This window comes from Streptomyces sp. NPDC058664 (genome assembly GCF_042716635.1).
In the GTDB taxonomy this organism is placed as follows: Bacteria; Actinomycetota; Actinomycetes; order Streptomycetales; family Streptomycetaceae; genus Streptomyces.
On record NZ_JBHXRW010000013.1, the window covers coordinates 56,851 to 154,514 of the forward strand.

The 97,664-nt window shown below is 72.2% G+C and carries 94 protein-coding genes and 1 tRNA gene (1 of these 95 running past the window's edge); 36 read left to right on the plus strand and 59 right to left on the minus strand.

The window, feature by feature from the left end:
- Nucleotides 1-194: the beginning of an ABC transporter ATP-binding protein gene (locus tag ACFWUY_RS13315; RefSeq protein ID WP_384106664.1), read on the minus strand. It extends 1,540 nt beyond the left edge of the window; only the first 194 of its 1,734 coding nucleotides appear in the window; its start codon is at nt 192-194; the stop codon falls past the left edge of the window.
- A 12-nt stretch (nt 195-206) separates the two neighbouring features.
- Entirely contained in the window at nt 207-809 is a 603-nt protein-coding gene (locus tag ACFWUY_RS13320; protein WP_384106666.1) for an NADPH-dependent FMN reductase, read from the minus strand.
- Between the two features lie 91 nt (nt 810-900).
- Here ACFWUY_RS13320 and ACFWUY_RS13325 point away from each other — a divergent pair, with 91 nt between their 5' ends.
- The 5 genes from ACFWUY_RS13325 to ACFWUY_RS13345 all read left to right on the plus strand — a co-directional run bounded on the left by ACFWUY_RS13325 (nt 901) and on the right by ACFWUY_RS13345 (nt 5,470).
- The gene (locus ACFWUY_RS13325) at nt 901-1,662 is read left to right on the plus strand and encodes an aminotransferase class IV (protein WP_384106668.1); all 762 of its coding nucleotides are present in this window, start codon (nt 901-903) and stop codon (nt 1,660-1,662) included.
- Between the two features lie 130 nt (nt 1,663-1,792).
- Nucleotides 1,793-3,499 (plus strand): right-handed parallel beta-helix repeat-containing protein, encoded by a 1,707-nt coding sequence (locus ACFWUY_RS13330; protein WP_384106670.1) that lies wholly within the window; start codon nt 1,793-1,795, stop codon nt 3,497-3,499.
- Nucleotides 3,492-3,902: a hypothetical protein gene (locus ACFWUY_RS13335; protein WP_384106672.1), complete on the plus strand. Its 411-nt coding sequence runs from the start codon at nt 3,492-3,494 to the stop codon at nt 3,900-3,902. Before ACFWUY_RS13330 ends, ACFWUY_RS13335 begins: the two co-directional genes overlap by 8 nt.
- Before the next feature lie 341 nt (nt 3,903-4,243).
- Nucleotides 4,244-4,750: a hypothetical protein gene (locus ACFWUY_RS13340; protein WP_384106674.1), complete on the plus strand. Its 507-nt coding sequence runs from the start codon at nt 4,244-4,246 to the stop codon at nt 4,748-4,750.
- A 102-nt stretch (nt 4,751-4,852) separates the two neighbouring features.
- The gene (locus tag ACFWUY_RS13345) at nt 4,853-5,470 is read left to right on the plus strand and encodes a class F sortase (protein ID WP_384106676.1); all 618 of its coding nucleotides are present in this window, start codon (nt 4,853-4,855) and stop codon (nt 5,468-5,470) included.
- 4 nt (nt 5,471-5,474) lie between these two features.
- On the opposite strand, the gene ACFWUY_RS13350 is transcribed toward ACFWUY_RS13345, so the two are convergent.
- The 3 genes from ACFWUY_RS13350 to ACFWUY_RS13360 are packed head-to-tail and all read right to left on the minus strand — an operon-like array spanning nt 5,475 to nt 7,903.
- Nucleotides 5,475-6,260 (minus strand): sulfite exporter TauE/SafE family protein, encoded by a 786-nt coding sequence (locus tag ACFWUY_RS13350; RefSeq protein ID WP_384106678.1) that lies wholly within the window; start codon nt 6,258-6,260, stop codon nt 5,475-5,477.
- 37 nt (nt 6,261-6,297) lie between these two features.
- Complete coding sequence (locus tag ACFWUY_RS13355; protein ID WP_384106680.1) at nt 6,298-6,489, minus strand: hypothetical protein; 192 nt, start codon at nt 6,487-6,489, stop codon at nt 6,298-6,300.
- Nucleotides 6,482-7,903 (minus strand): ferric reductase-like transmembrane domain-containing protein, encoded by a 1,422-nt coding sequence (locus tag ACFWUY_RS13360; RefSeq protein ID WP_384106682.1) that lies wholly within the window; start codon nt 7,901-7,903, stop codon nt 6,482-6,484. Before ACFWUY_RS13360 ends, ACFWUY_RS13355 begins: the two co-directional genes overlap by 8 nt.
- Before the next feature lie 197 nt (nt 7,904-8,100).
- Between ACFWUY_RS13360 and ACFWUY_RS13365 the strand changes: the two genes are divergently transcribed.
- The 6 genes from ACFWUY_RS13365 (at nt 8,101) to ACFWUY_RS13390 (ending at nt 15,101) form a co-directional block, all read left to right on the plus strand.
- Nucleotides 8,101-9,291 carry an NAD(P)/FAD-dependent oxidoreductase gene (locus ACFWUY_RS13365; RefSeq protein ID WP_384106685.1) on the plus strand — a complete coding sequence of 397 codons (1,191 nt, stop codon included), beginning with the start codon at nt 8,101-8,103 and terminating at the stop codon, nt 9,289-9,291.
- A 1-nt stretch (nt 9,292) separates the two neighbouring features.
- Complete coding sequence (gene nirB / locus ACFWUY_RS13370) at nt 9,293-11,848, plus strand: nitrite reductase large subunit NirB (RefSeq protein ID WP_384106688.1); 2,556 nt, start codon at nt 9,293-9,295, stop codon at nt 11,846-11,848.
- Nucleotides 11,845-12,201, plus strand: coding sequence for a nitrite reductase small subunit NirD (nirD, locus tag ACFWUY_RS13375; protein ID WP_384106691.1), 357 nt, complete (start codon nt 11,845-11,847; stop codon nt 12,199-12,201). Before nirB ends, nirD begins: the two co-directional genes overlap by 4 nt.
- Nucleotides 12,202-12,238: 37 nt before the next feature.
- On the plus strand, nt 12,239-12,823 hold the full coding sequence (locus tag ACFWUY_RS13380; protein ID WP_384106694.1) for a TetR/AcrR family transcriptional regulator: 585 nt from the start codon (nt 12,239-12,241) through the stop codon (nt 12,821-12,823).
- 97 nt (nt 12,824-12,920) lie between these two features.
- Entirely contained in the window at nt 12,921-14,315 is a 1,395-nt protein-coding gene (locus tag ACFWUY_RS13385) for an MFS transporter (RefSeq protein ID WP_384106696.1), read from the plus strand.
- Nucleotides 14,316-14,339: 24 nt separating this feature from the next.
- Nucleotides 14,340-15,101: an SDR family NAD(P)-dependent oxidoreductase gene (locus ACFWUY_RS13390; RefSeq protein ID WP_384106870.1), complete on the plus strand. Its 762-nt coding sequence runs from the start codon at nt 14,340-14,342 to the stop codon at nt 15,099-15,101.
- Between the two features lie 21 nt (nt 15,102-15,122).
- Here the strand turns inward: ACFWUY_RS13390 and ACFWUY_RS13395 are convergent, their stop codons facing one another.
- The 3 genes from ACFWUY_RS13395 to ACFWUY_RS13405 form a co-directional block, all read right to left on the minus strand.
- The gene (locus ACFWUY_RS13395; protein ID WP_384106698.1) at nt 15,123-15,536 is read right to left on the minus strand and encodes a VOC family protein; all 414 of its coding nucleotides are present in this window, start codon (nt 15,534-15,536) and stop codon (nt 15,123-15,125) included.
- Nucleotides 15,537-15,658: 122 nt separating this feature from the next.
- Nucleotides 15,659-16,108, minus strand: a complete 450-nt coding sequence (locus ACFWUY_RS13400; protein ID WP_384106700.1) for a group III truncated hemoglobin — start codon at nt 16,106-16,108, stop codon at nt 15,659-15,661.
- Nucleotides 16,109-16,176: 68 nt separating this feature from the next.
- Nucleotides 16,177-16,449 carry a hypothetical protein gene (locus ACFWUY_RS13405; RefSeq protein WP_384106702.1) on the minus strand — a complete coding sequence of 91 codons (273 nt, stop codon included), beginning with the start codon at nt 16,447-16,449 and terminating at the stop codon, nt 16,177-16,179.
- Nucleotides 16,450-16,654: 205 nt separating this feature from the next.
- Here ACFWUY_RS13405 and ACFWUY_RS13410 point away from each other — a divergent pair, with 205 nt between their 5' ends.
- Complete coding sequence (locus ACFWUY_RS13410; protein ID WP_384106704.1) at nt 16,655-17,815, plus strand: alkaline phosphatase PhoX; 1,161 nt, start codon at nt 16,655-16,657, stop codon at nt 17,813-17,815.
- On the opposite strand, the gene ACFWUY_RS13415 is transcribed toward ACFWUY_RS13410, so the two are convergent.
- From ACFWUY_RS13415 to ACFWUY_RS13430, 4 genes are all read right to left on the minus strand, one after another.
- The gene (locus ACFWUY_RS13415; RefSeq protein WP_384106707.1) at nt 17,785-18,819 is read right to left on the minus strand and encodes a helix-turn-helix domain-containing protein; all 1,035 of its coding nucleotides are present in this window, start codon (nt 18,817-18,819) and stop codon (nt 17,785-17,787) included. The genes ACFWUY_RS13410 and ACFWUY_RS13415 overlap by 31 nt on opposite strands.
- A gap of 587 nt (nt 18,820-19,406) precedes the next feature.
- Nucleotides 19,407-22,118, minus strand: coding sequence for a pyruvate, phosphate dikinase (gene ppdK, locus ACFWUY_RS13420; RefSeq protein ID WP_384106709.1), 2,712 nt, complete (start codon nt 22,116-22,118; stop codon nt 19,407-19,409).
- A 356-nt stretch (nt 22,119-22,474) separates the two neighbouring features.
- A complete protein-coding gene (gene dusB / locus ACFWUY_RS13425; RefSeq protein ID WP_384106711.1) occupies nt 22,475-23,611 on the minus strand; it encodes a tRNA dihydrouridine synthase DusB in 1,137 nt (378 codons plus the stop codon).
- A gap of 34 nt (nt 23,612-23,645) precedes the next feature.
- Complete coding sequence (locus ACFWUY_RS13430; RefSeq protein WP_384106872.1) at nt 23,646-24,530, minus strand: helix-turn-helix domain-containing protein; 885 nt, start codon at nt 24,528-24,530, stop codon at nt 23,646-23,648.
- A 109-nt stretch (nt 24,531-24,639) separates the two neighbouring features.
- On the opposite strand from ACFWUY_RS13430, the gene ACFWUY_RS13435 reads away from it, so the two are divergent.
- The gene (locus ACFWUY_RS13435) at nt 24,640-26,184 is read left to right on the plus strand and encodes an MFS transporter (RefSeq protein ID WP_384106713.1); all 1,545 of its coding nucleotides are present in this window, start codon (nt 24,640-24,642) and stop codon (nt 26,182-26,184) included.
- A 223-nt stretch (nt 26,185-26,407) separates the two neighbouring features.
- On the plus strand, nt 26,408-27,655 hold the full coding sequence (locus ACFWUY_RS13440; RefSeq protein ID WP_384106715.1) for a hypothetical protein: 1,248 nt from the start codon (nt 26,408-26,410) through the stop codon (nt 27,653-27,655).
- Between the two features lie 88 nt (nt 27,656-27,743).
- Here the strand turns inward: ACFWUY_RS13440 and ACFWUY_RS13445 are convergent, their stop codons facing one another.
- The gene (locus ACFWUY_RS13445; RefSeq protein ID WP_384106717.1) at nt 27,744-27,968 is read right to left on the minus strand and encodes a DUF6243 family protein; all 225 of its coding nucleotides are present in this window, start codon (nt 27,966-27,968) and stop codon (nt 27,744-27,746) included.
- Between the two features lie 191 nt (nt 27,969-28,159).
- On the opposite strand from ACFWUY_RS13445, the gene ACFWUY_RS13450 reads away from it, so the two are divergent.
- Both ACFWUY_RS13450 and ACFWUY_RS13455 read left to right on the plus strand, forming a co-directional pair.
- Entirely contained in the window at nt 28,160-29,194 is a 1,035-nt protein-coding gene (locus ACFWUY_RS13450) for an aldo/keto reductase (protein ID WP_384106720.1), read from the plus strand.
- A 43-nt stretch (nt 29,195-29,237) separates the two neighbouring features.
- Nucleotides 29,238-29,828, plus strand: a complete 591-nt coding sequence (locus ACFWUY_RS13455; RefSeq protein ID WP_384106722.1) for a TetR family transcriptional regulator — start codon at nt 29,238-29,240, stop codon at nt 29,826-29,828.
- 80 nt (nt 29,829-29,908) lie between these two features.
- On the opposite strand, the gene ACFWUY_RS13460 is transcribed toward ACFWUY_RS13455, so the two are convergent.
- The gene (locus ACFWUY_RS13460; protein ID WP_384106725.1) at nt 29,909-31,291 is read right to left on the minus strand and encodes a glycine--tRNA ligase; all 1,383 of its coding nucleotides are present in this window, start codon (nt 31,289-31,291) and stop codon (nt 29,909-29,911) included.
- Nucleotides 31,292-31,468: 177 nt separating this feature from the next.
- Here ACFWUY_RS13460 and ACFWUY_RS13465 point away from each other — a divergent pair, with 177 nt between their 5' ends.
- From ACFWUY_RS13465 to ACFWUY_RS13480, 4 genes are all read left to right on the plus strand, one after another.
- Nucleotides 31,469-32,494, plus strand: coding sequence for a metal ABC transporter substrate-binding protein (locus ACFWUY_RS13465; protein ID WP_384106727.1), 1,026 nt, complete (start codon nt 31,469-31,471; stop codon nt 32,492-32,494).
- 26 nt (nt 32,495-32,520) lie between these two features.
- Complete coding sequence (locus ACFWUY_RS13470) at nt 32,521-33,354, plus strand: metal ABC transporter ATP-binding protein (RefSeq protein WP_384106729.1); 834 nt, start codon at nt 32,521-32,523, stop codon at nt 33,352-33,354.
- 2 nt (nt 33,355-33,356) lie between these two features.
- A complete protein-coding gene (locus tag ACFWUY_RS13475) occupies nt 33,357-34,250 on the plus strand; it encodes a metal ABC transporter permease (protein WP_384106731.1) in 894 nt (297 codons plus the stop codon).
- Between the two features lie 72 nt (nt 34,251-34,322).
- Nucleotides 34,323-34,733 (plus strand): Fur family transcriptional regulator, encoded by a 411-nt coding sequence (locus tag ACFWUY_RS13480; RefSeq protein ID WP_384106733.1) that lies wholly within the window; start codon nt 34,323-34,325, stop codon nt 34,731-34,733.
- A gap of 77 nt (nt 34,734-34,810) precedes the next feature.
- On the opposite strand, the gene ACFWUY_RS13485 is transcribed toward ACFWUY_RS13480, so the two are convergent.
- From ACFWUY_RS13485 to ACFWUY_RS13515, 7 genes are all read right to left on the minus strand, one after another.
- Nucleotides 34,811-35,362, minus strand: coding sequence for a YcxB family protein (locus ACFWUY_RS13485; RefSeq protein WP_384106735.1), 552 nt, complete (start codon nt 35,360-35,362; stop codon nt 34,811-34,813).
- 73 nt (nt 35,363-35,435) lie between these two features.
- Nucleotides 35,436-36,260, minus strand: coding sequence for an isoprenyl transferase (locus tag ACFWUY_RS13490; RefSeq protein ID WP_384106737.1), 825 nt, complete (start codon nt 36,258-36,260; stop codon nt 35,436-35,438).
- 13 nt (nt 36,261-36,273) lie between these two features.
- Nucleotides 36,274-37,023 (minus strand): DNA repair protein RecO, encoded by a 750-nt coding sequence (recO, locus tag ACFWUY_RS13495; protein WP_384106739.1) that lies wholly within the window; start codon nt 37,021-37,023, stop codon nt 36,274-36,276.
- Nucleotides 37,024-37,093: 70 nt separating this feature from the next.
- The gene (locus ACFWUY_RS13500; protein WP_384106741.1) at nt 37,094-37,285 is read right to left on the minus strand and encodes a hypothetical protein; all 192 of its coding nucleotides are present in this window, start codon (nt 37,283-37,285) and stop codon (nt 37,094-37,096) included.
- Nucleotides 37,282-37,677 (minus strand): protease inhibitor I9 family protein, encoded by a 396-nt coding sequence (locus ACFWUY_RS13505; RefSeq protein ID WP_384106743.1) that lies wholly within the window; start codon nt 37,675-37,677, stop codon nt 37,282-37,284. The genes ACFWUY_RS13500 and ACFWUY_RS13505 overlap by 4 nt, the downstream gene beginning before the upstream one ends.
- Nucleotides 37,678-37,817: 140 nt before the next feature.
- Nucleotides 37,818-38,036, minus strand: coding sequence for a hypothetical protein (locus ACFWUY_RS13510; protein ID WP_384106745.1), 219 nt, complete (start codon nt 38,034-38,036; stop codon nt 37,818-37,820).
- On the minus strand, nt 38,033-38,254 hold the full coding sequence (locus tag ACFWUY_RS13515) for a hypothetical protein (protein ID WP_384106747.1): 222 nt from the start codon (nt 38,252-38,254) through the stop codon (nt 38,033-38,035). Before ACFWUY_RS13515 ends, ACFWUY_RS13510 begins: the two co-directional genes overlap by 4 nt.
- Nucleotides 38,255-38,386: 132 nt before the next feature.
- Between ACFWUY_RS13515 and ACFWUY_RS13520 the strand changes: the two genes are divergently transcribed.
- The 7 genes from ACFWUY_RS13520 (at nt 38,387) to ACFWUY_RS13550 (ending at nt 45,701) form a co-directional block, all read left to right on the plus strand.
- Nucleotides 38,387-39,220: a Scr1 family TA system antitoxin-like transcriptional regulator gene (locus ACFWUY_RS13520; RefSeq protein ID WP_384106748.1), complete on the plus strand. Its 834-nt coding sequence runs from the start codon at nt 38,387-38,389 to the stop codon at nt 39,218-39,220.
- Entirely contained in the window at nt 39,202-39,471 is a 270-nt protein-coding gene (locus ACFWUY_RS13525; RefSeq protein WP_384106750.1) for a DUF397 domain-containing protein, read from the plus strand. The genes ACFWUY_RS13520 and ACFWUY_RS13525 overlap by 19 nt, the downstream gene beginning before the upstream one ends.
- A complete protein-coding gene (locus ACFWUY_RS13530; RefSeq protein ID WP_384106752.1) occupies nt 39,468-39,896 on the plus strand; it encodes a hypothetical protein in 429 nt (142 codons plus the stop codon). The genes ACFWUY_RS13525 and ACFWUY_RS13530 overlap by 4 nt, the downstream gene beginning before the upstream one ends.
- Nucleotides 39,897-39,929: 33 nt before the next feature.
- Nucleotides 39,930-40,763: a hypothetical protein gene (locus ACFWUY_RS13535; RefSeq protein WP_384106754.1), complete on the plus strand. Its 834-nt coding sequence runs from the start codon at nt 39,930-39,932 to the stop codon at nt 40,761-40,763.
- Between the two features lie 137 nt (nt 40,764-40,900).
- The gene (locus ACFWUY_RS13540; protein WP_384106756.1) at nt 40,901-42,271 is read left to right on the plus strand and encodes an FAD-dependent oxidoreductase; all 1,371 of its coding nucleotides are present in this window, start codon (nt 40,901-40,903) and stop codon (nt 42,269-42,271) included.
- An 80-nt stretch (nt 42,272-42,351) separates the two neighbouring features.
- Complete coding sequence (locus ACFWUY_RS13545; protein ID WP_384106758.1) at nt 42,352-44,250, plus strand: LuxR C-terminal-related transcriptional regulator; 1,899 nt, start codon at nt 42,352-42,354, stop codon at nt 44,248-44,250.
- 80 nt (nt 44,251-44,330) lie between these two features.
- Nucleotides 44,331-45,701 (plus strand): FAD-binding oxidoreductase, encoded by a 1,371-nt coding sequence (locus ACFWUY_RS13550; protein WP_384106760.1) that lies wholly within the window; start codon nt 44,331-44,333, stop codon nt 45,699-45,701.
- A gap of 52 nt (nt 45,702-45,753) precedes the next feature.
- Here ACFWUY_RS13550 and ACFWUY_RS13555 read toward each other — a convergent pair whose 3' ends face one another.
- The 3 genes from ACFWUY_RS13555 to leuA form a co-directional block, all read right to left on the minus strand.
- Nucleotides 45,754-46,446 carry a TerB family tellurite resistance protein gene (locus tag ACFWUY_RS13555; RefSeq protein ID WP_384106762.1) on the minus strand — a complete coding sequence of 231 codons (693 nt, stop codon included), beginning with the start codon at nt 46,444-46,446 and terminating at the stop codon, nt 45,754-45,756.
- Nucleotides 46,447-46,577: 131 nt separating this feature from the next.
- A complete protein-coding gene (locus ACFWUY_RS13560; RefSeq protein WP_384106764.1) occupies nt 46,578-47,942 on the minus strand; it encodes a choice-of-anchor A family protein in 1,365 nt (454 codons plus the stop codon).
- A 247-nt stretch (nt 47,943-48,189) separates the two neighbouring features.
- Nucleotides 48,190-49,953: a 2-isopropylmalate synthase gene (gene leuA / locus ACFWUY_RS13565; RefSeq protein ID WP_384106766.1), complete on the minus strand. Its 1,764-nt coding sequence runs from the start codon at nt 49,951-49,953 to the stop codon at nt 48,190-48,192.
- A 298-nt stretch (nt 49,954-50,251) separates the two neighbouring features.
- Between leuA and ACFWUY_RS13570 the strand changes: the two genes are divergently transcribed.
- Together ACFWUY_RS13570 and ACFWUY_RS13575 are read left to right on the plus strand one after the other, a co-directional pair.
- On the plus strand, nt 50,252-51,304 hold the full coding sequence (locus ACFWUY_RS13570) for a M4 family metallopeptidase (RefSeq protein ID WP_384106767.1): 1,053 nt from the start codon (nt 50,252-50,254) through the stop codon (nt 51,302-51,304).
- 20 nt (nt 51,305-51,324) lie between these two features.
- Nucleotides 51,325-51,576 carry a protealysin inhibitor emfourin gene (locus ACFWUY_RS13575; RefSeq protein ID WP_384106769.1) on the plus strand — a complete coding sequence of 84 codons (252 nt, stop codon included), beginning with the start codon at nt 51,325-51,327 and terminating at the stop codon, nt 51,574-51,576.
- A gap of 13 nt (nt 51,577-51,589) precedes the next feature.
- Here the strand turns inward: ACFWUY_RS13575 and ACFWUY_RS13580 are convergent, their stop codons facing one another.
- The 7 genes from ACFWUY_RS13580 to ACFWUY_RS13610 form a co-directional block, all read right to left on the minus strand.
- Entirely contained in the window at nt 51,590-52,924 is a 1,335-nt protein-coding gene (locus ACFWUY_RS13580; RefSeq protein WP_384106771.1) for a TerD family protein, read from the minus strand.
- Between the two features lie 39 nt (nt 52,925-52,963).
- Nucleotides 52,964-53,914, minus strand: a complete 951-nt coding sequence (gene era / locus ACFWUY_RS13585; protein ID WP_106978595.1) for a GTPase Era — start codon at nt 53,912-53,914, stop codon at nt 52,964-52,966.
- 21 nt (nt 53,915-53,935) lie between these two features.
- Complete coding sequence (locus tag ACFWUY_RS13590) at nt 53,936-54,904, minus strand: WxL protein peptidoglycan domain-containing protein (protein WP_384106774.1); 969 nt, start codon at nt 54,902-54,904, stop codon at nt 53,936-53,938.
- A gap of 61 nt (nt 54,905-54,965) precedes the next feature.
- Nucleotides 54,966-56,300, minus strand: a complete 1,335-nt coding sequence (locus tag ACFWUY_RS13595) for a beta-xylosidase (RefSeq protein ID WP_384106776.1) — start codon at nt 56,298-56,300, stop codon at nt 54,966-54,968.
- A gap of 214 nt (nt 56,301-56,514) precedes the next feature.
- Nucleotides 56,515-56,994: a hypothetical protein gene (locus tag ACFWUY_RS13600; RefSeq protein WP_384106778.1), complete on the minus strand. Its 480-nt coding sequence runs from the start codon at nt 56,992-56,994 to the stop codon at nt 56,515-56,517.
- Nucleotides 56,995-57,193: 199 nt separating this feature from the next.
- Nucleotides 57,194-57,556 carry a cytidine deaminase gene (locus ACFWUY_RS13605; RefSeq protein ID WP_384106780.1) on the minus strand — a complete coding sequence of 121 codons (363 nt, stop codon included), beginning with the start codon at nt 57,554-57,556 and terminating at the stop codon, nt 57,194-57,196.
- 66 nt (nt 57,557-57,622) lie between these two features.
- Nucleotides 57,623-58,444, minus strand: coding sequence for a helix-turn-helix transcriptional regulator (locus ACFWUY_RS13610; RefSeq protein WP_384106874.1), 822 nt, complete (start codon nt 58,442-58,444; stop codon nt 57,623-57,625).
- 168 nt (nt 58,445-58,612) lie between these two features.
- On the opposite strand from ACFWUY_RS13610, the gene ACFWUY_RS13615 reads away from it, so the two are divergent.
- Nucleotides 58,613-60,004: an MFS transporter gene (locus ACFWUY_RS13615; RefSeq protein ID WP_384106783.1), complete on the plus strand. Its 1,392-nt coding sequence runs from the start codon at nt 58,613-58,615 to the stop codon at nt 60,002-60,004.
- 1 nt (nt 60,005) lies between these two features.
- On the opposite strand, the gene ACFWUY_RS13620 is transcribed toward ACFWUY_RS13615, so the two are convergent.
- The 5 genes from ACFWUY_RS13620 to ACFWUY_RS13640 form a co-directional block, all read right to left on the minus strand.
- A complete protein-coding gene (locus tag ACFWUY_RS13620) occupies nt 60,006-60,359 on the minus strand; it encodes an MmcQ/YjbR family DNA-binding protein (protein WP_384106786.1) in 354 nt (117 codons plus the stop codon).
- A complete protein-coding gene (locus tag ACFWUY_RS13625) occupies nt 60,356-61,660 on the minus strand; it encodes a hemolysin family protein (protein WP_384106789.1) in 1,305 nt (434 codons plus the stop codon). Before ACFWUY_RS13625 ends, ACFWUY_RS13620 begins: the two co-directional genes overlap by 4 nt.
- Before the next feature lie 7 nt (nt 61,661-61,667).
- Entirely contained in the window at nt 61,668-62,165 is a 498-nt protein-coding gene (ybeY, locus tag ACFWUY_RS13630) for an rRNA maturation RNase YbeY (protein WP_384106791.1), read from the minus strand.
- 13 nt (nt 62,166-62,178) lie between these two features.
- Nucleotides 62,179-63,225: a PhoH family protein gene (locus ACFWUY_RS13635; RefSeq protein WP_384106794.1), complete on the minus strand. Its 1,047-nt coding sequence runs from the start codon at nt 63,223-63,225 to the stop codon at nt 62,179-62,181.
- Nucleotides 63,226-63,330: 105 nt separating this feature from the next.
- Nucleotides 63,331-64,455, minus strand: a complete 1,125-nt coding sequence (locus tag ACFWUY_RS13640; protein ID WP_384106796.1) for a carbohydrate kinase family protein — start codon at nt 64,453-64,455, stop codon at nt 63,331-63,333.
- A 270-nt stretch (nt 64,456-64,725) separates the two neighbouring features.
- On the opposite strand from ACFWUY_RS13640, the gene ACFWUY_RS13645 reads away from it, so the two are divergent.
- Nucleotides 64,726-66,063, plus strand: coding sequence for an MFS transporter (locus ACFWUY_RS13645; RefSeq protein ID WP_384106799.1), 1,338 nt, complete (start codon nt 64,726-64,728; stop codon nt 66,061-66,063).
- A gap of 25 nt (nt 66,064-66,088) precedes the next feature.
- On the opposite strand, the gene ACFWUY_RS13650 is transcribed toward ACFWUY_RS13645, so the two are convergent.
- The 6 genes from ACFWUY_RS13650 to ACFWUY_RS13675 all read right to left on the minus strand — a co-directional run bounded on the left by ACFWUY_RS13650 (nt 66,089) and on the right by ACFWUY_RS13675 (nt 71,645).
- Nucleotides 66,089-66,448: an RICIN domain-containing protein gene (locus ACFWUY_RS13650; RefSeq protein WP_384106801.1), complete on the minus strand. Its 360-nt coding sequence runs from the start codon at nt 66,446-66,448 to the stop codon at nt 66,089-66,091.
- Nucleotides 66,449-66,825: 377 nt separating this feature from the next.
- Nucleotides 66,826-67,821, minus strand: coding sequence for an adenosine deaminase (locus ACFWUY_RS13655; RefSeq protein WP_384106803.1), 996 nt, complete (start codon nt 67,819-67,821; stop codon nt 66,826-66,828).
- A 2-nt stretch (nt 67,822-67,823) separates the two neighbouring features.
- Nucleotides 67,824-68,729, minus strand: a complete 906-nt coding sequence (locus ACFWUY_RS13660) for a ribonuclease Z (RefSeq protein WP_384106805.1) — start codon at nt 68,727-68,729, stop codon at nt 67,824-67,826.
- Between the two features lie 3 nt (nt 68,730-68,732).
- Nucleotides 68,733-69,092: a histidine triad nucleotide-binding protein gene (locus ACFWUY_RS13665; protein WP_384106808.1), complete on the minus strand. Its 360-nt coding sequence runs from the start codon at nt 69,090-69,092 to the stop codon at nt 68,733-68,735.
- A gap of 124 nt (nt 69,093-69,216) precedes the next feature.
- Nucleotides 69,217-70,320 (minus strand): tetratricopeptide repeat protein, encoded by a 1,104-nt coding sequence (locus ACFWUY_RS13670; RefSeq protein WP_384106810.1) that lies wholly within the window; start codon nt 70,318-70,320, stop codon nt 69,217-69,219.
- Nucleotides 70,317-71,645, minus strand: a complete 1,329-nt coding sequence (locus ACFWUY_RS13675; protein WP_384106812.1) for an AAA family ATPase — start codon at nt 71,643-71,645, stop codon at nt 70,317-70,319. Before ACFWUY_RS13675 ends, ACFWUY_RS13670 begins: the two co-directional genes overlap by 4 nt.
- Nucleotides 71,646-71,709: 64 nt before the next feature.
- Here ACFWUY_RS13675 and ACFWUY_RS13680 point away from each other — a divergent pair, with 64 nt between their 5' ends.
- On the plus strand, nt 71,710-72,087 hold the full coding sequence (locus tag ACFWUY_RS13680) for a hypothetical protein (RefSeq protein WP_384106815.1): 378 nt from the start codon (nt 71,710-71,712) through the stop codon (nt 72,085-72,087).
- 27 nt (nt 72,088-72,114) lie between these two features.
- Here ACFWUY_RS13680 and ACFWUY_RS13685 read toward each other — a convergent pair whose 3' ends face one another.
- The 4 genes from ACFWUY_RS13685 to hrcA form a co-directional block, all read right to left on the minus strand.
- Nucleotides 72,115-72,858 carry a 16S rRNA (uracil(1498)-N(3))-methyltransferase gene (locus ACFWUY_RS13685; RefSeq protein ID WP_384106817.1) on the minus strand — a complete coding sequence of 248 codons (744 nt, stop codon included), beginning with the start codon at nt 72,856-72,858 and terminating at the stop codon, nt 72,115-72,117.
- Nucleotides 72,855-73,946: a nitronate monooxygenase gene (locus tag ACFWUY_RS13690; protein WP_384106819.1), complete on the minus strand. Its 1,092-nt coding sequence runs from the start codon at nt 73,944-73,946 to the stop codon at nt 72,855-72,857. The genes ACFWUY_RS13685 and ACFWUY_RS13690 overlap by 4 nt, the downstream gene beginning before the upstream one ends.
- 156 nt (nt 73,947-74,102) lie before the next feature.
- On the minus strand, nt 74,103-75,242 hold the full coding sequence (gene dnaJ / locus ACFWUY_RS13695) for a molecular chaperone DnaJ (RefSeq protein WP_384106821.1): 1,140 nt from the start codon (nt 75,240-75,242) through the stop codon (nt 74,103-74,105).
- Nucleotides 75,243-76,262 carry a heat-inducible transcriptional repressor HrcA gene (gene hrcA, locus ACFWUY_RS13700; RefSeq protein ID WP_384106824.1) on the minus strand — a complete coding sequence of 340 codons (1,020 nt, stop codon included), beginning with the start codon at nt 76,260-76,262 and terminating at the stop codon, nt 75,243-75,245.
- A 143-nt stretch (nt 76,263-76,405) separates the two neighbouring features.
- Between hrcA and ACFWUY_RS13705 the strand changes: the two genes are divergently transcribed.
- Complete coding sequence (locus ACFWUY_RS13705) at nt 76,406-77,134, plus strand: MBL fold metallo-hydrolase (protein ID WP_384106825.1); 729 nt, start codon at nt 76,406-76,408, stop codon at nt 77,132-77,134.
- Nucleotides 77,135-77,144: 10 nt separating this feature from the next.
- Nucleotides 77,145-77,948 (plus strand): DUF3097 domain-containing protein, encoded by an 804-nt coding sequence (locus tag ACFWUY_RS13710; RefSeq protein WP_384106828.1) that lies wholly within the window; start codon nt 77,145-77,147, stop codon nt 77,946-77,948.
- Nucleotides 77,949-78,101: 153 nt separating this feature from the next.
- Here ACFWUY_RS13710 and hemW read toward each other — a convergent pair whose 3' ends face one another.
- From hemW to lepA, 3 genes are all read right to left on the minus strand, one after another.
- The gene (gene hemW / locus ACFWUY_RS13715) at nt 78,102-79,343 is read right to left on the minus strand and encodes a radical SAM family heme chaperone HemW (protein WP_384106830.1); all 1,242 of its coding nucleotides are present in this window, start codon (nt 79,341-79,343) and stop codon (nt 78,102-78,104) included.
- Nucleotides 79,344-79,403: 60 nt separating this feature from the next.
- Nucleotides 79,404-81,281 (minus strand): AMP-dependent synthetase/ligase, encoded by a 1,878-nt coding sequence (locus ACFWUY_RS13720; protein WP_384106833.1) that lies wholly within the window; start codon nt 81,279-81,281, stop codon nt 79,404-79,406.
- A 218-nt stretch (nt 81,282-81,499) separates the two neighbouring features.
- Nucleotides 81,500-83,365, minus strand: a complete 1,866-nt coding sequence (gene lepA, locus ACFWUY_RS13725; protein WP_384106836.1) for a translation elongation factor 4 — start codon at nt 83,363-83,365, stop codon at nt 81,500-81,502.
- Nucleotides 83,366-83,549: 184 nt separating this feature from the next.
- Between lepA and rpsT the strand changes: the two genes are divergently transcribed.
- Entirely contained in the window at nt 83,550-83,816 is a 267-nt protein-coding gene (gene rpsT / locus ACFWUY_RS13730) for a 30S ribosomal protein S20 (protein WP_360784191.1), read from the plus strand.
- A 661-nt stretch (nt 83,817-84,477) separates the two neighbouring features.
- Here the strand turns inward: rpsT and holA are convergent.
- Nucleotides 84,478-85,470, minus strand: coding sequence for a DNA polymerase III subunit delta (gene holA / locus ACFWUY_RS13735; protein WP_384106839.1), 993 nt, complete (start codon nt 85,468-85,470; stop codon nt 84,478-84,480).
- 84 nt (nt 85,471-85,554) lie between these two features.
- Here holA and ACFWUY_RS13740 point away from each other — a divergent pair, with 84 nt between their 5' ends.
- Nucleotides 85,555-85,815 carry a hypothetical protein gene (locus tag ACFWUY_RS13740; RefSeq protein WP_384106842.1) on the plus strand — a complete coding sequence of 87 codons (261 nt, stop codon included), beginning with the start codon at nt 85,555-85,557 and terminating at the stop codon, nt 85,813-85,815.
- A gap of 53 nt (nt 85,816-85,868) precedes the next feature.
- On the opposite strand, the gene ACFWUY_RS13745 is transcribed toward ACFWUY_RS13740, so the two are convergent.
- From ACFWUY_RS13745 to ACFWUY_RS13785, 9 genes are all read right to left on the minus strand, one after another.
- The gene (locus tag ACFWUY_RS13745; protein ID WP_384106845.1) at nt 85,869-86,762 is read right to left on the minus strand and encodes a YceI family protein; all 894 of its coding nucleotides are present in this window, start codon (nt 86,760-86,762) and stop codon (nt 85,869-85,871) included.
- Nucleotides 86,763-86,979: 217 nt separating this feature from the next.
- The gene (locus ACFWUY_RS13750) at nt 86,980-88,242 is read right to left on the minus strand and encodes an MFS transporter (RefSeq protein WP_384106847.1); all 1,263 of its coding nucleotides are present in this window, start codon (nt 88,240-88,242) and stop codon (nt 86,980-86,982) included.
- Nucleotides 88,243-88,248: 6 nt separating this feature from the next.
- The gene (locus ACFWUY_RS13755) at nt 88,249-88,905 is read right to left on the minus strand and encodes a winged helix-turn-helix domain-containing protein (protein ID WP_384106850.1); all 657 of its coding nucleotides are present in this window, start codon (nt 88,903-88,905) and stop codon (nt 88,249-88,251) included.
- A 73-nt stretch (nt 88,906-88,978) separates the two neighbouring features.
- Complete coding sequence (locus ACFWUY_RS13760) at nt 88,979-91,480, minus strand: ComEC/Rec2 family competence protein (protein ID WP_384106854.1); 2,502 nt, start codon at nt 91,478-91,480, stop codon at nt 88,979-88,981.
- Nucleotides 91,477-92,493: a helix-hairpin-helix domain-containing protein gene (locus ACFWUY_RS13765; protein WP_384106858.1), complete on the minus strand. Its 1,017-nt coding sequence runs from the start codon at nt 92,491-92,493 to the stop codon at nt 91,477-91,479. The genes ACFWUY_RS13760 and ACFWUY_RS13765 overlap by 4 nt, the downstream gene beginning before the upstream one ends.
- Nucleotides 92,494-92,627: 134 nt before the next feature.
- Entirely contained in the window at nt 92,628-93,473 is an 846-nt protein-coding gene (locus ACFWUY_RS13770; RefSeq protein ID WP_384106860.1) for a DegV family protein, read from the minus strand.
- A 49-nt stretch (nt 93,474-93,522) separates the two neighbouring features.
- Nucleotides 93,523-94,290, minus strand: coding sequence for a hypothetical protein (locus ACFWUY_RS13775; protein WP_384106862.1), 768 nt, complete (start codon nt 94,288-94,290; stop codon nt 93,523-93,525).
- A 135-nt stretch (nt 94,291-94,425) separates the two neighbouring features.
- Complete coding sequence (gene leuS / locus ACFWUY_RS13780) at nt 94,426-97,299, minus strand: leucine--tRNA ligase (protein WP_384106864.1); 2,874 nt, start codon at nt 97,297-97,299, stop codon at nt 94,426-94,428.
- Nucleotides 97,300-97,592: 293 nt separating this feature from the next.
- Nucleotides 97,593-97,664: transfer RNA gene (locus ACFWUY_RS13785), tRNA-Ala, on the minus strand.

The following is a 97,664-nucleotide window of genomic DNA, read 5'->3' on the forward strand; positions in this document are numbered from 1 at the left end:
GTGACGGCGATCATCGCGGCGCCGCCGGTGAGGACACGGTCGGTGTCCCCGCGCAGGACGCCCTGGTCGATGACGTCGGCGTTGAGGGTGGGCAGGGTGAGGGAGGCCAGGGTCTGGACGAGCTGGAGGGCGACGAGGAGGGCGAGGAGGGCCCGGTAGGGCCTGAGGCGGGGGGCGAGCAGACGCAGCAACATGGTGACGGTTCCTCACGCGCCGTACGGGCGGATCGCCTTGGCGTCCTTCAGGGCCCTGGCCCACCAGCCGAGCTGGTCGAGGAGCACCTTGGCCGCGCCCTCGACGGGGGCGGGGTCCTTGTGCCGGCCCTCGCCGTCGAACTGCCCGTGGGCGTGGTGGAAGGAGACGGTCTCGCGGACGGTGACGGCGTGCAGCTCGGCGTAGACCTGGCGGAGCTGTTCGACGGCCCGCAGGCCGCCGGAGATGCCGCCGTAGGAGACGAAGCCGACGGGCTTGGCGTGCCATTCGGCGTAGTGCCGGTCGATCAGGTTCTTGAGGGAGGCGGGGAAGGAGTGGTTGTACTCGGGGGTGATGACGACGAAGGCGTCGGCGGCCTCCAACACCGGGGTGACCTTGGCGAGTTCGGCGCGGACGGCCGGGGAGGGGGTGGGGGAGAGGGAGGTGGGGAGGTCGATCTCGGCGAGGTCGACGACGGTGACGGTGAAGTCGTCGCGCTCGGCGAGGCGGGAGCGGAACCAGTCGGTGATGACGGGTGCGAAGCGGCCTTCGCGGTCGCTCGCGACGACGAGGGCGAGGTGGAGGGGCAGGGTCCGCGTGGAGTTCGTGGTGTCCATGTCGATGATCGTGGTACCTCAAGTTTGGTTGAGGTCAAGCGGTGATCCGAGGCCGCCCTCAAAGCCCTTCCCCCGGACGTACGGTGAGGGCATGACGACTCCGCCCGAGCACATCGAGATCGACGGCGTCCCCGCCGCCGACCCGGCGCTGCTCGCCACCCTCATGAGCGGCTTCGGCCACTTCACGGCGATGCAGGTACGGGACGGCCGGGTGAAGGGCCTCGACCGGCACCTCGCCCGCCTCGACCGCTCCACCCGCGAGCTCTTCGGCCGGGAACTGGACGGGAAGCGGGTCCGCGGCCTCGTCGCCGGAGCCCTGGAGACGGCCGGGCGCCGGGACGCCTCGGTACGGGTGTACGTGTACGAGGGCGCCCGCCTCGCGGTGACCGTCGCCCCGCCGGCCCCCGACGGCCCCGGCGCCCCGCAGCGCCTGACGACCGTCGACTACTGGCGCCCCGCGCCCCACATCAAGCACCTGGGCGGCTTCGGCCAGAGCTACCACCGCGAGGCGGCGCGGCGGGCCGGCTACGACGAGGCCCTGCTGACCTCCCCGTACGGCGAGATCGCCGAGGGCGCGATCACCAACATCGCCTTCTGGGACGGCACTTCCCTGGTCTGGCCGTCCGCGCCCTGCCTGGAGGGGATCACCATGACCCTCCTGGAGACCCGGCTGCCGTCGGTCCGGCGCCCGGTCACCCTGGCCGACCTGCCCGGTTACCGGACCGCCCTGGTGACCAACTCCCGGAGCATCGCGCCCGTGACGTCGATCGACGAGGTCACGTTCGCGGTGGACGAGGAGCTGATGGGGCGGGTGTACTCGGCGTACGACGCGGTGGAGCGGGACGCGCTGTAGAACGGCACGGTCGGTAGAGCAGAGCGCGCCGCGGAACGGCACGGGCCGCACGACGGCGCCGGCCGGACGGAGCCACGGACTTCACGACCTCACACCTCACGCCTCACACCTCACGGGGGAGTCATCGGACATGGTCGCGAGATACGTCGTCTCGCCGCGCGGCGGTCGTCGCACCCACCCCGACATCGCGTCGGCGCTCCGCGCGGCCGCCGCGCGGGGCCGGGCGGCGCTGATCGAGATCGCACCCGGCCGTTACGAGGAGTTCCTCGACATCAGGGGTGAGGTGCGGCTGGTCGCGGCCGAGGGCCCCGGCTCCGTCGTGGTCGGCCTGCCCCGCGGCCCCGTCCTGCTCTCGGCCGGATCGGTCGGCGTCCACGGACTCACCCTGGTCGGACGGGAGTCCGTCGTCGCCGGCTGCCACGCGGGAACGCTCACGCTCGAACACACGGAGGTCTGGGCGCACGGCGGCGTCGGAGTGCACGCCCCGCCGGGCACCTCCGTCACCCTGCGGGACAGCGTCGTCGCCCACGGCCGGACGCTCTTCACCGGGAGTGTCGGACTCGTCGAACGGTGCCGGTTCACCGACGCCGCGGACAACGCGATCGCCGTGATCGAAGGCGCCCGGGTCGTGGTCCGGGGCAGCAGGATCGAGGGCAGCCGGATCCACGGGCTGCGGGTCAGCGACGCACAGGCGGAGGTCGTCGGCTGCGAGCTGACCGACACCGGGCAGGCGGCCCTCATGGCGGACGCCCGGGCACGGCTCACCGTGGCGGACTGCGCGATCACCTCCGTCCACGGGGAGGGAGTCACGTTCATCGAGCAGTCCCGGGGCTCCGTCGACACCACGAGGGTCACCGGAGCACGGCACGGGATCGCCGCGGCGAGCGGCGCCGACCCGGTGGTGCGCGGCTGCGTCCTCACCGACTGCCGTGACACCGGCATCTACGTCCGCACCGCCGCCAGGGGCCGGTTCGAGGACTGCCAGGTCCTCGGCGCGGGCAACGTCGCGGTGTTCGCGTCCGAGGGCGGGACGCCGGAGGTCCACGACTGCCGCGTCTCGGGAGGCAATGTCGGCATCGCCGTCACCGAGGGGGGCCGGGGCCGGTTCACCGGGATCGCGGTGGAGGATCTGACGAACTCGGCGCTGCGGGTCTGGAACGGCTCGGAAGGCCTGTTCGAGCACGTCCGGGTGGACCGCTGCACGCTGGGCCTGGACACCAAGGGGGACGGCGGGACCACGGCCGGCCTCACCGATGTGGTGTTCCGCGACTTCGAGACCGCCGTGACCGCGCTCGGCCAGTCCAGGGTCACGCTCAAGAGGGTGACGGCCGAGCGGGGCGTGGTGGGGTTCGGCGTCGGTGAGGAGGCACAGCTGTTCGTCCACGACAGCACGGTCACGGCGGTGAGCGTCGGCGGCGCCGTCGCCTTCGGCAGAGGGAAGCTCCGGGCGAGGCACCTGACGGTGAACGGGTCGGAGGGAACCGGTCTCACCGCGAGCGAGTCCGGCTACATGGACGTCGGGAACAGCGAGTTCACCGACTGCGCGAGCGCGGGCGCCGCCTTCACCGACGAGAGCGGAGGCCGCCTGGTGGACTGCTCGGTGAACGGGACACGGGGACGCGCCGTCCTGCACAACGGCCGCGTCGAGCTCGTCTCGTTGCGCACGTCGCTCCCGGTCGTACGGAAGACCGTCCGCACGGTCGAGCAGGCACCGACGATCATCAACAACTACGCGGGACCCGTGATCAACGGCCCGGTCGACAACAGCCAGTTCTCGTGGAACAACGACACCGCCACCCAGAACCAGACGACAGAGGACGGTCCGACCCATGAGTGATCCGCAGGAAGCGCAGCACCCGAACGACGGCCCGGTCTTCCACGGCTCCGTCTCGCACTCCCAGTTCGCCTGGAACAACGAGACGGTCACCCAGAACCAGCGGAGCGACACCACGGTCGCACCGGGGTACGAGGCGCTCGCCGAGCTGGTGCGCGAACTCCTCCGGCAGCTGCCCCAGGCGGGCCTCCCCGATCAGGACCGCGAGGACGCGGCAGCCGCCGCCGAGGAGGTCCTCGCGGAGATCACCGGGCCGGAGGCCGTCGAGGAGAGCAGGGTGCGCCGGGCGCTCACCACCTTGCGGGGCGCCCTCGCCCCGGTGGCGACGGGCGTCGCGGCCGGCACGACGATGGGCGCACAGGAATGGGCCCTGGCGGCGATCGGCGGCCTGACCGGGATCGGGTAGGCGCCGGTTCACGAGCGGGGCCCGAGCAGGGCGGGAACCGAGCCGAGCAGGGCCAGGTCAGGTCCGCTCGGTCAGGTCCCGCTCGGCCCGGTCCCCCGGACAGGTCGGGAACCCTGGTCACCCGTTCGGCACGGGCTACCGACCGACGCGTCGAAACCCGCGCTGACCTGCGTAAACACCCGGAATCCAGGCGACACACCGTATCGGACGGCCCAATCCTGATGCCTCATCAGCAGGCGGCGGGCGCGTGACGGCTCTTATCTCGGTCACAGAAGGCCGTTCCGGGAAGTCCCTCCCGGGAGGCCGATCCGCTCGACCGCTCGCGCGCCCCGGAGGCCCCCATGCGCACCACTGTCCGTCTGTTCACCGGTACCGCGCTGACGGTCGCCGCGATCGGAGCCTTCGCCGTCCCCTCGGCGTACGCCGGGAACTCCGAAGCGCTGGAGGTCTACCCCTCCGAGGCCACCCCCGGCACCACCGTCACCGTCAACACGCTCGCCTGCGGCAAGCACGGCCGCGGCGTCGGGGACGCGAACTCGCTGGGCGCGGGTGAGTTCCATCTGCACCCGAGCACGCACAAAGAGGTCGTGGTCGGACAGTTCACCGTGCCGGAGCACGCCAAGCCCGGCACCTACGGCATCAGCGTGGCCTGCGACAACGGCAAGACGGCCCGGGGTGACCTGACGGTCAAGCACCGGCGCCCCAGCGGCCACGTCCAGACCGGTGTCGGGGGCAGCGTCGGCCCTGACACCGCCCAGGTCACGGCGGGCGCGGCGGTGCTGGCCGCGGCTGCCGTGGGCGGGGTCCTGCTCCTGCGCCGCCGGGCGAGCGGCGCGCGGGGGCACTGAGACCACCCGCCTGTCCTGCCCCCGCCGCGCGCCCGTACACGGCCCGGCGGGGGCAGGGCCACACCCCCAGCAGCAGGGAAGCGAACCGACCGAGGGAACCCAGTGAGCAACAGGAGCAAGGGCTGGGGCATAGCCGTGGCCGCCTGCGTCGGGCTCTGGCTCGTCCAGGACGGATCGGAGCAGGTCACCCCGCCCGTACCGTCGGCCGCGCAGGCCTTCGCCGCCGGGCCGAGCGTGCACACCGACGCGGCCGCCGACCCGCTGCCGCCGTCGGCGCCGGTCCGGCTGCGCATCCCCGAGACCGACGTGGACACCCCGATGATGCGGCTCGGCCTGGCCGCGGACGGTTCGCTCGGCGTACCGCCGGCCGGGAACCGGAACATGGCCGGCTGGTACGAGGACGGCACCCCGCCCGGCGCCAAGGGCACGGCGATCGTCGCGGGCCACGTCGACAACGCCGAGGGACCCGCCGTCTTCTACACGCTCGGCGCGCTGAAGAAGGGCCACCGGATCGAGGTGGACCGGCAGGACGGCAGGACCGCCGTGTTCACGGTCGACGCGGTCGAGGTGTACGAGAACGAGGAGTTCCCGGACCGGAAGGTGTACGACGAGGCCGACCGGGCCGAGATCCGGGTGATCACCTGCGGCGGCGGCTTCTCGAAGAAGAACGGCTACCAGGGGAACGTGGTCGCCTTCGGCCACCTCATCGGAGTGCGCTGAGCCGTCACGCCCACTGGTCGAAGGCGAGCTTCGCGACCAGCGACAGGACCACGACGAGCAGCACCCCGCGCACGAACTCGGCGCCCTTGCTCAGGGCCATCCGCGCCCCGACGGTCCCGCCGACCAGGTTGAAGACCGCCATGACGGCGGCGAGCTGCCAGTACACGCTGCCCTGGTACGCGAACATGGCGAGCGCGCCCGCGTTGGTGCAGACGTTGACGATCTTGGCGGTGGCGGAGGCCGTCACCAGGTCGAGGTGGAGCACGGCGGTCAGGGCGAGGACCAGGAAGGTGCCGGTGCCCGGCCCGAACAGGCCGTCGTAGAAACCGATCCCGCCGCCGACCACGACGATCGCGGTCACGATCCGGGCCCGGGTCAGCGGCGCCCGCTCCTCCCCCGCCGGCTTCGCGCCGAACGAGGGCCGCAGCATCACGAAGGCCGCCACCGCGAGCAGCACCACCATGATGACCGGACGCAGGACGTCGCTGCTGATCCCGGCCGCGAAGAAGGCGCCGCCCATGGAGCCCGCGAGGGCCGCGAGACCGATGCGCACCGCCGTCCAGACCTGTACGGGCGCCTTGCGGACGTAGGTGACGGCGGCCCCGGTGGTGCCGACGATCGCGACGGCCTTGTTGGTGCCGAGGATGTGCGCGGCGGGGACGTTCGGCAGGCCGAGCAGCAGGGCGGGCAGCAGGAGCAGTCCGCCGCCGCCGACCACGGCGTCGATCCAGCCCGCCACGAGCGCGGCGAGGCAGAGCAGGACAAGGGTGGTCAGCGATGTCTCGGGCATGGCCGTGAGCCTAGGGAGGGGATCGTTGACCCGTCCATCAATCGTCTGATCGTTGAGCTAGCTCTGAGCTTGCGGCCCCGGGCGCCCGGTCGGGCGCGGGCGGGGCGGCCGGGGTGACGGCGGCCGTGAGGAGGGTCGCGGCGAGCGCGCCGGTGCCGAGGAGCGCGGCGGCGAGGCGCCGCCGGGCCTGCTGGACCGTGGGCACGCGCGGGGTGCCGTGTCTACCCATGGTCGAAGTCCTCACGGTGGATGCGGGAGGCCGGCACCCCGGCCCTGATCAGGTGGGCGGTGGCGGCCCTGGCCATCGCCGGCGGGCCGCACAGGTACACGTCGTGGGCGGCGAGGTCCGGCACGAGGTCGCGGAGCGCGCGGGGCGCGAGGGGGTCGAAGGAGCCGTCCGACGGGCCGAGGAGGTAGTGGAGTGCGGCCCGCCGTTCGCGGGCGATGCCCTCCAGCTCCTCGCGCAGTACGAGACCGCCCGCGTCGGACGCCCGGTAGAGGAGGGTCACGTCGCCCGGCCCGCCGGGCAGCGTCTCGAAGAGCGCGCGCAGCGGGGTGATGCCGACCCCTCCGGCGAGCAGCAGGACCTTGCGGCGGGTGCGCCGGTGCGCGGTGAGCGCGCCGAACGGGCCCGTCGCCAGGACCCGGGTGCCGGGGCGGAGCCGCCGGATGCGGCGCGTGTGGTCGCCGAGCGCCTTCACGGTGATCCGCAGGGTGTCGTCGCGGACCGGCGCCGACAGGGAGAAGGGCAGCGCGGTCGCCCACAGTCCGCGCCGCAGGAACCGCCAGCGGAAGAACTGGCCGGGTTCGGCGCACAGCCGGGCCACTCCCCTGCCGCGCACGAGGACCGACACGACCCCGGGGCCCTCGTCGCGGACCTCGACGACCCGCAGGTCGTGGCGGAGGGCGGCGCGGGCGGGGACGACGATCCGGTACCAGAGGAGGAGGACGGCGACGGTGCCGTGGGCCATCGACCAGAGCCAGCGGGTGAGGAGACCGCCGGCGAGGTCGGGGCCCGCGAACTGGTGGACGAAGCCGAGGGCGGCGGCGAGGAGCCCGCCGAGGTGGATCGCCCGCCAGGTCTCGTGCCGGACCCTGCGCCGCACGGCCCGGGCGGAGCTGACGCCGACGGCGACGAACAGGGCGGTGCCCGCGGTGGCGGCGGCGATCGCCCCGTACCCGAGGAGGTCCTCGGTGGCGGTGACGAGGTCGGTACGGGTGTGGACGGCGTGGCCCCAGAGGGCGAGGAGCGCGTGGGCGCCGATCAGGCCGAGGGCGTACCGGCCGCCGAGGGCGTGCCAGCGGGCGAGCCGGTCGGCGCCGACGCCGTGCTCGACGGCCGGAACGCGGGCCATGAGCAGCAGCAGGACGAGGACGCCGTATCCGGCGAGGAGGCCGGTGAGGTGGGCGCCGGACGCGAAGAGGGCGTCGAGCCGTGCGGAGGGCCGGGCCTGGAGCCCCCAGAGCAGGGCGACGGCCCCCGCGCCGGCGACGATCGCGGTCCGCAGCCGCTCGGGAGGAAGCCTCAGCGCGGGGGCGGGGGCAGGAGCGGCAGCCGCAGCCGTCGGAACAGGCGCGGGCGGCTGCCGGCCGGGGAGGGGTACGTAGAGAGGATGGCTGGCCTCGGTGGTCACATCCGGCACCCTAGGTCCGCCCGTATACGGGAATCCGCAGCTCAGCCCCCTCCCCCGGATCCTTAAGGCGGGCTTGAGCCGAGGCTGACCGCGGGTTAACCCTCCCGGGCCCTCACAGCGGGCGGGCCCGGGGGCGGAGATCAGCGTTCCGTACGGGAAACAGTCGGGATCCCGTCGGGAAACACCGGCCGCGCACGCTTCCCGGTATGAGTACACGGATCGTGGTGGTCGGGGGCGGGACGGCGGGCGCCCGGCTCGCCCAGCGCCTGCCCGTCACCCTCGTCGGCGAGGAGCCGCACGCCCCCTACAACAGGGTGCTGCTCGCCGACGTCCTCGCCGGGCGGTACGCCCCCGAGGTGATCGCCCTGCCCGAGACCCGGGAGCCGGTACGGCTCGGGGTGCGGGCCGTGCGGATCGACCGGGCGGCCCGGACGGTGGAGTGCGCGGACGGTTCGCTGGTCGGCTACGACCGGCTGGTCCTCGCCACGGGCTCCAACCCGGTGCTTCCGCCGCTGCGCGGACTGCGCGGGGCGGAACTCCCGGAGGGCGTCCACGCCTTCCGTACGCTCGACGACTGCCTGGCGCTGCGCGACCGGGTCCGGCCCGGGACGCGGGCGGTGGTCATCGGCGGCGGGCTCCTCGGGGTCTCGGCGACGCGGGCCCTCGCGGCCCTCGGCGCCGAGGTGGTCCTCACCCAGCAGGGCGAGCGCCTGATGGAGCGCCAGCTCGACGCGCACGCCTCGGCGTTGCTGCGCGAGCACGTCGAGGCCCTCGGGGTCGAGGTGCACACCGAGTGCCGGGTGAGCGGGCTCCGTCAGCGGGACGGGGCGGTGACGGCGGTCGAACTGGCCGACGGCTTCGTGCTCGACGCCCAGGTCGTGGTCCTGGCGTGCGGGGTGCGGCCGCGCGTCGCCCTCGCCAGGGAGGCGGGGCTCGACGTCGGCCGGGGCGTCCTCGTCGACGACGAGCTGCGGACGTCCGACCCGTACATCCACGCGGTCGGGGACTGCGCCGAGCACGACGGCCGGGTCTACGGCCTGGCCGGCCCGGCACTCGAACAGGCGGACGTCCTGGCGGACCTGCTCACCCGCGGCGCGCCCGCGGCGCGCTACTCCGGCACCCGTGCCCTCACCCGTCTCACGCTCGGCGGCTCGCAGCCGCTCGATCTCGCCGCCTTCGGCGACGCCACCCCCCGGCCGGGCGACGACGTCGTCCAGCTCACCGACGCCACGCGCAGCGCGTACCGCAAGGTCGTCGTCCGCGGGGACCGGCTCGTCGGGGGCGTCCTCCTCGGCGATCTGGCCGCGGTCGGCGCGCTCGCACGGGCCTGGGAGGGCGACGAAGCCCTCCCGGAGGCCCCCCTGCTCCACCTGCTCACCCACGACGGAGGCTCCTGACATGAGCGCTGACATGACCGCGCACACCCCGACGATCGTCCTGGTCGGCCACGGAATGGTCGGCCAGCGGTTCCTGGAGTCGCTCGCCGACCGTGGGGTCACCGAGCGGGCCAGGATCGTGGTGCTCTGCGAGGAGCCGCGCCCCGCGTACGACCGCGTGCAGCTGACCTCGTACTTCTCCGGCAAGACCCCGGACGACCTGTCGATGGTCGAGGCGGGCTTCATGGAGAAGCACGGCATCGAGCTGTACGTCGGCGATCCGGCGGAGTCGGTGGACCGGGAGGCCCGTACGGTCACCGCCCGTTCGGGGCGGGTCTTCGCGTACGACTCGCTCGTCCTGGCCACCGGCTCGTACCCGTTCGTGCCGCCGGTGCCCGGCAAGGACGCCCGCGGCTGTTTCGTCTACCGCACGATCGAGGACCTCCTGGCGATCGAGGAGTACGCGAAGACGGCGAGGACCGGCGCGGTCGTCGGCGGCGGTCTGCTCGGTCTGGAGGCGGCGGGCGCGCTGAAGGGCCTCGGGCTCGACACCCACGTGGTGGAGTTCGCGCCGCGGCTCATGCCGGTGCAGGTCGACGAGGGCGGCGGTGCCGCGCTGCTCCGCACGATCGAGCGGATGGGGCTGACCGTCCACACCGGGACGGGCACGCAGGAGGTCGTGACGACGGACGGCGCCGTGACGGGCATGAAGCTGTCGGACGGCTCCGAGGTCGCCACGGACATGGTGGTGTTCTCGGCCGGTGTACGGCCCCGGGACCAGCTGGCCCGCGACTGCGGTCTGACCGTCGGGGAGCGCGGCGGCATCGCGGTCGACGAGCTGTGCCGGACGTCCGACCCGGCGGTGTTCGCGATCGGCGAGTGCGCGCTCGCCTCCGACGGCCGGGTGTACGGCCTGGTGGCGCCGGGCTACGAGATGGCGCAGACGGCGGCGGCGACGATCGCCGAGGGCACGGACGGGACCGTCGACGGGTTCACCGGTGCCGACATGTCGACGAAGCTGAAGCTGCTCGGTGTGGACGTGGCCTCCTTCGGTGACGCGCACGGCACGGCCGAGGGCTGCCTCGACGTCGTGTACTCCGACTCCCGTTCGGGCGTCTACAAGAAGCTGGTGATCTCCGGCGAAGGGGTGCTGCTCGGCGGCGTCCTGGTCGGCGACGCCGAGCAGTACGGACTGCTCCGGCCGCTCACCGGTACGGTGCCGCCGGTCTCGCCCGAGCAGCTGGTGCTCCCGGCGGGCGCGGGCGCGCCGGTGGCGCTCGGTCCCTCGGCACTGCCGGACGACGCGGTGATCTGCTCCTGCCACAACGTCACCAAGCACGCGATCGGCCAGTGCGAGTCGCTCGCCGAGGTGAAGAAGTGCACCAAGGCCGGTACGGGCTGCGGCAGTTGCGTGAAGGTGATCGAGAAACTGCTGCCGGCGCCCAAGGACAAGGGCCTCTGCGGCTGCTTCTCGTACACCCGGAGCGAGCTGTACGAGATCGCCCGCACCCTGCGGATCACCTCGTTCGCCGCGCTGCTCGACTCGCACGGGCGGGACGCGGCGAAGGGCGGGGAGGGCTGCGAGGTCTGCAAGCCGACCGTCGGCTCGATCCTGGCCAGCCTGAACAATGGTTACATCCTGGACGGCGAGCAGGCCTCCCTCCAGGACACCAACGACCACTTCCTCGCCAACATGCAGCGCAACGGCTCCTACTCGGTCGTGCCGCGCATCCCCGGCGGCGAGATCACCCCGGACAAGCTGATCGTGATCGGCGAGGTGGCCCGCGACTTCGGCCTCTACACGAAGATCACGGGCGGCCAGCGGATCGACCTCTTCGGCGCCCGGGTGGACCAGCTCCCGGCGATCTGGACGCGGCTCGTGGACGCGGGCTTCGAGTCGGGGCACGCGTACGGCAAGTCGCTGCGCACGGTGAAGTCCTGCGTCGGGCAGACCTGGTGCCGGTACGGCGTCCAGGACTCGGTGAAGATGGCGATCCAGCTGGAGCTGCGCTACCGGGGCCTGCGCGCCCCGCACAAGCTCAAGTCGGCGGTCTCGGGCTGCGCCCGCGAGTGCGCGGAGGCGCAGTCGAAGGACTTCGGGATCATCGCGACGGCCAACGGCTGGAACCTGTACGTCGGCGGGAACGGCGGCGCGACCCCGCGCCACGCGGACCTGCTCGCGCAGGACCTGTCGGACGCCGAACTGGTCCGGCTGATCGACCGGTTCCTGATGTTCTACATCCGGACGGCGGACCGTCTTGAGCGGACGTCGACGTGGCTGGAGCGCCTGGAGGGCGGGCTCGACCACCTCAAGGAGGTGGTGGTGCGCGACTCGCTGGGCCTCTGCGACGAGCTGGAGGCGCTGATGGCGGCGCACGTCGACGACTACCAGGACGAGTGGGCGCAGACCCTGGACGACCCGGAGCGGCTGCGGCGCTTCGTGTCCTTCGTGAACGCGCCGGACGCGCCGGACCCGTCGGTCCGGTTCGTGCCGGAGCGCGACCAGATCAAGCCGGACCTCACGATCCTGACGCTCGGCAGGACGAACAGCACGCTGGAAGGGGCTTCCTCCCGATGACGACGACTCTCACCTCCCTCACCACCACGACGCTCGAAGTCTCCCCCTCCCCCGACGCGTGGGTGCCGGTCTGCGAGGAGTCCCGGCTGACCCCGGGCCGGGGCGTGGCGGCGCTGCTGCCGGACGGCCGGCAGGTGGCGGTCTTCCGGGACCGCACGGGACGCCTTTACGCGATCGACAACCGCGACCCGTTCACGGGGGCCCAGGTGCTGTCCCGGGGGCTCGTCGGCTCGGCGGACGGCCGGCCGTTCGTGGCCTCGCCGCTCCTGAAGCAGCGTTTCGACCTGGAGACGGGGCGGTGCCTGGACGACGACGAGGTCGCGGTGGCGGTATATCCCGTACGCGGCAAGTGACTTGACCGACCGTTCCAGATAGCCGTACGGTCTCCCCGTGGCCAGGACCAAGGAATTCGATCCGGACGCCGCGCTCCAGGCCGCTCTCGAGCTGTTCTGGGCGCGCGGCTACGAGGCGACGACGATGTCGGACCTCGTGGAGCGCCTCGGCATCGGCCGGGCCAGCCTCTACGCGACCTTCGGGAACAAGCACGAGCTGTACCTGAAGGCGATGGACCGCTACCTGGAGACGCGCGACCCGCGGATGGTCGAGGAACTGTCCGCACCGGGCCCGGCCCTGCCGGCCGTCCGGGCGCTCGTCCGCCGCTTCGCCGCCCAGGCGTCGACGGACGAGGAACGCCTGAACGGCTGCTTCGTCACCAACTCGGCGGCGGAACTGGGGCCGCACGACACCACCGTCGCGCGCCGGGTCGAGATGAGCTGGGAGCTGATCGAGACGCTCCTGTACGCGGCGCTCACCCGGGCCCGCGCCGGGGGCGAACTCCCGGCCGACCGGGACCCACGGGCCCTGGCCCGGATGCTGCTCGTCCTGATGCAGGGGATCAGGGTGGTCGGCAAGGCCTCGACGGAGCCGGGCAGGGTCCTGGACGCGGCGGAGCAGGCACTGACACTGCTCGACTGAAGAACGAACTGAAGAACGGGCGCCGCAGAGGCGCCCTTTCTTCGGCGCTCATATTGGAACGAACGGTCAAGTAAAGCACTGCTCGGGGGGATGGATCATGCAAGCGGCGCAGGCGCGTGGGCACGACGGAACGACCGCCGACGACCGGCCCGGCACGTCCGGCACTCCCGACCGGAGGGCCCGCACCCGTGGCGGATTCGTCCTCCTCGGCGGCATGCAGATGACGCTCATCTTCACGCTCGCCGCCCTCGCCGTCCCCCTCCCCCGCATCGGCGCCGAGTTCCGGCTCGACCGCGCCGACCTGATCCTGCTGAGCGCCGCCTACGGGCTGACCTTCGCCGGACTGCTCCTGCTCGGCGGCCGGCTCGCCGACCGGTTCGGCGGACGCCGGACCCTCACCGCCGGGCTCCTGCTCTTCGGCGCCGCCTCCGCCCTCGCACCGCTCGCTCCCGGATACGAGGCGCTGCTCGCCGCCCGCTTCGGGCAGGGCGTCGGCGCGGCGCTCGTCGCCCCGGCCGCGATGGCCGTGCTCCGGGCACTGTTCCCGGCACCGGTCGCGTACGGCCGGGCCATGGCCACCTGGGGCGGGCTCTCCGTGCTCGGCGCGACCGCGGGGAACCTGCTCTCCGGGGTGATCGCGGCCGCCACCTCCTGGCGCGGCACCTTCGCCGTACCGGTCGCCGTGACCGTCGCCGCGCTGCTCCTCGCACCCCGGCTGCTGCCCGCGACCCCGCCCGGCGCGGACCGGGCCCTGGACCTGCCCGGCGCGCTGCTCGCGACCGCCGGGATCACGCTCGCCAGCTTCGGACTCGTCCTCACCGACGCCCACGCATGGGGCTCGGCCCCGGTCCTCGTCCCGCTGCTCACCGGCCTTGCGCTCCTCGCGGCCTTCGCGGCCGTGGAGCGGCGGACGGCCGACCCGCTCCTGCCGCCGGACTTCCCGCGCGACGGCCGCCGCGCCCTGGGCCTCGCGGCGATCGGGCTCACGGCGGCCGGAACGGCCACGGTCTTCGTGCTGCTGTCCCTCGCCCTCCAGGAGGGGCGCGGCTGGTCCCCGCTGCTCACCTCCGCCGCCTTCGTACCCTTCGCGGTCGTGCTGCTCGGCTCGGGCCGGCTCGCGGGCCCGCTGATCGGGCGGTACGGCCCCGGGCGCGTGACCGGAGCCGGGCTCGGCACGGCCGCCGCCGGGCTCGGCCTGCTCGCCGCGACCGGCTTCGACGGCTCCGTCCCGTACGCGTACGGACTGCTGCCCGGCCTCCTGCTGCTGCCGGCCGGTGGCGCCCTGTCCTTCGCGGGCGCCGCCGTCCTCGCCGTCGAGGGCGTCCCCGCGGACCGCGCGGGGCTCGCGGGAGGCGTCCTGAACACGGCGATGGAGCTCGGCCCGACCGTGCTCTTCGCCGCACTGCTCACCCTCGGCGGCGACGCGGTGTCGCTGGCGGCCGCGGCCGCCCTGTTCACCGCTCTCGCCGCCGTCACGATCCGCACCAGGTAAACGCATCTCCAAGGGAGTCGCATGATGTCCGCACGCTTCACCGACCGCACCGTCCTCGTCACCGGCGGCGGCTCCGGTCTCGGCCGGGCCATCGCGCTCGCCTTCGCCGCCGAGGGCGCGAAGGTCGTCGTCGCCGGCCGTACCGCCGAGCCGCTCGAAGAGACGGTCGCCCTGATCGAGGCCGCCGGAGGCACCGCGGCCGCGGTCACGGCCGACGTGTCCGGCGCCGAGTCCACGCGGGAGCTGGTCCGGCGCGCGGTCGAGCTCTTCGGGGGTCTGGACGTCGCCGTGAACAACGCCGGCGTCTTCCGGGGCGGCCACAGCGCGGCCGACTTCCCCCTGGAGGACTGGCAGACGCTGCTCGACGTCAACGTGACGGGGGTGCTGCACGCCCTGCAGGCCGAGGTGGCGCACATGCGGGCGCACGGCGGCGGGGCGATCGTGAACATCTCGTCCAACCTGGGCCCGCACGTCCGGATCCCCGGAGCCTTCGGCTACCAGGTCTCGAAGGCGGCCGTCTCGGCCCTCACCAGGGCCGCGGCCCTGGACCACATCGCCGACGGCGTCCGGATCAACGCGGTCAGCCCCGGCGCCTCGGAGTCCACGATGTCGCTGCTGCCCGGCGAGACCGAGGGGGAGCGGGCGGTCCGGATGAAGGAGGAGTCGCCGCTCGGCCGGATCTCGTCGGCCGACGAGATCGCGGCGGCCGTGCTGTACCTCGCCTCCGACGCGGCGGGCTCCGCCGTCGGCACCGACCTGGTGATCGACGGCGGGGTCTCCGCCTGACGTACGTCGGAGCCCGGGGGCTCAGCCCTGGGCGGCCGCCGGGTCCATCCAGAAGACCTCCCAGTGGTGGCCGTCCAGGTCGGCGAAGGACCGGCCGTACATGAAGCCCATGTCCATCGGCTCCTTCGCCGGGCTGCCGCCGGCGGCGAGGGCCGCTTCGGCCAGCTCGTCGGCCTTCGCACGGCTCTCGGCGCTCAGGGTGATGAGCACCTCGGTGGCCTTCGTGGCGTCGGAGATGTCCTTGCCCGGGGCGGTGAAGCTCTTGAACTTCTCCTCGGTGAGCAGCATCGCGAAGATCGTGTCGCTGATGACGACACAGGCGGCGGTCTCGTCGCTGAACTGCGGGTTGATGGAGTAGCCGAGCTTCTCGTAGAAGGCCTTGCTGGCGTCGAGGTCCTTCACGGGCAGGTTCACGAAGATCATCTGCGGGGCCATGATGCGCTCTCTCTTCCTTCGGTCCGGCCCGCTCGGTGCGTTCCGGCGCTTGCAAGAGGTAAGACGGGCGTCCTGCCCGGAACTCATCGCTCGCCCCGACGATTCTTCGAAGTTCTCCTCGCTCAGGCCACCGAGCGGAGCCGTAGTGCCGCCAAGGGGACGAATCCCCCGCTCCCGCCGCCGGTCTCCGACACGGGCCCGGCGAGCCGCCGCAACATCGCGAGGGCGATCCGCTCGCCCTGCGCCTTGGCCCGCTCGGCCCGTGGCCCGGTATACAGGCCGTCGACGCCTGCGTGCCAGAGCTGTACCCAGCGGCCGAAGTGGGCGGCGGTGAGGGGCCGGGCGGAGTGGAGCGCGGCGTGCGGGGCGTAGGCGTCGCGCCCGTAGGCGGCGGTACGGAGGAGGGCGCGCTCCCAGAAGTCGGTGATCCGCGGCAGGTGGGCCTCCAGGTCGGTGCCGGCGATCTCGGTGAAGAAGGGCCCGATGAGCGGGTCGGCGAAGGCCGCGGTGTAGAAGCGGCGCAGCAGTACGTCGAGGTCGTCGCGGTCGCGGATGTCCCGGGTGGCACGCATGCCTCCAGTGTCCACGGAGGCCTCCGCCCGCCCAAGTGACGAAGGTCCTCCGGACCGCCGGAGAGGCCTCAGGCCGTCCAGCGGTGGACGGTGTCCGTCGTGGCGTCGTACGTGAGCCGGCTGCCGTCGCCGAGCGGGCGGACCGGACCGTCGGCCGCGCCCCCGGGACAACGGACGCGCCCGCGTATCTCCAGGGTGCGGGCCGCGACCTCGAGTTCGGCCCCGCGCAGGAACAGGGCCCTGCCGCGACCGGTTCCCCGGCGCTCGAAAGGCATGCCGTAGACCAGTTCGCGCGCTCCCGGGAGCGCGACCGAATCGAGCAGGTGTGCGTCGACGTCCATGGCGAGAACCTGGCGTCCCGCACCGGCACACCCATACCGACACCGACGCTCCTCGCGCCCCCGGCTCCGAAGCTCCCGGTACCCGCCGCTTCCCCTTCACCGGTTGTTGATGCACAGTCAATTCCGTACTCCTAGGTTCCGGAAGCGCGACCCCGCCGCCGACCGGAGTGGCGGGGCGGTTCACCACCCTTCTCAGGAGTGAGACGTGGAGCGACGCAGTTTCCTGCGTGGAGCGGTCATCGGCACGTCGGCGGCGGCCTTCGGCGGCACCCTGATGCGCGGGGCCGCCTACGCGGCCCCCGCCCAGCCGGGCGCGGGCCCGTACGGGGCGCTCGGCGCCGCGAACGCCAACGGCATCCAGCTGCCGGCCGGGTTCACCAGCCGGATCATCGCCCGGTCCGGCCAGACCGTGGCCGGCACCTCGTACACCTGGCACAACGCCCCCGACGGCGGCGCCTGCTTCGCCGACGGGACCGGCTGGATCTATGTCTCCAACTCGGAGATCAACCCCGGCGGCGGCGCGAGCGCGGTGAAGTTCAGCTCGACGGGCGCCATCACCGGCGCGTACCGCATCCTCTCCAACACCCGCACCAACTGCGCGGGCGGCAAGACCCCGTGGAACACCTGGCTCTCCTGCGAGGAGGTCAGCCTCGGCTACGTCTACGAGACGGACCCGTACGGCGTGAACGCGGCGGTCCGCCGGGACGCCATGGGCAAGTTCAAGCACGAGGCCGCCGCCGCCGACCCCGTCCGCAAGGTGATCTACCTGACCGAGGACGAGACCAACGGCTGCCTCTACCGGTTCGTCCCCACCACCTGGGGCAACCTCTCCTCCGGGACGCTCCAGGTCCTGAAGGCCGGCACCGCCACCTCCGGCTCCTTCACCTGGGCCACCGTGCCGGACCCGGACGGCTCCCCGACGTACACCCGCGACCAGGTCTCGGGCGCCAAGCGGTTCAGCGGCGGCGAGGGCTGCCACTACGCCAACGACACCGTCTGGTTCACCACCAAGGGCGACAACCGGCTGTGGCAGCTCAACCTGGCCACCAGCACCTACGAGCTGGCCTACGACGACTCGCTGGTCTCCGGCGGCGGTGCCCCGCTCACCGGCGTCGACAACGTCACCGGCACCTCCTCCGGCGATCTGTTCGTCGCCGAGGACGGCGGCAACATGGAGATCTGCGTGATCACCCCGGACGACGTCGTGGCGCCGTTCCTGCGGATCACCGGCCAGTCCTCCTCCGAGATCTGCGGCCCCGCCTTCTCCCCCGACGGCAAGCGGCTGTACTTCTCCAGCCAGCGGGGCACCAGCGGCAGCTCGTCGGGCGGCATCACCTACGAGGTGACCGGCCCGTTCCGCGCGTAGCTCCTCGCGTAACACCCCGGTTCCACCGTCCGTTGGGCGCCGCCGAGCAGGGCGGCGCCCAACGGCGTGAGCGTGTGCAGGACCGCGTTGCCGTGGCGGAGGGTCGCGATGAGCCCGGCCTCGCGCAGCACGCCCGCGTGCTGGCTCGCCGAGGCCAGGGACACCCCGGCCCTGCGGGCCAGTTCGCTCGTCGTGCCGCCGTCGCCGATGGCGTGCAGGACGGCCGAGCGGGTCTGGCCGACCAGCTTGGCGAGCGAGGAGCCGCCCGGCGCCCGGACGGTCGGCGCCTCGCCGTGGGTGACGGGGTAGACGAGGACCGGCGGCAGCGCGGGATCGCGCAGCACGACGGGGGTCCCCCGGCAGAAGTACGAGGGCTGGAGCAGCAGCCCGCGCCCGTCGAGGTGGACGTCCCTGTCGACCGGGTAGTCGGCCTCCAGGACGGGCGCGCGCCAGCGCAGCATCGGCGGCAGCGAGGCGAGGAGTTCGTCGGCGCCGCCGTCCAGGAGGGCGCGGCCGCGGCGGGCGCGGTCGGCCTCGACCCGGGCCCGGATGTGCGGCCAGTACGGCTCGACGGCCGCCCGGTGATAGCTCCGCAGGGCCCCCACGAGCCGGTCGAAGGGCTCCGCGCCGCCGTCGGCGAGGGCGCGGAGCGAGTGGGGGACGGTCCGGCCGCCGGAACGGTCGGCGGCGAGCAGCGAGAGCTCGGCGCGGAGCCGGCCGGAGTCGGTCGCGCGGATCGCCTGGAGGCCCTCGTCGAGCCCGTGGACGCCTTCGGCAGGCGTCAGGAAGTCGGGGAAATAGCCGCGGCTGGGCACGAGCGCGGCGAGGATCCTGGTCTCACCGCCGAGCCGCATGCGGGCTTCGGAGCGCCATTCTCCGTAGACGACGGAGCCGCGCCGGTCCCTTAAACGATGAAAGCTCAGAATCGTTTCCCACAGAACATCGGGCCGGGCGGCCGTCCGCACCCCCGCCAAGTCGTTTCCGGTGAAATGAATCCGCAGCATGACGTCCCCACCTGTGCACTCGCAACCACCCCCGACGACGAGTATGCACAGCATCACTGCACGTTACCAGGGTGTTTCAGCCACAGTTGAAAAGCATCGCGGCGAGCGGGGCGGAACCGAAAAGCTGTACGGGTCGGGCAGGAAACCTTCAGGACCGAGGTGACGTGGTGGAGACCGTGGGGGGCTTTGCCCGTCCGGCGGCGGTCGGCGAGGGTTGCGGCTCACCTGCCCGGCATCGGTAAAGGGCGCGGCCTCCGGGTGGGGATCCGGAGGTCGCGCCCGCTCCGTTCTTTGCCGGAGAAACGGAAAGTTTAATGGCCAATAATTCAATCGGCTTCAATTGAACGAGAACTCAATTCCGCCCAAAATCAAAACGACGGGACGGACACCTCCGCACAAAGGTGTCCGTCCCGTCTCCCTTGGTTCCGGAGCCGCCGCCCGCCGGTGAGGGTGAGAGATGACCGGCGGCGGCCCCGGTGGTTCCCGCGCCGCCCCTGCTGAACGGTGGTTCAGCAGGGGCGGCGACCGTTCCTGAACCCCGGTTCAGGAGGGCCCGACCGCCACCCCTGAACCGGGAGCCGACGGGATCAGCGGCTGTCGCTGCCCTTGGACTCGGCGGCCGCGCGACCCGCCTCGAGGCGCGCCACCGGAATCCGGAAGGGCGAGCAGGAGACGTAGTCGAGACCGACCTCGTGGAAGAAGTGCACCGACTCCGGGTCGCCGCCGTGCTCGCCGCAGACACCGAGCTTGATGTCGGGGCGGGTGGCCCGGCCGGCCTGGACGGCGCTGCGCACCAGCGCGCCGACACCGTCCTTGTCGATGGTCTCGAAGGGGCTGACGCCGAAGATGCCCTTCTCCAGGTACGCGGTGAAGAACGAGGCCTCCACGTCGTCGCGGGAGAAGCCCCACACCGTCTGCGTCAGGTCGTTGGTGCCGAAGGAGAAGAACTCCGCGGCCTCGGCGATCTGACCGGCGGTCACGGCGGCGCGCGGCAGCTCGATCATGGTGCCGAGCGCGAGCTTCAGCTCCACGCCGGTCCGGGCCTGGACCTCGGCGATGACCTGCTCGGCCTCCTCGCGGACGATCTCCAGCTCCTGGACGGTGCCGACGAGCGGGATCATGATCTCGACGCGCGGGTCGCCCTTGGCGTCGACGCGCTGGGCCGCGGCCTCGGCGATCGCCCGGACCTGCATGGTGAACAGGCCGGGGATGACCAGACCGAGGCGGACACCGCGCAGACCCAGCATCGGGTTCTGCTCGTGCAGCCGGTGCACGGCCTGGAGCAGGCGCAGGTCGTTCTCGTGCGGCTCCTTGCGGGACTCGGCGAGGGCGACGCGTACCGACAGCTCGGTGATGTCGGGCAGGAACTCGTGCAGCGGCGGGTCGAGCAGCCGGACCGTGACGGGCAGCCCGTCCATGGCCTCGAAGAGCTCGACGAAGTCCGTCTTCTGCAGCGGGAGCAGCGCTTCGAGGGCCTGGTCGCGCTCGGCGTCCGTGTCCGCGAGGATCAGCCGCTCGACGTACTGGCGGCGCTCACCGAGGAACATGTGCTCGGTGCGGCAGAGGCCGATGCCCTGGGCGCCGAAGCGGCGGGCGCGGTTGGCGTCCTCGGCGTTGTCGGCGTTGGCGCGGACCCGGAGGCGGCGGACGCGGTCCGCGTAGGCCATGATCCGGTGGACGGCGGCGACGAGCTCGTCGGCGTCGTCGGCGCCGGCGTGCATCCGGCCCTCGAAGTACTCGACGACCGGGGACGGTACGACGGGTACCTCACCGAGGTAGACCTTGCCGGTGGAGCCGTCGATGGAGACGACGTCGCCCTCCTCGACGACCTGGCCGTCGGCCATGGTCATCCGGCGGCGCTTGGTGTCGACCTCGAGCTCCTCGGCGCCGCAGACACAGGTCTTGCCCATGCCGCGGGCGACGACGGCGGCGTGCGAGGTCTTGCCGCCGCGGGAGGTGAGGATGCCCTCGGCGGCGATCATGCCGTCCAGGTCGTCCGGGTTGGTCTCGCGGCGGATCAGGATGACCTTCTCGCCGGACCGGGACCACTTGACGGCCGTGTACGAGTCGAAGACGGCCTTGCCGACGGCCGCGCCCGGGGAGGCGGCGATGCCGCGCCCGATCTGGTCGACCTTCGCGTCCTCGTCGAACTTGGGGAACATCAGCTGGGCGAGCTGGGCGCCGGTGACGCGCTGGAGCGCCTCGGCCTCGTCGATCAGGCCCTGGTCCACGAGCTGGGTGGCGATGCGGAAGGCGGCACCGGCGGTGCGCTTGCCGACGCGGGTCTGGAGCATCCAGAGCTGGCCGCGCTCGATGGTGAACTCGATGTCGCAGAGATCCTTGTAGTGGGTCTCCAGGGTCTCCATGATGTGCATCAGCTGGTCGTACGACGTCTTGTCGATCGACTCGAGGTCGGCCAGCGGCACGGTGTTGCGGATGCCGGCGACGACGTCCTCGCCCTGCGCGTTCTGCAGGTAGTCGCCGTAGACGCCCTGGTGGCCGGAGGCGGGGTCGCGGGTGAAGGCGACGCCGGTGCCGGAGTCGGGGCCGAGGTTGCCGAAGACCATCGAGCAGACGTTGACGGCGGTGCCGAGGTCGCCCGGGATGCGCTCCTGGCGGCGGTACAGCTTGGCGCGGTCCGTGTTCCAGGAGTTGAAGACGGCCTCGATGGCGAGGTCCATCTGCTCGCGCGGGTCCTGCGGGAAGTCGCGGCCGGTCTGGGCCTTCACGATCTTCTTGAACTGCTTGACGACCTTCTTGAGGTCGGCGGCGTCGAGGTCGGTGTCGCTGGCGACCTTCTTCGCGGCCTTGGCCTCGTCGAGGGCCTCCTCGAAGAGCTCGCCGTCGACGCCGAGGACGGTCTTGCCGAACATCTGGATGAGGCGCCGGTACGAGTCCCAGGCGAAGCGCTCGTTGTCGGCCTGGCGGGCGAGGCCGACGACGGACTCGTCGGAGAGGCCGATGTTGAGGACCGTGTCCATCATGCCCGGCATGGAGAACTTGGCTCCGGAGCGGACGGAGACGAGCAGCGGGTCGTCGGCCTGGCCGAGCTTCTTGCCCATCTTCTGCTCGAGGGCGTCGAGGTGGGCGGACACCTCGTCGCGGAGCGCGACGGGCTCCGAGCCGCTCTCGAGGTAGACCTTGCACGCCTCGGTGGTGATCGTGAACCCGGGGGGGACCGGCAGACCGAGGTTGGTCATCTCGGCCAGGTTCGCGCCCTTGCCACCGAGCAGGTCCTTCAGGTCCCTGTTGCCCTCGGTGAAGTCGTACACGAACTTCTGATCATTGTTTTCCGACACGGGTCCCGACTCCTCGATGACTCGGTTGGCTGCCCTGACGGCGAGGAACATACCCAGATCGAAGGCTTCTGGGGAGGTACGCCTAGCGGACATCCGGTCTTAACCACCCGTCCGCCAGCACTTCGAAAGTTACCGAGCGGAAGCTTCCGCTTTCACGCCCCGAAGGGTCCTTGACCCAAACCAGCAGATCGACGCTCACCTGAGCGCGCATTCGAGCACTTGCGTTCAACTCTTGAACGCAAAAGGGGTGGCACCCGGTGCCACCCCTTCAGGCGGTACAGCCGCCCGCAACATGCTCATGTGAGCACCACCCCCCTCAGGGGTGGCGAGGATCACTCCCCGAGAAAGGCCGAATCTCAGCCGCCGGACGTGTCCAGCTCGGCGTCCTCGCTCACCCCGGCGCAGTCGTAGGGGTCCTTCAACCAGCCGTCCGGCAGGACGACTCGGTTGTTTCCGGACGTACGGCCCCGCGGGCCGTCCGCGCCCACCGGCCACGGCTGGTCCAGGTCCAGCTCGCTCAACTGAGCGCGCAGCTCGTCCAGAGAAGAGGTGATCGCGAGCTTCTTGCGCATCTCGGAGCCCACCGAGAAGCCCTTCAGGTACCAGGCCACATGCTTGCGGAAGTCGATGACACCGCGTGCCTCGTCGCCCAGCCACTCGCCGAGCAGCCGCGCGTGCCGCACCATCGCGTCCGCGACCTCCCGCAGACCGGGCTGGGCGTACGTGCCCCTGCCCTCGAAGCCCGCCACCAGGTCCGCGAAGAGCCACGGCCGGCCCAGGCAGCCGCGCCCGACGACCACGCCGTCACAGCCCGTCTCCCGCATCATCCGCAGGGCGTCGTCGGCCGACCAGATGTCCCCGTTGCCGAGCACCGGGATCTCGGGCACGTGCTCCTTGAGGCGCGCGATCGCGTCCCAGTCGGCGGTGCCCCCGTAGTGCTGGGCGGCGGTCCTGCCGTGCAGGGCGATCGCCGTGACGCCCTCCTCCACCGCGATCCGCCCCGCGTCCAGGTACGTGATGTGGTCGTCGTCGATGCCCTTGCGCATCTTCATCGTGACCGGCAGGTCGCCCGCGCCCGTCACGGCCTCGTGCAGGATCGCGCGCAGCAGCGGCCGCTTGTAGGGCAGGGCCGAGCCGCCGCCCTTGCGCGTCACCTTGGGGACCGGGCAGCCGAAGTTCAGGTCGATGTGGTCGGCCAGGTCTTCGTCGACGATCATCCGCACGGCCTTGCCGACGGTGACCGGGTCCACCCCGTACAGCTGGATCGAGCGCGGCTTCTCGGTCTCGTCGAACCGGATGAGCTGCATCGTCTTCTCGTTGCGCTCGACCAGGGCGCGCGTCGTGATCATCTCGCTCACGAACAGCCCCTTGCCGCCGGAGAACTCGCGGCAGAGGGTACGGAAGGGGGCGTTGGTGATGCCGGCCATGGGGGCGAGCACCACCGGGGGCTGCACGATGTGCGGGCCGATGGCGAGAGGGGTGAACGCGGTCATGGGCCCCATTGTCCCGCACCCCGGCGGTCTCCGGTCAGCCGTACCGTCCGCGCATGGCCGAGCTCACAGCGACCCCCTCTTCGAGGACCAGTTCCAGGAGCCGCTCGACCCCGGCGCGGGTCTCGTCGTCGACGGGGACGTACGTGACGAGGTGCGGTCCCGCGGCCGGGCCGAGCCAGAGGTTGGTGTGCTCGAACCTGAGCAGGCCCACGCGGGCGTTGCGGACGACCTTGGTGCGCCCGCCGGGGGCGACCACGTCGTGCCGGGCCCAGATCTCCCGGAACTCGGGCGAGGCCGCTTCGAGCCGCCGTACCAGCGCCTTCCAGGCGGGCTCCGCCAGGTGCTCGGCCATGGAGGCGCGGAGCTTCCCCGCGAGCAGCGGCAGGAGCTCCGGCAGATCGGTCGCGGCGGTCCGGAAGTCCTCGTTCGTGAAGGCCAGCCAGAGGGAGTTGCGGTCCTCACGGGGCAGGGCGTCCAGGTCACAGAAGAGCCGCCCGAAGGTCCGGTTGTGGGCGAGGAAGTCGAAGCGGCTGTTCTGGACGGCGGCGGGGACGGGCTCCAGCTGCTCCAGGAGCGCGCGCAGGGCGGGGGTGACGGCCGGGCAGGGCGCGCCGGGGTACGGGTCGGCCCGTCCCGCGAGGGCGAAGAGGTGGCTCCGCTCGGTCGGGTCGAGGAGCAGGGCGTCGGCGAGGGCGTCGAGGACCTGCGGGGAGACCTGGATGTCCCGGGCCTGTTCGAGCCAGGTGTACCAGGTGACGCCGACGGCGGAGAGCTGGGCGACCTCCTCCCGGCGCAGACCGGGGGTGCGGCGCCGGCGGCCCCTCGGCAGGCCGACCTGCTCGGGGGCGATGCGCTCGCGCCGACTGCGCAGGAAGGCGGCGAGCTCGTGCCGCCGGGTGCCGGGAGCGGCCGTCGTCATGGTCGTCACGCCTCCAGGGTGCCGGGACGGCCGGCCCCGTGCCAGGTACTGCTTGTACCAGGATGAAGAGACTCTGGTACCAGGCTGAGCGGCGGCGGATCGTCGGAGGGTGACCACGACACCGCCTTCCGCACCGACGCCGTCCTCCGCACCGGCATCCTCTTCCGCACCACCCGCTCCCGCCGCCCGTACGACCGCCCCGGCCGACGGCCTCTCAGGCCCCACAGGCTCCGCAGGCCCCACAACCCCCGCAGCCCCCACGCTCAGCGCGCTCGGCCTGTTCACCGTGCTCCTCGGCGCCTCGCTCCCCCTGATCGACTTCTCCGTCGTCAACGTCGCCCTGCCGTCCATCGGCCACGACCTCGCCGCGGGACCGGCCCTGCTCGAACTGGTGGTGGCCGGGTACGGCCTGTCGTACGCCGTACTGCTCGTCCTCGGCGGGCGGCTCGGCGACCTCTTCGGCCGCCGGCGGCTCTTCCTCGCCGGCATGGCGGCCTTCGGCCTCACCTCCCTCGCCTGCGGCCTCGCGCCGGACGCCTGGACGCTGGTCGGAGCCCGGGTCGCCCAGGGCGCCGCGGCGGCGCTGATGCTGCCGCAGGTCCTGGCGACCGTCCACGCCTCGACGTCGGGCCCGCGGCGGGCGAGGGCGCTCGGCCTGTACGGGGCGACCGTGGGCCTCTCGATGATGGTGGGCCAGATCCTGGGCGGGGTGCTCGTCGCGGCCGACCTCGCGGGTTCCGGCTGGCGGGCGGTGTTCCTGGTGAACGTGCCGGTGGCGGTGGCGGGCCTGGTCCTGGCCCTCCGTACCGTCCCGGAGACCCGGTCCGACCGTCCGGCCCCGGTGGACGTGCCCGGCACGCTGCTGCTCGGCCTCGCGCTGCTCTCCCTGCTCGCCCCGCTGACGGAGGGCAGGGCGGCCGGCCGGCCGCTGTGGACCTGGCTCGCCCTGGCCGTGTTCCCGTGCGCGGTGTGGGCGTTCTGGCGGGTGGAGCTGCGGGCGGACCGCGAGGGGCGCGTGCCCCTGGTCCCGCCGAGCCTCCTCGGCCTGGCCTCGCTGCGGCGCGGGCTCGTCCTGATCCTGCCGCTCTCGATGGGCTTCGGCGGCTTCGTGTTCGTGATCGCGGTGGCGCTCCAGCAGGGCCTGGGGCTGAGCGCGGTGGTCTCGGGCCTCGCGCTCGCCCCGATGGCGGTGGCCTTCTTCGCGGCCTCGCTCGCGGGTCCCCGGCTCGTACGGCGCTGGGGCACGCGCGTGGTGACGGCGGGCGGCCTGGTCCAGGCGCTCGGCATCGGGCTGCTCGCCCTGACGGCCTGGCGCACCTGGCCGGACCTCTCGGTCTGGCTGCTGCTCCCGGGGATGGCGGTCGCGGGCCTGGGTCAGGGCCTCCAGCTGCCGGTGCTCTTCCGGGTGGTGCTCTCGGAGGTCCCGCCGGAGCGCGCGGGGGTGGGCAGCGGGGTGATGGTGACGGCCCAGCAGTCGGCCCTGGCCCTTGGCGTCGCCGTGCTCGGCTCGCTCTTCCTGGGCCTGGCCGCGTCCGACCCGGCGGACGCGGGCACGGCCCTGACGGTGACGCTCCTGGTCCAGCTGGCGCTGATCCTGCTCACGTCGGCGCTGTCCCTGCGCCTGCCGAGGACGGTGGGTGAGGGCGTGCGGTGAAAGCGCCGGTCACGGGAGTACCTGGCGGGGGCCTCCCGTCGCCTGGTTCGCGACTGCGTTCGCATGGCCATCCCCATGGATGACGGCGTCGCCCTCTTTGCGGTCATCGCGGGCGCGGCCGCCCCTTCCGCTCCCCTCCCTCGGCGATCACCGCACTGGAACGACGGCACTCTGCGTGTTCAGATAGATACGGATCGTCACCACTTCATGAAGGGACCTGTCCATGAGTGAGCCGCAGGCCACCGAGCAGCAGATCCGTGAGGCCCTCGCCTCCGCGCCCATCATCCTGGCCCCCGGGCCCCACGAGCCGCCCACCCGGATCCCTCCGGTCCCGCATGACGTCTGGGACCTCCCGGGCGGCACCGCCTGGGTCTACTACGCCGAGGGCGGCGACCGGCTGACCAAGCCCGTGATCGCCGCCGACGGGTTCAACACGGGGCCGAGCAGCATCGAGATGCTGTGGCAGGGCCTGGACTGGGGGGAGTACGCCTTCTTCAGCGAGCTGCGCCGCCGCGGGCACGACGTCATCGTCCTCGGCTTCCACGAGCGCAGCGCCGCCATCCAGCAGAACGCGAACGCCGCGATCGAAGCGATCACGCGCGCCGGATCCGAGTGTCAGGGCGGCCACCCGCTCGCCGTCGGCGGCTTCAGCATGGGCGGCCTCGTCACCCGCTACGCCCTCGCCAAGATGGAGGACCAGCGGATCGACCACCGGACCGGCCTCTACTGGTCGTACGACACCCCGCACCGCGGCGCCTGGATCCCCCTCGGCCTCCAGGCGTTCGCGCACTACTCGCGGAAGCTCAACGACGGCTTCTCCAACCAGATCAACAGCCCGGCCGCCCGACAGCTGCTGGCCTGGCACATCGAGGAGTGGGACGACAAGCCCCACGTGGACGAACTGCGCGAACAGCTCCTCGCCGAGCTGGCCCAGATGGGCAACTGGCCCGCGATCCCCGTCAAGATCGGCGTCGCCAACGGCGTCGCGACGGGTCAGGGCAACGGCGTCAAGCCCGGCGACCACGCGGTCCAGGGCAAGGGCCTGAGCATCCTGGGCACCAACCTCTACGCCCAGCGCGGCGGCGACAACCAGATCGTCGCGAATCTGCGGCTGGTGACCCCGCCTCCGGCCAAGGACGTACCGACCGACGACCTGCCCGAGATCGACGGGGCTCCCGGCGGCACCCTGGAGGGCTTCGGCATCCTGGCCGACAAGCTCAACGAGCAGCCGCTCTTCCTCGGGCTCAAGACCGACGCCCACGTCCGCCACCACTCGTTCGTGCCCTCCGTCAGCGCCGTCGCCATCCGCGACGTGACCACCGACGCCGACCTGTACGTGAACATCGGCGGCCTCGATCCGGAGTCGAGCGAGCTCGACCGCTTCAGGCTGGCCTCGCAGAACGAGCCGCACACCCTGATGACCACGGAGCTCGGCGGCTGGATCGTCGAGCAGATCGAGAAGCAGGGCTAGCCTTCCGGATCGGAGGACCAGCCGGCCCCGTACGCGACGGAGGGCCTGGGGCGTGCGACGCCCCAGGCCCTCCGTCATGCGGTGACCGTTACTTCTGACCGGTCTCGCCGGTGTCGGCGCTCTCGGTGTTCTCGGCGCTTTCGGCGCTCTCTGCTCCCTGGGCGCGCTCGCGCATCTTCTTCAGGAGCTCCTGCTTCTGCTCGTCGGCCGTGCGACGGGCGGCGCCGGCGCTCTGGACGGCGCCGTGCTGGTCGGCGCGGGACAGCTTCTTGCGCTGTCCGCCGACGCCGAGGAGGTTGTTGCGCTTGGCCATGGGGTTCTCCCGTTTCAGTGAGGTGGGCGGTGGTGGAGCTGGATCAGCCGGGGCCGGCGACGCTCACTCGTAGATCTGGAAGAACGAAGACATGTCGGTGACGGTACCCCGGCCCCGGGGCGCCGGGCACCACATTTCCCGGCCGAATGACAAATATTGAAATCTGTCATCGGTCATGCCACCCTTGAGTCATGACCACCATCCAGTCCGTCCCCACCCGCCCCCTCGGCACCACCGGCCCCCACGTCTCCGCCCTCGGCCTCGGCTGCATGGGCATGTCCGCGCTGTACGGCGAGACCGACCGCGCCGAGTCGATCGCGACCATCCACGCCGCCCTGGACGCGGGCGTCACCCTGCTCGACACGGGCGACTTCTACGGGATGGGACACAACGAGCTGCTGATCGCCGAGGCACTCCGTACCGCCCCCGCCGCCGCCCGCGAGCAGGCCCTGACCAGCGTCAAGTTCGGCGCGCTCCGCACGGTCGAGGGCGGGTTCACCGGATACGACGGGCGCCCGGCCGCCGTGAAGAACTTCGCGGCGTACTCGCTCCAGCGGCTCGGCACCGGCCACATCGACATCTACCGGATCGCCCGCGTCGACCCGGACGTGCCGATCGAGGAGACCGTCGGCGCCATCGCCGAGCTGGTCGAGGCGGGCCACGTGCGGCACATCGGCCTCTCCGAGGTCGGCGCGGACACCCTGCGCCGGGCGGCGGCCGTGGCCCCGATCGCGGACCTCCAGATCGAGTACTCGCTGATCTCCCGGTCCGTCGAGGAGAAGATCCTCCCGGCCGCGCGCGAGCTCGGCGTCGGGATCACGGCGTACGGGGTCCTGTCACGCGGCCTGATCAGCGGCCACTTCACCCGGGACCGCGAGCTGGCGCCGGACGACTTCCGGGGCATGAGCCCGCGCTTCCAGGGCGAGAACCTCCAGCGGAACCTGGACCTGGTGGACCGGCTGCGGACGCTCGCCGCGTCGAAGGGCGTCTCGGTCGCGCAGACCGCCATCGCCTGGGTCCTGGCCCAGGCCGGGCGGCAGGGCGTGGACATCGTCCCGCTGGTCGGCGCCCGGCGCCGGGACCGGCTCGCGGAGGCGCTCGGCGCCCTGGACGTCACGCTCGACGCCGCGGACCTGGCCGCGATCGAGGAGGCCGTCCCGGCGGGCGCGGCGGCGGGCGACCGCTACCCGGCGGCGCAGATGGCGCACCTGGACAGCGAGCGCTGACCGGCTCCGCCGGGGGGCACCGGCTGACAGGTAGTGTCATTCCATGGCCGCCACCGACACCCTGACCGCAGAGCGCATCCTCGAAGCCACCGAGGAGGTGCTGCGGCGTTACGGCCCGGCGAAGGCGACCGTCGTGGACGTGGCCCGGGTCCTCGGCGTCAGCCACGGCAGCGTCTACCGCCACTTCCGCACCAAGGCGGCGCTGCGCGAGGCGGTCACGGAGCGGTGGCTGGAGCGGACGGTGGTCGAGCTCCGCCCGTACGCCGAGGACGGCGGGCCCGCCGACGAGCGGCTCACCGGCTGGCTGACCGCCCTCTTCGGGCTCAAGCGCCACAAGGCGGGCGGCGACCCGGAGCTGATGGCCACCTTCATGGTCCTCATCGGCGAGAACAGCGCGGTCGTCGACCGGCACGTGGAACACCTCGTGGGCCAGATCGCCCGGATCGTCGAGGACGGGCACAGGCAGGGCGTGTTCGCCGCCCCCGAGCGGGACTTCGCGACGACGGCCCGCGCGGTCTTCGACGCCACGGACCGCTTCCACGACCCGGCGCACGCCGGTGACTGGTCCGCCCCGGACATCGCGGACGCGTTCACGGCGGTCGTCTCCCTGGTGCAGCGCGCACTGCGGGCCTGAGCCCGTACAGGCCTGGTCACGTACGGGAAAGCCCCCGGTTCCAAAAGGAACCGGGGGCTTCGCCGCAGGTACGAACAGACTCAGCAGCCGAGCAGACGGCTGCCCAGGTAGCCCTGGATCTGGTCGAGGGAGACGCGCTCCTGCTTCATGGTGTCGCGCTCGCGCACGGTCACCGCGTTGTCGTCGAGGGTGTCGAAGTCGACGGTGATGCAGAACGGGGTGCCGATCTCGTCCTGGCGGCGGTAGCGGCGGCCGATGGCGCCGGCGTCGTCGAACTCGATGTTCCAGTTCTGGCGCAGGTCGGCCGCGAGGCCCTTGGCCTTCGGGGAGAGCTGCGGGTTGCGGGAGAGCGGCAGGACCGCGGCCTTGACCGGGGCCAGGCGGTGGTCGAGGCGCAGCACGACGCGCTTCTCCATGACGCCCTTGGCGTTGGGGGCCTCGTCCTCGTTGTACGCGTCGAGCAGGAAGGCCAGCATCGTGCGGCCGACACCGGCCGCCGGCTCGATGACGTACGGCGTGTAGCGCTCGTTGGACTCCTGGTCCAGGTAGGTCAGGCTGGCGCCGGAGGCCTTGGAGTGGGCGCTCAGGTCGTAGTCCGTGCGGTTGGCGACGCCCTCCAGCTCGCCCCACTCGCTGCCGCCGAAGGAGAAGCGGTACTCGATGTCGGCGGTGCGCTTCGAGTAGTGGGAGAGCTTCTCCTGCGGGTGCTCGAACCAGCGCATGTTCTCCTCGCGCAGGCCGAGGCCGGTGTACCAGTTCCAGCGCTGCTGCATCCAGTACTCCTGCCACTCCTCGTCCTCGCCCGGCTTGACGAAGAACTCCATCTCCATCTGCTCGAACTCGCGGGTCCGGAAGATGAAGTTGCCCGGAGTGATCTCGTTCCGGAAGGACTTGCCCATCTGCGCGATGCCGAACGGGGGCTTCTTGCGCGCGGTGGTCTGCACCTGGGCGAAGTTGGTGAAGATGCCCTGGGCGGTCTCGGGACGCAGGTAGGCGACGGAGCCGCTGTCCTGGGTCGGGCCGAGGTGGGTGGAGAGCAGGCCCGAGAAGTTCTTGGGCTCGGTGAAGGTGCCCTTGTTGCCGCAGTTGGGGCAGTTGAGGTCGGCGAGGCCGTTCTCGGGGAGACGGCCGTGCTTCTCCTCGTACGCCTCCTCCAGGTGGTCGGCGCGGAAGCGCTTGTGGCAGGAGGTGCACTCGGTCAGCGGGTCGGTGAAGGTGGCGACGTGACCGGACGCCTCCCAGACCTCGGTCGCCAGGATGACCGACGAGTCGATGCCGACGACGTCCTCGCGCGAGGTGACCATGTAACGCCACCACTGGCGCTTGATGTTCTCCTTGAGCTCGACGCCCAGGTGTCCGTAGTCCCAGGCGGCGCGCTGGCCGCCGTAGATCTCACTGCAAGGGAAAACGAAGCCACGGCGCTTGCTCAGGCTGACGATGGTGTCGATCTTGTCGGCGGCCACGGTGCTCTCTTCATTACGACGACGAAGTGCGAATGCCACAGGTTACCGGCGCCCGTACCCCCCGCATCAAATCGGTTCCGGGCAAGGAGGGCGGGGAGGGGCGCCGGGGCGTCGCGTGGGTGGGACCACACGGAAGGCAATTGACAACCGTTTCCAATTTTGTTGAAAATGAGTGTCATGAACGTACGTCGCCTCATACCCAGCACCGCCCTCGCCGGAGCCGTCACGCTCGGCCTCGTCTCCCTCTCCGCCTGCGGAACCTCCGACGCGGCCGGCAAGGACAGCGGCGGCAAGCTGGACGTGGTGGCGTCCTTCTACCCCATGCAGTACCTGGCCGAGCAGATAGGCGGCGGCCACGTCGCCGTCAACACGCTCACCAAGCCCGGCGTCGAACCCCACGACCTGGAGCTCAAGCCGAAGCAGGTCGGCGAGCTCGGCGAGGCCGACGTCATCCTCTACCTCAAGGGCATCCAGCCCGCCGTCGACGAGGCCATCGCCCAGGCCGGCGTCGAGAACACCGTCGACGCCGCCACCCTCACGAAGCTCGAGGCCCACGGCACCGGGACCGAAGGCCACGACCACGGCGGCCACGAGGGCGAGACCCCCGAGGAGCACGCCGGACACGCCGGCGAAGAGCACGCGGGCGAGGAAGCGGGCCACGAGGAGCACGGTTCCGAGGCCGGCGCCGACCCGCACATCTGGCTCGACCCCGTGAAGTACGCCGAGGTCGCCAAGGGCGTCGGCAGCGCCCTGGAGAAGGCCGACCCGGCCCACGCCGCCGACTACGAGAAGAACACCGACGCGCTCGTCGAGAAGCTCGGCGACCTGAACACCGACTTCGCGAACGGTCTGAAGAACACCACGACGAAGACCTTCATCACCACCCACTCCGCCTTCGGCTACCTCGCCGAGCGGTACGGCCTGGACCAGGAGGGCATCTCCGGCGTCGACCCCGAGTCCGAGCCGAGCCCCGCCCGGATCAAGGAACTCCAGGACAAGGCGAAGAAGGAGAAGGTCACCACCGTCTTCTTCGAGACGCTCGCGAGCGACAGGACCGCCAAGACCCTCGCCGCCGACACCGGTCTCAGGACCGACGTGCTCGACCCCCTCGAGGGAATCACGGACGCCTCCAAGGGCGATGACTACATCGAGGTCATGCGGTCCAACCTCGCCGCGCTGCAGAAGGCCCTCGGCGCCAAGTGACCACGGCACAGCAGGAGGTACGAGCCATGGCAGCCCAGGAACCGGAAACCCGTGGGCCGGAGGCCCGCCGGCAGGAAGCCCGGAAGCCGGCGGCCCGGGAAGCGGAAGCCGTCATCTCCGTCCGCGGGGCCACGGCGGCCCTCGGCGCCCGGCCCGTCCTCCGCGGCGTCGACCTCACCGTCCACCACGGCGAGGTCGTCGCGCTGCTCGGCGCCAACGGCTCCGGCAAGTCCACCGCGGTCCGCGCCGTCATCGGCCAGGTGCCGCTGACCGGCGGCACGATCCGGCTGTTCGGCACGGAGCGGAAGCGGTTCCGCGACTGGGCCCGCGTCGGCTACGTACCGCAGCGCACCACCGCCGCCAGCGGCGTCCCCGCCACCGTCCGCGAGGTCGTCTCCTCCGGCCGGCTCTCCCGCCGCAGGTTCGGCTGGACGACGAAGCAGGACCGGGCCGCCGTCGAGCGGGCCATCGACCTCGTCGGGCTCGCCGACCGCGCGAAGGACTCCGTCTCCGCGCTCTCCGGCGGCCAGCACCAGCGGGTCCTGATCGCCCGCGCGCTCGCCTCCGAACCCGAACTCCTGATCATGGACGAGCCGATGGCCGGCGTCGACCTCGCGAGCCAGGAGATCCTGGCCGCGACCCTGCGCGAGCAGGTCGCGGGCGGCACCTCCGTCCTCCTCGTCCTGCACGAGCTGGGCCCCCTCGAACCGCTGATCGACCGCGCGGTCGTCCTCCGCGACGGCTGTGTCGTCCACGACGGCCCGCCCCCGGAGGCGGTCGGACAGCACGCCCTGCCCGGCCACGACCACGTCCACCCCCACGCGGCCGACGAGCCGATCCGCACCGGATTGCTGACCTGATCATGGACATCCTCCAGCTCGCCTTCATGCAGCGCGCGCTCCTCGCCGCCGTCCTCGTCGGCATCACCGCGCCCGCCGTCGGCATCTACCTCGTCCAGCGCCGCCAGGCGCTGATGGGCGACGGCATCGGCCACGTCGCCATGACCGGCGTCGGCCTCGGCTTCCTCCTGAACTCCAGCCCGGTCTGGATGGCGACCGCGGTCGCCGTCGTCGGCTCGGTCGCGATGGAGCTGATCAGGGCGTACGGGAAGACCCGCGGCGACCTCGCGCTCGCGCTGCTCTTCTACGGCGGCATGGCCGGCGGCGTCATGCTGACCAGCCTCTCGACGACCGGCTCCAACGCCAATCTGACCTCGTACCTCTTCGGCTCGCTCTCCACGGTGTCCACCGAGGACGTGACGGCGATCAGCGTCCTGGCCGGCTTCGTGGTCCTGGTCACCGTCGGCCTGCGCCGACAGCTCTTCGCGGTCAGCCAGGACGAGGAGTTCGCCCGGGTCACCGGCCTTCCGGTGCGCGCCCTGAACCTGCTGATCGCGGTCACCGCCGCGGTGACCGTCACGGTCGCCATGCGGGTCGTCGGCCTGCTGCTCGTCAGCGCGCTCATGGTGGTGCCGGTGGCGGCGGCCCAGCAGCTGTCGAAGTCGTTCCGCGCGACCTTCGTCCTCGCGGTGGTGACCGGCGTCACGGTCACCCTGGCGGGCACGGTCACCTCGTACTACCAGGACGTGCCGCCCGGCGCGACGATCGTCCTGTACGCGATCGGGGTGTTCGTCCTCCTCACCCTGCTTGCCACGCCGCTCGCGAAACGGCGGGCGCGGGCGGCCGAGGCGGGCGCGGAGGGCTGCGACGCACCGGTGCCGGGGACCCGGCGTCCGACGGACGACGTGAAGGTCTGATCGGGCGGGACCGGAGCGACGGTGGGGGACTGGCAGAATGACGGGGGCAGACAAGCATTCTAGGAGGCCCCCGTGGTGACGGCAGGACCCCCCGTACGAGGCCGCTCGACCAAGCAGCGGGCCGCCGTGTCGGCGGCGCTGAACGAGGTGGACGAGTTCCGCAGCGCCCAGGAGCTGCACGACATGCTCAAGCACCGCGGCGACTCGGTCGGCCTCACCACCGTCTACCGCACGCTCCAGTCCCTCGCGGACGCGGGCGAGGTGGACGCGCTGCGCACGAGCGACGGCGAGACGGTGTACCGCCGCTGCTCGACCGGCGACCACCACCACCACCTGGTCTGCCGGCTCTGCGGCAAGGCCGTCGAGGTGGAGGGCCCGATGGTGGAGCAGTGGGCCGAGACGGTCGCCTCGGAGCACGGCTTCGTGAACGTGGCGCACACGGTCGAGATCTTCGGCACGTGCGCGGAGTGCGCGCGGAAGTAGGCCGTACGCGTACAGGAGGGCCCGCACCGGATCGTCTCGGTGCGGGCCCTTCTCGTACGCCGTCGGACGCGGTGTCGTCAGACGCGGCTGCTGTGCCGGTCCAGGAGGGCCCGGAGCCGGTCGGCGTCGGCCGGGTCGGCGAGGCCGTGCTTGGGCAGGTAGGCGAAGCCGGAGCCGGTCTTCCGGGGCGTGAGCAGGACGAAGAGCCGGTCGGTCTCCACGTACCGGGGCAGCAGCGGCCAGCGGATGGCGGTGTCGGCGTTCCGGGAGGTCCACCGGCCGCCGTCGGCGTCGACGACGGCCCTGGCCTCGCCGCCCTGGGCGCGGGCGGCCAGGAAGAAGGCCTGGGCGACGGCCCAGCTCGTCAGGTGGACCACGGCGACGGCGGCGACGCCGAGCCCCGTCATCTCGGCCACGGTCCCCGCCTCCGGCTCGCCCGGGAGCAGCAGCTCCAGGCCGACGATCAGGAAGGCGAGGACGGCGGAGCCGTACGCGAGCCACCGCAGCGCCCGCCACCAGCGGGCGGCCCCCAGGGTGACGCGCACCGCCTCGCGCACGTCCGCGAGGGCGGCGGAGTAGGTGAGCTCGACCCGGTCGTGGAGCGTGGAGTCGTCCGATATCCCGTTCATCCGCCGGATCGTAGCGACACCCCGGCCCCGCGACGGCCTCGCCTCAGGGCTTCTCAGGCCTTCTCAGGCCTTGTCAAGCCTTGTCGAGGACGGCGAGGTCGGCCGGGTCGACGCCGCCGAAGCGCCGGTCGCGCTCGGCGTACTCGACGCAGGCCCGCCACAGGTCGCGGCGGTCGAAGTCCGGCCACAGCACGTCCTGGAAGACCATCTCGGCGTACGCGCTCTGCCAGATCAGGTAGTTCGAGGTGCGCTGCTCGCCGCTGGGCCGCAGGAAGAGGTCCACGTCCGGCATGTCCGGGTAGTACAGGTACTTCTGGACGGTCTTCTCGGTGATCTTCGCCGGGTCGAGCCGGCCCGCCTTCACGTCCTCCGCGAGCGCCTGCGCCGCGTCCGTGAGCTCCGCGCGGCCGCCGTAGTTCATGCAGAAGTAGAGCGTCAGCCCGGTGTTGTCCTTGGTCTGCTCCTGCGCGACCTGGAGCTCCTTGGCCACCGACTTCCACAGCTTGGGCATCCGGCCGACCCAGCGCACCCGGATGCCGAGCTCGTCGAGCTGGTCGCGGGTCTTGCGGATGAAGTCTCGGTTGAAGTTCATCAGGAAGCGCACCTCCTCGGGCGAGCGCTTCCAGTTCTCGGTGGAGAAGGCGTACAGCGAGATCGCCCCCACGCCCATCTCGATCGCGCCCTGGAGCACGTCGAGCACCTGCTCGGCGCCGACCTTGTGGCCCTCGGTGCGGGGCAGGCCGCGCTCCTTGGCCCAGCGGCCGTTGCCGTCCATGACGATCGCGACGTGCTCCGGGACGAACTCGGGCTGGAGCTTCGGCGGGCGGGCACCGGACGGGTGCGGCTCGGGGGTCCTGTACTCGCGCCGCTGCCGCCCGAGGAGTCGTGCGATGGCCATGGGGTGCTGTCTCCTAGTTTTTCTCGACGTACCGCAGGGAGCGCAGGCCGCGCTCCAGGTGCCAGTGCAGATAGGCGGACACGAGCCCGCTGCCCTCCCTGACGTGACGCGGCTCGCACGCGTCCGCCGTCGCCCAGTCGCCGGTGAGCAGCGCGCTGAGCAGGCCGATGGCCTCCGAGGAGGGTACGACGCTTCCGGGCACCCGGCAGTCGCCGCATATGACGCCGCCCGCCGCGACCGAGAAGAACCGGTTGGGGCCGTGGAGGCCGCATTTCGCGCAGTCGTCGAAGCTGGGCGCGTAGCCGTTCACGGCGAGCGAGCGGAGGAGGAAGGCGTCCAGGACGAGGTGGGGGGCGTGCTCGCCCCGGGCGAGCGTCCGCAGGCCGCCGACGAGCAGCAGGTACTGCTGGACGGCGGGCTCGCCCTCGTGGTCGGTGAACCGCTCCGCCGTCTCCAGCATGGCGGTGCCGGCGGTGTACCGGGCGTAGTCGGTGACGATCCCGCCGCCGTACGGGGCGATGGTCTCGCTCTGCGTGCAGAGCGGCAGGCCGCGCCCGACCAGCTCGCTCCCCCGGGCGAAGAACTGCACGTCCACGTGGGAGAACGGTTCGAGCCGCGCCCCGAACTTCGACTTCGTCCGCCGCACCCCGCGCGCGACAGCGCGTACGCGCCCGTGACCGCGCGTGAGGAGCGTGATGATGCGGTCCGCTTCACCCAGCTTCTGGGTGCGCAGCACGATGCCGTCGTCGCGGAACAGACTCATGGACCCATTCTCGCGCACGACGACGGAGCCCCGGGCCGGTACCCGGGGCTCCGTCGTCGGCAGGGGTGGCTCAGTAGCTTCCGGCGTGGACGAGGTGGCCGTGGAAGCGTCCGGTGACGGGTGCGTGCGGATCGCCGGCGAAGCCGTACGAGGCGGGCTGGGCCGCGGCGTCGTCACGGTGCCGGTCGTCGATCCCCGTGTCGATGATCGCCACCGCCGTGTCGACGGCACCCGTGCCGTTCCCGGCGGCCGTGCTGCTCACGTCGGCCTGGATCCGTCCGCCCCGGTCGGCAGGACCTGCTGGGTGGCCTGTACGGGCCGGTCGGGGGCCACCGCCCGCACGTGCCGGGCCGCCCGCAGCGCGGCCACCTGGGACTCCGGCACCACCGCCGAGTACCCGACAAGGGCGTGCCGGTACCGGAGGCCCGCCCGCACCCCGTGGTTCCGGCCGTGCTCCCGCACGATCGCGTCGAGCCGGTCACGGGCCGAGTCCTCCAGGACGATCACGTACCGTCCCTCCGGCTGGGCGACCCGCCCCTCCGCCGCCCCCGCCCCCGTGAGTCCCCCCGCCAGCAACGCCATCGTCGCCACCGTCGCCGCGGACACCGCGGACGGCCGGTACGCCGGTCTCGCGACCCGGCCTTGTCCTGCCATCCCGAACACCTGGTTTCCTTTCGTGGTCGACGAACACGAACTGGTTCGCGACGACCACGCAACCGGGCCTGCGGGACGCGTGCAGGGCGGCCGCGGCGGATGGATCAACAGACCTCCGGGGGCACTTCACCCGCGTGGGCTCAGGACACCTCGCCCCGGCTCCGGGCGTTGACGTGCGCCGTGGCGGCGCTCAGCCGCTCGGACGAGGTCGCCTCCCGGACCTCCCCTGGCTCCACGTCCCACTCCCGCCCGCCACCGAGCGGACGGATCTGGACGTACGGCCCTTCGTGTCCCATCACTCTCCCGACCCGCCCGGTGCGGATCTCCACGACGTACGACCCGATGGGCAGTGCGGTCATGACCGGCTCTCCTCCCCCGGCAGTAGGGCGGCGGCGATGAGCCGCGCCGTTTCCGCCGTGCAGCATCCCAATGCGACGAGCGGCCTCGGGGGCTCCGCGGCGAGGGTGACGACGTCGAGCCCGAGCGAGGGGAGGGTGATTCCCGCCCTCGCGAGGGCCTCGCGCAATTCCGTCACTGCCTCTTGTGCGGCTTCGAGAGTCCCCGTGGTCGTCCTCATGATGTCTTCCTTCACCAACGTATGCCTTTCTGAATCCATTTCCTGCTTCGCCTCTCCAGGGTGGGGCGGAATCCGTAGAATCGGCAGATGCGCAGACCGTACAACTACGGTGTAGCGCGGGGGAGTTAATCCATGGCCAAGGGCAAGCAGGACAACGCGTGGGAGTTCTTCGGGGATCTCCTCAAGGACCGCCGGGAGGCGGCGGGGCTTCCGCAGGGCGAACTGGGCAGACGGGTGTTCGTATCGGGGGCGTACATCGGCCTGTTCGAGCAGGGAATTCGAAAGCCACAGCTGGATGTGGCGGCACGAATCGATGAAGTCCTACAAACCGGCGGTATTTTCGAACGCACGTGGCGCAAACTCATCAACAAGTCACCGTACGCGTCCTATTTCCACGCGGTGGCGGAGCTGGAGGCGGTGGCGACGAGGATCTGCGAGTTCGCGCCGACGGTGGTGCCGGGGCTGCTCCAGACGTGGAAGTACGCGGAGGCGGTGACCCTGGCGGCGAACCCGTTCGTCACGGAGGAGTACGTCGAGGAGAAGGTCACCTCGCGGATGGACCGGGCGAGGATCCTCACGGACACTACAAGGCCCGAGTATTGGGTCATCCTGCACGAGAACGCGCTCCTCACCCCCGTTGGTGGCCCGGCCGTGATGGCCGAGACGCTGGAGCACATCGTGACGCTCACACGAGAGCGGGTGGTGCTGTTGACGGTGCTCCCGCGCGCGATCGGCGCACACGCCCACATGACCGGCACGCTCAAGCTCATGGAGTTCGACGACCAGCCGCCAACGGCCTATACGGAGACGGAATTTTCGGGAACCCTCCTCGACGATCCGGCTGTGGTGAAGCAGGCCCAGCGCACCTACGATCTACTCAGGGTCGCCACGCTGTCGCCGGAGGCGTCCCTCGCACTGATCGAGTCGGCGGCGGAGGACTACAGACGATGCGTCAGTACGACCTGAACAACGCCCACTGGTTCAAGAGCTCCTTCAGCAACGGGTCCGGCGGCGACTGCGTCGAAGTCTCGTACGACTTCACCGGCGCCGCCTGGCGCAAGAGCAGTCACAGCAACGGCGAGGGCGGCAGTTGCCTCGAAGTCCTCGACCACGTCCCCGGTGTCGTCCCCGTCCGGGACAGCAAGAACCCCACCGGCCCCGTCCTGGTCGTCCCGGCCTCCGCCTGGGCGGCCTTCGTCGCCCGCGTCGAGGCGTGACGACCGCTCCCTCCCTCGTGCTGCGCGGCAGGGGCGAGTCCGTCCTCCGCTACGAGGGAGGGGCGGGGCGGGTCACGCTCCGCCGCGCGGACCGGGAGCGCCGCATCCCCCTGGCGGCGATCGCGCTCGTGCGCGCCGAGGGGCGGTCCGTCGCGATCGCCCTCACGGCGCCCGAGGAGGGCGAGCCGACCGTCTACCGTGTCGTGGACGTGAGCGAGGCCGCCGCCCTGGCCTTCGCCGACGTGGTGAACGCCGCCCTGCCCGGGACGCGGGTCTCCGACGGCGCCTCGCACGTCACGACCTTCGCCCTCCTGGCGGCCCCGCCCCCTCGCGCCCGGACCCGGCTGCCGGCCGGCGCCGTCGCGGTGTCGATCGCCGTCGTCGCCCTGGTCACCGCCCTGGTCGTGACGTCCCTGAAGGGCTGACGCGGGTCGCCGCCCGGCCGTACGATCCCGGCCATGTCGATCACTCCGTCCGTACCCGTCGTCCAGGGCAGAGGGAAGTCCTCCCTCCAGCACGAGGGCGACGCCCTGCTGCTGACCCGCCATCACGACGAGATACGCATCCCCCTGGCCGCCATCGCGCAGGTCCGCACCGAGGGCCGGTCCCTCACCGTCGAGCTGACGGCACCGGCCGGCGCGACGGCGTTCACGCACCGGATCGACGGGGCGAGCGAGGCGGCGGCCGCCATGTTCGCGGCGACCGTGAACGCCGCCCTGCCCGAGGTGACCAGGCGGGACACGAACGCCGACGGGACCGCGCTCGTCGAGGCGCACACCCGGCCCGCGAGCAGACGGGAGCTCAAGATCCGGCTCCTCAAGTGGTGGGCGGCCGCCAACGTCGCCGCGGTCGTGCTCCTCTGCGTACTCATCGCCGTCGCCGGACAGCCGGTCGGCATCGTCCTCTTCGTGCCCTTCGGCTTCGTCGCGGCGGCGTGCGTCCTCACGAGCGTCGTCTCGCTGAGCAGCTGGTACCGCGAGTTCCGTCTGATCCGGCACGGCATCACCACCCTCGCCGTGGAGTCCCCGGACCGGCGGGGGGTGTATCTGTACACGGACCCCGCGGGCCTGGTCCGCCAGGTGTTCACCTGGGCGGGCAGACTGTCCACCACGGTCAGCTACGACCCCGCGAACCCGGCGGACGTGATCCTCCCGAGGTCCACGTTCCTGCGGCGCGGGGAGCTCTGCTTCGGCCTGTTCTGCGCCCTCTGCGGTGTCGGCTTCTACGCCACCATGATCGCGATGGTCGTCCAGACCTTCACCGGCAGCCTCGACCTCTCGGCACCCGCCTAGCCACACTTATGGAAGTCATAAGTCCACCTTATGAGTCCATAGACCGGGCCCGGGTACCACTCCGCGCGACGGGTTATTTAGGGTGGCCTAAGTGTCGGCGGCCTCGCCGCCATGTCGCTTGCGAAGGGAAACCCGTCATGCCCCGCCCCCTCCGGGTCGCGATCGTCGGCGCCGGCCCCGCCGGAATCTACGCCGCCGATGCGCTGCTGAAGTCCGAGGCCGCCGCCGAGCCGGGCGTGTCCATCGACCTCTTCGAGCGGATGCCGGCCCCCTTCGGCCTCATCCGCTACGGCGTCGCCCCCGACCACCCGCGCATCAAGGGCATCGTCAAGGCCCTCCACCAGGTCCTCGACAAGCCGCAGGTCCGCCTCTTCGGCAACGTCGACTACGGCACCGACGTGCATCTCGACGACCTGCGCGCCTTCTACGACGCCGTGGTCTTCTCGACCGGCGCCATGGCCGACCGCCCACTGGACATCCCGGGCGTCGAGCTCGACGGGTCCTACGGCGCCGCCGACTTCGCCTCCTGGTACGACGGCCACCCGGACGTCCCGCGCACCTGGCCGCTCGAAGCGGAGAAGGTCGCCGTCCTCGGCGTCGGCAACGTGGCCCTCGACATCGCCCGCATCCTCGCCAAGACCGGCGACGAGCTGCTGCCGACCGAGATCCCGGCGAACGTCTACGAGGGCCTCAAGGCCAACAAGGCCCTGGAGATCCACGTCTTCGGGCGCCGCGGCCCGGCCCAGGCGAAGTTCAGCCCGATGGAGCTGCGCGAGCTGGACCACTCCCCCACCATCGAGGTCATCGTCAACCCCGAGGACATCGACTACGACGACGGCTCGATCGCCGAGCGGCGCAAGAACAAGCAGACCGACATGGTCGCCAAGACCCTGGAGAACTGGGCGATCCGCGACATCGGCGACCGCCCGCACAAGCTCTTCCTGCACTTCTTCGAGTCGCCCGTCGAGATCCTCGGCGAGGACGGCAAGGTCGTCGGCCTGCGCACCGAGCGCACCGAACTGGACGGCACCGGGAACGTGAAGGGCACCGGCGCGACCACGGACTGGGACGTCCAGGCCGTCTACCGCGCGGTCGGCTACCTCTCCGACGAGCTGCCCAAGCTCCCCTGGGACGCCGTTTCCGGCACCGTCCCGGACCAGGGCGGCCGTGTGATCGAGGAGGGCGGCGAGCACATGGCCTCCACCTACTGCACCGGCTGGATCCGGCGCGGCCCCGTCGGCCTCATCGGCCACACCAAGGGGGACGCCAACGAGACCGTGGCGAACCTCCTGGACGACTTCGCGAACGGGCGCCTGCTGACCCCCGAGACCCCGGAGGAGGACGCGGTCGTGTCCTTCCTGGAGGGCAAGGGCCTCACGTACACGACGTGGGAGGGCTGGTACGCCCTGGACGCCGCCGAGAAGGCGCTCGGCGAGCCGCAGGGCCGCGAGCGCGTGAAGATCGTCGAGCGCGAGGACATGCTGCGCGCGAGCGGCGCGATCCAGTAGGGCCTTCCCGGGCCTTTCGCGACGGGCCCCCACCCCTTCCCGGACCTATCCTGAGAGGGCCGGGAAAGGGGTGAGCGGCCATGTCCGCACCCACGACGACCGACAACACGGTCGAGCGCGCCAGGGACGCGGCGGCCCGTGAGTCCTGGGCCGAGGCGTACGCGCTCCTGCACGCCCACGACCTGCATCCCTCGCGCGCGCTGACCGCCGACGACCTCTCCGTCCTCGCCGACGCCGCCTGGTGGTCGGGGCACGTCGACGAGTCCGTCACCGCCCGGCTCCGGGCGCACGCCGCCTACCTCGCGGCCGGCGACCACCGGGGCGCCGGGCTCGCCTCCTGGTGGCTGCACTACGAGTACCTGGGCCTCGGCCGTCCCGCGGCGGCGGCCGGCTGGCTCCACCGGGCCCGGCACCACCTGGAGGACCTGCCGGACTGCCCGGAGCAGTGCTTCCTGGCCTGGAGCGACGCCGAGGAGGCCCAGGCGCGCGGCGACCACGGGGCCGCCCTCGCCGCCGCCCGCCGGATGACCGGCCTCGCCCTCGACTCCGGCAGCCCCGACCTGATCGCCCTCAGCCGCCAGGCCGAGTCCGGTGTCCTGCTCGCGGCCGGCCGCAGGGCCGAGGCCCTCGCCCTCCTCGACGACGCGATGTGCGCGGTGTCGGCGGGCGAGCTGAGCGGCATGTTCACGGGCTGGCTGTACTGCCTGGCCCTCACCCAGTGCATGGAGGCGGCCGACTTCGGCCGGGCGGTGGAGTGGACGAACGCGGCGATGGAGTGGTGCGCCCCACCCTGGCCGGGCCGCCCGCCGCCGCCCGGCCCGGAAGCCCGCACGGGACCGCCGCCCGACCCGGAAGCCCGCACGGGACCGCCGCCCGACCCGGCCAGTGCGGGACCGGTGGACAGCCCCGCGCGACCGGAACCGACGCCCGGCCCGGAAGCCCGTACGGAATCGGTGGACAACCCCGTGGGTACGGTCACGGCGGCCGCGCCCGCGCCCCCGGCGGGTCTCGGGTCGCTGCCCGTCACCGTGCCCTCCGGCGAGAACCCGTTCCGGGGTGTCTGCCGGGCCCACCGGGTGGAGGTGCTCGACCTCCTGGGGGTCTGGGCGCTCGCCGAGGCGGAGGCCCGGCAGGCCTGCCGCGAGGTGCCGGTGGACTGTCTGGAGTCGGCCGCCGCCGCGTACTACGCCGCCGGTGACGTCCAGCGGCGCCAGGGCCGCCTCGACGAGGCCTCCGTCTCGTACGGGCACGCCCATGAGCTCGGGCGGATCCCGCAGCCGGGCCTCGCGCTGCTGCGCCTCGCGCAGGGCCGGGCCGACGCGGCGGTGGCCGGCATCGACCTGGCCCTGGCCTGCCGCGGCGACCCCCACCACGACCTCCTCGGCCGGGCCCGGCTGCTCGCCGCCCGTACGGAGGTGGCCCTCGCGGTCCGTGACGTGCCGGGGGCGGCGGGCGCCGCGGCGGAGCTGGACGCCCTGGCCGGAGACGTACCGCTGCTGCGGGCCCTGGCCGACACGGCGCTCGGCTCGGTGGCCCTGGCCGAGCGGAGCGGCGAGGCGCCGCGCCTGCTGCGGCGGGCGCTCGCCGGGTGGCTGGAGCTCCGGGTGCCGTACGAGGCCGCGCAGGTGCGGATGCTGCTCGCGGCGGCCGACCGGGCGGTGGGCGACGAGGAGGCCGCCCGCCTCGAACTGGGCGCCGCGCGGACCGTGTTCGAGCGGCTCGGGGCCGTACCGGACGCCCGGCGGGCAGCGGCGCTGCTCTCCTCGGGGGCGCGGCGGCGGCTGCCGGGCGGGCTCACCGCGCGGGAGGCGGAGGTGCTGCGGGTGCTCGCCTCGGGCGGGACGAACAAGGACATCGCCCGCGCCCTGGTGATCAGCGAGCACACGGTCGCCCGGCACCTGAACAACATCTTCGCCAAGCTGGGCGTCGGCTCCCGCGCCGCCGCCACGGCCTACGCGTACGCGCACGGCCTGGTCTGAACGGCCCATGCGGGGCGCTCGCCGGACCATGGGCGGTTCGGGCGATGCGCATCCCCCGCCGACCGGGCTACACCGGAACCATGACCACCACCACCGAATCCCTCGACACGCTCCGCGGTGCCGTGCGCGGCACCGTCGTGACCCGCGGCGACCCGTCGTACGACGTGTCCCGCCGGGTCTACAACGCCCTGCACGACCGCCGCCCCGCCGTCGTCGTCCACGCCGTGGACCCGGCCGACGTGATCGCGGCCGTGCTGTACGCCCGCGAGCACGACCTGCCGCTCGCCGTGCGCGGCGGCTCCCACTCCGTGGCCGGCTTCGGCACCGTGGACGACGGTCTCGTCGTCGACCTGTCCCGGATGCGGGGTGTCCGGGTCGACCCCGAGGCCCGTACCGCGCGGGCGGAGGGCGGCACCACCTGGGGCGACTTCGACCACGCCACCCACGCCTTCGGTCTTGCCACCACCGGCGGGGTGATCTCCACGACCGGCGTCGGCGGTCTGACGCTCGGCGGCGGCATGGGTCACCTGGCCCGCCGCTGCGGCCTGAGCTGCGACAACCTGATCGCGGCCGACGTGGTGACCGCCGAGGGCACCCTCGTCTCCTGTGACGCGGAACGGCACCCGGACCTGTTCTGGGCACTGCGGGGCGGCGGCGGCAACTTCGGGGTCGCCACCTCGCTCGCGTACCGGCTGCACCCGGTCGCGGACGTCTTCGGCGGCCTGACCTGCTACCCGCTCGACGGGGACGTGGTCCGCGCGTGGGCGGAGCTGATCGCGGACTCCCCCGAGGAGCTGAACGTGATCCTGGTCCTGGCGCTCGGCCCGGAGGAACCGTTCCTGCCCGAGCGCTGGCACGGCCGCCCGATCTGCGCCGCTTTCACCTGCCACAGCGGCCCGGCGTCGGAGGACGACAAGGTCCTGGCCCGCCTGGACGGTCTCGGGCCGGTGATCGGCCGGTTCATGGAGCGCATGCCGTACCCGGTCGTCAACACCCTCTTCGACGAGCAGCTGCCGCCGGGGCTCCACCACTACTGGAAGGGCAACTTCAGCCGCGAGATGTCGGACGGGGCCATCGCGGCCCACATGGAGTACGGCGCGACCATGCCGTCCCTGGAGTCGGACACGGCGATCTTCCCGATCGACGGCGCCTGCCACCGGGTGGGTCCTGAGGACACCGCGTTCGCCTACCGGGACGCCCGCTTCTCGCACTCCTTCGGCGGCACCTGGACCGACGCGGCGGACTCGGAGCGGAACATCGCCTGGACCCGCGCCTACGACAGGGCCCTGCGCCCGCACACCCAGGAGGGCGGGTACGTGAACTTCATGGACACCGACGACCAGGACCGGGTGCGGGTCAACTACCGGCAGAACTTCGACCGGCTGCGGACGGTGAAGCGCCGGTACGACCCCGACAACGTGTTCCGGCTCAACCAGAACATCGTCCCGTAGGAGTCCGGCAGGAGTCCTCTACGGCAGGAGCCCCCTACGGGAGGAGTCCCTACTACGGCACGGTCCTCGCCGAGGCGAGCAGCCGGACGGTGTCGTCGGGAGCGAGCGCGAGCGCGTTCCCGACGGTGCCGAGGACCTCCCGCTCGGCCGGGCTGTAGATCCCGTCGGCGAGGGCGATCCGGGCGGCCTGGAGCAGGATCGACTCACGCCCGGCGGGCGCCAGGTGCGGGGTGAGCGGCTCCAGGGCCTCGTGGAGCTCGATCGCGAGGAGCGTCCCCTCGGGGTTCACCTCGGGCATGAAGCGCCCGGTGTCGGCCTCCAGGGCCTCGACGAGGTCGACGAGCTGGACGGCCGTGCACTCGGCGAAGCCGGCGGACCGGACCGCGCTGACGGCGCGGTCGAGGACGGCGCGCGAGTCGGTGCCGCCGGCCGCGAGCACGGCCAGGGCGACGGTGTGCACGGCGTCCCTGAGCATCGCGGAGAAGCGGCTCGTCGTCGGGTGGTCGAGGACCTCCGTACCGAAGTGCGTGTGACAGGCCGCGCACTCGACGACGGGGCCCGTACAGCCGCGGGGCAGGACCGGGACGCCCAGGACGGCGAACCTGCGGCGGCCGGTGCGCCGCCGGTAGTTCCGGTCGCCGCCGCACTCCTCGCAGAAGAACTCGCCGTCACCGACCGTGTTCCAGGAGGTACGGATTCCGCAGACGGCCACTTTCCCACCACGTGAATTCCGGGCAGACGGCATACGCACCTCCTCAACGGCCCGGCTGCACTGCCGGCGTGGGCGTGATGTTAGCCACATCCTTGATGTGGCGTCAGCACCCCGTCAGGAGTTCGCCCCGGAGTTGGCCGAGACACGTCACCCTTCCGAGCGCCTCAGGAAGCGCGGCGGCGACGCTTTGCGAAGGCCAGGAAGCCTCCGCCGACGAGGACGGCCGCGATCGCGGCACCGATCACACCGGGCCCGATGGCCGAACCGGTCGTCGCGAGATCACCCTCCGGGGTGGCGGAGGGCGCCGGGGCCGGCGTCCCGGCCGGGGCGGTCGCGGTCTCGCCCGGGGCGGCGGGCGTGGAGGGCGACGCGGCCTCCTGCGGCACCGTCGGCGCCGTGGGCGTGGAGCCGTCCTTGCCGGGAGTGGACTCCGGGGTCGTCTCGGGGGTGGTCTCCGGGGTGGCCGGCGGCGTGGGGACGGGGGTCTCGGTCGGCGTCGGCGTCTCCGGGGTGACGACCGGCCCCGGCTTCGTCCCGCCGGGGAGGCAGCCGGCGAAGTTCATCTGATGGGTCTCGGCGCCGGGAACGGTGAGCAGCTCCTCGGCGATCACGGAGCCGTTGACGTGACCGGGGCCGATGCCCTTGCCGCCCATCTCGACGGTGGCGTTCGGGGCGAGGATCGTGCCGGGCCAGGAGGTGTAGTTCTTCCTGACGCTCTCGGCCTGCGGGAAGTTCCACAGCAGCTGGGAGCGGATCTGCCGGAAGTCCTCGCTCGCCAGGGCGTAGTCGTCGATGACGGGGGCCGTACCGTCCGCGCCCTGGTAGTAGACGCCGTAGGTGGCGGACTTGTTCATGTCGTACGAGGCGCCGAGGACGTTCACCAGGGTCGACGAGCCGACCGGGACCTTGAAGGTGATCGCACGGACCTTCTCCAGGTCGGCGGCGTTCACGGCGAAGACGTTGAGCTCCGGGTCCGTGCCGGTGAGGAAGAGGCCGTCGCCGGAGCCGGCGGCCGTGCCGTTCGGCTCGACGCCCGCCCAGCCCGTGGACAGCGCGCGCAGCTCGGTGAACTCCTTCGCGAAGTCGACCGGGGAGGCGCCCTCCTTCACCTTGCCGCCGTCGACGCCGAAGCCCTGTCCCGGCGTGGAGAGGTCGACGACCTTGCCGGCCGTGCCGGTGCCGTGGTCCAGGACGACCTGGTTCGCGTACAGCGTGCCGCCGACGACGAGGCTGTGACCGCCGGGCAGCGCGGCCAGGTCGGCGCCGGTGAGCTCGTGGCCGATCGAGAAGCCGGAGGACTGCTTCGGGTCGCCGAAGCGGGCGTCGCCGCCGACGGCGACCGCGCCCTCGGAATCGGAGTGGCGGGTGGAGTCCTTCTCGACGAACTCGGCGTAGAGACCGGCCGTGCCGAGCGGACGCGTCACGCACTCCGCGGTGGTGGCGGATCCGGCGGCGGAGGCGGCCGGGGCCCAGGCGAGGGCGGCGCCGGTCACCGCGAGAACGGTGGCCACGGCAGCGGTCGTGCGCATGCGGAACTCCAGGTCAGGGAGGTGCGAAGGGGGCGCGTGGGGGGTGTGTCCGAAGGGACGAGCCGACCTTCCGCCATTCCCCGACACACCGTCAACTGACCTCATATGAGGCTGATTCCGGCATGGCGGGATCATCTTCCTTAAGTGAATCTGAAACCGTGACGCGGCTCACACGTGACGCTGCCCCGCACCTCGCGAGGAGGTACGGGGCAGCGGTCGCGGTACGGGGCAGCGGCTTCCGAGCGGGTCAGCGGGCGGAGCGGTTGACCGCCGAGATGACCGCCTTCAGGGAGGCGCGGGTCGTGTTGGCGTCGATGCCGATGCCCCACAGGACCTGGCCGTCGATGGCGCACTCGATGTACGAGGCGGCCTGCGCGGAGGCGCCCTCGCTCATCGTGTGCTCCTGGTAGTCCAGCAGGCGGGCGTCCACGCCGATCGCCTGCAGGGCGGCGAAGAAGGCGGAGATCGGGCCGTTGCCGGAGCCGGTCAGGACGGTGTCGACGCCGTCGACGACCGCCTCGACGGTCAGGGTGTCGGTGCCGTCCGTGTCGGAGGTGGTCTGGCCGGAGCGCAGCTGGATGCGTCCCCAGGCGTTCTCGGGGTTGGGCAGGTACTCGTCCTGGAAGACGGCCCAGATCGCGGCCGGCGTGACCTCGCCGCCCTCGGAGTCGGTCTTCTGCTGGATGATCTTCGAGAACTCGATCTGCATCCGGCGGGGCAGGTCCAGCTTGTGGTCGTTCTTCAGGACGTACGCGATGCCGCCCTTGCCGGACTGCGAGTTGACCCGGATGACGGCCTCGTAGGAACGGCCGACGTCCTTCGGGTCGATGGGCAGGTACGGCACGGCCCACTCGATGTCGTCGACGGTGACGCCCTTGGCGGCCGCGTCGGCCTCCATGGCGTCGAAGCCCTTCTTGATGGCGTCCTGGTGGGAGCCGGAGAAGGCGGTGTAGACCAGGTCGCCCGCGTAGGGGTGGCGCGGGTGGACCTCCATCTGGTTGCAGTACTCGCTGGTCCGGCGGATCTCGTCGATCTGCGAGAAGTCGATCTGCGGGTCGACGCCCTGCGAGAACAGGTTCATGCCCAGGGTCACCAGGTCGACGTTGCCGGTGCGCTCGCCCTGCCCGAACAGGCAGCCCTCGATGCGGTCCGCGCCGGCCATGATGGCCAGCTCGGCGGCGGCCACGGCCGTACCGCGGTCGTTGTGCGGGTGGACCGACAGGCAGACGTGCTCGCGGCGGGTCAGGTTCCGGGACATCCACTCGAACCGGTCCGCGTGCGTGGACGGCGTCGAACGCTCCACGGTGGCGGGCAGGTTCAGGATGATCTCGCGGCCGGGACCGGGCTGCCAGACGTCGCAGACCGCCTCGCAGACCTCCAGGGCGAAGTCCAGCTCGGTGTCGGTGAAGATCTCGGGGCTGTACTGGTAGCCGAAGACCGTGCGCTCGTCGAGCAGCTTCTCCGCGTACTCCATCACCAGACGGGTGCCGTCCACGGCGATCTGCTTGATCTGCTCCTTGGAGCCGCGGAAGACGACCCGGCGGAAGGTGGGCGCGGTCGCGTTGTACAGGTGGACGGTGGCGCGCTTCGCGCCGACCAGGGACTCCACGGTCCGCTCGATCAGGTCCTCGCGGGCCTGGGTCAGTACGGAGATGGTGACGTCGTCCGGGATCGCGCCCTCTTCGATGATGGAGCGCACGAACGCGAAGTCGGTCTCGCCGGAGGACGGGAAGCCGACCTCGATCTCCTTGTAGCCCATGCGCACCAGCAGGTCGAACATCTCGCGCTTGCGGGCGGGGCTCATCGGGTCGATCAGGGCCTGGTTGCCGTCGCGCAGGTCGGTCGACAGCCAGCGGGGAGCCTTGGTGATCCGCTGCTCGGGCCAGGTGCGGTCGGGGATCTCGACGGCCTCGTAGCGGCCGTACTTGTGGATCGGCATCCCGGACGGCTTCTGCAGCTGCGTCGCGTTGGTGACGGGCGTGGGGCGGCCGATGAAGGGGGACTGGCTCATTGCGTTGGGCTCCTCGGAATCCTGCGAGAGGGAGGGACGGCCGACTGTCGAACGCAACACCAGGTCCCGCGGGGAGGGGGTCGGCCTACGACTACAGGCCCTCGCCGCGGCAGCTAAGGAGAAGCAGCCCGAAACGCATGATGTGCCGCAGCCTAGCTCAGGGACGCCGCAGACGGACGTCCTGTTCCAGTATGCGGGACGGCCCGCGCGTCAAGGCTGATCAGTGACGCATCACTCCATTTCGCCAATCCTCATCGCACATCGTGACAGCGCCTTCACGCAGTGCCACATTTCAGGGATGACTCCCCACACGCCCGCCTTCTGCTCGATCGTCCCCCCGCACCTCCTGGAGCACCTGGCGCACTCCTCGAACCCGGCCGTCGCCGCCGCCGCCCGCCGCACCCTGATCGCGGACGCCTCGGCCCGCGCCTTCCGGGTGCTGCCGCTGCCCGGCGCCGCGCCCACGCTCGCCCCCACCGAGGCCGGCCGGCCGCACCGCACCGTCTACGACTGCCGGCAGGGGACCGACCTGCCGGGCGAGCGGGTCCGCGCCGAGGGCGAGGAGGCGACCGGTGACGCCACCGTCAACCGGGCGTACGCGGGCCTCGGCGCCACCTTCGACCTCTTCCTGAACGCCTTCGGGCACGACTCGATCGACGGCGCCGGTCTGCCCCTGCACGCCTCCGTCCACTACGACGAGAACTACGGCAACGCCTTCTGGAACGGCGAACAGATGGTGTTCGGCGACGGTGACGACGAGATCTTCCTCGACTTCACCCTGCCCGTGGACGTCATCGGCCACGAGCTGGCCCACGGCTTCACCCAGTACTCGGCGAACCTGGAGTACTTCAGCCAGTCCGGCGCCCTCAACGAGTCCGTCTCCGACGTCTTCGGCTCACTCGTGAAGCAGTACGCGCGCGGCCAGAGCGCCGAGCAGGCCGACTGGCTCATCGGCGAGGGCCTCTTCCACCCGAACGTGGAGGGGACGGCGCTGCGCTCCATGAAGGCCCCGGGGACCGCGTACGACGACGACGTCCTCGGCAAGGACCCGCAGCCCGCCCACATGGACGACTACGTCCGCACCGGCCGTGACAACGGCGGGGTGCACATCAACTCCGGCATCCCCAACCACGCCTTCTACCTGGCCGCGACAGAGCTCGGCGGCAACGCCTGGGAGCGGGCCGGGCGGATCTGGTACGACGTGATGACCGGCGGGACCCTCACCCCCGAGGCCCGCTTCTCCGAGTTCGCGGCGGCCACGGTGGCGGCGGCGCGGGCGCGGTTCGGCGACGGGGCGGAGATCCAGGCCGTCCTGAAGGCCTGGTCGGCGGTGGGGGTGCCCACCGACTGACCGGCTGGTAGACAGGGCCCATGCGGATTCGAGTGCGGCGCACGGGCGGTTTCGCGGGCATCGAGCGGTCGGCGGAGGTGGACACCGCCGACCCGGACCTGCGGTCCCTGTCGCGGGAGGTCCTCGCCGGAGGCAGCGACGAACGCCGCGGCGTCCCGGACGGCTTCCTGTACGAGATCACGATCGACGGCGTGACGATCCGCTGCTGCGACCCCGACCTCACGGCCGCGCAGAGGACCCTCATCACGAGGGTCCTCAAGGAAGGCGCGTAGGTACGGGTAGGTACTAGCGGGAGGCGCGCCGCCAGAATCTGTTCTCCTTCGGCGGCCGGACCTTCAGGGTCCAGTCCCCGTCGGCGCTGACGAGCTGCACGAGCAGGGGCCCCTCGGGCAGGGGGCGCGTCTCCCGGGGGAACCTGCTCGCCTCGTTGGCGAGCAGGTGGTCGCGGCCGTCCGGCTCGTAGCCGTGCACGTTGAACCACTCGAAGCCGAGCCTCGTGCGGAGCCGGGAGGTGAGCAGGCCGGCGGGGCCCGTGTACAGCAGCACGTCGGAGCCCCGTCCCTCGGCGGTGCCGTCGAGGATCTCCAAGGTGCTCACCGGGCGGACGGCGACCGTCCACGGCTCGCGGGAACTCACGCGCAGGCGGAGCGGGGCCTTGCCGTCGTACCGCAGGACCCGACGGGCCCCCTGGTCCTTCACCAGCGTGTTCGCGAGAAGGGCGTCGCTGTCGCCCTTCTCGTCGATGCTGTGCACGGCGAAGTAGCAGTCGCCCTTCCGGGTCGATTCGACGACGACGTAACCGGCCGGGATCGGCACGTCGACGGTGATGTCGGCCTTGCCCTCGCCGCTGCGGACGAACTCCGGGAAGTCCTGTCCGAAGAGCTCGGCGTCCGACCGCGGGCCGGTCCCCGGGGGCCGCTGTACGGGGACTCGCGGCGTTGTCCGTACGGAGGCGGCCCCGGCCTCGGCCTCCCGGACCTTGGCGAGGAGCTCTTCGGGGATGGTCTCCGGCGAGGCGCCGGAGGAGGCGGGCTCGTCGTCGTGCACGGGCTCGTCGTCGGGGGCGACCTCGGCCTCGGCCTCCGGGTCCCTGCCCACGATGCCGAAGTCCTCGGCGAGGCCGACGAGGCCGGAGTCCCACCCCTGGCCCACGGCGCGGAACTTCCACGCCCCCTCGCGCCGGTAGAACTCGCCGAGGACGAACGCCGTCTCCGTGGCCGCGTCCTCCACCTCGTACAGCGCCAGCTGTTCGCCCGTACCGGCGCTGATCGTCCGTATGTGGAGTCCGGGCACCTGGCCGAACGTCCCGTCCTCGCTGGAGGCGGTGATGGCGATGCGCTGGACACCGGGCTCGACGAGCGCGGTGTCGATCTCCAGCCAGTCGGCGACCCGCTGTTCCTCGTCCCGCACCTGTCCGATGTGGCGGACGGCGCCGGACGGGTGCGTGAGCTGGTTGTAGAAGACCAGGTCGCCGTCGCCCCTGACCCGGCCCGTGGCGTCCAGGAGGAGCGCGGAGGCCTCGACCTCCGGCACCCCGTCACCGCCCGCCCGCCGGACGACCGCGACCCGCCACACCTGCCCGGGGACCGGCAGGTTTCCCCCCTTGATGATCCTTGTCACCGCGTCATGCTGGCACGCGGGACGGGGGGTGTCGACGGGCTAGAAGCCCAGCTTCCTCAGCTGCTTGGGATCCCGCTGCCAGTCCTTCGCGACCTTCACGTGGAGGTCGAGGAAGACCGGCGTGCCGAGCAGGGCCTCGATGTGCTTGCGGGACTTCATGCCGACCTCCTTCAGGCGGCTGCCCTTGGGGCCGATGATGATGCCCTTCTGGCTGGGGCGCTCGATGTAGACGTTGGCGTGGATGTCGAGCAGCGGCCGGTCCGCCGGGCGGTTCTCCCGCGGGATCATCTCCTCGACGACCACCGCGATCGAGTGCGGCAGCTCGTCCCGTACGCCTTCGAGCGCGGCCTCGCGGATCAGCTCCGCGACCATGACCTGCTCCGGCTCGTCCGTCAGGTCGCCCTCCGGGTAGAGCGGCGGGGACTCGGGGAGCAGCGGGATCAGCAGGTCGGCGACGAGCTGGACCTGCTTGTCGCCGACGGCCGAGACCGGGACGATCTGCTGCCACTCGAAGCCCAGCTCCTTGCCGAGCTGGTCGACGGCGATGAGCTGCTCGGCGAGCGTCTTGGAGTCGACCAGGTCGGTCTTGGTGATGATCGCGACCTTGGGGGTCTTCTTGATCGCGGCGAGTTCCTTGACGATGAACTTGTCGCCGGGGCCGAGCTTCTGGTCGGCGGGCAGGCAGAAGCCGATGACGTCGACCTCGGCCCAGGTGGTGCGCACGACGTCGTTGAGCCGCTCGCCGAGGAGGGTCCGCGGCTTGTGGAGCCCAGGGGTGTCGACCAGGATCAGCTGCGCCTCGGGGCGGTGCACGATGCCCCGGACGGTGTGCCGGGTGGTCTGCGGCCGGTTCGAGGTGATGGCCACCTTCTGGCCGACCAGAGCGTTCGTGAGGGTGGACTTGCCCGCGTTGGGGCGGCCGACGAAGCAGGCGAAGCCGGCCCGGTGGACGGCTTCGGTTTCTTGGTTGCGAGCGCTCATGGGGGCCATTGTCCCCGATGAGCGCCCACCTCACGTACCCACGTGCCTGTCCGGCCCCGCACGGGCCGCCCGGCGCCGTCGTATCCGCAGGCCGGAGAGGCCTGCGGCGCCTCCCACGAGCAGGGTCGCGGCGGCGAGCCAGGGCAGCGCGAGGAAGGACACCGCGCCGGTCTCCCGCACGTCCTTCGCGGTGGCGGTGAGGGTGACGTCACCCCAGTCGAACTGCGGGGAGCCGGTCCACCGCTCGGTGAGCCGGATCTTCTGGCGGGGCAGCAGCTCGGACGGCACCTTCGCCAGGTCGCGGGCGAGGAGGGTGCGGCCGAAGAGGCCTTCCGCGCGGAGCGCGACCTTGGGGTTGAGGGTGACGTTGCCCCGGTTGTGCAGGGTGTACGAGACGACGGCGCTGCTCGTACGGGTGCCGGGCACCAGCGGCCGGTCCTGGTCGAGGGTGACGTCCTCGACGGCCAGGGCGGGCACCGTCGGCCCGCTGACCCGCAGGTAGAGGCGGGCGGCGACCGCGCGCTGGACGCCGACGGCCACGGAGCCCTTCGCGCCGGGGCTGATCCGCTCGTCGAGGGCGACGAGGGCCCCGGGGTGGTCGCCGGGGTCGGCGTCGGCGGGGACGGTCAGGGTGTACGGGACGGTGACGGCGGAGCGCGGCGGGACGGTGATCCGGGTCCGCTCGGGCTTGATCCAGGCACCGGCGCCGGTCTGCTCCTCCCGCTGGGTGCGGACGGCGAAGCCGCCGTCCCGGTCGGTGTTGTAGGCGTCGGCGCCGTAGAGCCGGAAGGTCAGCGGGGCGGCCGTCTTGTTGGCGACGGTGACCCGGTCGGTGAGGGTGGACCCGGGGTCGGCGGTGAGGAAGAAGTAGGGGCGGCTGCCCAGCTGGACGGCGGCCGGGTAGACGGCCCACTCGCCGTTCTCGGCGGCCCGGGCGTGCGGGGCGGGGCCCAGGAGCAGGAGCAGGGCGCTCAGGAGGAGTACGTACAGCGTGCGCACGAGTCGGAACCCCCGGGGTGCGGAGCGGGCCGGCCGGGTGCGCGCCCGGCCCGCACGGTGGTCAGGACAGGGTCAGGGTCAGCACGCCCGCGTACGCGCCGGGCGCGGTGAACGCCGGGACGTCGAGGGAGAGCCCGGCGCCGACGGTGAACTCGCCGCCCGTGAGGGTGCCGTTCGGAGTGGAGGCGAGGGTTGCGCCGCCGCTGCCGACCGGTCCTGACGAGCCGGCCGCGCAGGTGCTGGGGCTGCCGGCCTTGGCGGTGCAGGCCGGGGTCCAGCTGAGGTTCCCGGCGCCGATCGAGCCTCCGGAGCCGGTGAAGTCGGTGACCTTGCCGGTGAGGGACCAGCCCGCGGGGCCGCCGCGGAAGTCCTTCACGGTCACCGCGTTGAGGTCGCCGGTGGCGGCGCCGCCCTGGCCGAAGTCGACGGAGGACAGCTGGACGGCGTCCCCGGCCTGGGTCATGGACAGTTCGCCCGCAGTGACGGCCGCCGTGATCGTCTGACTGTTCGGCGGGGCCGGGACGACGACCTTGTACGCGGCGGGTCCCGCGCCCTTGTCGGGGTCCCAGGCCGCGCCCTCGTACGCGACGATCCCTGTGGTCGCCACGTCGTTGACCTTCAGGCGCGCGGCGAAACCGCCCTCGCTGTCGGTCGTGACGGTCATCCGGTCGGCGGTCTCCGCCGCTCCGGCGCGGCCGGCGACGGTCACCTCGGTGAGCGGGGTGAACTTGGCTCCGTTGACGGTGACCCGGACGCCGGCGTCTCCTGAGGCGCTGTCGAGCTGGAGCGTGCGGGCGTTGGGGCTGGTGACGGGGCTCGCGACGACCGTCTCGGAGACCGGGGCGGGCGGGCTGAGCACCGTACAGGGGGTGTCGAGTTCCATGAGGTAGCTGGTGTGGATGTTGTAGTCGCCGGGCGAGAGGGTGATCGATCCGGCCTGGGTGACCGTGAAGGTGCCGGTCATGGAGAAGGCCGGGAAGGAGCCCTTGCCGGGGACCGGTGGGTTCTTCTTGGGGCCCGTGACGCTGATCGCGCCGGTCTGGGCGCCGCCGACGACGACCTTGCCGCTGGGCGTCATGATGTCGGCCGGGAGCGCGAGGTCGACGGGGTTGGACGCGGCGGGCTTGGTGATCGTGTAGGTGACGGTCACGGTGTCGCCGACCTTGGGGCTGCTCTTGTCGACCGTGATCGCGGCGGTGGTGGTGCCCTCGATGGGCGGGATGCCGGCGATCGGCGGCGGGACGCAGCGCGTGGGGAACTGCACCTCCGCGGAGGCGCTGGTCGCGCCGGCCGGAGCGGCGAGCGCGCCGCCGCCGGCGAGTGCGAGGGCGGTGGCGCCGAGGACGGCGGTCCAGCGCCGTCTTCGGGCCGCCGCCCGGGATCGGGTGAGTGCCATGGATGTGCCCCCTCCTGAGGGATGAGTGGGCGCCATTGACGGCTGCGGACTCCGATAAGTCAATGCACACGAAAGACATCGACTGATGTGCCGTCAGTTACTGTCAAGATCGCCGCACGGCGGACGTTTCCCCAGGTCACGACGGAGATCACGGCGCAGGTCACGACGGAGACCGGTGCCGCCGAAGGCGACACCGGTCCGGGTGGTGCGGGGCTCAGCCGAAGACGAACGGACCCGGCGACTGCGAGGTCACCGCGTCACAGTTCACCGTGACCCCGAAGATCACCATCTTGAGGGCGACACCCGCGAAGTACGAGTTGAGGCTGTCGCCCGAGGCCACGGTCCCGCTCAGGGGGCCGATGACGACGGACTGTCCGGCACCGAGCGCCGGGTTCTTCTTGCCGGTGAAGACCCGGGTGCCACCGCCGGCCTTGGCCATCGTCAGCGTGGCGTTGATCTGGTCGGCGCCGACCGCGATCGGCGTCGTGACGGCCGAGGTGACCTTGATGGTCGCGGCGGTGCCGCTCTGGGTCGCGGCGAGGGTGGCGGTGCCGCCGCCCCAGCTGCCGCAGTCGTACGTCGCCGTGGCGGACCCCGGCGAGACGGCCGCGGCCGTCGGCGCGAAGGCGAGTGCGGCGGCGGCGAGGCCCCCGGCGAGGACCGCGACGGTCCCTAAGGCGCTTCTGCTTCTCATGACGAGTTCGTACCCCTTCCGATGACGAACGCAGGGGGTGCGGACACTGCGTGAACAAGGAGATCTGACGGCCCGTCGGGCGAACCGCTGTTCATTGAGACGCAGACCGTCGGGGAAGGCAAGAGAAGACGCGGTGATCCTTCACGAACGCGCAAGGGCCCGGCGCCACGGCGCCGGGCCCTCCTCTCGTGCGGGTGACTCAGCCCGCGGTGACCGCCGCGCGCAGCCGGCCGTCGGGACCGGCGAGCAGCACCGGGGTCTCCGGGCCGCCGAGGTCCCGTACCGCCGCGCGGTCCTCGTCCGTGGCGGCCTCGGCGTTCGACACGACGGCCGCCGCCTCCAGGGACTGGGCGCCGCTGGCCACCGCCATCGCGACCGCGGTCCGCAGGGCGCTCAGCTTGAGCGACTCCAGCTCCACGCTTCCCGCGACATAGGTGCGGCCGGTCTCGTCCCGCACCGCGGCCCCCTCGGGGACACCGTTGCGGGCGCGGGCGCTCCGCGCCAGGGTGATGATCTTGAGGTCCTCGGCGCCGAGGTCGCCGTGCTCGCTGCTGAGTGTCATGCCCCTGAGCATAGGTCGAGGCCCGGGCGCACCCGGATCCCGTCTCATCACACGACCCGGCCGGTCTCAGCCCGCGACCGGGTACATCGCCCCGCGCCGCCCCTCGGGAGACACCAGCCACTCCAGCTTCGCCGCCGTGTCCGCCTCCGGCAGCGGCGTGTGCATCACGATCGCCAGGTCGGGCCGGGCCGGGACCCTGAGCTGCGTCGCCTCGACGACCAGCGTGCCGACCAGCGGATGCTCCAGCTCCTTGCGGTTCTGGCCGCCCGGCAGGATGTCCCGCCGCTCCCACAGCTCCGCGAACTCCGGGCTCAGCGCCCTGGCCTCCTCGACCACCGCACGGAACCCCTCGTCGTCCGGGCACTCCGAGCAGGCCGAGCGGAACTGCGCGACGACCTTCGGCGCCAGCTCCTCCCAGTGCCCCATCCGCGAGCGGTACAGCGGATCGGTGAAGAAGGACACCAGGCAGTTCTGCGAGGTCTCCGGCCGCATCCCGAGCACGACGGCCGCCGCGTCGTTGTACAGGACCGTGTTCCAGTACACGTCCATGATGTGCGCCGGGAACGGCATCCACGCCTCGATGAGCCGCCGCAGCCCGTCGCACATGTCCCGGTCCTCGGGAGCCGCCTCCAGGGCCGGCGGGTTCAGCGCCGCGAGCACGTACAGATGGCGCCGCTCCGCCGGGCTCAGCCGCAGCACCCGCGCCACCGAGTCGAGCACCTGCGGCGAGACCGTGATGTCCCGGCCCTGCTCCAGCCACTGGTACCAGGACACCCCGACGCCCGCGAGGACCGCGACCTCCTCCCGGCGCAGGCCCGGCGTGCGGCGCCGCGCGCCACCGTCGGGGAGTCCCGCCTCGGCCGGGCTGACCCGGGCCCGACGGCTCATCAGGAACTCGCGCAGTTCGCCGAGTCGGTGCTGCTTCGCACTGGTGCTCTCGAGAGCGGTGGCCACGTGTGCTTCCTCCCCCTGGACGCCCGGTGGATGCCTGGTGGTACGACCAACAGGATAAGTTCCCGCTCCCCAGCCTTGTTCCCGTACGCCGAGGGTGGGGCCATGGCAACCCTGACCCCCGCTCCCACCGAGAGCACCGCTCCCCCGGGCCTCACCGGCCGCACCCGGCTCATCCTCTTCGTGCTGTGCGCCGCCCAGTTCATGGTCTCGCTCGACTTCTCCGTACTGAACGTGGCGCTGCCCGTCCTCGGCGCCGACCTCGGCCTCGACCGGTCCGCCCTCCAGTGGGCCGTCACCGCCTTCGCGCTGCCCTCCGGCGGCTTCCTGCTCCTCTTCGGGCGCGTCGGCGACCTCTACGGACGCAAGAAGCTGTTCCTCGCCGGACTCGCCCTCTTCGGCGCGGCCTCGCTGCTCGCCACCCTCGCCTGGAACCCGGCCGCCTTCCTCACCGCACGCGCCCTCCAGGGCATCGGCGCCGCGGCGATCGTGCCCACCGGCATGTCCCTGCTGACCACCACGTTCCCCGAAGGGCCGCTGCGCGACCGGGCGCTCGGCATCTCCGGGACCCTGCTCTCGCTCGGCTTCACCGTCGGCATGGTCCTCGGCGGCGTCATGACCGACACCTTCGGCTGGCGCTCCACGATGGGCCTGCTCGCCCTCTTCAGCGTGATCGTGCTGCCCCTGGCCCCGGGCCTGCTCCCCGAGTCCCGCACCCCCGAACGGCCCCGGCTGGACGTGCCCGGCGCGGTGACCGTCACCGGTGGTCTGCTCGCCCTGATCTACGCCCTGTCGACGGCGGCCCAACGCGGCTTCGGCGGCACGGACGTCCTGGTCACCCTGGTGGCGGGCATCGTGCTGCTCGCCGTGTTCGTACGGGTCGAGTCCCGGCACGCGGCCCCGCTGGTCTCGCTGCCGATGCTGCGGCGCGGCACGGTCGCCTTCGGCAACCTGGGCGGTCTCATCACCTTCTCGATGATGTCGACGGTCGTCTTCGTCCTGACCCTGTACCTCCAGGAGACCCTGGACCTGTCGGCCTTCGTGACCGGCCTGGTCTTCGGCGTGCAGGGCGTGGCGTCGGTCGTGGCCGGCCTGTTCGCGTCGAAGGTGATCGGCCGGATCGGCGCCCGCCGCACCCTCGTCGGCTCGCTCGTCGGGCAGGGCCTGCTCACGGCGGCGCTGCTCGGCCTGGGCGAGGAGTCGGGCGTGGTCCTGGCGACCGTCGCGGTCTCGCTGGCCTCCATGTGCCACCTCGGCGCGATCATCTCGTACGGGCTGACCGTCACGTCCGGCGTCCCGAACGAGGAGCAGGGCCTGGCGACCGGTCTGGTGACCACGACCCAGCAGGTCGGCCTCACCGTCGGCATCCCGCTGCTCGGTGTGCTCGCCACCACGGGCGGGGACCTGTACGGGGGCGTCCGCACGCTCCTCGCCGTGGACGCGGCGATCGTCCTGGGCACGGCGCTCCTGGTCGGCCTCGGACTGCGGCGCAGGTGATTCAGGGCCGGTCGAGGCGGAGCCGTACGGCCTTCGGCAGACCCGCGACCACCAGGTCGTACGAGTCCTCGACGAGCTCCCGGACCATCCGGTCCGGGAGCTCCCCGACGGTCACCGTGTTCCAGTGCCGCTTGTTCATGTGATAGCCGGGGGCGACCGCCGGGTACTCCTCGCGGAGCCGTACCGCCTCGTCCGGGTCGCACTTGAGATTGACCCGCAGCGGCTCGGAGTCGAGCCACGACAGCGCGAACAGCTTCCCGGCGACCTTGAAGACGGAGACGTCCGGACCGAAGGGGAACTCCTCCGAGGCGTCGTTGAACCCGAGGCAGAGAGCACGCAGCTGGTCAGGGGTCACTCCGGCTTCTCCTCCGGTGCCGGCGGGTTCAGCGGCTCCACGAGAACGGTGACGATCTTGTTCCGCCGGCCGGCCGGGGACTCGGCCGTCAACCGCAGCGAACGCCCGTCCGGCAGCTCCACCACCGCCTTCGCGCCCGCGATCGGCACCCGGCCCAGCGCCTTCGCGAGCAGACCGCCGACGGTCTCCACGTCCTCGTCGTCGTACTCGTCGGGGCCCAGGCCGTACAGCTCGCCGAGGTCCCCGATGTCGAGCCGGGCGGTCACCCGGTGGCGGCCCCCGCCGAGGTCCTGCACCGGCGGCAGCTCACGGTCGTACTCGTCGGTGATCTCGCCGACGATCTCCTCCAGGATGTCCTCGATGGTGACGATCCCGGCCGTACCGCCGTACTCGTCGATGACGACGGCGACGTGGTTGCGCTCCTGCTGCATCTCGCGCAGCAGATCGCCCGCGTTCTTGGTGTCGGGCACGAAGGCGGCGGCCCGCATCGCGGTCGACACCTGGTCGGCCTCGGAGTCGCGGTTGATGTGCGTCTTGCGGACCAGGTCCTTCAGATACACGATGCCGACGATGTCGTCCTCGTTCTCACCGGTGACCGGGATCCGGGAGAAACCGGAGCGCAGCGCGAGCGTGAGGGCCTGACGGATCGTCTTGTACCGCTCGATGGACACCAGATCGGTCCGCGGCACCATCACCTCCCTGACGAGCGTGTCGCCCAGCTCGAAGACGGAGTGCACCATCCGGCGCTCGTCGTCCTCGATCAGCGACTCCTGCTCGGCCAGGTCCACCATGGCCCGCAGCTCCGCCTCCGAGGCGAACGGCCCCTTCCGGAAGCCCTTGCCCGGCGTCAGCGCGTTGCCGATGAGAATGAGCAGCTGCGGGATCGGCCCCATGATCCGGGCCAGCGGCAGCAGCACGTACGCGGCGACCGTCGCCGTGTTCAGCGGATGCTGGCGGCCGATCGTGCGCGGCGAGACGCCGACGGCCACGTACGAGACGAGGACCATGACGGCGATGGCGGTGAGCAGCGCCTCCCAGGTCTCGGGAAAGGCCTCGAGACAGGCGTACGTGACGACGACACCGGCCGCCATCTCGCACGCGACGCGCACGAGCAGCGCCACGTTGAGATAGCGGGTCGGGTCGGAGGCGACCTGCGCGAGCTTCGCGGCCCCGCGCCGCCCGGACCGTACGGCCTCGGCGGCGCGGAAGCTGGAGACCCGGGCGAGACCGGCCTCGGCGCAGGCGGCGAGCCAGGCGACGACGACCAGCGCGACGGCGCCGAGGATCAGCGAGACGTCCATCGGGGGGTCAGGAGACGGTCGGCGCCGGGGACGGGCCGGTCAGGCCCTTCTCCGCGCGCCAGCCGTCGACGATCGCCGCCTGGAGGCCGAACATCTCGGCCTTCTCGTCGGGCTCCTCGTGGTCGTACCCGAGGAGGTGGAGCACCCCGTGGACGGTGAGCAGCTGGAGCTCCTCGTCCATGGAGTGCTCCGTCGGGGCGTCCTTGCCCTGCTGGGTGGCGACCTCGGGGCAGAGCACGATGTCGCCGAGGAGCCCCTGCGGGGGCTCGTCGTCGTCCTTCGCCGGCGGACGCAGCTCGTCCATCGGGAAGGACATGACGTCCGTCGGCCCCGGCAGGTCCATCCACTGGATGTGGAGCTGCTCCATCGCCTCCGTGTCCACGACGATCACCGAGAGCTCGGAGAGCGGGTGGATGCGCATGCGCGCCAGGGCGTAGCGGGCGATGTCGAGGATCGCCTGCTCGTCGACCTCGGTACCGGACTCGTTGTTGACGTCGATCGACATGGTGTTTCTGTGACTACTTCCCGTTGCGGCCGTTACGGCTGTCGTACTGCTCGTACGCGTCGACGATACGGCCGACGAGCCTGTGCCGGACGACATCCTGCGACGTGAGCGTCGAGAAGTGGACGTCCTGGACCCCGTCCAGGATGTCGCGCACCTGCCGCAGACCGCTCTTCGTCCCGTTCGGCAGGTCGACCTGGGTGACGTCACCGGTGATGACGATCTTCGAGTCGAAGCCGAGGCGGGTGAGGAACATCTTCATCTGCTCGGGGTTCGTGTTCTGCGCCTCGTCGAGGATGATGAACGCGTCGTTGAGGGTGCGGCCCCTCATGTACGCCAGGGGCGCGACCTCGATCGTGCCCGAGGCCATCAGCTTGGGGATCGAGTCCGGGTCGAGCATGTCGTGCAGGGCGTCGTACAGCGGGCGCAGGTACGGGTCGATCTTCTCGTAGAGCGTGCCGGGCAGGAAGCCGAGGCGCTCACCGGCCTCGACGGCCGGGCGGGTCAGGATGATCCGGGTGACCTGCTTGGACTGCAGGGCCTGGACCGCCTTGGCCATGGCGAGGTAGGTCTTGCCGGTGCCGGCGGGACCGATGCCGAAGACGATCGTGTGCTTGTCGATCGCGTCGACGTACCGCTTCTGGTTGAGCGTCTTGGGGCGGATCGTGCGGCCCCGGTTGGACAGGATGTTCTGCGTGAGGACCTCGGCGGGAGTCTCCTCGCCGCCCTCCGCCGTGCCGTTCTCGCTCGCCCTGAGCATGGCGATCGAGCGTTCCACTGCGTCCTCCGTCATCGGCTGACCGGTGCGGAGCACCAGCATCATCTCGTCGAACAGGCGCTGGATCAGAGCGACTTCCGCCGCGTCGCCGACCGCGCTGACCTGGTTGCCGCGGACGTGGATGTCCGCCTGCGGGAACGACCGCTCGATCACGCGGAGCAGCGCGTCACCGGAGCCGAGCAGGGTGACCATCGGGTGCTTGGCGGGCACGGCGAAATGGGCGCGGGCCTGTCCGGGCGTCCCGTCCTGGAACGCTCCGTCGTGGGCTGTGGGTGTCTGCGTCATGGGCCGGCACTATGGCCTGCACATACCTCCCGTGCAGGGGTTCTCGCTGCTCGACAACCTCTGGATCACCAAGCCTACGACTTGGCGCCGACAGTCCGAAGGGATTTACGAAGCGGCCGCGCGGAAGCCGATCGTGGGCACCGCGCGGCGCAGCGGCCAGGGGCGGGCGGGGGCGGGCAGGAGGCGTTCGAGGAAGGCGTAGCGGTCACGCAGCGTCTCGGGGTCCTGCCTGGCGTGACCCTGGACGCGCTGCCACCAGGCGGCGATCTCGCCCCAGGTGGGGGCGGAGAGGGAGCCGCCGAACTCCTGGACGGAGAGTGCGGCGGTGAGTCCGGCGAAGGCGAGCCGGTCGGCGAGGGGCCAGTCGGCGAGGGTGCCGGTGACGAATCCGGCGACGAAGACGTCACCGGCGCCGGTGGGGTCGAGGGCGGAGACCTGGATGGCGGGCACCTCGGCGGTCTCGCCGGTGCCGCCGTCGACGGCGTAGGCGCCTTCGGAACCGAGGGTGACGACGGCGTAGCGGACCTTGTCGGCGAGGGCGCGGGCGGCGGCCCGGGGGCAGTCGGTGCGGGTGTAGCGCATCGCCTCGGCGGCGTTGGGGAGGAAGGCCTCGCAGTGTTCGAGGTCGGCGAGTCCGGCCAGGTCCCAGCGGCCGGTGTCGTCCCAGCCGACGTCGGCGAAGACCTTGGCACCGCCCCGGGCGGCCTGGGCGACCCACTCCTCGGTGCGGCCGGGGGCGAGGGAGGCGACGGCCGCGCGCGCGTGGGGCGGGTAGGCGGGCAGGGCGCCGACGGCGTCGACGGGTGGGGCCTCGTGGCCGTGGGAGACCATCGTGCGCTCCCCCTCGTAGGCCATGGAGACGGTGACGGGTGAGTGCCAGCCGGGGACGGTGCGGGAGAAGGAGAGGTCGATGCCCTCGCCCTGTTCCAGGGCGTCCCAGCAGTACTCGCCGTAGTGGTCGTCGCCGAAGGCCGCGGCGAGGGAGGTGCGCAGGCCGAGGCGGGCGAGGGCGGTGGCCATGTTGGCGACGCCGCCGGGGCTCGATCCCATGCCGCGGGCCCAGGACTCGGTGCCCCGGACGGGTGCGCTGTCGAGGCCGGTGAAGATGATGTCGAGGAAGACGGTGCCGGTCAGGAAGACGTCGCAGGCGGGGTCGGTGGGCTCGCGCAGGCGCACCAGCGGGTCGACCCCGGCGTCGTGCGGTGGCTGGTCTCCCCTTGCTGTGGTCACGGCGGACTCCCCGGTCGTGGTGCGGCAGATCGGCACCGTGGTGCTGATCTGGACAGTGTGCCCGATGGGGGTGGGGAGACGGGGGTGACGCAACACGGCCTTCGCGCGTTGCCCCGCCGTACCCGTCCCAAACCGATCGTGACCCGTATCACTGGCCGAATCGGGGGATACCGGCTTCTCCGCCCGCTCGGATGCTTGATACACATGGTGCCGCGACCCCGTGGATCACCGGGCGCCGTCTCATTTCCCCGTCCAGCTCCTGGAACGCCCATGTCGTCGCGCCCGCGCGTCCCGGGGGCTCTCGTCGCCCTCGTCGCCCTCTTCACGGCCGGTTACCTCGCCCCGTACCTGCTGCCGACCGTCGTCGGCCGGCTCTCCGCGGGACTGGGCCTCACTCCCGCGGAGGCGGGTCTCGTCGGCTCCGTGCTGCTGCTCGGCTCCTCGTCCGCCGGTTTCGCGCTGGCCGCGCGCGGGGAGCGGGTCGGGCCGCGCCGGGCGGCCCGCGCGGGCCTGCTCGCGATGGCGGTCGGGTACGGCTCCGCCGCCGCGACCGGCGTGGTGCCCCTGGTGGTGGCGGGCGCCGTCCTCGGGGGTCTCGGCTCGGGTACGGCGACGGCGGTGGCCGCCGCCGGGATCGCCGGGCAGCGGGATCCGCACCGGGCCTCCACGCTCGGCCTGCTGTCCGTCTCGGCGGCGGCGGGCGCGCTCTACCTGACCCTTCCGCACCTGGCCGGCGGGCACGCTCCGCCGCTGCTCGCGATCGCCTGCGCGGCGGTCCTGGTGTGGCCGCTGACGGGCCGTCTGCCGGGTGCCGCGCGCGCGGTGCGGCGGGCGGCGGCGATTTCCGGGCCCCTCCCCCACCGGCGGGCCGGGGCCGTCCTCGCCGCCGGCATCCTGTGCTGGTCCCTGGCGCAGAACGCGCTGTGGGGGGTGAGCGGCCGCATCGGGCTCACGCAGGCGGGGCTGTCCGAGGTCACCGTCGGCGCGGTGTTCGCGGCGGCGCTCGGTGCCGGGCTCGCCGGGGTCACGGCGGCGGGGGCCCTCGGCTCCCGGCTGGGCCGGGCGGTGCCGATCGGGGCGGGGACCGTCCTCATCGCGGGATGCGTGCTGCTCAGCTCGGCCGCCGGGGGCCTGGTCTCGTTCGCGACCGGCGAGATCCTGTGGAACGCCGTCTACCCGGTCGTCCTGTCGTACCTCCTGGGTCTGGCCGCCTCGCTCGACCCGCGCGGCCGCTGGGCCGTCCTGGTCGGCTCCGCGTCCTCGCTGGGCGTGGCCTGCGGCCCGGTGGCGGGCAGCCTGCTCTCGGAAGGTGCCGGGTACACGGGCATGGGTGCGGTGCTGTGCGCCCTGCTCCTGCTGGTCGCGGTCCCGATGACGGCGGTGGCCCGGCACGCGGCCGGCCGTCCGCTGGTCCCGGGCTCGGTGCGCCGCAGGGGTGGCGCCCCGGCGGCGGTCCTCGCGGGTACGGCCTCGGCGACCCCGGCGCTCGTCCCCCAGATGGGCGCTCCCGAGCAGGAAGTCGCCCCGATCACGGTCCGGACCCCGGCGGGCCGCCGGGGGCTCGCGAGGTCGGCGTTCCGGCTGGCGAGGCCGGGCGGGCGGGGCTAGCCGGGCCTTACGGGGTACGTGCCCGTCACGGCGGGCCGAAGCGCCAGAAGCGGTCGGCGTAGGGGCCGCAGGGGAACTGGTTGACCGGCGTCGTCTGGCGGGCGCTCCCGTCGGGGACGGCCAGGCAGAGGCCGCTGTTGACGTTCATGATCCGCACGGGCGTGTCGGTCGGGGGCGGGACCTTCGCCGGGGGCTTCGGTGCGGGCTCGTCGGCGGGCGGGGCGGCGGGCGGGGCCGTCCGCGGGGTCCGGGAGGGGCCGGGGGCGGGCGGGGCCGCGGAGGTCGGCGCCGGGCGGGGCGGGGGCGTCGTCGAGGGCGGTGCCGTGGACGGCGGCGCGGAGGACGGTGCCGTGGAGGACGGCGACGGGTCCGGGGCAGCGGTCACGGCGGACGGCGCCCGGACGGTAAGACCTGCGCGGGTGGCCGCGCCGTGGCGTCCGCGCGGTGTGTCTGGGCCGGGACCGTCGCCAGGGCTCCGGCCACGGGCACCACCACGCCGACCACCCACCGGGGTGGAGGGTGGGCGGTGGCGGTGGTGGCGGTGGCGGTGGCCGGGGTGGTACCCCCCCCGTGCCGGGATCCGGCCGCGTGGCGGTGGGGTCCCCTGCGGGACCGGACGTGTCGGACACCGTGCTGCTCCCCCGAAACAACTGTCGTCGCCCCCGTATCGCCACACGGTCGCCCCGGGGACCCCGTACGTCGGAAACCCGTACGCCCGGGATCCCGCACGTCAGGAATCCCGTGCGTCGGGGCTCGTGCGGCCTACTCGTCGAACGCGTACGCCTCCACCTCGGCGAGGTACCGCGCCCTGCGGGGCTCGTCGTCCTCCAGGAAGGAGGCCTCGAAGGAGTTGCGGGCCAGCTCGCGGAGGTGCTCCGACGTCAGGCCGAGGGCGTCCCGTACGGCGTCGAAGTTGTCCCCCGCGTACCCCCCGAAGTACGCCGGGTCGTCGGAGTTCACCGTGACGAGCAGTCCCGCCGCCATCATCGAGCGCAGCGGGTGTCCGGTGAGGACGTCGACGGCGCGGAGCCGTACGTTCGACAGCGGGCAGAGGGTCAGCGGCACTCTCTCCCGGACGAGGCGGTCGACGAGGTCCGGGTCCTCCATGCAGCGCAGGCCGTGGTCGACGCGCTCCACGCCGAGGACGTCCAGGGCCTCGCGGATGTACGCGGCCGGGCCCTCCTCGCCCGCGTGGGCGACCTTGCGGAGACCGAGCGTCCCGGCGGCCTCGTAGACCTCGCGGAACTTGGCCGGCGGGTGGCCGACCTCGGCCGAGTCGAGGCCGACGCCGGTGATCCGGTCCAGGTAGGGCTTGGCGGCGTCCAGGGTGGCGAGCGCCGACTCCGCCGACTCGTCGCGCAGGAAGCACATGATGAGCCGGGTGGAGATCCCGTACCGCTCCTCGGAGCGTTCGAGGGAGGCGCTCAGGCCCTCGATCACGGTGCCGATCGGAACGCCGCGGGCGGTGTGCGCCTGCGGGTCGAAGAAGATCTCGGCGTGCCGGACGCCCTGGGCGGCGGCCCGCTCCAGATAGGCGTCGGTGAGCTCCGTGAAGTCCTCGGCGGTGCGCAGGACGGCCATCAGGCCGTAGTAGAGGTCGAGGAAGGACTGGAGGTCGCTGAAACGGTACGCCTCGCGCAGCTCGTCCGTGTCCGCGTACGGCAGGGTGACGCCGTTGCGTGCGGCGAGCGCGAAGGCCAGCTCGGGTTCGAGGGTGCCTTCGATGTGGAGGTGCAGTTCGGCCTTGGGTACGGGCATGTTCACGTTCGTTTCGGTACGGGGACCCTCATGAGGTCCTGGGCAATGCTCAGTTCGCCGTCGAACCCGGCCGCCCGCGCCTGCCGCTCGAACTCGGCCGGGTCGGAGTAGCGCTGCGAGAAGTGGGTCAGGACGAGATGCCGCACCCCCGCGTCCCGGGCCACCGCCGCGGCCTGTCCCGCCGTCAGGTGGCCGTGGTCGGTGGCGAGGCGGACGTCCTCGTCGAGGAAGGTCGACTCGATGACGAGCATGTCGGCGCCCGCGGCGAGGGCGTGTACGCCCGCGCAGAGCCGGGTGTCCATGACGAAGGCGAAGCGCTGCCCGCGCCGGATCTCGCTGACCTCGTCGAGCGTCACGCCGTTCAGGACGCCCTCGCGCTGGATCCGGCCCACGTCGGGGCCCTTGATGCCGTGCGCGGCCAGCCTCTCGGGGATGATGCGGCGCCCGTCGGGCTCGGTGAGCCGGTAGCCGTACGACTCGACGGGGTGCGAGAGCCGGTACGCGTCGAGGGTGTACGTGTCGGTGACGGCGAGCGGCCCGTCGGCGGCGACGGGCGACTCGGTCAGCTGCACGGTCTCGCGGTACGCGGTCGCGTACCGCAGACGCTCGAAGAAGCGCTGCCCGCTCGCCGGGTAGTGCGCGGTGACCGGGTGCGGGACCTGGTCGAGGTTGATCCGCTGGATCACCCCGGCCAGGCCGAGCGAGTGGTCGCCGTGGAAGTGCGTCACGCAGATCCGGTCGATGTCGTGCGCGGCGGCGCCGGCCCGCAGCATCTGGCGCTGGGTGCCCTCGCCGGGGTCGAAGAGGATGCCCTGCCCGTCCCAGCGCAGCAGATAGCCGTTGTGGTTGCGGTGGCGGGTCGGGACCTGGCTGGCGGTCCCGAGGACGACCAGTTCGCGTACGGACACGGCTTATCCGGGGGGCCAGTTGAGGCCGCGGCCGCCCAGTACGTGCGCGTGGGCGTGCCACACGGTCTGGCCGGCACCCGCGCCGGTGTTGAAGACGATCCGGTAGCCGCTGTCGTCGACCTTCTCCTGCGCGGCGATCTCTCCGGCCTCGCGCAGCACGTCGGCGGCGACGGTCGGCGCGGCGGCGGCGAGCGACGCCGCGTCCGGGTGGTGGAGGCGCGGGATCACGAGGACGTGGGTCGGCGCCTGCGGGTTGATGTCGCGGAACGCGACGGTCGTCTCCGTCTCGCGCACGATCTCCGCCGGGACCTCACCCGCCACGATCTTGCAGAACAGGCAGTCGCTCTGCGGCTCTCCGGCCATGGCCCGGGCCTCCTCGCCTCGTCGGTCGCTTCACGCGCATGGTATCCGCCGCCTCCGGCATCCCCGCGCCACAGGCCGCTCCTCGGCCGGGCGGGTCCTCCCCTGCCGCTCCCGGCGGCGTCGCTCAGTCCTTGGGGGCGCGCCGGTTCAGGGCCGAGCGGCTCACCCAGTACGTGATGATCACGGCCCAGAACAGCGGGGTCCCGAGTCCGCCGACCACGCCCGCGTCGAACGACCACAGGGCCATCGTCACCACCGAGTGGAGGCCGAGCAGCCCCACGGCCGTGGCCATCGCGATCACGGGCCGGCAGGAGCGCGCCACGAGGAACAGGGGGCGGCGCAGCCGGGGCGGCACCCGGCGGCCCATCCACAGCACCCAGCCGCCCCAGGCGCCGAGGAGGACGGCCGCGCCGATCAGGAAGGGGACGACCGCCTCCGTGCCGGTGGCTCCGGTACGGACCGGGGCGGAGCCGAGCGCGGCGGCGACGAAGCCGAGCAGGGCCACCCAGCGGGCCCCGGCGGCGGTGTTCCAGGCCATGGCCTCCAGGTTGTAACGGGCCTTGCGGTCCTGGAGGTCGAGCGCGGCGGAGGCGACGAAGCCCTCGGCGGCCTGCGTCCAGGCCCCGCGCCGGAACCAGCGGCGCCGCAGCCTCAGCAGCGACAGGTTGTTGTGGGCCTCGCTGCTCTGCGGGTTGAGCCGCAGCGTCGTCTCGTACGCCCGCTGCGCGGTGGCGTGATCGCCCCGGCGCTGGGCGGTGAGCCCCACCAGGAAGTGGGCCGCGTCCTCCTCGGGGGCGAGACCGACGGCGGCCCGCGCCGCCTCGTACGCCTCGACGGTACGCGCGGGCGTGCGCGCGTGCTCCCCGAACTGGGCGAGGGCGGTGCCGAGGGCGTAGTGGGTGCCCCAGTACTGCGGGGCGAGCCGGACGGCGTACCGGGCGGAGGTCTCGGCGTCCTGGAAGCGGCGCAGGCCCAGCAGGATCTGGACGCGCATCAGCCAGGCCATGAGCAGCTCGGGTTCGGCGGCGAGCGCCCGGTCCACGGCGTCCAGGGCGGCCGGGTGGTCCTCGGCGCGGTGGTGGCAGCGGGCGAGCAGGACGAGCGCCTCGGCGTCCTCCGGTTCGGTCGCCAGGTGCTGGGCGACGAGCTCGCCGGCCTGCGCGTACCGCCCGGTGTCGTACAGGGCCTCGGCGCGCAGGAGGGCGGTCGGGGTGGCCGGGGTGGTCACAGCTTGCGCTTCCGCTTGAGGTGGGCGAGGAGGTCGTCGTACAGGCCGCCCTCGTTGGCGAACATGGCGACGTTCCGGGCGGCGGCGAACCACGGCTCCGTGGACGGCTTGATCTGCTTGGCCGCGCCGAGCAGGTCCTTGGTGGTGATGAGGCGCACGGAGCCGCTGCGGGCGGAGTCGAGGAGCGCGGCCTCGGCGGCGCTCTCGCAGACGTGGGCGAGGTCGGCGCCGGAGAAGTCCTCGGTGGCCTTGACGAGCTTGCCGAGGTCGACGGCCTCGATGGGGCGCTCGCGCAGGTGGTAGCGGAGGATCGACTCGCGGGCGGTGGCGTCCGGCGGGAGCACGAGCAAGGTGCGGTCGAGGCGGCCGGGGCGGCGGAGCGCGATGTCCACGTCCCAGGGCACGTTGGTGGCGGCGAGGACGAAGACGCCCTCGTTGCCGGCGCCGCTCGCGATGCCGTCGAGCTCGGTGAGGAGCTGGTTGACGACGTTGCGCAGGCCGCTGTGGTGCGTGCGGGAGCGCTTGGCCCCGAGGGCGTCGAGCTCGTCGAGGAAGACGACGCAGGGGGCCTGGCGGCGGGCGGTCTCGAAGATGTCGTGGATGTTCTTCTCGGAGGCGCCGATCCACATGTCGAGGACGTCGGAGAGCGAGACGGTGAGGAAGTTCGCGCCGAGTTCGCCGGCGACGGCGCGCGCGATGAAGGTCTTGCCGCAGCCGGGCGGGCCGTAGAGGAGCAGTCCGCCGCGGAGCGACTTGCCGTACAGGCGGCGCAGTTCGGGGTTGCGCATGGGCGCGAGGAACGCGGCTTCGAGCCGGTCCTTGACCTCCTCCATGCCGCCGACGTCGGCGAGGCGTACGGCACCGGGGGCGTCGACGTCCCAGGCGGCGGCGTCCCCGGCGGCACCCTCGCCGTCGGCGGCCTGCGGGTCCTCCAGGAAACGGGGGCCGACGAGGTCACGCACCTGCTGCTCGGCGGCGTCCCAGTCGAAGCCGCGCGCGTCGCCCGCGGACGGCTCGGGTGTCACCGGCGTCTCGGGTGTCACCGGCTTTACCGACTGCTCGGCGTGCACGGGGGGCGTCGTGGGCTGCTCGGTCGCCGGGGTGGACGCGGTTGCCAGGGGCACGCCCATCGCCCGCATCATCAGCGCCCGCGCGTCCGCGTCCCCCGGCGCGTGCTGGAGGGCGACGGCCGCCTCCGTGACGGCCTCGTCGTTCCGTCCCTCGGAGAGGAGGAGTTCGGCGAAGTGAAGACGCAGGGGTACGTCACCGGGGGCGGCGGCCACGGCGGCGCGCAGACTGCGGATCAGAGGGGACTCGTCGGCCATGCGGCCACTTTATGGAGCCGCCGGGGGCCGCCGTCCACCGGGTTCGGTCCGTACACTGCGCCGCATGAGGCGGGAACGCGCACCGCGCAGGATGACGGTGGACGACACGGTGTGGCTCTGGAACGTCCGGCACCGGCACCCCGACTGCCGCACGGTGCTCTCCCTGCGCCGCACGGAACTCCCCCACGCGCAGCTCCGGCTGGTCTTCCGGACCGCCCCGGGCCGCATCGTGTCCGGCTATCCCTTCGGGCAGGGCGACGTGGCCTCGGCCGACGGCCCCGTTCTCAACCTGAACGAGCCGGGCGTCGTACGCCGCTTCCTCGGCGAAGCGGGGAACCGCGGCCTCCTCCCCACCACCCACGGCGTCCGGGAGGAGAACGCCTGGCCCCTCTACGACACCCTGACGGGGACGGAGGCACCGGACACCGCGAACCCGGCCTGATCGGCGGGCCACCCTCTAGCTCCGGCCCTAGCTCCAGCGCCCCGTACGCGCCAGGACCAGCGCCGTCGCCGCCGTGCCCGCCGTCGAGGTGCGCAGCACGCTGCGGCCCAGCCGGTACGGCTTCGCCCCCGCCTCCTCGAACGCGGCGAGTTCCTGCGGCGAGACACCGCCCTCGGGGCCGACGATCAGCACGATCGAGCCCTTCTCCGGGAGTTCGGCGGTGGCGAGCGCCCCGCTCGGATGGTCTCGGTCCTCGTGCAGGACGGCCGCGAAGTCGGCGTCCGCGAGAAGCGCGGCGACCTGCTTCGTCGTCATCAGGTCGGAGACCTCGGGGAACCGGGTGCGGCGCGACTGCTTGCCGGCCTCGCGCGCGGTGGACCGCCACTTGGCGAGCGCCTTGAGGCCCCGGTCGCCCTTCCACTGGGTGATGCAGCGGGAGGCCGCCCACGGCACGACGGCGTCCACCCCGGTCTCCGTCATGGTCTCCACGGCGAGCTCGCCCCGGTCGCCCTTGGGCAGCGCCTGGACGACGGTGATCCGGGGCTCCTCCTCGGGGTCCTCGTGGTCGCCCGACACCTGGACGGTCAGCCGGTCCTTGCCCTCGGCGGTGAGCACCACGCAGTCCGCCCAGCGGCCCCGGCCGTCGGTGAGGACGACGTCCTCACCGCCCTGGAGCCGCTTCACGGAGACGGCGTGCCGCCCCTCGGTTCCTTCGAGGACGAAGGTGCCGGTGCCGGGGACGGCGTCGACGACGAAGACGGGTGCGGTCATGAGGCGCTCCTGTGGGCGGGCCCGGAAAGGTCGGAGAGGGCGGTGTCGAGTTCGGCGGCCAGCACCTCGACCAGCCGGCCTGCGGGGAGCTCGCGGGCGAGCCGGTGGCCCTGGCCGGCCCACAGCGCCATGCCCTGGGCGTCGCCCGCGGTGGCGGCGGCCTTGCGGATCGGGGCGGTGAGGTGGTGGATCTCGGGGTACGCGGCGGGGGCGTACGGCCCGTGCTCGCGCATGAAGCGGTTGACGAGGCCGCGGGCCGGGCGGCCGGAGAAGGCCCGGGTGAAGGCGGTCCGGGTGAAGAGCGGGTCGGTCAGGGCCCGCTTGTGCAGCGGGTGGGCGCCCGACTCGGGGCAGCAGAGGAAGGCGGTGCCGAGCTGGGCGGCGTCGGCCCCCGCGGCGAGGACGGCGGCGATCTGCGCGCCGCGCATGATCCCGCCGGCGGCGACGATCGGGAGGGCGACGCTCTCGCGGACCTGGGTGAGGAGGGCGAGCAGCCCGGTGCCCGGGACGCCGTCGTCGGCGGGGTCGTCGCGGTACGTGCCCTGGTGTCCGCCGGCCTCGACGCCCTGGACGCAGACGGCGTCGGCGCCGGCCCGCTGGGCGGCGAGGGCCTCGTCGGCGGAGGTGACGGTGACGATCGTGAACGTACCGACGCGGGCGAAGGCGGCGAGGACCTCGGGCGCGGGGCAGCCGAAGGTGAAGGAGACGACGCGGACCGGGTCCTCCAGGAGGATGGCCAGTTTGGCGTCGTAGGCGTCGTCACGGCAGTCCTCGGTCTCGCCGAGCGGGGTGTCGTACCAGGTGGCCTCGCCGGCGAGCTGGTGGCGGTAGACCTCGACGGCGGCCGGGTCGGCGGGCCGCCCGCTCTGCGGCAGGAAGAGGTTGACGCCGAAGGGGCGTGCGGTCATACCGCGCACCTGCTTGATCTCCTGGTACAGGCCGCCGGCCGTCTTGTACCCGCCGGCCAGGAAGCCGAGCGCCCCGGCCTCGCAGACGGCTCCGGCCAGCTCGGGACAGGAGGCGCCACCCGCCATGGGGGCCTGCACGATCGGATGCCGAGAGAGATCGTTCAGTGCGGTGGTGGACATATGGGCATCGTGCCATGCCCCTGCTTCGGGGCCGAATCCGTACGTCAGGTCATGGAAGGGACGGTTCCGGAGGGCGGCGGTCGCCGGCTCCGAAAGGCGGAGGGGCGGCACCCGCACACGCGGATGCCGCCCCTCCCCCACCGAATTCCGGGCCGGTCAGGTCCGCCCGTTGAACGCGTCCTTCAGCCGCGAGAACAGCCCCTGCTGCCCCGGCTGGAACTGGCCGGTGGGCCGTTCCTCGCCGCGCAGCTTGGCCAGTTCCCGCAGGAGCCGTTCCTGCTCCGCGTCGAGCTTGCCCGGGGTCTGCACCTCGACGTGGGTGATCAGGTCGCCCCGGCCGTTGCCCCGCAGGTGGGTGACGCCACGGCCGTGCAGCGGGATCGACTGGCCGGACTGGGTGCCCGGGCGGATGTCGATCTCCTCGAGACCGTCGAGTGTCTGCAGCTGCACCTTGGTGCCGAGCGCGGCCGCCGTCATCGGGATGGTGACCGTGCAGTGCAGGTCGTCGCCGCGCCGCTGGAACGTGTCGTGCGGGGTCTCGTGGATCTCGACGTACAGGTCGCCGGCGGGCCCGCCGCCGGGGCCGACCTCGCCCTCGCCCGCGAGCTGGATCCGGGTGCCGTTGTCGACACCGGCCGGGATCTTGACGGTGAGCGTGCGACGGGACCGGACCCGGCCGTCGCCCGCGCACTCGGGGCACGGGGTCGGGACGACGGTGCCGAAGCCCTGGCACTGCGGGCAGGGGCGGGAGGTCATGACCTGGCCGAGGAAGGACCGGGTGACCTGGGAGACCTCGCCGCGGCCGCGGCACATGTCACAGGTCTGCGCGGAGGTGCCGGGAGCGGCGCCCTCGCCCGAGCAGGTCGTGCAGACGACGGCCGTGTCGACCTGGATGTCCTTGGTGGTGCCGAAGGCCGCCTCGTTGAGGTCGATCTCCAGACGGATCATGGCGTCCTGGCCGCGGCGGGTCCGCGAGCGCGGGCCGCGCTGCGAGGCCGTGCCGAAGAAGGCGTCCATGATGTCGGAGAAGTTGCCGAAGCCACCGGCTCCGAAGCCGCCCGCGCCGCCTCCGCCGGAGGCCGACAGCGGGTCGCCGCCCAGGTCGTAGACCTGCTTCTTCTGCGGGTCCGAGAGGACCTCGTAGGCGGCGTTGATCTCCTTGAAGCGTTCCTGCGTCTTCGGATCGGGATTGACGTCCGGGTGCAGCTCGCGGGCGAGCCTCCGGAAAGCCTTCTTGATCTCGTCCTGGGACGCGTCGCGGCGCACGCCGAGTACGGCGTAGTAGTCCGTGGCCACTTACGACTCCGCCAGGATCTGTCCGACGTAACGTGCCACTGCGCGTACCGCTCCCATCGTTCCGGGGTAGTCCATGCGGGTCGGTCCGACCACGCCGAGTTTGGCGACTGCCTCGCCGCCCGAACCGTAGCCGACCGAGACGACGGACGTGGAGCTCAGCCCCTCGTGGGCGTTCTCGTGCCCGATGCGTACGGTCATGCCCGATTCCTTGGCCTCGCCCAGCAGCTTGAGGAGCACGACCTGCTCCTCCAGAGCTTCGAGGACGGGCCTGATCATCAGGGGGAAGTCGTGTCCGAAGCGGGTGAGATTGGCGGTGCCGCCGATCATCAGCCGCTCCTCGTGCTCCTCGACCAGGGATTCGAGGAGGGTCGCGAGCACGGTCGAGACCGTGGCGCGGTCCTCGGGCTCCTCGAAGGACTCGGGGAGGTCCTGCACCAGCTGCGGCACGTCGGCGAACCTGCGGCCGACGACCCGGCTGTTGAGCCGGGCCCGCAGATCGGCGAGCGAGGTCTCGCCGAAGGGCCCGGGGCAGTCGATGAGGCGCTGCTCGACGCGGCCGGTGTCCGTGATGAGCACCAGCATCAGGCGGGCGGGTGCCAGCGAGAGCAGCTCCACGTGCCGGACGGTCGAACGGGTCAGCGAGGGGTACTGGACGACGGCGACCTGACGGGTCAGCTGCGCGAGCAGCCGGACCGTGCGGCCGACGACGTCGTCGAGGTCGACCGCGCCGTCGAGGAAGTTGTGGATGGCCCGGCGCTCGGGCGTCGACAGCGGCTTGACGCCGGCGAGCCGGTCGACGAAGAGCCGGTAGCCCTTGTCGGTCGGGATGCGGCCGGCGCTGGTGTGGGGCTGGGCGATGAAGCCCTCTTCCTCCAGGACGGCCATGTCGTTGCGCACGGTGGCGGGCGAGACGCCGAGCTTGTGGCGTTCGGTGAGCGCCTTGGAGCCGACGGGCTCCTCCGTCCCGACGTAGTCCTGGACGATGGCGCGCAGAACCTCGAGTCTGCGTTCGCTGAGCATCGTGCGCACCTCCAGCTGTCGTCGTTCCGGTTGCTCCGGTTTTGGCACTCACCCTGTCCGAGTGCCAGCGATCCCCCGCCAGTGTACGGCGGCGGGCGACGCTCCTGGCAAGGAGGCGGCGCCCCACCGGTTAGCGTCGCCCCATGGACGTGGATTGGGAAGCGTACGGATGGGAGCGGCTCTCGGACGGGGTGGGCCGGCGACGGCTGCCCCACTGGGACGCCACGGTGGGACTGGTACTGGGCGAACGGGCGGCGCTGCTGTACGACACGGGCTCGTCGCTCGCCGAGGGCACCGAGCTGCGGACACAGGTGGCGGAGCTCACGGGCGGCCGGAGAGTGACGCACATCGCACTCAGCCATCCCCATTTCGACCACGTGCTGGGCACGGCGGCCTTCGCGGGCGCGGAGGTCTTCGGCGCGGTCGGCTCGGACGAGCTGCTCGGCCGGGCGCGGGACCGGGAGGAGCTGCGCGAGGACGCGGTACGGCAGGGCCTCGACGGGACGGCGGCCGCGGAGGCCGTGGACGTCCTGGTGGCCCCGCGGCACGTGGTCTCCGGCGAGTGGACGCTCGACCTGGGCGGCCGGCAGGTCCTCCTGGCGAACGTCGGGCCCGGTCACACGCGCCACGACCTGGTGCTCCTGGTGCCGGGAGAGCGGGAGGTGGTCTTCTGCGGCGACCTGGTGGAGGAGTCGGGCGAGCCGCAGGCGGGCCCGGACGCGATCCCCTCGCGCTGGCCGGACGCCCTGGACCGGCTGCTGCGGCTCGGCGGCGAGGAGGCGGTGTACGTGCCGGGGCACGGGGCGGTGGTGGACGCCGCGTTCGTGCGGGCACAGCGCGATGAACTGGCACACCGCTTCCACGTCGCCTAACGTCACCGAAATGCGCAGCTACGACCCGGACCTGACGCCCTCTTGGAAGAGGCCGAAGCCCGTCCCGGAGATCCCGGCCGACCGTGACCTCGTCGTCGAGGAGGTCACGACGGGCTTCTGCGGGGCGGTGATCCGCTGCGAGGCGGGCACGGTGACCCTGGAGGACCGCTTCGGCAAACACCGGGTCTTCCCGATGGAACCGCGCGGCTTCCTCCTGGAGGGCCGGGTGGTGACCCTGGTGCGACCGGTCTCCGCTCCCGCCCGCCCCACCCGTACGGCCTCGGGCTCGGTCGCCGTGCCGGGCGCACGCGCGCGCGTGGCACGGGCGGGCCGGATCTACGTGGAGGGCCGCCACGACGCCGAACTCGTGGAGCGGGTCTGGGGCGACGACCTGCGCATCGAGGGCGTGGTCGTGGAGTACCTGGAGGGCATCGACGACCTGCCGTCGATCGTCGCTGAGTTCGGCCCGGCGCCGGACGCCCGTCTGGGGGTCCTGGTGGACCACCTGGTGCCGGGTTCGAAGGAGTCGAGGATCGCCGCCCGGGTGACCTCCCCGGACGTGCTGGTCGTGGGACACCCGTACATCGACGTCTGGGAGGCGGTGAAGCCGTCGTCCCTCGGCATCCCGGCATGGCCGGCGATCCCGCGCGGCCAGGACTGGAAGACGGGCGTGTGCCGCGCCCTGGGCTGGCCTCACGACAACACGGGCGCGGCCTGGCAGCACATCCTGTCGAGGGTCACCTCGTACAAGGACCTGGAACCGGCCCTCCTGGGCCGAGTGGAAGAACTGATCGACTTCGTGACGGCGCCGTAAGCGCCCCCACCCTGTTGTGGCAGCTCGTCCCGATGGGCCCGTTGTGGGCAATCGTCCCGCAGGGCGTGGGGGTCCCCCCGGACGGAGTCTGGGGGAGGGTGGGCACGACGGGACGGTGCCCTGTCGGGCGCCTCCGCTCCCCGCGCCCGAACCTCAGTCCACCAGATCCCGCACCACCGCGTCGGCGAGCAGCCGCCCCCGCAGGGTCAGGACCGCGCGCCCGGCCTCGTACGGCTCAGGCGCGAGAAGCCCGTCCGCCAGCGCCCGCGCGGCAGCCGCGAGCCCCTGCGGCCGCAGCAGCGACAGCTCGACACCCTCCCGAAGCCGCAGTTCGAGCAGCACCCGCTCCACCCGCCGGTCCTCCTCGGAGAGCAGCTCCCGCCCGGCGCCGGGCGACTTGCCACCGGCGAGGGCCGCGGCGTACGCGCCGGGGTGCTTCACGTTCCACCACCGCACCCCGCCCACGTGGCTGTGGGCCCCCGGCCCCGCGCCCCACCAGTCCGCGCCGCGCCAGTACAGCTCGTTGTGGAGGCAGCGCCCGGCCTCCGAGGTGGCCCAGTTGGACACCTCGTACCACTCGAATCCGGCCTCGGCGAGAACGGAGTCCGCGATCAGGTACCGGTCGGCGTGCACGTCGTCGTCGGTCATCGGCACCTCGCCGCGCCGGATGCGGCGGGCGAGCTGCGTGCCCTCCTCGACGATCAGGGCGTACGCGCTGACGTGGTCGGGACCGGCGCCGATCGCCGCGTCGAGCGAGGCCCGCCAGTCGTCGTCGGTCTCCCCGGGCGTCCCGTAGATCAGGTCCAGGTTCACGTGGTCGAAGCCGGCGGCCCGCGCCTCCGCGACGCACGCCTCGGGCCGCCCCGGCGTGTGCGTGCGGTCGAGGATCTTCAGGACGTGCTGCTTGGCGCTCTGCATGCCGAAGGAGATCCGGTTGAAGCCGCCGGCCCGCAGCTCCTCCAGATACGCGGGGGTCACGGACTCCGGATTCGCCTCGGTGGTCACCTCGGCGTCGTCCGCGAGCCCGAACTCGTCCCTGACGGCTCCCAGCATCCGTACGAGGTCACCGGCGGCGAGCAGCGTGGGCGTACCACCGCCGACGAAGACGGTCCGCACCGGCCTGGGGTCGTCCCCGAGCACCTTGCGGGCGAGCCGGATCTCCTCGGTGACCTGCTCGGCGTAGTTGTCCCGGGAGGCCAGGACGCCGCCGGTGCCGCGCAGCTCGCTCGCCGTGTAGGTGTTGAAGTCGCAGTAGCCGCAGCGCGTGGCGCAGTACGGCACGTGCAGGTAGAACCCGAGGGGTCGCTCCCCTGCCCCTTCCAGGGCGTGCGGGGGCAGCGCCCCGTCGTCGGGAACGGTCTCACCATCGGGCAGTACGGAAGGCATGAGCCCCATTGTCCCGTACTGCCCGGGGTGAACGTCCGGCCTGTGGACAACCTCTCCACAGGGGCGAGGTCAGGACTCCCTGGACCCCGCGTACATCTCCTCGATGAGGTCCTTGTACTCGCGCTCCACCACCGGCCGCTTCAGCTTCAGCGACGGGGTCAGCTCGCCGTGCTCGATGTCGAGGTCGCGGGGCAGCAGGCGGAACTTCTTGATCGTCTGCCAGCGCTGGAGGCCCTCGTTGAGGCGGTCGACGTAGCCCTGGATCATCGTCACGGTCTGCGGGGCCGCGACGATCTCGGCGTACGACTTGCCCGCGAGGCCGTGCTCGGCGGCCCAGCCGAGGAGGGAGGGCTCGTCGAGGGCGATCAGCGCGGTGCAGAAGTTCCGGTCGGCGCCGTGGACGAGGATGTTGGAGACGAACGGGCAGACGGCCTTGAACTGGCCCTCGACCTCGGCCGGCGCGATGTACTTGCCGCCGGACGTCTTGATCAGGTCCTTCTTGCGGTCGGTGATCCGCAGGTAGCCGTCGGCGGACAGCTCGCCGATGTCACCGGTGTGGAACCAGCCGTCGGACTCCAGGACCTCGGCCGTCTTCTCGGGCAGGCCGTGGTAGCCCTCCATGATGCCGGGGCCGCGCAGCAGGATCTCGCCGTCGTCGGCGATCCGGACCTCGGTGCCGGGGAGCGGCTTGCCGACGGTGCCGGTGCGGTAGGCCTCGCCCGGGTTGACGAAGGAGGCGGCGGAGGACTCGGTGAGTCCGTACCCCTCCAGGATGTGGATGCCCGCGCCGGCGAAGAAGTAGCCGATCTCGGGGGCGAGCGCGGCGGATCCGGAGATGCACGCGCGCAGGTTGCCGCCGAAGGCGTCACGGATCTTGGCGTAGACGAGGGCGTCGGCGACCTTGTGCTTGGCGGTGAGGCCGAAGGGCGCGGAGGCGGTACCGGTGCGGCGGAAGTTGTCCTGGGTCGCCTTGGCGTACGCGCGGGATACGCCGGCCGCCCACTGGAAGATCTTGTACTTGGCTCCGCCGGCGGCGCGGGCCTTGGCCGCGACGCCGTTGTAGACCTTCTCGAAGATGCGGGGGACGGCGGCCATGTAGGTCGGCTGGACCACCGGCAGGTTCTCGATGATCTTGTCGACGCGGCCGTCGACGGCGGTGACGTGCCCGACCTCGATCTGTCCCGAGGTGAGGACCTTGCCGAAGACGTGTGCGAGCGGCAGCCACAGGTACTGGACGTCGTCCTGGGTGACGAGACCCGTGGCGGCGATGGCCTTCGCCATGTACGACCAGTTGTCGTGCGGGAGGCGGACGCCCTTGGGGCGGCCCGTGGTGCCCGAGGTGTAGATGAGGGTCGCGAGCTGGGTGGGGGTGATCGCCGCGACCCGCTCCTTGACGGCCTCGGGGTGCTTCTCCAGGTACGCCTTGCCGCGCGCCTCGAGCTCGGCGAGGGAGAGGACGAACTCACCGTCGCTCTCCACGCCCGTGGCGTCGATGACGACCACGTGGTGGAGGTTCGGCAGGTCGGCGCGGCGCTCCACGGCCTTGGCGAGCTGGACCGCGTCCTCGGCGATGAGGACCTTCGACTCGGAGTCGGAGAGGATGAACGCCGACTCCTCGGCGTTGGTCTGCGGGTAGACCGTGGTGGTCGCGGCGCCCGCGCACATGACGCCGAGGTCGGCGAGGATCCACTCGACTCGGGTGGCGGAGGCGAGGGCGACCCGTTCCTCGGACTGGACGCCGAGGTCGACGAGGCCGGCGGCGATCGCGTAGACCCGTTCGGCGGCCTGGCCCCAGCTGAGCGACTTCCAGTCGTCCGGACCGGCGCCGGAGGCGGCGGGCACCGGATAGCGGTAGGCCTCCGCGTCCGGAGTCCGCTCGACGCGCTCAAGGAAGAGGGTCGCCACGGAGGGCGGCCGGTTCTCGATCTGGGTCTGTGTGTCGCTCACGACGTCCTCCGGGCGGCGGCGGTGCCTGCTGGTGGTTCGTAACTAACTGGCGAGTAACCTTCGAGCCGGGATCAGACTAAAGCGCGGAGGACCGGCGCGTAAGGGCCTGCAGGACGTCGTTTCACGTCGCTTCAATAACGAACGAACCCGCGTACCGATGCGGAACGGGCCCGCGCGCACTCGGCACGTGGACCCGTTCCTGACCGTTTCCGCGGCGGCTACTTCTTCTTGCCGGAGGACTCGTCGCTCGACAGGACGGCGATGAAGGCCTCCTGCGGCACCTCCACCGAACCGACCATCTTCATGCGCTTCTTGCCTTCCTTCTGCTTCTCCAGCAGCTTCCGCTTACGGGAGATGTCACCGCCGTAGCACTTGGCGAGGACGTCCTTGCGGATGGCGCGGATGGTCTCGCGGGCGATGACCCGGGAGCCGATCGCGGCCTGGATCGGCACCTCGAAGGCCTGCCGCGGGATGAGCTCGCGCAGCTTCGCGACGAGCCGCACACCGTAGGCGTACGCGGCGTCCTTGTGGGTGACGGCGGAGAACGCGTCGACCTTGTCGCCGTGCAGCAGGATGTCGACCTTGACCAGGCTGGAGGCCTGCTCGCCGGTGGGCTCGTAGTCGAGCGAGGCGTAACCGCGCGTCTTGGACTTCAGCTGGTCGAAGAAGTCGAAGACGATCTCGGCGAGGGGCAGGGTGTAGCGGATCTCGACCCGGTCCTCGGAGAGGTAGTCCATGCCGATCAGCGTGCCGCGACGGGTCTGGCAGAGCTCCATGATCGCGCCGATGAACTCGCTCGGGGCGAGGATCGTGGCGCGTACGACGGGCTCGTACACGTCGTTGATCTTGCCCTCGGGGAACTCGCTCGGGTTCGTGACCGTGTGCTCGCTGCCGTCCTCCATGACCACGCGGTAGACCACGTTGGGGGCGGTGGCGATCAGGTCGAGCCCGAACTCGCGCTCGAGCCGCTCACGGATGACGTCGAGGTGGAGCAGGCCGAGGAAGCCGACGCGGAAGCCGAAGCCGAGGGCCGCGGAGGTCTCCGGCTCGTAGACGAGGGCGGCGTCGTTGAGCTGGAGCTTGTCGAGGGCCTCGCGGAGGTCCGGGTACTCGGAGCCGTCCAGCGGGTAGAGGCCCGAGAACACCATGGGCTTCGGGTCCTTGTAGCCGCCGAGCGCCTCGGTCGCGCCCTTGTTCAGGGAGGTGATCGTGTCACCGACCTTGGACTGGCGGACGTCCTTCACGCCGGTGATGATGTAGCCCACCTCGCCGACGCCGATGCCGTCGGCAGGCGTCATCTCGGGAGACGAGACACCGATCTCGAGCAGCTCGTGGGTGGCGCCCGTCGACATCATCTTGATGCGCTCACGCTTGTTGAGCTGGCCGTCGACCACACGGACGTACGTCACCACACCCCGGTACGAGTCGTACACGGAGTCGAAGATCATCGCGCGGGCGGGGGCGTCGGCGACACCGACGGGCGCGGGAACGTCACGGACGACCCGGTCCAGCAGGGCGTCGACGCCGACGCCGGTCTTCGCGGAGACCTTGAGCACGTCCTCGGGCTGGCAGCCGATGAGGTTGGCGAGCTCCTCGGAGAACTTCTCCGGCTGGGCGGCCGGCAGGTCGATCTTGTTCAGTACGGGAACGATGGTGAGGTCGTTCTCCATCGCCAGGTACAGGTTGGCCAGGGTCTGCGCCTCGATGCCCTGGGCCGCGTCGACCAGCAGGACCGTGCCCTCGCAGGCCGCCAGGGAACGCGAGACCTCGTACGTGAAGTCGACGTGCCCGGGCGTATCGATCATGTTCAGGATGTGCGTCCTGCCCTGATCCGGCCCCTCGTTCGGCGCCCACGGCAGCCGGACCGCCTGGGACTTGATCGTGATGCCCCGCTCCCGCTCGATGTCCATGCGGTCGAGATACTGGGCACGCATCTGCCGCTGGTCGACCACACCGGTCAGCTGGAGCATCCGGTCGGCGAGCGTGGACTTGCCGTGGTCGATGTGCGCGATGATGCAGAAGTTGCGGATCAGAGCCGGGTCGGTACGGCTCGGCTCGGGCACGTTGGTAGGAGTCGCGGGCACGCAGGGTCTCGTCTCGGGGCGATGTCGGATCGATACGTAGGCTCCATGGTCCCATGCCCGTCGCCCTGCGCCCGGTTTGGGCGGCCCGGAGGGTGACTGATACTGTGGACAGCTGTGTCTCGTGTGCCCTCTCAGCCGCGAGTCGCACTCCAGAAGGAACATCGAACCTGTAAAGGCTCTTTTCGTGGCGAACATCAAGTCCCAGATCAAGCGGAACAAGACGAACGAGAAGGCGCGCCTGCGCAACAAGGCCGTCAAGTCGTCCCTCAAGACCGCGATCCGCAAGGCCCGTGAGGCTGTCGCCGCCGGCGACTTCGAGAAGGCCACCGTTGCCACTCGTGCCGCCTCGCGTCAGCTCGACAAGGCTGTCTCGAAGGGTGTCATCCACAAGAACGCCGCCGCCAACAAGAAGTCGGCGCTGGCCATCAAGGTTGCCGCTCTCCAGGGCTGAGCTCTGATGTGATCGGCCGTACGGGACCCAGCGGGCCCTCTCTCCCGCTCCCGCCCGGCCACCCAGGACTCGCACGCGGACGCGTTCGCCACGCGGGTGCGAGCCCACCCTGTCTGTACGTCGAAGGCCCCGTCACCTCCTTCCCCAGGAGCTGCCGGGGCCTTCGCCGTACCACCGACGAACGCCACCCCGACGACACGGCTCCCGCGACGGAGACCCACCGGAGCACCGCAGCCCCTACTGCCGGAGCGCCCGGACCGAAGCCGCGTGGCACCGGCCTCCCGCCGGCACGAGCCGAAGGCCCATGGCACCGGGACCCTAGCGGCACGAAGCTGCTGCTCAGCCCCGGGTTCCTAACGGCGCAAAGCCGCCGCTGCCTTTCGGGAGCCCGAGACCCTAGCGGCGCGAAGCCGCCGCTCAGCTCCGGGACCCTAGCGGCGCGAAGCTGCCGCCCAGCTCTGGGACCCTAGCGGCGCGAAGCTGCCGCCCAGCTCCGGGGCCCTCGCGCCACGAAGCCGCCGCCCACCAGCTCCGGGGTCCTCACGGCGCGAAGCCGCCGCTGCCTTTCGGGGGTCCGGAGGCGCGGCCCCCGGGAAGGAACCTCAACCCCCGCCCGCCCCCGGCGGGGTTTCGGGAAGGGGCGGGGTGGGGGAGATCCCCGTCACTCCCCGCGCCGCATCCTCGCCGCCCGCGCCACCGCGACCACCGCCTTCTCCACGGCGTACTCCGGATCGTCCCCTCCGCCCTTCACCCCCGCGTCCGCCTCCGCGATCGCCCGCAGCGCCATCGACACCCCGTCCGGTGTCCAGCCCCGCATCTGCTGCCGCACGCGGTCGATCTTCCACGGCGGCATGCCGAGCTCCCGCGCCAGGTCGGCGGGCCGGCCGCCCCGCGCCGACGACAGCTTGCCGATCGCCCGTACGCCCTGCGCGAGCGCGCTGGTGACGAGCAGCGGCGCGACCCCGGTCGAGAGCGACCAGCGCAGGGCCTCGAGCGCCTCGGCCGCCCGCCCCTCGACCGCGCGGTCCGCGATGTTGAAGGAGGAGGCCTCGGCGCGGCCCGTGTAGTACCGCCCGACGATGGCCTCGTCGATCGTCCCGTCCACGTCGGACGTGAGCTGCGCGACCGCGGACGCGAGCTCCCGCAGATCGCTGCCGATCGAGTCCACGAGCGCCTGGCAGGCCTCCGGCGTGGCCGCGCGCCCGAGGGTGCGGAACTCCTGCCGCACGAACGTCAGCCGCTCCGCCGGCTTCGTCGTCTTCGGGCAGGCCACCTCCCGCGCCCCCGCCTTGCGCGCGGCGTCGAGCAGGCCCTTGCCCTTGGCCCCGCCCGCGTGGAGCAGGACGAGCGAGATGTCCTCGACCGGGTCGTCGAGGTAGGCCTTGACGTCCTTGATCGTGTCGGCGGAGAGATCCTGCGCGTTCCGCACGACGAGCACCTTGCGCTCGGCGAAGAGCGAGGGACTGGTGAGCTCGGCCAGCGAGCCGGGCTGGAGCTGCTCGGGTGCGAGGTCGCGCACGTCCGTGTCGGCGTCGGCGGCGCGGGCGGCCCGCACCACCTCCTGGACGACGCGGTCGAGGAGCAGGTCCTCCTGGCCCACGGCGAGCGTCACGGGGCCGAGGAGGTCGTCGGGGGAAGTCTTTCTGGTGGCCATCGCGATCCAGCATCCCACGGGCCACTGACAGCCAAGGGCCGCCGACGGTCACGGGCCGCCGACAGTCACAAGTCACTGACGGCGATGCCCGAGAATGGCGGGGTGAGTGAACGACATGTACTGGTACTCCCCGACCGCGACGCCGCCGAGGAGCTCGCGGGCGAGCTCCCGGACCGTTTCGGCGTCGCCGAGGAACCGCAGCTCGTACGGGACGCCCTGGCCGGGGAGGACGACGCCGAGGACGCCCAGTGGCTGGTGGTCGTCGAGGACCCGCAGGGCCGCCTGGACCCGGCGGCGCTCGACGGGCTGGCCGCCGAGTACGAGGGCTGGCTGGAGGCCCCGTAACGCGCCCGTCGGCAACCTGCCTGCCGACAGCCCACCCGTCGGCGACCCGGCCGTCAGCTCCGCGCCGCCGCCTTGGGGACGATCTGGACGTCGAGGTCGATGCTGATGCTGGATCCGACGGCCGCGATGCCCCGCGCGAGGAGCGTCTGCCAGGTGAGGGTGAAGTCCTCCCGGTGCAGCTCGGTGGTGGCCCGGCAGGCGCACCGGGTCTCGCCTTCGAGACCGCTCCCGATGCCCAGGTACTGGGTGTCGAGCGTCACCGTGCGGCTCACACCGTGCAGGGTGAGCGCCCCGGTGACGGCCCAGCGGCTGCCGCCCTTGTGCGTGAAGCGCTCGCTGAAGAACTCCAGCGTCGGGTAGGCGCCGACGTCGAGGAAGTCGCCGGAGCGCAGGTGGTCGTCGCGCATCTGGACGCCGGTGTCGATGGAGGCCGCGTCGATGACGACGTGCATCGCCGACCGCTCCATCCGGTCGCCGATCCGCACCGCGCCGGCGAAGCCGTTGAACCGGCCGTGGATCCGGGCGAGGCCGATGTGGCGTGCCGTGAATCCGATCTGCGAGTGCGCGGGGTCGATCTCCCACTCGCCGGGCTCGGGGAGCTGGGGCTGAGGTGCGACGTCGAGCAGGACGTCACCGAGACCCGTGTGACCGCCCTCCGTGACGACAGCGGTGCCGTGGTGCGGTGTGTAGCCCTCGGCGGTGACGGCGAGCCGGTATTCGCCCGCCGGCACGGTCGCCAGCGCCGTGCCGTACGGGTCGGTCTCCCCGGCGAGCACCTTGCGCCCGGCGGCGTCACTGACGACGTACTCGGCCTGCCGGACCGGTTCGTGCACGGGGTCGAGCACCCGGCAGCTCAGCACCCCCGCCGTCGCGGGAACGGCGATTCCGGCGAGCGGACCGCCGCGCGCGGCGCCCGCCCCACGCTTCCCGAAGAGACGATCGAACATTCTTCACGCACCCCGTACGACTAGTTCACCATGCAACTAAGTCGTATTCGATCACCGAGGGGGCGTTCGAGGCAAACCGGGCAAGTGGCCGCAAGTGCTCGGCAAGTGTTACCGAGGGTTCGAATCGGAAATTCCGCTTCACCCGGCGGGCAGGGCGCCGAGCTCGACACCGAACAGGTCCCGGTACGCGCTCCGCGCCTCGCGTCAGACCCCTCCCCTATCCGACGGGCGCCGACTCCCCTTCCCTCGTGGGCAGTTCCCGCATGCGCGGCAGCGGGGAGGGCAGCACCCACAGCACGGCGAGCACAGCGCCCACGGTGGCGATCCACAGAGTCGGACGCAGCCCGATCGCGGTGCCGAGCAGGCCGCCGACGAGCGCGCCGATCGGCCGGAAGCCGTGGTTGAGCGTCCGGAACGCACCCATGACCCGGGCCCGTACCGCATCCGGTATCAGCGCCATCTGGAACGACCCCGCCGCGATGTCCACGATCATCACGCCCACACAGGACAGGAACTCCGCCAGGAACATCACGAAGACCACCAGCGGCAGCGGACCTTCGGCGAGGGGGATCAGGAGCAGGGGCAGCGTGAATCCGAGGAAGCCGGCGACGAGCGAGCCCCCGATGCCGATCCGGCGGACGACGGCCCCGCCGAGCACCGCTCCGAGGAGGCCGCCCACGGCTCCGGCCCCGAGTATCAGCCCGAGCAGGCCCGCGCCGATGCCGAGTTCGGTGGTCACGTAGAGCACGAAAAGGGTGTGGAACATGTAGTTGAAGAACTGGACGGTGCCGGAGGCGGCGAACAGCGCGCGCATCGACCGGTCCCGGAGCACCCAGCGCAGACCCTCGGTGAAGTGGCCCTTGGCCACGGGGGCCGGCGAGGGTTCGACCGGCTTGATCCGGGCCAGGTACCCGGCCGACACCAGATAGGTGAGGGCGTCCGCGAGCAGGGCGAAGGGGGCGGTGAGGAACTGCACGAGGAGGCCGCCGATCCCGGGCCCCGCCAGCCAGGCCGTCGAACGGCTGCCGTTGACCAGGGCGTTCGCCTGTACGTAGCTCTCGGTGGGGACGAGTGCCACGAAGAGCGTGGTGTTGCAGACCTCGAAGAGCACGGTGAGCGCGCCGAGCCCGAAGGCCACCACGTACAGCTGGGTGAGGGTCAGCGCGTCGAGGGCGTAGGCCACGGGGAGGGTCAGCACCAGCGCCGCCCGTCCGAGGTCGGCCGCGATCATGGCGCGTCTGCGGCTTGACTGCCGGTCGGCCCAGGCGCCGAGTGGCAGGTTGAGCAGGAGGGCGGGCAGGAGTTCGGCGGCCTTGAGCCAGCCCATCGCCGCGGCGTCGGCACCGAGGACCAGGACGGCCGCGAGCGGGATCGCCATCAGCGATATCTGGTCCCCGGCGAGGGAGATGGTCTGCCCGGTCCAGTAACGGCGGAAGGACCGCTCGCGCAGCAGCGCCGGTACGCGTTCCACGAGAGTCACGTCTCTCTACTCCTCTTCGCTCGCGGGAAGGTCCTGCGGGGCGTCCCGGGTGGTGCCCCGGGGGACGTCCTGGTCCAGATAGGCGATCCGCAGGACGGTGACGGGCCGGGCGCCCTCCGGTCGGAGGGACGGGTCGGACGTGCGCGCCTCGTAGGGCCGGAGCAGCGCGCCGATCCGCTCGCCGATGCCGGCCAGCTCCTCGGGGGTGAGGTGGAGCAGGGAGTCGCCGAACTCCTCCGCCTCCCGCCACTCCTTCGGCAGCCGGTGCCGGTTCTCCATGGCCCGGGTGACCCGCTCGAAGTACCGCTCGGCGACGGCGACGCTCAGCGCGTCGGCCGCCTCCGCGACCGTCGCGTCCTCGCTGTGCTCCGGCCACTCCGTGTACCGGGCCGTGGCCCGCCAGGGCTTCTCCCGCCCCCGGCCGCCCGGCGCCTCCTCGACCAGCCCGTACTTGGCGAGTATCCGCAGGTGATAGGAGCAGCTGGCCACGGACTCCCCGGTCAGCTCGGCGGCCCGGGTGGCGGTGAAGGGCCCGCTGCCGCGCAGCAGGCCCACCAGGGACATGCGCAGGGGGTGGGCGTAGGCCCGCAGGGCTCGCGGATCGGTGAGTCGGATGCTGCGGGGCTGCTCGCCCCCGGACTGTGGATCGCTGATCTCAGGCACAATGAAAAGATATCTTTAGAAAGATTTCTCTACAAGCGTTTCCCCTCGCCCTCACCGTCGCCCCGCCACGCCCTCACACTCCCCTCGGTACGGCCACCAGTCCGGCCCCCGCCCCCGTCACCGCGATCGCCCCGTCCCGATCGGTCCTCAGGACGCGGGCCCCGCCGCCCCGCAACGCCTCCACCGTCCGGGGCGAGGGGTGCCCGTACGGGTTGTCCCGCCCCGTCGACACCAGCGCGAGCCGCGGCCGTACGGCCCGTATCAGCCCGGGGTCCTGGTGAGCGGATCCGTGGTGGGCCACCTTGAGCACGTCCACCGGCGCGAGATCCGGATGGGCCCGTAGCAGGGCCCGCTGGGCCGGCGGTTCCAGATCACCGAGAAGCAGCAGGGTCACCCCTCCGGCGGTCCGGACGAGCAGCGTGACGCTGGAGTCGTTGGGCCCATCGGACGACGCCCCGGACCCCGGACTCCCCGTCGGCCACAGCACCCGCCATTCCAGCGCCCCGGCCCTCCGCCGCTCCCCCGGCTCCGCGGGGATCAGCGGCACCCGCGCGGCCGCCGCCGTCCGCCGTACGAACCGGGCCTGTGCGGGCGGCTCCTCGAGCCCCGTCGTCTGGATCGCCCCCACCGACCGCCCCCGCAGCACCCCCGGCAGGCCCGCCACGTGGTCCGCGTGGAAGTGGGTCAGCACCAGCAACGGCACCCGCCGTACACCGAGTTCACGCAGGCAGCGATCCACCGACGCGGGATCGGGGCCCGCGTCCACCACGATCGCCGCGTCACCCCCCGCCGCGAGGACCGTCGCATCGCCCTGTCCCACCTGGCACATCGCGAACACCCAGCCGGGCGGCGGCCATCCGGTGGCCCACCGGGCCAACGGCACCGGCCGCACCACCACGAGAAGGAGCAGTACCGCGACGACCACACCGACCGGCCCCCGGTACGGCAGCTTCCGCACCCCGAGCACCACCAGCGCCGTGAGCAGCGCGAGGGCGAGTCCGCCCCACCACCCGCCGGGCCAGGTGAGTTCCGCCCCCGGCAGGGCCGCTCCGGTACGGGCCACCCGCGCGATCCACCCGACGGGCCAGCCCGCCACCCAGGCCAGGCCCTCCGCGGCCGGCGTCCACACCGGGGCCAGGGCGAGCGCGGCGAAGCCGAGCACCGTCGCGGGCGCCACCGCGAGCTCGGCGAACAGGTTCGCCGGGATCGCGACCAGGCTCACCCGGGCGGCGAACACCACCACGACCGGAGCACACACCGCCTGTGCCGCCAGGGATGCCGCCAGGGCCTCCGCCAGTCTGCCCGGCACCCGGCGTCGCCGTAGCGCCTCGCTCCACCGGGGGGCGACCGTGAGCAGGGCCCCGGTGGCCAGGACCGAGAGCAGGAAGCCGTAACTCCGCGCGAGCCAGGGGTCGTAGAGCACCAGGAGGAGGACGGCGGCGGCCAGCGCGGGGATCAGCGACCTCCGCCGGCCGGTACCGATCGCGAGCAGCACGATGAGCCCGCAGGCCGCGGCGCGCAGCACACTCGGGTCGGGCCGGCAGACGACCACGAAGGCGAGCGTCAGCGCTCCCCCGGCCAGCGCGGTGGCCCGCAGCGACAGCCCCAGCCGGGGGGCGAGTCCACCCCGCTCCACCTGGTGCGCCCGCCCCGGCCGGCCGACGAGCAGGAGCAGCACGATCGAGAGGTTACTTCCTGAGACGGCCAACAGATGCGTGAGATCGGTGGCTTCGAAGGCGTCCCGCAGTTCGGGCCCGATCCGGGAGGTGTCCCCGACCACCAGGCCGGGCAGCAGGGCCCGCGCGTCCGGATCGAGCCCCGCGGTCGCCCGCCGCAGCCCGGCGCGGAGCTCTCCCGCTGTCCGTTGCGTCGCGCTCGGAGCGCCGACGACGCGCGGCGGTCCCGCCCCGTCGACCTTGAGCACCGCCGCGAAGGGCTCGCCGGGGTGCGACGGCGGCGCGAGCCGGCCGCTGGTCCTCAACCGGGTGGAGGGGAGGAGCCGCAGCCATTCCTCCCGTCCCTCCCCCGGCGGCACGATCAGCAGGACCGGCGCACGGGTCCGGTGGACCGTGCCGCCCGGCCTCTCGGCCCGGGTGACCTCGCCGTCCAGGACGACGGAGACCGGGACCGTCTCGCTCCCCCGCACGCGCGGCCGGGTGAGCCGGGGATCGGAGGTCACCGTCACCTCCAGCTGCGCCCGTGCGTACTCCTGCGCCAGGGCGGGCACGGGCCCCCGTCGCAGGTCCGCCGCGTGCAGCCCCGCCGAGGTGGCCCCCGCCGCGGCGCACAGCAGGACCCCCGCGCAGGCGGTCGCCCGCAACCGCCACCCGGCCGTGCCCCGCACGGCATCCGCGCCGCCGAACCACCGCCTCGCGGCCGGGGTCGACAGGACGGCGGCTCCGGCCAGACAGACCGCGACACCGGTCACCGTCCACCACCCGGCGACACCCACCGCGCAGGCCGCCGCCACCCAGGCCGCAACCGCGAGCGGGACGAGCCGAAGATCGGTGGGTCCCTCCTCCCACGGGGGCTTCGAGGCCCTCCGCTCCTGGTCCGTCGTCTCGTCGCGGTTCATGGCCGGACCAGCGGTTCGAGATCGGCGAACCGGCGCTCGCCGATGCCATTGACCTCTCGCAACTCCCCGACCGACCGGAATCCCCCGTGCTCCGTGCGGTGGTCGAGGATGTGCCGGGCGAGGACCGGGCCGACGCCCGGCAGGGTGTCGAGCTGCTCCACCGTGGCCGTGTTCAGACTCAGCGGCACCACCGGCCCACCACCGCTCCCCGGACCTGTGACGGACCCGGAGCCGGACGCGGAGCCGCCGACCGGCGTCCCCGGCAGGCCGACGAGAACCTGCTCACCGTCGAACAGGACACGGGCCCGGTTGAGCCCGGTGAGGTCGGCGCCGGGCTTCGCCCCTCCCGCGGCACGCAGGGCGTCCGCCACACGCGAGCCCGCGGGCAGGGTGAGCACCCCGGGCCTGCGCACCTTGCCACCGACATCGACGATCACCCTCGCGCCGTCCGCCGCCGGCCCTGAACCCGGCCCCGGCCCCGGCGCCGCCCGGGTGGCGGGCGCGGCCGCCACGGGGGCCGCGCGGACGAGTTCGGGCGCGCGCACCGGCTCCGGACGGCCGACCCAGAAGTAACCGCCCGCGAGGCCCGCCGCGACGATCAGGACCACCGTCAGCGCGGCCAGCGCCCTCGGTTCGAGCCCGCACCGCGTCTGCACCCACACCGGGGTCCGCTCGCGCAGCGTCGCCGTCAGCCGCTCCCACGCGCCGGGCGGGGAACCCCGCTCCGGAGCCTCGGGCACCTCCGGCGGCTCCGGTACGTCCGGCTCCATGGTCGGTGCCATCGGCGCCGCCGGCGGGAACAGGGCGTCTCCCCGCCGCCGTACGACGCCGCCGGGAACCGCGGCGGCCCTCCTGACCCGGGTCCGCCGCCTGGCCCGCCCGAGGGGCGCGCCACGCGCCCCGGGGAGGCTCCGCCCGTCGGAGCCCGGCGCCCTGCCGGGTCCGCCAGCCGGAGCGCCCGCCGCGCCCAGGACGCCGGGGGTGGTTGTTGCGGTGCGTGTACGAAGAGTCATGCGGGTGACGTTAGGGAGCACCACCGTCCCGTGCGGAGCTCACCCGGCTTCCGTGGAAAGAGGTCTCTCTGTGGAAAACTCCGTCACCCGTGTGGAGGACAACCCCGTCCACACCGGCGGAAGACGAAACCTTCTCAGCGCGGCGAGACGACGACCGCGAGGAGCCCGGGCCCCGTGTGGGCGCCGATGACCGCTCCCACCTCGCTGACGTGGAGTTCCACCATGCCCGGTACCCGCTCCTTGAGCCGGTCCGCGAGGACGGTGGCCCGTTCGGGCGCGGAGAGATGGTGGACGGCGATGTCGACGGCGCCGGTGCCGGCGCGTTCCACGGCGATCTCCTCGAGCCGTGCGATGGCCTTCGAGGCCGTCCGCACCTTCTCCTTCAGCTGGATCCGCCCGCCGTCGAGTTCCAGGAGCGGCTTCACCGCGAGCGCCGAGCCGAGCAGTGCCTGCGCCGCCCCGATGCGCCCGCCGCGGCGCAGATAGTCGAGGGTGTCGACGTAGAAGTAGGCGGAGGTCCCCGCCGCGCGTTTCTCGGCCGCAGCGACCGCCTCGTCGAGCGATCCGTCCGCCTCCGCGACCTGCACCGCCGCCAGGACACAGAGACCCAGCGCCATCCCGACCATGCGCGTGTCCACCACCCGTACGGGCACGGGGGCGTCCTTCGCGGCGAGCACGGCCGCGTCGTAGGTCCCGGAGACCTCGGCGGACAGATGGAGCGAGACGATGCCCTTCGCACCGGCCGCGGCGGCCTCGCGGTAGGCCTCGGCGAAGGTCTCGGGGCTCGGCCGCGAGGTGGTGACGGGCCGCCTCTTCTGCAGGGCCTCGGCGAGGGCCTCGGCCGAGATGGCGGTGCCTTCCTCGAGCGCGCGTTCGCCGATGACCACGGTCAGCGGGACCGTGGTGATGGCGTGCCGCTCCCTCGTCTGGCGTGGCAGGTAGGCCGTGGAATCGGTGACGATCGCGACATGCCGGGACATGAGCGGGAGGTTACCCGCCGAAGCCCCCGCACGGCAGCCCGGCCCCCCGTCAGGTGGTGGTCTCCGGGCGGGCCGACTTCTCCCAGGGGTAGGCGGTCCTTCGGGGATCGGGCGCCGTGATCGCGGACGGCTCGCCGCCGGCCCCGGGGCCTTCCTGACCCGACTGCCCCGACGCTCCGGCGGGGCGCCCCCGCTCCTCCCCGGCACCGGAAGCTGTTCCGGGAGCGGTTCCGGCGGCGGTCCCGGGTGTCGGTCCCCACGTGGTCTCCGGCTCGGTCCAGTGGCGCAGCGCACCCGCCTCGACGTCGATCTGCGCGCTGAGCGCCGACAGGTCGTCCTCGGCGAACCTCAGAGCGCGGTCCCGGGCGGCGCGGCGCAGCGCGTCGGCCGAACCGGTGATCCGCTCGGTCCGCGCGGTGAGTTCGGGGAGCTGGCCGGACACGTACGCCTTGTCGGGCTCCCGCTCGAGTCGCTTGAGGTCCTCGTCGAGTTCGAGTCCGTGCCCGCTGAGCCGGTGGAACAGGTCGAGCGACTCCCTCAGCGAGGCGTCCTCGCCGACACCCGCCTGCAGTGCCTCCTGGGTGGCCCGCATCGAGGTGCGCAGTGACAGTCGCAGTCTGGCCAGCTCGCCGGCGACCCCGGCCTGGCCGAAGCTCTTGGCCCGCAGCGTCGTGTCCTCGACCGTGCGCCTGGCCTGGTCAAGGGTGCGGTCGACCCCGCGCTTGGCGGCCTTGGCCGCCTTCACGGTGACGTACACCCCCAGCGCGACGAAGGACAAGAAGAGCAGCGCCATGATCGTGATAATCGCGGCTTCCATGTGCGCCCCTCCGGCGTCCGTCCAGTCCCCACGGATGTGGTTCCTCCACGGTAAACGGAACGGGCAGGCCGAGGGTTCCATCGGAACCCCCAACCTGCCCGTAGGGGAAATCCCTATGTGCCGCCGGTCGTGTCGTCAGCCGGCGACGATGTTGACCAGCTTCGGCGCCCGCACGATCACCTTGCGGATCTCCGCGCCGCCCAGCGCCGCGACCACGTGCGGGTCGGCGAGCGCCAGCGTCTCCAGGTCGGCGTCCGTGATCGACGGCGAGACCTCCAGGCGGGCCTTGACCTTGCCCTTGATCTGCACGACGCAGGTCACGGTCTCGTCGACGACGTACGCCGGGTCGGCGACCGGGAAGTCCTGGTGGACGACCGAGTCGGTGTGGCCCAGCTTGCGCCACAGCTCCTCCGCGATGTGCGGGGCCAGCGGGGCGACCAGCAGCACCAGCTGCTCGGCGACCGGCCGGGAGAGCGCGCCACCGGACTTGGTCAGGTGGTTGTTCAGCTCGGTGACCTTGGCGATGGCGGTGTTGAAGCGCATGGCCGCCATGTCCTGCGAGACGCCGTCGATCGCCTTGTGCAGGGCACGCAGCGTGTCCACGTCGGCCTCGGTGTCGACGACCGTGACCTCGCCGGTCGACTCGTCGACGATGTTGCGCCACAGCCGCTGCAGCAGCCGGTACTGACCGACCACGGCGCGCGTGTCCCAGGGGCGCGACACGTCCAGCGGGCCCATCGCCATCTCGTACAGGCGCAGGGTGTCGGCGCCGAACTCGGCGCAGATCTCGTCCGGCGTCACGGCGTTCTTCAGGGACTTGCCCATCTTGCCCAGGACGCGGCTGACCTTCTCGCCCTGGTACCAGAAGCCGCCGTCACGCTCCTCGACCTCGGCCGCCGGCACGGCGATCCCGCGCGCGTCCCGGTAGACGAAGGCCTGGATCATGCCCTGGTTGTACAGCTTGTGGAACGGCTCGGCCGAGGAGATGTGTCCCAGGTCGAACAGCACCTTGGACCAGAAGCGCGCGTACAGCAGGTGCAGCACGGCGTGCTCGGCACCGCCCACGTACAGGTCGACGCCGCCGGTCGGCATTCCCTCGCGGGGGCCCATCCAGTACTGCTCGACGGCGGGGTCGACCAGCTTCTCGGAGTTGTGCGGGTCGAGGTAGCGCAGCTCGTACCAGCAGGAACCGGCCCAGTTGGGCATGGTGTTGGTCTCGCGGCGGTAGCGGCGGGGGCCGGCGCCGTCGCCCAGGTCCAGGGTGACGTCGACCCAGTCCTCGTTGCGGGACAGCGGGGTCTCCGGCTGGGTGTCCGCGTCCTCCGGGTCGAAGGTGCGCGGCGAGTAGTCCTCGACCTCCGGCAGTTCCAGCGGCAGCATCGACTCGGGCAGCGCGTGGGCGACGCCGTCCTCGTCGTAGACGATCGGGAAGGGCTCGCCCCAGTACCGCTGGCGGCTGAACAGCCAGTCGCGCAGCCGGAAGTTGACGGTGCCCTCGCCGATGCCGCGGTCGGCCAGCCAGGCGGTGATCCTCGCCTTGGCGTCGACGACGCCCAGGCCGTCCAGGGAGATCTCGTCGTTCGCGGAGTTGACCAGCTTCGCCTCGTAGGAGGCGAAGGCGTCGTCCCACGTGGACGGGTCGGTGCCGCGGTCGTCGTCGGGCTCCACGACACAGCGCATCGGCAGCTCGAAGGCGCGCGCGAAGGCGAAGTCGCGGGTGTCGTGCGCCGGGACGGCCATGATGGCGCCGGTGCCGTAGCCCATCAGGACGTAGTCGGCGATGAAGACGGGGACCTGCTCGCCGCTGACCGGGTTGGTCGCGTACGCGCCGGTGAAGACGCCGGTCTTCTCCTTGGCGTCGGCCTGCCGCTCGACGTCGGACTTGGAGGCGGCCAGCTTGCGGTAGGCGTCGACGGCCTCGGACGGGGTGGCGTGTCCGCCGGTCCACACGTCGTGGGTGCCCTCGGGCCAGGTGGCCGGGACGATCTTCTCGACCAGCTCGTGCTCGGGGGCCAGGACCATGTAGGTGGCGCCGAACAGGGTGTCCTGGCGGGTGGTGAAGACGGTGATCGCACCGGCGCCGCCGACCTGGAAGTCGACGCGGGCGCCCTCGGAGCGGCCGATCCAGTTCCGCTGCTGCAGCTTGATGGCCTCGGGCCAGTCCAGCGCGTCCAGGTCGTCGAGCAGGCGGTCCGCGTAGGCGGTGATCCGCATGTTCCACTGGCGCAGCTTGGACTTGAAGACGGGGAAGTTGCCGCGCTCGGAACGGCCGTCGGCGGTGACCTCCTCGTTGGCCAGGACCGTGCCCAGGCCGGGGCACCAGTTGACGGGCGCGTCGGAGGCGTACGCCAGGCGGTACTCGCCCAGGACGTCGGAGCGCTCGGCGGCGCTCAGCTCGCTCCACGCGCGCGTGCCGGGGACCTCACGCGCGCCGTTCTCGAACTGCTCGATCAGCTCGGCGATCGGACGGGCCTTCGCGGCCTCGTCGTCGTACCAGGAGTTGAAGATCTGCAGGAAGATCCACTGGGTCCACTTGTAGTACTCCGGGTCGATCGTGGCGAACGACCGGCGCTTGTCGTGGCCCAGGCCCAGCCGGCGCAGCTGGACCTTCATGTTCTCCATGTTGGCCTCGGTGGACACGCGCGGGTGCGTGCCCGTCTGCACGGCGTACTGCTCGGCCGGCAGGCCGAAGGCGTCGAAGCCCAGGGTGTGCAGCACGTTGTGGCCCGTCATGCGCGCGTGGCGGGCGAAGACGTCCGTGGCGATGTAGCCGAGGGGGTGGCCGACGTGCAGTCCCGCACCCGAGGGGTACGGGAACATGTCCATGATGAACTTCTTGGGCCGGGCGGCGACCGCCGGGTCGCCCGCCAGGTCACCGGTGGGGTTCGGGGCCTCGTACGTGCCCTCGGCGTCCCAGAAGTCCTGCCAGCGTGCCTCGATGTCGGCGGCCATGGCCGCCGTGTAGCGATGCGGGGCCGCCGTCTCGGCGGCCGTATTGATCTCGGTCATGGTCCTTGAAGCTCCATCGATCGTCTCTGCCCACTGCCACGGACTGCCGTGAAATGAAAAATCCCCTCGCACAGGAGGGGACGCCGCGCCGACTCCGACGGGATGTCTGTCATCCGTCGGGACTGATCAGCGCGGCTCGGTAAGCAGAAGGCGTACGGCACGCATGGCGCCAGGGTACCGCAGGGCCCGAGCGGGCCGCACCGGCGTTCCACGGAGCGGCGCCGCCCGCACGGCGGAGGGACGGGCACACGAAGAAGCGGGCCACCCGATCCGGGTGGCCCGCTTCTTTTCTGTGGAGCTAAGGAGAATTGAACTCCTGACCTCCTGCATGCCATGCAGGCGCTCTACCAACTGAGCTATAGCCC

Coding starts and splice junctions, on each gene's coding strand:
- ACFWUY_RS13330 (WP_384106670.1), top strand. CDS start 1,793: ATGGTCGCGAGATACGTCGTCTCGCCGCGCGGCGGTCGTCGCACCCAC.
- ACFWUY_RS13575 (WP_384106769.1), top strand. CDS start 51,325: ATGCGGATTCGAGTGCGGCGCACGGGCGGTTTCGCGGGCATCGAGCGG.
- recO (WP_384106739.1), bottom strand. CDS start 37,023: ATGAGTCTGTTCCGCGACGACGGCATCGTGCTGCGCACCCAGAAGCTG.
- ACFWUY_RS13770 (WP_384106860.1), bottom strand. CDS start 93,473: ATGTCCCGGCATGTCGCGATCGTCACCGATTCCACGGCCTACCTGCCA.
- ACFWUY_RS13340 (WP_384106674.1), top strand. CDS start 4,244: ATGCGCACCACTGTCCGTCTGTTCACCGGTACCGCGCTGACGGTCGCC.
- ACFWUY_RS13645 (WP_384106799.1), top strand. CDS start 64,726: ATGTCGTCGCGCCCGCGCGTCCCGGGGGCTCTCGTCGCCCTCGTCGCC.
- ACFWUY_RS13525 (WP_384106750.1), top strand. CDS start 39,202: ATGCGTCAGTACGACCTGAACAACGCCCACTGGTTCAAGAGCTCCTTC.
- ACFWUY_RS13765 (WP_384106858.1), bottom strand. CDS start 92,493: ATGACTCTTCGTACACGCACCGCAACAACCACCCCCGGCGTCCTGGGC.
- leuA (WP_384106766.1), bottom strand. CDS start 49,953: ATGAGCCAGTCCCCCTTCATCGGCCGCCCCACGCCCGTCACCAACGCG.
- ACFWUY_RS13320 (WP_384106666.1), bottom strand. CDS start 809: ATGGACACCACGAACTCCACGCGGACCCTGCCCCTCCACCTCGCCCTC.
- ACFWUY_RS13625 (WP_384106789.1), bottom strand. CDS start 61,660: ATGGACGTCTCGCTGATCCTCGGCGCCGTCGCGCTGGTCGTCGTCGCC.
- ACFWUY_RS13445 (WP_384106717.1), bottom strand. CDS start 27,968: ATGGCCAAGCGCAACAACCTCCTCGGCGTCGGCGGACAGCGCAAGAAG.
- ACFWUY_RS13400 (WP_384106700.1), bottom strand. CDS start 16,108: ATGCGTGCCACCCGGGACATCCGCGACCGCGACGACCTCGACGTACTG.
- ACFWUY_RS13485 (WP_384106735.1), bottom strand. CDS start 35,362: ATGAACGGGATATCGGACGACTCCACGCTCCACGACCGGGTCGAGCTC.
- ACFWUY_RS13520 (WP_384106748.1), top strand. CDS start 38,387: ATGGCCAAGGGCAAGCAGGACAACGCGTGGGAGTTCTTCGGGGATCTC.
- ACFWUY_RS13555 (WP_384106762.1), bottom strand. CDS start 46,446: ATGCCGTCTGCCCGGAATTCACGTGGTGGGAAAGTGGCCGTCTGCGGA.
- hemW (WP_384106830.1), bottom strand. CDS start 79,343: ATGGGGCTCATGCCTTCCGTACTGCCCGATGGTGAGACCGTTCCCGAC.
- leuS (WP_384106864.1), bottom strand. CDS start 97,299: ATGACCGAGATCAATACGGCCGCCGAGACGGCGGCCCCGCATCGCTAC.
- ACFWUY_RS13475 (WP_384106731.1), top strand. CDS start 33,357: ATGGACATCCTCCAGCTCGCCTTCATGCAGCGCGCGCTCCTCGCCGCC.
- ACFWUY_RS13690 (WP_384106819.1), bottom strand. CDS start 73,946: ATGTCCACCACCGCACTGAACGATCTCTCTCGGCATCCGATCGTGCAG.
- ACFWUY_RS13595 (WP_384106776.1), bottom strand. CDS start 56,300: ATGGCACTCACCCGATCCCGGGCGGCGGCCCGAAGACGGCGCTGGACC.
- ACFWUY_RS13680 (WP_384106815.1), top strand. CDS start 71,710: ATGAGGCGGGAACGCGCACCGCGCAGGATGACGGTGGACGACACGGTG.
- ACFWUY_RS13615 (WP_384106783.1), top strand. CDS start 58,613: ATGGCAACCCTGACCCCCGCTCCCACCGAGAGCACCGCTCCCCCGGGC.
- ACFWUY_RS13395 (WP_384106698.1), bottom strand. CDS start 15,536: ATGGCCCCGCAGATGATCTTCGTGAACCTGCCCGTGAAGGACCTCGAC.
- ACFWUY_RS13505 (WP_384106743.1), bottom strand. CDS start 37,677: ATGGCAGGACAAGGCCGGGTCGCGAGACCGGCGTACCGGCCGTCCGCG.
- ACFWUY_RS13465 (WP_384106727.1), top strand. CDS start 31,469: ATGAACGTACGTCGCCTCATACCCAGCACCGCCCTCGCCGGAGCCGTC.
- dusB (WP_384106711.1), bottom strand. CDS start 23,611: ATGACCGCGTTCACCCCTCTCGCCATCGGCCCGCACATCGTGCAGCCC.
- ACFWUY_RS13545 (WP_384106758.1), top strand. CDS start 42,352: ATGTCCGCACCCACGACGACCGACAACACGGTCGAGCGCGCCAGGGAC.
- ACFWUY_RS13610 (WP_384106874.1), bottom strand. CDS start 58,444: ATGAGCCGTCGGGCCCGGGTCAGCCCGGCCGAGGCGGGACTCCCCGAC.
- ACFWUY_RS13570 (WP_384106767.1), top strand. CDS start 50,252: ATGACTCCCCACACGCCCGCCTTCTGCTCGATCGTCCCCCCGCACCTC.
- ybeY (WP_384106791.1), bottom strand. CDS start 62,165: ATGTCGATCGACGTCAACAACGAGTCCGGTACCGAGGTCGACGAGCAG.
- ACFWUY_RS13470 (WP_384106729.1), top strand. CDS start 32,521: ATGGCAGCCCAGGAACCGGAAACCCGTGGGCCGGAGGCCCGCCGGCAG.
- ACFWUY_RS13775 (WP_384106862.1), bottom strand. CDS start 94,290: ATGGAAGCCGCGATTATCACGATCATGGCGCTGCTCTTCTTGTCCTTC.
- ACFWUY_RS13560 (WP_384106764.1), bottom strand. CDS start 47,942: ATGCGCACGACCGCTGCCGTGGCCACCGTTCTCGCGGTGACCGGCGCC.
- ACFWUY_RS13405 (WP_384106702.1), bottom strand. CDS start 16,449: ATGGACGTCGACGCACACCTGCTCGATTCGGTCGCGCTCCCGGGAGCG.
- ACFWUY_RS13745 (WP_384106845.1), bottom strand. CDS start 86,762: ATGTTCGATCGTCTCTTCGGGAAGCGTGGGGCGGGCGCCGCGCGCGGC.
- ACFWUY_RS13665 (WP_384106808.1), bottom strand. CDS start 69,092: ATGGCCGGAGAGCCGCAGAGCGACTGCCTGTTCTGCAAGATCGTGGCG.
- ACFWUY_RS13365 (WP_384106685.1), top strand. CDS start 8,101: ATGAGTACACGGATCGTGGTGGTCGGGGGCGGGACGGCGGGCGCCCGG.
- ACFWUY_RS13760 (WP_384106854.1), bottom strand. CDS start 91,480: ATGAACCGCGACGAGACGACGGACCAGGAGCGGAGGGCCTCGAAGCCC.
- ACFWUY_RS13540 (WP_384106756.1), top strand. CDS start 40,901: ATGCCCCGCCCCCTCCGGGTCGCGATCGTCGGCGCCGGCCCCGCCGGA.
- ACFWUY_RS13675 (WP_384106812.1), bottom strand. CDS start 71,645: ATGGCCGACGAGTCCCCTCTGATCCGCAGTCTGCGCGCCGCCGTGGCC.
- ACFWUY_RS13430 (WP_384106872.1), bottom strand. CDS start 24,530: ATGACGACGGCCGCTCCCGGCACCCGGCGGCACGAGCTCGCCGCCTTC.
- ACFWUY_RS13515 (WP_384106747.1), bottom strand. CDS start 38,254: ATGAGGACGACCACGGGGACTCTCGAAGCCGCACAAGAGGCAGTGACG.
- ACFWUY_RS13710 (WP_384106828.1), top strand. CDS start 77,145: ATGCGCAGCTACGACCCGGACCTGACGCCCTCTTGGAAGAGGCCGAAG.
- nirD (WP_384106691.1), top strand. CDS start 11,845: ATGACGACGACTCTCACCTCCCTCACCACCACGACGCTCGAAGTCTCC.
- ACFWUY_RS13355 (WP_384106680.1), bottom strand. CDS start 6,489: ATGGGTAGACACGGCACCCCGCGCGTGCCCACGGTCCAGCAGGCCCGG.
- ACFWUY_RS13605 (WP_384106780.1), bottom strand. CDS start 57,556: ATGACACTCAGCAGCGAGCACGGCGACCTCGGCGCCGAGGACCTCAAG.
- ACFWUY_RS13335 (WP_384106672.1), top strand. CDS start 3,492: ATGAGTGATCCGCAGGAAGCGCAGCACCCGAACGACGGCCCGGTCTTC.
- ACFWUY_RS13705 (WP_384106825.1), top strand. CDS start 76,406: ATGGACGTGGATTGGGAAGCGTACGGATGGGAGCGGCTCTCGGACGGG.
- ACFWUY_RS13350 (WP_384106678.1), bottom strand. CDS start 6,260: ATGCCCGAGACATCGCTGACCACCCTTGTCCTGCTCTGCCTCGCCGCG.
- ACFWUY_RS13550 (WP_384106760.1), top strand. CDS start 44,331: ATGACCACCACCACCGAATCCCTCGACACGCTCCGCGGTGCCGTGCGC.
- ACFWUY_RS13385 (WP_384106696.1), top strand. CDS start 12,921: ATGCAAGCGGCGCAGGCGCGTGGGCACGACGGAACGACCGCCGACGAC.
- holA (WP_384106839.1), bottom strand. CDS start 85,470: ATGGCCACCAGAAAGACTTCCCCCGACGACCTCCTCGGCCCCGTGACG.
- ACFWUY_RS13510 (WP_384106745.1), bottom strand. CDS start 38,036: ATGACCGCACTGCCCATCGGGTCGTACGTCGTGGAGATCCGCACCGGG.
- nirB (WP_384106688.1), top strand. CDS start 9,293: ATGAGCGCTGACATGACCGCGCACACCCCGACGATCGTCCTGGTCGGC.
- hrcA (WP_384106824.1), bottom strand. CDS start 76,262: ATGCTCAGCGAACGCAGACTCGAGGTTCTGCGCGCCATCGTCCAGGAC.
- ACFWUY_RS13635 (WP_384106794.1), bottom strand. CDS start 63,225: ATGACGCAGACACCCACAGCCCACGACGGAGCGTTCCAGGACGGGACG.
- ACFWUY_RS13455 (WP_384106722.1), top strand. CDS start 29,238: ATGGCCGCCACCGACACCCTGACCGCAGAGCGCATCCTCGAAGCCACC.
- ACFWUY_RS13535 (WP_384106754.1), top strand. CDS start 39,930: ATGTCGATCACTCCGTCCGTACCCGTCGTCCAGGGCAGAGGGAAGTCC.
- ACFWUY_RS13440 (WP_384106715.1), top strand. CDS start 26,408: ATGAGTGAGCCGCAGGCCACCGAGCAGCAGATCCGTGAGGCCCTCGCC.
- ACFWUY_RS13600 (WP_384106778.1), bottom strand. CDS start 56,994: ATGAGAAGCAGAAGCGCCTTAGGGACCGTCGCGGTCCTCGCCGGGGGC.
- ACFWUY_RS13325 (WP_384106668.1), top strand. CDS start 901: ATGACGACTCCGCCCGAGCACATCGAGATCGACGGCGTCCCCGCCGCC.
- ACFWUY_RS13740 (WP_384106842.1), top strand. CDS start 85,555: ATGCCCGAGAATGGCGGGGTGAGTGAACGACATGTACTGGTACTCCCC.
- ACFWUY_RS13655 (WP_384106803.1), bottom strand. CDS start 67,821: ATGCCCGTACCCAAGGCCGAACTGCACCTCCACATCGAAGGCACCCTC.
- ACFWUY_RS13450 (WP_384106720.1), top strand. CDS start 28,160: ATGACCACCATCCAGTCCGTCCCCACCCGCCCCCTCGGCACCACCGGC.
- ACFWUY_RS13415 (WP_384106707.1), bottom strand. CDS start 18,819: ATGCTGCGGATTCATTTCACCGGAAACGACTTGGCGGGGGTGCGGACG.
- era (WP_106978595.1), bottom strand. CDS start 53,914: ATGGCCCCCATGAGCGCTCGCAACCAAGAAACCGAAGCCGTCCACCGG.
- ACFWUY_RS13490 (WP_384106737.1), bottom strand. CDS start 36,260: ATGGCCATCGCACGACTCCTCGGGCGGCAGCGGCGCGAGTACAGGACC.
- ACFWUY_RS13390 (WP_384106870.1), top strand. CDS start 14,340: ATGTCCGCACGCTTCACCGACCGCACCGTCCTCGTCACCGGCGGCGGC.
- ACFWUY_RS13685 (WP_384106817.1), bottom strand. CDS start 72,858: ATGACCGCACCCGTCTTCGTCGTCGACGCCGTCCCCGGCACCGGCACC.